Origin of the sequence: Peteryoungia ipomoeae (genome assembly GCF_004912165.1) — a bacterium.
GTDB classification, from domain to species: domain Bacteria; phylum Pseudomonadota; class Alphaproteobacteria; order Rhizobiales; family Rhizobiaceae; genus Allorhizobium; species Allorhizobium ipomoeae.
In genome coordinates this window covers 1-111,935 of sequence record NZ_STGV01000001.1, presented here as the reverse complement: position 1 = coordinate 111,935, position 111,935 = coordinate 1, and the positions used below count along the sequence as shown (strand labels likewise).

Sequence of the window (111,935 nt, the reverse complement as noted above, 5' to 3'; positions counted from 1 at the left end):
GCACAAGCACCAGAGACAGGATGCCGGAAACGATGGCGAGATAGAAAAGCATGTCCACCATGCGCTCGATCGTATTGATCACCGGCTGCAGCAGCTGGCCGGGACTTGCTGTCACCGAGGCGACCCCGACCCCGCCCGTTACATCTGCGTCCCGGGCGACGCTCATCACCGAATTGGCGATGCGCAACGTGCCGTAAAGCGCACCGCTTCCGATCATCACGTCGTGGCTGAAGCGTGCGGCGATATCGGCAAGCGGGTTGATGATGAAGAGCGCTGCTGCAAAGGCGGCAACGGCCAGCCAGATGAGGGTGCCTTTGGTTCGGGTCATCGTCACTCCTGCGCAAATCCGGGGTGGCGTCGTTTCCCGGCTGGGAAAAGCGCGCACGGCACACTACCATGTCGGGCAAACCCTGAGCCGGCTTGTCCAGTTCCCTCTCGACAATGTGAGTGTGCCTTCATCATGGCCAAGACTGATTTTTCGGAATTTCTCGCCTCCCAGGCACCGATCGTGCTGGTCGAGATCGCCGAGGCCCGCGGCTCGACGCCGCGCGATGCGGGCACCATGATGCTGGTTTCGCCTTCAGCGATCTGGGGCACGATCGGCGGCGGACAGCTGGAATTCATGGCCATCGAAAACGCCCGGCAATGCCTTGAGGATGGAGGGGCGGCGGTGATGGAGATCCCGCTCGGGCCGGAAATCGGCCAGTGCTGCGGCGGCCGCACAACATTGACGTTTTCAACCGTGACGCCGGCGCGCGCCGGGGCACTCAAGGAACGCTGGCGGCGTGAAACCCTTCGCGACCCGTCTGTCTACCTCTTCGGTGCCGGCCATGTCGGGTTAGCGCTCGCCTCCGCACTGGCTCCCCTGCCGCTATCGGTCAGCGTGGTCGAAACCCGGGCCGAAGCCTTGTCTGGCCTCCCGCCGACCTGCGCGACACGGCATGTCGCCATGCCCGAAGCCGTGGTCGCGGAGATCCCCCCGGGTGGCGCTGCGGTCATTCTCACCCACGATCATGCATTGGATTTCCTGATCGCCAGAGAGGCATTGTCGCGGCATGATCTCGGCTATGTCGGCATGATCGGCTCAAAGACCAAGCGCGCCACCTTCGCCGCCTATCTTGAGCGCGAGGGCGGAGACCGCCAGAGCATTGAAAAGCTGGTGCTGCCGATCGGCGGCAGCACGGTCAGGGACAAGCGTCCCGAGGTCATTGCCGCCATGGTCACGGCAGAGCTTCTGACAACCCTCCTGTGAAAACGGCACGCCGCCCCATCTCACATCCCTTGCCAACATAGATTTTCAAGTACTTGTTTTCGCTTCTGTTTTCTAAAGAGACCCAGAGCGCATACGCTCGGCGATTTCCAGATCCAACGGGCTCCTCAACCGCTCGGAACCGTCGCTGGATGGAAGACCGATATCGCGACGCATATCTTCAGGCAGATCATCGACATGCCCTGCCCGCGGCTTTGCCGCCTTGCGGACCGCGCCGCCCACTACGCCCAAGACGCCCGAACCATTTAGCCAGTCTTTCCCGATCGCAGACACCATGACCGCCTCCCATTTTCGAAAAATCGACGTTTCCATGCCGTGATCCTGCACGCGATTGCCCCGCGCTTCCAATTCAATTACGCTTCCCATGGATAAAGAGGATTTATGCATGAAGCTGTCACGCCAACTTCCGCTGAACGCCCTGCGCGTGTTTGAGGCCGTCGGTCGTCTCGGCAGCTTCACCCGTGCCGGCGAGGAGCTCGGCATGACCCAGACGGCAGTGAGCTACCAGATCAAGCTGATCGAGGACTATGTGGGCGAGGCCTTGTTCTGGCGCCGTCCCAGGCAGATCGGCCTGACCGAAACGGGCGCAAGGCTTTATCCGCGCGTTGCCGAAGGCTTCGGTCTTTTGACGGACGCTCTCCAGCAAGCCATGCAGACGGCGGTTGAGACGCTGGAAATCCATTCGGTTCCGACATTTGCCTCCAACTGGCTTGCCCGGCATCTCGGCAGCTTCCAGCTTCAACACCCGAACATCGCCGTTCGGCTGCAACGCGTCAGCAAGTTTCGGGAAGTCGGGGCTCTCGACGCCGATATCATGATCCCCTGGCGCGAAAAGCCGATACCGGGCACCGTCAGCCAGCCGCTGATACAGCTGGATTTCACCCCCGTCCTCAGCCCCACCCTGGCTGCCAAATTCGACGGGATCACCAAACCGGCAGACCTCCTGAAGCTGCCGATCATCAGCCCCGATGATCCCTGGTGGCAGGAATGGTTCGCGGCCGCGGGCATCCCCGAACCGGAACTCGTCGGCACGAAGCTGCACAGCTACGAGGCCCAGGATCTGGAAGCCAGCGCGGCCATTGCAGGCTATGGCGTCGCCATCGTCAGCCCCTTCTTCTTTCGTGATGAACTCGCCTCCGGCAGGCTGGTCCAGCCCTTCCCCCTCGCCCTGAAGGCTCGTCACCCCATCCATCTCGCCTATCCACAATCACGCAGACATGCCGCCAAGATCAAAGCGTTCGAGACCTGGATCCGGGCAGCCCTCGAACAGGAAAATACCGCCTGATTTCACCGACTTTCACGCCCGGCAAGAAACACTGCATAAACATCCTGCCGCAAGCTGCCCCCGCTGATCGGGGCTTCCCTTGGACGACAATTTTTCCCACACTGCACGGCCGGGAGGCCAATAGGGGAATCGTCGATGTATGAATATGCCATCGCCTGGGAATGGCTATCGTTTGCCGTCCGCTGGCTGCACGTCATTACTGCCATCGCCTGGATCGGCTCATCCTTCTACTTCATTGCGCTGGATCTTGGTCTGGTGAAGCGTCCCGGGCTTCCCGTCGGCGCCTATGGCGAGGAATGGCAGGTGCATGGCGGCGGCTTCTACCACATCCAGAAATACCTGGTCGCACCGGCCTCGATGCCGGAGCATCTCACCTGGTTCAAATGGGAGAGCTATGCCACCTGGCTCTCGGGCTTCGCCCTGCTCTGCGTTGTCTATTACGGCGGCGCGGATCTCTTTCTGATCGACCGCAGCGTGCTCGACATTGCTCCATGGCAGGCGATCGGCCTGTCGCTCGGCTCGCTTGTGCTCGGCTGGGTCCTCTACGACCTGCTCTGCAAATCGCCGCTTGGCCGCAACACCTGGGGTCTGATGGTCTTCCTATACCTGGTGCTGATCGCCATGGCCTGGGGCTATACGCAGATCTTCACCGGCCGTGCCGCCTTCCTACATCTGGGCGCCTTCACCGCGACCATCATGTCGGCCAACGTCTTCATGATCATCATCCCCAACCAGAAAATCGTCGTCGCCGACCTGATCGCCGGTCGCACCCCGGACCCGAAATACGGCGTCATCGCCAAGCAGCGCTCACTGCACAACAACTACCTGACGCTGCCCGTCATCTTCTTCATGCTGTCGAACCACTATCCGCTGGCCTTCGCGACTGAGTTCAACTGGATCATTGCAGCCCTCGTTTTCCTCATGGGCGTCACCATCCGCCACTGGTTCAACACGACGCATGCCCGCAACGGCGAACCGACCTGGACCTGGCTGGTCACGCTGCTGCTGTTCATCCTCATCATGTGGTTGTCCACCGTGCCAAAGGTCCTGACGGGGGAGAACGAGCAGGCCGCGCTTTCACAGCGTCAACAGAGTTTTGTCGACAACGCCCATTTCGAGGCCGCACGCGATGTCGTACAGAGCCGCTGTTCGATGTGCCACGCCGCCGAACCCGTTTGGGAAGGCATCACGCGGGCACCGAAAGACGTAAAGCTTGAAACGGACGGCGAGATCGCCGCCCACGCCCGTGAAATCTATCTCCAGGCCGGCCGCAGCCATGCCATGCCGCCGGGAAACATCACCGAGATCTCCGCCGAAGAGCGTAAAATGCTCGTTGCCTGGTTCGAGACCTCGGTCGAAAGCAGATGAGAATGACAGAGACCCTGATCCGCGGCCGCCTCCTATCCTTTCTTCGCGCGCCCCACCACGCCGATGATCGCGACAGCTATTTTTACGAAGAGGATGGCGCGCTCCTGCTCAGCGAGGGCAAGATTGCGGCCGTCGGCGCCTATGCCGATGTGAAGGCCAGGGCGAATGCGACGACGACGGAGATCGACCATCGGCCGCATCTCATCCTGCCGGGCCTGATCGATTGCCACGTGCATTTCCCGCAGATGCAGGTCATCGCATCCTATGCCGGCAATTTGCTCGAATGGCTGAATACCTACACCTTCCCCGAGGAATGCCGCTTCGTCGAGACGGCCCATGCCGAACGCATCGCAATCCAGTTCTTCGATGAATTTCTCCGGAACGGCACGACGACGGCAGCGGCCTACTGCTCGGTGCACAAGGCCTCCGCCGACGCATTTTTCGCCGAAAGCTTGAAACGTGGCACGCTGATGATCGGCGGCAAGGTGATGATGGATCGCAACGCGCCCCAGGGCCTCCTGGACACGCCGGAGCTCGGCTATGACGAGACCCGCGCCGTGATCGAGGCATGGCATGGGCGCGGTCGCAACCACGTCGCCATCACCCCGCGCTTTGCGATTACCTCTTCGCCTGAGCAGATGGCGATGACGCAGAAACTGGCGGAAGAGTTTCCCGACCTGCACATTCAGACACATCTCTCCGAGAACCGCGAGGAGATCGAGTTCACCAGCCAACTCTATCCGGAAGCGACCGACTACACCGATATCTACGCCCGCTACGGTCTGCTGCGGAAGAAAGCGCTCTTCGGCCACGCCATCCATCTCTCGGACCGCGAAGCCGACGCCATGGCCGAAAGCGGCGCTGTCGCCGTCCATTGCCCGACATCGAACCTGTTTCTCGGTTCAGGCCTCTTTCCGCTGAAATCGATCCAGCGCCGGGAAAAACCTGTCACCGTGGCCGTCGCCTCGGATATCGGCGGCGGCTCAAGCTATTCGATGCTGAAGACGATGGATGAGGCCTACAAGATCCAGCAATTGCTCGGCGAGCGGCTGAACCCGCTTGAAAGCTATTACCATATGACGCGCGGCAATGCCGTGGCGCTTGATCTTGCAGAGCGCATCGGAACGCTGGAAGAAGGCACCGACGCCGACATCGTCGTGCTCGATGCGGCGGCTACGTCTGCCATGCGGCTTCGCATGGAAACGGTGACCTCGCTGTCCGAGGAGCTGTTCCTGCTGCAGACGCTCGGCGACGACCGCGCCGTGATCGAGACCTATGTCGCGGGCAAAGCCTCCAAACCACGCGCGGAGGCGTAAGACGGTCATGAGCGAAAGCGGCCATTCCGGCATATCTCTTCCGAAAAACATCGGATTGACGCCGGACATGGCCGCACCGCTTGCTGTCTTGCCGGATAACCTCATCTTGCCCAGACAAGCGGCGTCCACCCTGCGAGGAGGTCCAAAGTGCTGATCACCAATCTCGCGCTCGGCACCGTGATGATCTCGCTGACGGTGGTGATCCACACCTTCGGGCTGATCGCCGTGACCCATGCCATGAGTTGGGTGACTGACCGCATTCGGCTGCATGGTCACAGAAGCCGTATGCTGGCCATGAACACGGTCGTCATCGGCGTCTTTGCGGTGCTGACAGCTGAGGTCTGGCTCTGGGCCGCGGCCTACGACCTCATCGGTGTCGTAGACAATTTTGAAACCGCCCTTTATTTCTCCACCATCACCTTTTCTACCGTCGGCTATGGCGACGTCGTGCCCCATTCGGAATGGCGGATGATGGCAGCCCTTGAAGGCGTCAACGGCTTCCTCCTCATCGGCTGGTCGACAGCCTATCTGATTGCCGCCGGCATTCGCGTCGGCCCGTTTCGCTCAGGAGAGCATTTTTGATGACCGACTGTCGTCAACCGCGAAAGGCTAGCAAATGCCACCCATTCTGGAAATTGCCGATCTGAAGACCCTCGCCCGCAAGCGCGTGCCCAAGCTTTTCTTCGACTATGCCGACAGCGGGTCCTATACGGAGGGTACTTACCGCGCCAACGAGAGCGATTTCGCCCGCATCAAGCTGCGCCAGCGCGTTCTGGTCGACATGAGCGGTCGCACGCTCGAAACCACGATGATCGGCGAAAAGGTGAAAATGCCGGTGGCACTTGCCCCGACGGGCCTCACCGGGATGCAGCATGCAGATGGCGAAATGCTGGCAGCGAAGGCGGCGGAAGCCTTCGGCGTGCCCTTCACGCTGTCGACCATGAGCATCTGCTCGATCGAGGATGTCGCCTCCGTCACCACCCGCCCCTTCTGGTTCCAGCTCTATGTCATGCGTGACCGCGATTTCGTGGTGAACCTGATCGAGCGTGCCCGCGCGGCGAAATGTTCGGCCCTGGTGCTGACAGCGGATCTGCAACTGCTGGGTCAGCGCCACAAGGACATCCGCAACAGCCTCGCCGCCCCGCCGCGTTTGACGCCGAAGCATCTCTACCAGATGGCCACCCGGCCGCGCTGGTGCTGGAACATGCTGCAGACCAAGCGCCGCACCTTCCGCAATATTCACGGCCACGCCAAGGATGTGACCGATCTCTCCTCGCTGCACGCCTGGACGGCCGAGCAGTTCGATCCAAAATTGTCCTGGAAGGATGTCGAGTGGATCAAGAAGCAGTGGGGCGGCAAGCTGATCATCAAGGGTATCCTCGATGTGGAGGATGCCAAGATGGCGGCAAAGACGGGTGCCGATGCGATCGTCGTCTCGAACCATGGCGGTCGCCAGCTTGATGGCGCCCATTCCTCGATCGCCATGCTGCCGAAAATCGTCGACGCCGTCGGCCACAAGATCGAAATTCACATGGACGGCGGCATACGGTCTGGCCAGGACGTGCTGAAGGCCGTGGCGCTCGGTGCGAAGGGCACCTATATCGGCCGGCCTTTCCTCTATGGCCTTGGCGCCATGGGCCAGGAGGGCGTGAGGAAAGCGCTCGAAATCATCGCCAGGGAAATGGATGTCACGATGGCGCTCTGCGGCCGCCGCAGCCTGAAGGACGTCGATCGCGATATCATCGCCGAAAGCCCTTTCTGAGGCAAAACTCAGCCAAGGCGCCCGGTCGCAAGCCCGGCCGCCCATGTCGGACGTCCATTCGCAGCCGCAAGCCGTGACTGGCCCATGTGATCGTAGGGCACGAGGCGAAAGCCGACGGACCATCCGGCGGCGGTCCTTTCGCAGATCGCATAGGATGCCAGCGGGTTGCCCGCCTCCACCCGATGATGCACCGGCATATCGTCGTCATAGGCAGGGCAGCCGACACTGCCGGGATTGACAATCAGCCGACCGTCCGAAAGCCGGACCACGCGCGGTAAATGGGTGTGGCCACACAAGATCAGCGGCTGCAAAATACCCTCGGCCCAGGCCTCCACCTCAGACAGGTCGCGCAGGACGACCTGCCCCTCCGGCGTCACCTGCTCCAGCCAATAGGTGCTGTCGTCCATCGGACGCGCGTGGCAGAGATAGGCGACATCGCGAAACACGGCATCGAAAGGCAGGCTGCGCAGCCAGTCGAGATGCGCAGGAGCGAGCTGGCGGAAGGCATCCGCCTCCCATTCATGCATATCCCCCGCCGCGTGCTCGATCAGGTAGCGATCATGGTTGCCGCGAACCGTGACGAGCCCGAGCGGCAGCAGCATGTCCGCGGTGCGCCCGGCCTCGAGCGGCCCCGACAGGCAGTCTCCAAGATTGACGATATCCGACATGCCAAGGTCCTGCGCTGCGATATCGGCCAGCACCGCCTCGAGTGCTGCCGCATTGCCGTGAATGTCGGCGATGGCGGCAAACCGCATCAGCTCCCCCTATAGGTCGAATAGCTGTAAGGCGACAGCAAGAGCGGCACATGATAGTGCGCGCTCACGTCGGAGATACCGAAGCGGATCGGGATCACGTCGAGGAAGGGCGGATCCGAAAGCGCAATCCCTTGTGCCTTCAAATAGTCCCCTGCATGAAAGAGCAGCTCATAGACCCCGACCTGGAATTCATCGCCGACCAACATCGGCCCGCCATCGATCCGTCCGTCCTCATTGGTGAAAACGGTCTTGATCAGATCCGCTTCCTCGCCTGTCATTCGCATCAGCTGGATGCGCAGGCCCTGAGCGGGCTTTCCGAGCGCGGTGTCGAGCACATGGGTGGTGAGGCCGGTCATATCTGGGGCTCCCGAATCACATAAGGGGTCTCGAAAAAGAACTCCTCGAGATTGTTGCCGGGACCATCCCGATCCACAACCAGGAAATCGCTGACTGCATCGATTGCCATCAGGGGATGGTGCCAGACATTGCGCCGGTAGTTGACGCCCTGATGCGCACCGACAAGAAAAACCTGCGGCTCCCCCGGCCTGCCACCTTCATCGGCCGACACGGCAACGAGAAACGGCCGTCCCGACAGCGGCGAAAAGCTCTGGCTGCCGAACGGGTGCCGCTCCATCATGCCGATCTCGTAAGGGAACTGGCGAGGCTGCCCGCGGAAGATGTTCACGATCACCCGCGCCCCCTCGCCCGCCGCCTCCGGCGAAAACAGGGCATGGAAGCGCTCGGTCGTGCCACCATTGATCAGCCGCATGGTGGAAGGCTCAGTCTCGATCACCTCGCCAAAGGGCATGAAAGCTTGACCCGACAGTGGGCGGATGGGGAGTTCGGTGGGCAAGGGGATCATTCTCCCTGGATATGCGGATGAAGGAGCTGGTCGAGTTGCCGGACCAGCTTAGGAAGATCAGCCTGCACAGTATCCCAGACCTGACGCCAATCCAGCCGATCATACTCGTGGACCACAAGATTGCGCAGCCCTCTGATCTTCGCCCATTCGATCTCCGGCTGCTCAGAGGCTATGTCTGGAAATCGTGACTGGATGCGTGCCGCAGCCGTCGCAATCAGGACGAAAGTCATGGCAACCGCGCGCTGATACAGGAGATCCTGTTCGAAGACTTCGAAGCTCACACCGTCGAGAAAACCGATGGCTTCGCTCGCCGCCTCATGCATATCGATGAGATTGTCGCGCAATCGCTCTTCCGGCGTCATATGGCCCGCGCCTCGGCAAGGATGCGGTCCCGCATCCGGGCCTTGAGCCCGCCTGCGGTAACAATGTCCACACGGCAAGGCAGAAGATCTTCCATCTCCGACTGCAAGCCTCCGAGATCGAACAGCGTCATGCCCGGAAGTGCATCCACGAGAATATCGAGATCGCTTTCGGGACCGTCTTCTCCACGGGCCACAGAACCGAAGACACGCGGGTTCGCCGCCCTGTGACGGGCAGTCACCGCGCGAATGGCTTCCCGGTTGCGTTCAAGCACGTCCGACGGTCGCATGGGAACCTCTCCTGAAGCCTCAATATAGGCCATAGACCTCGTAAACAAAAGACGGGCCCCGTGTATGCCACCTCCCAAAACGACAACAGCGCCGGCGTTTCCGCCGGCGCTGTCATCAGAAATCAAACCTGAAATCAGGCAGCGTTCTTGGCGTAGTCGGCCGTCGGGACTTCGGCGATCGTCTGCAGGACGATGGAAGCGATCTGGTACGGGCAGCCCTGCGAATTCGGGCGGCGATCTTCCAGGTAACCCTTGTAGCCGTTGTTGACGAAGGAATGCGGAACACGGATCGAGGCGCCACGGTCGGCGATGCCGTAGGAGAACTTGTTCCACGGAGCCGTCTCGTGCTTGCCGGTCAGACGCAGATGGTTGTCCGGACCGTAGACGTCGATATGCTCCTGCCAGTTCTTGGCAAAGGCCGCCATGAGGGCTTCGAAGTATTCCTTGCCGCCCACTTCACGCATGAAGGTGGTCGAGAAGTTGCAGTGCATGCCCGAGCCGTTCCAGTCGGTATCGCCAAGCGGCTTGCAATGGAACTCGACGTCGATGCCATAGGTTTCGCAGAGACGCAGCAGCAGATAGCGAGCGATCCAGATCTGGTCGGCAGCCTTCTTGGAGCCCTTGCCGAATACCTGAAATTCCCACTGGCCCTTGGCCACTTCGGCATTGATGCCTTCGTGGTTGATGCCGGCTTCGAGGCAGAGGTCGAGATGCTCTTCGACGATTTCACGCGCGATCGAACCGACATTCTTGTAGCCGACGCCGGTGTAGTACGGGCCCTGCGGAGCCGGATAGCCCTGCTCCGGGAAGCCGAGCGGACGGCCGTTTTCGTAGAAGAAGTATTCCTGCTCGAAACCGAACCATGCCCCCTCGTCGTCGAGGATCGTCGCGCGGCTGTTCGACGGATGCGGCGTGACGCCATCCGGCATCATAACTTCGCACATGACGAGCGCACCATTGGTACGGGCCGGGTCGGGATAGATCGCAACCGGCTTCAGTACGCAGTCCGACGAGTGGCCTTCGGCCTGCATCGTGGACGAGCCGTCGAAGCCCCACAGCGGCAGCTGCTCCAGCGTCGGGAAGCTGTCGAATTCCTTGATCTGCGTCTTGCCACGCAGGTTTGCTACCGGCTTGTAGCCATCGAGCCAGATATACTCGAGCTTGTACTTGGTCATGGTGCTCTCTCTTCAGTCTCGCGCCAATCATGGGCGCACAGAGGGGTGATTCTCCGGTCTGCCCGGGTCTCCCCCAATGAAATGCAGGAAGCGTGCCAGTTTGGATTTAGGGCAGCAATGCAGACCATTTTGTCGCACCCCTCCACCCCAAATAGCGAAAGAAAACCGTTCAACAGGCCTATTAATGCGCCGATTTGCGGAACTCGTCCGTCAACAGAACGTTCATAAATGGAAGTTTGCCGCGTGAAGCACAGTGATGATTTTAAATTCATCACTTTTTTGCATCTATTCAGCCTATAAAATAGGCAATTTGCACTTTTCATGTGCATTTGCGTTTTTCATGTGGTAGTCGTGAATTATCGAGAACACTCGGTGGAAACGCGAGGCAGTAGCATGACAACGAACATGGTTCGGGAATCGGCGAAGATCTACGAATTCCCGGTGCGCGACGCAGCAAGGCTCCAGGCTCTGCGTGAACGCCAGATGCCGAAGCCTGTGATCTATGAAAGCGGCGCGGCAAGCTGGTATCACGAGGAAGCGATCCGCGAAGCGGAAAACGCCAGCAAGCAGTAACGGGCACACCCCGGTCAAAAAACCGCCCGCAATGCGGACGGCTGAACTGCGACGAGCGGGCTTACGCCCGCTCTTTTCGTTTCTAGAGCGGCAATACAGGCCCCGGCACGCCGTTCGCAATTGCGGCCATTGATGCCGGCAATGGGCTTTACGCCTTTGTGCCGAACAAGCGCAGGCGCATCACGCCGCCGTCCGGATGCATGGCGATGCGCACATGCGTAACCGGGCCGATCTTCTGCACCTGATCGCCCTCGTACAGGTGCTCGGCATCCATCTGCATCTTCTGCCGGGTCAGGATTGGCTGCCACTGTTCTGAGGCTGCGATCTCGGCCTCGCTGAACGTGTCGCCCGCCTCCGGCAGGTAGGCACCAAGCAACTCGCAGGTATCTGGGTAATTGCCCTTGTAGAAATGCGTATCGATCAGCACCCGGTTGATAACGCCCGGATGTCCCAATCGGATGATCGCCCAGTCATGCCCCGGCCCGCGGCGGCGCTTTGTCTCCCAGCCGTCGCCCATATTGGTGCCGCGCCCCGGAGACAGGATCTTGTCCGGATGGCCATAATGCGCATCCGACCAGGCAAGCGCCTTGGCACCATGAAAAATGTAGGCGAGATCGATCTCGTCCGTCGCGCCGACCTTCGACCAGTCGAAATGCGCAGCGCCATAAACGCGCAGGCGGGCGATGCCGCCATCGGGATAGATATGCAGACGCAGATGCGTCCAGATCTTCGACGTGTCGGCATTGGCAAAGAAATGCTGCGCCGACGGACCGAGCGGCGACTTGACGACGAGCTCTGTCCAGACGGTTTGATCATCCGGATCGCCGTTTTCCAGGCAAGCGGCCTCGATCGAGCATTGCGGCGGGTAGTTGCCGGTGAAGAACCGCGTATCGACATCGAAGCCGAAGATGCGTCCTGGCATGGCCAGCCGGATCACCGCGGAATCATGGCCCGGTACACGCTTGCGACGGCTTTCCCAGCCATCCATGTACTTGCCGTTGTCGTCGTAGAGGGTGGGATCGAAAGCTGCGGGCTCGTCGTTCAGCATCCGCGACAGCGGCGCGAAGAATTCATCGGTCGAAGACACCCCCACCGCTCCAAGGCGGGCCGAGGCAAGATTGACGGCACCGGCGGCGAAATCCGGCAGGATAACGGTCGAAGTTTCAAGCATGTCAGTGGCTCTCCGGAAGCAGGCTTTCGAGGCGAAGTCTGGCGATTTTCTCCACCTGCTGGCAGGCGGTGTCGAACTCCTGATCGCGACCATTGGCGATCCGTGTCTCGAAAGTGGCGAGAATGTCATCCTTCGTCAGCCCCTTCACCGCGACGATGAAGGGAAAGCCGAATTTCTCGACATATTCAGCGTTGAGCTCGGTGAAGCGCTGATGCTCTTCAGCGGTCAGCCGATCAAGCCCTGCGCCGGCCTGTTCGCGCCTGCTGTCTTCGGTCAGTTCGCCTGCAATCGCAAGGCGGCCCGCAAGATCGGGATGCGCGCGCAAAACCCCGAGCCTTTCCTCAGGGCTCGATGTGCGGAACATCGCCGCCATCGCATCATGCACATCGAGGGCGGTCAGCGGTTCGTCGATCATGCCGGCATCGAAGGCACGCTCGGCGATAAAGGGCGAATGCTCGAATACGCCGCCGAACCGCTGCACGAAATCCGCTCTGTCCATGTCCATGTCCATTCCATCGGGCAGCGCCCAGGAGGACGCCGAATGCGGGCGCTTGCAGCAGCGCTGCGAAGCAGTCTGCAACAGGCTTAGCCGAGCCCCCTGGCCTTGTCGAGTTCAGCCGCGACAAGGAGGGAAAGCGCGCGACCGGCTCAATCGGTCAATTGATATCCGTTGCGCTCCGGAAACGGCCAAGCCGCCAGCAAGTCCATATCCGGCCTGTAGATTTCGACTTTCAGCGGGTAGCACTTGGCCGCATCGCTGGAATGGCTGGAACTGCAATCGCCACCCGGGCAGGCCGAGAGCGCACCGAGAAGATCGATTTCAGCAAACATTTCGAGGAAGTCGCCAGGGCGAACCGGGCTCGCCTTCATGAAATACTGCTGCGTATCGCGGGTGAAGCCGGTGCACATGAAGACATTCAAAACGTCATGCACATGCGGCTCGGCCTCGTGCATGGAGATACCCTTGTGGTGCGCGAGCGAGCGGCAAAGGTTCGAATGGCAGCAATGATGGTAGTCGCCGCCGGAAAGAAGCCGGTTGGTATAGGGGTCGCAACGCGTGCCGATCACATCATGCACGCCGCCGCCGAATTCATCGAATCCATACCAGCCGAGCGTGTCATGGCTGATCGTCGCCATGGGCCGGAGCGACGGCAGATTGCTCCACAGCCGATTGCCGGTGGTCACATGGGTGGCATGCAGCGCCCGCGTCTTGCCGGAGAAGAAACGTTCGGAAAGGTCATTGGCATTGAAAAGATTGAGGTCACCGACCTGCGGCCCCTCCACGCTGACGATGCGAAAGAAATGCCCCTTCGGCACCTCGAAAGTATTGCCCTCGCGCGGCGGCACGATCACCTCACCGACCTTCTCCATCCTTGCCCGTGCCCGCTCCAGAATGCTCATGTCGGGTGCTTTCAACGATTCGACCGGATAGCAGACGACGGGTTTGACCGCGCGCCGCGCGGCCGCATCGGCTGGGACGGGAATGTTGGCGTTGAAGGGCGACATGGCATGCTCCGGACTGGCAGTAAGGGGTGGAACAGGAAGGATGTGCCGATAAGGTGCCGCAAGCACGCGCTGCTGACAACGCGGCTTCTCCTTGCCCGATGGCCAAGCCTGGCTTATCCATGACGACATGAAACTGCCACCACCCTCCACACTGCGCGCCTTCGAGGCGGCCGCGCGCCGCGAAAGCTTTCTGCAGGCCGGAAAGGAACTCGGCATGACGGCAGCGGCCGTCAGCCAGCATGTCAAGGCGCTGGAGGACTGGCTGGGGCTTGCCCTCTTCGAACGCCGCGCGCGGGGCGTGCGCCTGACAGCGGACGGCCGCGAACTGGGCGCCGCCTGCTCGGAAGGCCTTGGCCACATCGCCCGTGCGGTGGAGCGTCTCACGGCCCGCCGCAGCGGACTGCGCGTCAGCCTTGCCTGCAAACCCTCGGTCGTGAACCACTGGCTCGGACCGCGCCTGCCCCGCTTTCGGGCTGATCATCCCGAGATCCAGGTCTCGATCGTCTATCCGCTCGGCGCGCTGACGCCGGATGAAGCCGGCACGGATCTGTTGGTCCGGCACGGCAAACGGCCGCCGGGCCGCGTCGACCAGATCCTGCCGGCGGCCACCCGCCCAACCTGCTCGCCGGCCTATCTGCAACGCCGCGGATCAATCACAACACCGTCCGATCTCCTGAACCTTGACTTGCTGCACGACGCGACCGAGGCCGCTTGGCAGACCTGGCTGTCAGCACGCGGCGTCGAAGGCCCGACACCCTCGGGCCCGCTCTATGCGGACTTCAATCTTCTGGTGAGTTCGGTCCTGTCAGGCCTCGGCATCGGCCTCTGCCCGACAGCCCTGATCGGCGATCACCTGGCGGCCGGATCACTGACGGTCCTGTTCGACGAAGCGGCCGACGCGGACAAGTCCTACTGGCTGCTGTCAGGCCCTGAATTGTCGCAACCCGCCGCAATCTTGCGCGACTGGCTGTTGGCGGAAGCCGCAATTTCGGCTTCAAGCGCCTGATACTCAACGCAGGCTTTTGTATATTCGGCCCGAAACTCCGGGTTTTGCAATAGGCTAGACTTTAGCGAAGCCAAACTAGTCATCGGACACCCCCACTTCGACAACGCACGGCAAGCGATACCTGCCGTGCGCAATGTCAAATCTACTTCGTCCGGGTAGGGTCAGTCAGTCGATAGGATGAACCAGCTTTGGGTGTTGGTGGAAGCGGCTCACCCTTAACCACGGTACGCTCAGGGCCCTGACCGCCCCTTGGTCCAGTGATAGTGTACTGGCCCGATCTTGGAGCCAGTTCACCCGGTCGATATGTCTTGTCTGTCATTTGCATTTACCTCTTGGTCTTGTCAAAAAGGCCAAAGGGCGCTAGCTACGGACTTGCAAGGGTACCGTATCGGGCGAACGGCTTGCCAATCGGCAGACCAAAACACCGATGCAAACGCACAATGGCACGTCAAAAGAATTTCTGGCGTGCTTTTTTATGACACTCATTGGAAATGAAGACAAGCGGATTAACGCATTTTTAGTAGTTACCCCCATTTGACCACCCCGTCAAATGAAATTTGTACAAAATCACAGAAAACAGGTAGATAAAATTCCTTAACTGTATGAAATCACACACGATACAGCTGATGAAAAATCAGCTGCTGATTTTAGCCCTTACCACACCGGCTTGCGAACCTTATGCCAATGCTCGGCGATCTCGATGCGCTTGGGCACCCAGACCTTCTCGTGGCTCGTGACGTAATCGATGAACCGCGCCAGCGCTGCAGCCCGCCCCGGCCGCCCCACGAGGCGGCAATGCAGGCCAACCGACATCATCTTTGGGTTGCCGTTCTTGCCCTCCTCGTAAAGCACGTCGAAGGCGTCCTTCAGATAGGTGAAGAACTGGTCGCCGGAGTTGAACCCCTGCGGCGTGGCAAAGCGCATGTCGTTAGTTTCGAGCGTATAGGGAATGATCAGGAAGGGTTTGCCGTCGAGATCCGGCACCCAGAACGGCAGGTCGTCGGAATAATTGTCGGAGGAATAGAGGAAGCCGCCCTGCTCCATGACGAGGCGCAGCGTGTTGTCGGACGGCTTGCCCTGATACATGCCGCGCGGATGCGAGCCTGTCAGCTCCGTGTGCAGCCGCACCGCTTCGCGGATGTGCTCCCGCTCGACGTCTTCCGGAAAATCCTTGTATTCGAGCCAGCGATAGCCGTGGCTGGCGATCTCCCAATCGGCTTCCTTCATCGCGGCAACCGCCTCCGGATTGCGCGCCATGGCGAGCGTCACGCCATAGACGGTCACCGGCACGCGGCGCTCGGTGAACATGCGCCAGAGCCGCCAGAAGCCGGCGCGCGAACCATATTCATAGATCGATTCCATGTTGAGATTGCGCTGGGCTGGCCAGGGTTGGGCGCCGACGATTTCCGACAGCAGGTTCTCGGACGCCGGATCGCCATCGAGAATACAGCTTTCGCCGCCCTCCTCGTAATTCACGACAAACTGCACCGCGATCCGCGCATCGCCGGGCCATTTCGGATCTGGCGTGGTGCGACCATAACCGATGAGATCGCGCGGATAGGGAGCAGTCGACATATGTTCACCTCGTCAAGTTTCTGACGAGGCTATTGGCGCAAGGCCAGACTGTCGAGTGGCAAAACGATGAGAGAATGCCGTGACGCTTCAGGCGAACCTTCGGCTGGCAATCTGCCCCATGGGGTGCAGGGAATGCACGTGGAAGGGTGCTCCCTTTTCCGGCTCGACGAAAAGTGCCAGATGATCAACCGTGACCGGCTCGGCCAATGCCGGCGCGAAGTGGCTCTTCAGGGCCTCTTCGATGCGAGCAAAATCGCGCCCGAGCAGCGGCCCGGTCAGGGTCATGTGAAAGCGGAATTCGTCCATCACATAAGCATGTCCCCAACGATTGAGGTTGGAGAATTGCGCCGCCGATAGCCGGTCCGGGTTGCGCCGTTCAATCTCCGCCTCGCTGAGCGGAGAGCGGAAGCCATCGAACGCCTGAACGATCGAGCCAGCCAGATGGTCGATCGCAGCGCAAGGCCGATCCAGAATGAGCCCGTAGACTTCACCGATCCGCCCCACGGTCAGGCCATTGAGCGCTACGGGCTGCATCTGACCCGCAAACTCCATCAATGCCCGCAAAAGCGACTGCTCGGTTGTTCCTGGACTGAGGCGGAACGGCGCCTTGAACGTGGCGTGGAAACCGAAGCGGCGCGGCAGGGCCGTATGGAAGGCAACCTCGTGCATCCCCATGCCGCGCAAGTTTGGATGTTCAACCGCCAACCCCGAATAGACGCTGCGCCCGAGCCAGCTTGCACCGGCAATCGCCAGCGCTTCGCCCGCAGACGGCGTGAAACAAATCGCATAGCGCATGCATGCCCTCTACCGCTCGGTTCCTGTCCGCCATTTTAGCAATGACCGTTGAAGCCGATCGGTTAGGTGATTTGCATGACAGCTTGACGAACGCGCCGATGCCAAAGCCGTGAGACGACGGGCAAAATTCCCGAATAGCCCTAGGTATTTGGGGAGGCTCCAGCGAAATTCATTCGCCCTTGGCAACTGAAATGTGATGGGTAAGAAGATAGCTGTCCGGCAGTGCGACAGGGACACCGAGAATCATGTCGAGCACCGCATCGGCCAGCAGATGTCCGATCCCGAAGCTGACCTTGAAGCCGCCTGTGAGAGCAAAGACGTCAGGCGCGTCCGGATGGGCGCCGACCACCGGATCGCCGCCAACGGCTCTCGGTCGCAGGCCCGCCCAATGCTCCACCACCTCGGCCTTTTGCAAGCGGGGCGCCAGGCGACGGGCGGCTTCGATGAGCGCCGCGAGCTTCTCGTCCGTGCTGAATGCGTTTTCAAAGCTGTTTTCGCTGGTACTGCCGATCGCGACATGCCCCCCCTCATGCGGCACGGCATAGAGGCCATCCAGGTAAAGCAGAGGCAGGTCATCGGCGATCTCGGCACGCAACAGCGCCGCCTGCCCCTTCACAGGGCGTCCGAGCGGCTCGTTCAAGGCCGGCCCCAGATCGGACAGCAGCGGAAAACTGCCGCAACCGGCTGCAACAACAAGCGACTGGAAGCCGAGGCTACCGCCGTCGGCCAGCCGGATGACCTTGCGCTTTGGGTCGATCCCAAGCACATGCACGCCTTCGCGGATCTCCACCCGCTGATGATCGCGCAGGGCCTGCCCGATCGCGGCGGTCAAGCGACGGGGCGAAACCCGCGCCGCCAATGTGTCGTGCACGAGGCCAGCCTGGCAATAATCTTCGACCGGCCAGCCGGCAACGGCAGGACTGTCCATGACGGACCATGCAAACGCGTGCGCGCCCTGATGCCAGTTCAGCCTGGCCTCACGTTCATGGCGCTCGGCAATCGGCCTCAGATGCGGCTTCGGCAAGGGAATGAGGCGACCTGTGCGACGATATCCCGTTTCAAGGCCCGTTTCCGCTTCCAAAGCGGCAATCTCAAACGGCAGCGACACGAGACCGTCGAACTGCAACTGCTTCTTGGCGTTCCAACGGTCCGGCATATGCGCCATCAGCGCACCGAGAAGCCCGCCACTGGTTCCCGAGCCCAGTCTCCCGGCATCAAGAAGAAGCACATCAAGTCCGCGTTGCGCCGCTTTCCTCGCCGCCCAGAGCCCGAAGATCCCGCCACCAATGATGACAAGATCGGCGCCTGATTGACCGGAGCGCTGCGGCAATTTATCGGACATGCATGACCCAATCAGATCTGAATGCGGACGAAAGAGGCAACGCCTCCCCCCTCACCTGGCAGAACGGCGATATGCCCTATTCGACCGCCTTTGGCGATCATTTTTATTGCCAGACGGACGGCCGGCTGGAATGCGGGCACGTTTTCCTTTCCGGCAACGGCTTGCCGGATCGCTGGGCTGGACAGGCTGAATTCACCATCGGCGAACTGGGCTTCGGCACCGGTCTCAACGCCTGCGAGACCTGGCGGCACTGGAAGATCGCCCGGCCTTCCTCTGGCGTTCTGCACTTCGTCTCCTTCGAACTGTTTCCGATGCAGCGGGCCGACATCGATCGCGCCCTCGCCCACTGGCCAGAGCTTGATGCGGAACGGCAGGCGCTGACCGCACTCTGGCCAGACAGACCAGAGGGAACCGTCCTGCTTGACCTCGACGAGCAGACCCGGCTCAGCGTCGTCTGCGGAGATGCACTGGAAAGCCTGACAGCTTCCCTTTTGATCTTCGATGCCTGGTTTCTGGATGGCTTTGCGCCGTCGCGCAATTCGGCGATGTGGTCTCTCGAGTTGATGCAGGCGGTATTCGACCACACTCGCCCGGGCGGCAGTTTTGCCACCTATGCCGCGGCCGGCTTCGTCCGTCGAAATCTGCAGACGGCCGGTTTCACAGTCGAGCGGAAACCCGGATTTGCCGGCAAGCGCGAAATGCTGCGCGGCGATAAGCCGTAAACGCAGCTCGGGCGCTCAACCGGCAAGGGCAGCAGCGAGTTGTTCGGGCGCAAGATCATACCACTCGCCGATCTTGCGCATCAGCATCTCCGGCGAGATCGGCTTGGACAGATAGTCATCCATACCGGCAGCCTTGCAGGCTTCGCGGTCACTCTCCAGCGCATGCGCGGTCACGCCGATGATTGGAACGCGGCTCGTGCCGCCTGCGCTCGCCTCCTCGGCCCGGATGGCCCGGCTTGCCTCGTGACCGTTCATCACGGGCATGGAGACATCCATCAGGATCAGGTCTGGTCGATGCGTCCGCCAGGCGTCGAGTGCCAGCGCGCCATTTGCAACGATGCGATACGGAATGCCGCTTCCCGCCAGGATCTGGTTGAATACGATCTGGTTGACCTCGTTATCCTCGGCAATCAGGATCCGCACCTCGTCCTTTGGCGCCTCCGCCGAAGATGCGGTGGCAGCATCAGGACCGGAGCTGTTCGCCAGGGTGGCAACCGGCTTGCTCCGCGGCATCAAGGGCGCATGCGTCAGCGCCGCCCCTCTTTCCTTGGCAAGACGCGCTGTGCGAATGACATCGATAATGGCACGACGCAGGACGTTGGCGCGGGCGGGCTTCATCAGATGCGCCTGGATCCTGAGGCTCTCGAACAGCTCCTCGCTGGCCGTCATATCCATCGACGTCAGAAAGATCAGCGGCATGTCGTCGAAGCGACGGTCATCTCTGATTGCCCGCGCCACATCGATACCGTTCATTTCGGGCATGTGGTAGTCAATGACCACCGCATCGATCCTCAGGCCGTTTTCATAGGCCTGGTCGAGGATATGCAATCCGAGCGGGCCATTCTCGACGGCATAGCCGTCAAAACCCCACATGGTAAGCTGCTCGCCGAGGATCTGTCGGTTGACGGGATTGTCGTCGATGACCAGCACGCTCGCGCCCTGCACATTGACCGGCAGATCCTGCTGCCGTCTGCGCTCGGCAACCACCTTCAGCGGCAGATCCACCGTGAAGACGGAGCCCTGCCCGAGTTCCGAATGCACCTGAACCTGTCCGCCGAAGAGTTTGACCAGTCCGGCCGTGATCGCAAGGCCAAGGCCCGTTCCCTCGTGCCGGCGCGTCGAAGAGGTATCGGCCTGCGAGAACTTCTCGAAGATCTGTGCCTGCATGTCCGGCGCGATGCCAACACCGGTGTCGGCAATGCTGACGCTCAGCATTGCCATTCCCTCCGCCAGCGGCTCGCTGGAGAGGTAGATATGGACATGGCCTTTTTCGGTAAACTTGATCGCATTCCCGAGCAGATTGGTGACGATCTGACGGAACCGTCCTGCGTCGCCAAGGAAAGTGTGTCGGACGGCCTGCTCACCCGAAATGACCAGCTCGATATCCTTTTCGGCGGCGGCCGCGGACAGGAGGGTCGCGACATCCTCGATGGCTTCCACCGGATCGAATGGCGCGTTCCTAAGCTTCATCTGGCCGGCATCGATCTTCGAAAAATCGAGAATGTCGTTGATGATCGTCAGCAGGGCATTGCCGGATTTCATCACGATGTCGACGAAGGTTTTCTGCCGGCTGTCGAGATTGGACTTGGAAAGAAGCTCTGCCATGCCAAGCACGCCATTCATCGGGGTGCGGATCTCATGGCTCATATTGGCGAGAAAGTCGGACTTGGCCTTGTCGGCGGCTTCGCTGCGCGCGAGGAGAACTTCGAGTTCCGCTTCACGCACCTTCAATTCGGTCACATCGGTCAGGACGATGACGCAGCTTTGCGCGCCGCCGAACGTTGCTTCCAGCTTCACCCAGGTCTTGCCGCCGGCAAAGAAGGTCGTCGACACGCCTGACGAGGCCCTGAGACTTGCCTGCCACTGTGCAAGTGCTGCCCTGGGATCGTCGCCGAAATCGCCGCGTTTGGCGCAGTAATCAAACATTTCGCTCCAGCGGCTTCCCACTGCCACCAGATCTTCCGGCAAATCGAGAATACGAGAGAATGCCGGATTGACCTCGACAATGCGTCCTTTCTCGATCGCGGCAATGCCCTGCGAGGTCAGCCGCATCGTGTCCTGCATGAGCTGCCCCATGCGCTCAAGCTGCTGCTGTGCCTCGTCGATCGCCTTTTCGCGGCGACGCATCTCCGTGAGGTCGGAATAGGTCAAAAGGATCTTGCGGTCACGCAGCCGCGTGATGGTCGCCAGCACCTGCTGACCGTCGTCGTAGCAGAGTTCCGAGGTCTGCGACCCCTCCAGCGCATCGAACTGCGCGATACGGCGGCGATATCCCTCTTCGAACTCCAGGCCGGGCCAGGCCTTGCCCATGCTATGATTGCGCTCACAATAGGAGCGAAAGCTCATCCCATCGATCGCCATGTCGGAGGGCCAGCCCCAGATCTCCCGGCATTTCTCATTGGCGAACTCGACCGTATAATCCGAATTGAGGATCACGACGCCGAGCGGCATGATATGCAGCATCGCCACAAGATCTTCGTAAAGCGCTTCGGCATGGGCCTGTGCCTGCCTCAAAGCCTCCTGCCCCTGCTTGATGACCGAGACGTCGGTCACCGATCCCACCAGATAGTGCTTGCTCTGGGCGGTCGTGATACGGTTGATGCGGGTGATGACCGAAACTTCCTCGCCATCCCGGATCACGACATCGCTCGGACGCTCGATAACCTCACCGTGTTCAAGACAGCGGACATTTTCGAGCCTGAGCTGGTCTGCCCGGTCAGGCCACATCTCAGCCTCTGTCAGCCCATAGATATCCGCGCGGTGCTGCTGGTGCAGTTCCTCGTAGGCGGCGTTCACGTAGATCATTCGGCGGTCGGTATCGCGAATGAACACCGGCACCTGCATCTGCTCCAGGGCCGCGCGGTAGAGGAGAGTTTCCTCCTCGCGTTCCACCATGTCGCTGACATCGGAATACGTCACCAGAATGCGGCCACCTTCAAGCTTGCGGCTACCGGCGGCCAAGGCGCGTCCCGAAGGGGTCTTCGCGTCGATCAGGGGACCGTCATCGAGGCTCATGATCTGCTCGATGCGATAGTCGATCCGGCTGTCCAATTCCGCCGGCGTGATCAAGGGATTAGCCCGCGCCATCACCCGACGCAGGAAGTCCCGGTAATGCATGCCAAGCAGCTCGATGCCATCCTCAAGCTCCGCCATTTCGACGAGCGCTGTATTGACGTATTCGATCAAGAGATCCGGCCCGACCAGCATGATGCCGACCGGTAGCGACAGCAGCAAGGTCTGGAAGGAATGACGCATGCTTTCGGCTTCGCGGCGGATCGCCGTCAGCTTCTCCTCGCCCTGCCGCACCAGTGAGAGATCGGTTATCGTTCCAATCAGAAATTGCGAACCGTCCCGCGTGCACAAGGCCCCGACACGACGAAGCGTCGGAATACGCGTGCCATCCGGACGCAGAAACACGTCCCGCCGCTCTTCCGAAAGACCGCCCTGCAGAATTCTCTCGTTGTCCTCGTGATAAGCATCGCCGATGAACGGGAAAATTTCCGGCTCCGTCCGGCCCATCTGCACATCCAGAGGCACACCCGTGAGATCGGCGAATGCCTGATTGGCAAACACCAGCCTGTGACTGCTGTCGCGGACAAAGGCTGCGACCGGCAGCTGATCCAGCACGGACCGGAAGACCTCGAGTTCCGCAGACCACGGAACAGCATATCCTTGAGGTTGCTGTACCTCGCCTGCTGCATCCATGAATCCGAAAAGATAAAGTTGATCGTCTTCGCCAAAGAAGCGTTCGATCCGCAAGAGACGCACCGCCTCGTCCGGATGAGCGCGAAAGCCGAGCTGATCGTCTTCGCCGAACACGAGAACACGGCGCTCGGCATCGTCGCGCATGGCATCAAGACCGTGACCGAAAAGCTGATGATCCGTCTGCCCGACAAAGATCTCCGCCTCCATGCCGAAAAGGGATGCAAAGGCCGGATTGACGGCAACATAGCGCAGTTCACTGTCCTTCACATAGGAAGGCAGAGCGAGAGCGGCGATCTTTTCGCAGACCAGTTCGAGCAACGCACTTCCCCGACGGTTCAAAGACATAGTCCCAACAAGATCAATGACGTGGAATGGTAAACAGGTCGTAAGCGTGCGCCTGCGAATGATGCTTCAACCTGAAGCAAGTGAGCGCTCAACGTCGATGTTCCAGTTGAGCCGCTTTCGGGTCGCAAATGGCAATGCCTTGAAGCCCCCGAACCTGCGAGACTTCGTGTCGATAATGGCACAATGGATCGACCATGAGCGACATCAGCGCAAATGCCCCGTCTGACCTCGACACCCTGACCACGACGCCCGAGCGCCGGCGGCGCAGCGGCGGCCGCATGGGCGAACGCAGCCGGCCCAATGGTGGAAGCCGCTACCGCAACCTCGTCAACAGGCTCGCCAAGACGGAACTGGTGGACGAAGACGCGCTTGATGCCATCCACGATGCATCGCTGACCATTCTCGAAGAAATCGGCATGGATATCATGCTGCCGGAGGCACGCGCCCTCATGAAGGCGGCCGGTGCCGATGTCAGGGAGGGATCAGAGCGTGTCCGCTTTGGTCGCGAGCTGATCATGGATCTGCTGCAATCCGTGCCGCGCGGCTTCACTCTCCATGCCCGCAACCCGGAACGCAACGTCCAGATCGGCGGCAACAACCTCGTCTTCGCCCAGATCGCGTCTGCCCCCTTCGTCGCCGATCGCGAAGGCGGTCGTCGCGCCGGCAACCAGGAGGATTTCCGCAGACTGGTGAAGCTCGCCCAATGCTACGACGTCATCCACACCACCGGCGGCTATCCGGTGGAGCCGATAGATATTCACGCCTCTGTCCGTCATCTCGACTGCCTCTCCGATATGGTGAAGCTGACCGACAAGGCCTTCCATTGCTATTCGCTCGGCAAGCAACGCAACATCGACGCCCTTGAGATTGCCCGCATCGGGCGCGGCATTTCCATCGAGCAGATGGAGGCGGAACCGTCCCTGTTCACCATCATCAACTCCTCCTCGCCGCTGCGTCTTGATGGTCCCATGCTCCAGGGCATCATCGAAATGTCGTCGCGCGGTCAGGTCGTTGTGATGACGCCGTTCACGCTGGCCGGCGCCATGGCACCTGTGACGATTGCCGGCGCCGTCGTTCAGCAGAATGCCGAAGCGCTCTGCGGCATCGCCTTTACCCAAATGGTGAAGAAGGGCGCGCCGGTGATCTATGGCGGCTTCACCTCGAATGTCGACATGAAGAGCGGCGCACCGGCCTTCGGAACCCCGGAATACATGAAAGCGGTCATCGTCGGCGGCCAGCTTGCCCGTCGCTACGGCATTCCCTACCGCACCTCCAACACCAATGCCGCCAACACGCTTGACGCCCAGGCGGCCTACGAATCCGCTTTCTCGCTATGGGCCCTCATCCAGGGCGGCGGCAATTTCATCATGCATTCGGCGGGCTGGACCGAGGGTGGCCTGACAGCGTCGTTCGAAAAATTCATTCTCGATGTCGACATGTTACAGATGGTGGCGGAATTTCTAACCCCCCTCGACGTCAGTCCGGATGCGCTGGCGCTCGATGCCGTGCGCGAGGTCGGCCCCGGCGGCCACTTCTTCGGCACGGCCCATACGCTTGCCCGCTACGAAAGCGCCTTCTATTCGCCGATCCTCTCCGACTGGCGCAATTTCGAGACCTGGACGGAGGCTGGGCGACCCACGACCTATGATCACGCAAACCGCGTCTTCAAAGAAAAGCTCGCAAGTTACGAACGTCCTGCGCTCGATCCGGCCATAGAAGAGGAACTCGACGCCTTCGTCGCCAAACGCAAGGCCGAAGGCGGGGTTGCGACGGATTTCTGATCCGTCAGGAGAGCTGCTGCAGATAGGCTTGATAGGTTTGGTGCGGCGCCGGATCAAACCGGTCCGGCATCGCCTTCCAGTCCTCCACCCGGTCGAGACGGAAATCGCGAAAGCCCTGGCGCATTTCGCACCACGTGGTCATCACCCAGATCGCGCCGAAGGCGGCCAAGCCCAGCGGCCAGACGACGCGCTGGCTGCGCTCGCCGGGCAGAGAATGATAGGCGATCCAGACCTTGCGTTTGCCCGACAGCGTCGAACGCATATCGCCCAGGCAATCCGGCACCTCCGGCTGGGCTGACGAACGAAATGCATGGATCGGCGCGGAGATCAGCCGTTCGGCATGCTCCATCGGCAGCATGCCGAGCATCTTTTCCTTCGCCTCCCGCGCGGCCTGGCCAAGTCGGGGATCGCCGAGCATCTCAACGGCGCGCAGCCCGAAGGCAAGTGCTTCCAGTTGCTCGAATGTAAAGGTGAGCGGCGGCGCATCGAAGGCTTCGCGCAGCACGTAGCCGACCCCACGCTCACCCTCGATCGGTGCACCCGAAGCCATCAAGTGCTCCATGTCGCGATAGATCGTGCGCGGCGCCACTTCCATCTTTTCGGCGATCTCGGCAGCGGTCATCGCGCGGCCAGTCGCGCGCATCAGTTGAATGATCCGGAAGAGCCGGTCCGCAGGGCGCATGATGACCTCCCTAAAGCTGTGGCCACAAGGTTGTCAGTTGCAACATGCTAGGTCAAGCTGTCGCTTAACACCGGAGAGCAAAATGCCCAAAAACACTATCCTTGAACTTGCGGTCTGCACCGTATCGAACAAGCCGGCTGCCGAAGAAGCCCGCCGCGCCGCCATGGCTGCCGTCAAAGCCTATCCCGGATTCGTCAGCTGGCGGCCGCTCACGGCGCTTGATCATGACGACATGATCGCCGATCTGGTCGAATGGACCGACAAGGCAAGTGCAGAGGCGGCTGCCGCAAAAGTCCAGGCAGATCCGGCCTTCGCGCCTTACATGGCGGCGATCAAGGGTGTTACCCTCATGCAGCACTTTGAGACCCTGGAGACATTCTGACATCATGGCCGAGCCGCTCAAGCACCTGATCGGCCCTCAGACCGTTCGCGACACAGCCAATGCTGTGTCGCGGGCCTGGGACCGCTTCGACAAGGCCGCCTTCGAGACGGAAGTCTTGACCGCCCTTGACGCGCTGGAACTGATGCAACGCGGACAGTGCATCGCAAACGCCTTGCAGCGTCACTTGCCGCAGGATTTCGACGAGGCGGCCAGCATCCTTCATGCCTGTCTGCCGACACAGAACAGGGAAGGTTTAAAAGGTTGGGCCCTTCTCTCCTTCAATCACTACATTGCTGCTCATGGACGCGGCCATCTCGAGACCGCGCTTGCACTGCTTAAAGCGCTGACCCCGCATTTCACCGCGGAATTCGGCATACGTCCATTTATCGCCGAAGAGCAGGAAAAGGCGCTGGCGATCATCTCAGGCTGGGTCCGCGATGACAACCATCACGTACGGCGCCTTGCCTCGGAAGGCACCCGCCCCCGCCTCCCCTGGGCCATGCGTTTGCCAGCCCTGGTCAAGGACCCGGCCCCCATCCTGCCGATCCTTGAAGCCCTGATCGATGACGAAGAGGACTATGTGCGTCGCTCTGTCGCCAATAGCCTGAACGACATCGCCAAGGACCATCCGGATCTCGTCGCAGACTTTGTTGCACGGCATGCCGTCGACGCCTCGAAAGAGAGGCTCTGGCTGCTCAAGCATGCTTCCCGCACCCTTATCAAAAAGGGGCACGGCAAGACGCTGTCAAATTTCGGCTTTGAACCCCTGACCGATGTGACAGCAACCCTGGTCTTGTCCCAGAACCGCGTCGCCTTTCCGGGCGCACTCGACTTCCAGATCGGACTGTCAAACCTCGGGAAACAGATCCGCACGGTGCTGATCGACTACGCCATCCATCACCAGAAGAAGGACGGGTCGCTGTCACCCAAGGTTTTCAAGGGCAAGAGCCTGACACTCGCACCAGGCGAGAGCCTGACGATCAGCAAACGCCACGCCTTTCGGCCGATCACGACACGGGTCTACCACGCCGGGGCGCATGCGGTTGAGATTTTCGTCAATGGCTGCTCGGCGACACGGCAGGACTTCGAACTGCATTTGGACGGGGCCAGCAATCGATGAACGAGAAAAGGGCCACCCCAAGGCGGCCCTTTTTTGTTGCGTCAGTCTGGCGAAGATCGGGATCAGTCGTCGCGATGCGCCAGCAGCGCGCCGGTCACCGGATGATAGACCGCCTCGACCCGCAAGCCGTCGCGCAGGCCCTTGACCTCCCAGCAGCCGTCATCGAGTTCGATCTCGCGCGTTTCGATACCTTCTGCTGCAGCCTTCTTTTCGATTTCGGCCAGCGACAGACGCACCTCGCCGGCACCGAGGCTGCAACGACGGTCATCGTCATCGGCATGAACGAGGCCAGCGCTGGCGAGAACGGCAAACATGGATGCGGCGATCAAGGTCTTCATGATAATCTCCTTTGGCTTGGGTCAGCAGGTCGGCGGCTCGCTCGACCTTGCAGCGAGACTAGAAGACAGAGCCTGAGCTATAACTGACGCCGAATGTCAGGCAATCGTCAGCTTGGGGCGGCTAGACTTCCCGCATGAACATCCGCGCGCCCACATTCCCTGTCCGCCTCATTGGCTGCGCCCTGATCTGCACCGCGCTGATCCTGACGGGTGCCACGCGCCTGCTGGCCGATGACGATGACAACAAGCTCCGCGACAAGCTGCGCCAAGCCGTCGAGCGCGGCGAGATACTCTCGCTCTCGGAGCTTCGCGGCATCGTCAGCGCGCGCGTGCCCGGCCGGATTATCGACACAGAGCTGGACGAAGACGATGACCGGTTTATCTACGAGTTTCGCGTACTGACCCCGAGGGGATTGGTGGTAGAAATCGAAGTGGACGCGGCCGAAGGCCGGATTCTGGAGATAGACGAAGACTGATGCGCATCCTCCTGGTCGAAGACGATCCCCGCATCGCGCGCGATGTTTCCCTGCATCTGGAACGGGCGGGATACACTGTCGTTCACGAAAGCGACGGCGAGGCCGGCCTGTTTGGCGGGATGGAGGAAGACTATACCGCCGTGATCCTCGATCTCGGACTTCCCGGCCTTGACGGCTTGTCGATCCTTCGGCGCTGGCGGGCCGAGGGCCGCACCATGCCGGTCCTGATACTCACGGCCCGAGGCACATGGCAGGAGAAGGTGGAAGGTATCGATGCCGGTGCCGACGACTATCTGCCGAAGCCCTTCCAGATCCCCGAACTGCTCGCCCGCCTGAGGGCAATCGTCCGCCGCAGCGCCGGGCATGCCTCCGCCGTATTTTCCTTCGGCGACATCACCATCGACATCCGCACCAAATCGGTTACCCAGTCGGGGTTGCCGGTTGATCTGACGCCGATGGAGTATCGCTTCCTCAGCCATCTGGCACTGAATGCCGACCGGCACGTCTCCCAGATGGAGCTGACCGAGCAGCTGTACGCACAGGATTTCGAGCGCGAGAGCAATTCGATCGAGGTTCTTGTCGGGCGGATCAGGCGCAAACTTGGACGTGACGTGGTCATGACCAAACGAGGCTACGGATATCGTATCGGTGGCGCAGCATGATGCGCTCGATCAGGGCGCGCTTCGTCGTCCTCTCGCTCGTCAGTGTCGGTCTGCTGCTCGTTCTCGCAGGCTTCGTCTTCGTTGATCTGTTCGATCGCAGTCTTGAGCGGCGCGTCGTCGAAGATCTCGACCGTCACACCGTTGAGGTGATCGGCAATCTTCGCCTGGCGGCGAACGGCGACCTTATTCTCAGCGAAAAATCGCAGGACCCGCGCTTTCAGGAACCGCTTGGCGGCTTGTATTGGCAGGTGACGGACGACCGCAGCGCGCTGCTCCGATCACCATCGCTCTGGGACACGCAGCTTGCCCTGCCGCCCCCCCGGCCCGATCCGGGCGCCAACAGGCAGTACCGGATTTCGGGACCTGAGGGGGCCGCCCTGCTCGCGCATGAGCGGGTCGTCAGCTTTGGCTCCGGTTCGGACACCCGCATCGTTCGAACCGTGGTGGCCATGGATACGGTGGGGTTGGTGGAAGCCCGCAGAGCCTTCACCGTCGATATCATCCCCTATCTGGCGATCCTTGCGCTCCTGCTCGTCGGGCTGTCGCTGCTTCAGCTCAATATCGGCCTGAGACCGCTTGCCCGCCTAAACCGTGGCCTTCACCGGGTCAGAAGCCGCCAGAGCGAGCGATTGGACGGAAGCTTCCCGACAGAACTCGATGCGACGGTCGAAGCCCTGAACCGCCTGCTGGACGAGCAGCAGAAGGCGATCGACAAGGCCCGTGCACGGGCAGCCGATCTCGCCCATGGTCTGAAGACACCCCTGACGGTTCTGTCGAATGATGCGCAAACGCTGATCGAACGCGGCGAGACGGACCTCGGCGTGGAACTGGCCCACATTGCCCAGGTCATGCAGAGCCACCTGCAGCGGGAACTGTCACTGAGCCGCATCGCCACCAATCGCGCCTCATGCCGGGAAGACAGCTTCGTCGCCCCGACCGTTGCGAGCATTGTGCGCACCCTGCGCCGGACGCCGAGCGGCGAGTACCTCGATTGGACCATGGACATTCGCGACGACGTCAAAGTGCCTCTCGACCGGCAGGACCTCGGCGAACTGCTCGGCAACATCCTGGAAAACGCATCGAAATGGGCCAAGACCAGCGTGAGTGTCACGGCGCGGACGAGCGCCACCGGCAGCGTGCTAACGATATCCGATGACGGCCCCGGCGTGGCCGAAGACATGCGTGATCGCCTGACCACGCGCGGTGCGCGTCTTGATATGAAGATGCCGGGCGATGGGCTCGGACTGTCGATCGTCCAGGAGATCGTGGATGCCTACGGCCTGCAGCTTGCGTTCCGCAATCGCCCGCAAGGGGGACTGGAAGTCGAACTCCGCTTCCAAGCCTGATTGTGCATTGCACTTGACTTCTGCAGCAAACTAGCCCATTTGCAGCTCAGCTTTCACCTTCCGGCCGCCGCGTGAGCGAGCCCAGCGACATCTGAGACGCGACGAAGGACAAGGCGCATGACATGAAGGGCGGATCCTCCGCCGCTGCGCTTGGAAAGCTTTTTTCCAACTACAAGTTCCCAAATCACGCGGGGTTCTTGACGCCAATGCCAACCGGATCGCGAAGACCGCGTTCCGGGGTCGTGCATTTGGCGCCCCGAAAGGTATGACTTTGACAACTTTCGATGATCTTGGCCTCTCCAAGAATATCGTCGCGACGCTGACGACTCTCGGCTTCACGACCCCGACCCCGATCCAGGAAAAGGGTATCCCCGTCGTCCTCGGTGGTCGCGACCTGATCGGTCTCGCCCAGACAGGCACCGGCAAGACGGCCGCTTTCGGCCTGCCGATGATCGAGATGCTTCTCAAGGATGAGAAGCGCCCTGACAACCGCACCACCCGTGCCCTCATTCTCGCCCCGACCCGCGAACTGGTAAACCAGATCGGCGACAACCTGCGCAGCTACCTGCGCCGCCTGCCGCTGAAGATCAACCAGGTCGTCGGTGGCGCCTCCATCGGCAAGCAGCAGCTGCAGCTTGAGAAGGGCACCGACATCCTCGTCGCCACCCCGGGCCGCCTGCTTGACCTGGTTGCCCGCAACGCGATTTCGCTGCGCGCCGTCCGTTACCTCGTCCTCGACGAAGCCGACCAGATGCTGGACCTCGGCTTCATCCACGACCTGCGCAAGATTTCGAAGATGGTTCCGCCGAAGCGCCAGACGCTGCTCTTCTCGGCAACCATGCCGCCGTCGATCGCCGATCTCGCCGCAAGCTTCCTGACCGACCCGCTGAAGATCGCCGTTTCCCCTCCGGGCAAGGCTGCCGACAAGGTCGAGCAGCATGTGCATTTCGTCGCCGGCCAGAACGCCAAGACGGAAATGCTCAAGAAGATCCTCAACGACAATCCGGATGGCCGTTCCATCGTCTTCCTGCGCACCAAGCATGGCGCGGAAAAGCTGATGAAGCACCTCGACGCCACCGGCTACTCGGTCGCATCCATCCACGGTAACAAAAGCCAGGGCCAGCGCGAGCGCGCCCTCAAGGGTTTCCGTGACGGCGAGATCAAGACGCTGATCGCCACCGACGTTGCCGCCCGCGGCATCGATATCCCGGCCGTCTCCCACGTCTTCAACTACGACCTGCCGGAAGTGCCGGACGCATACGTCCACCGCATCGGCCGTACTGCCCGCGCCGGTCGCGACGGTATCGCGATTGCCTTCTGCGGCCCCGATGAAGGCCGCCTGCTGCGCGACGTCGAGAAGCTGATGGGCATTGAAATCCCGGTCGCTTCTGGCGAACCGCCGGCAAACCTTGCCCGTCCGGCACGCCCGCAGCGCCGTGGCGGTGGTGGCGGCGGCAACAACCGCAATCATCAGGGTCAGGGCCAGGGTCGCGGCAAGTCCGAAGGCGGCGCCAAGGCTGACGGTCGTCCGGCAGGCAAGCCGGGCCATCGCAAGGGCCAAAACCGCTCGGGTGCCAATCCCGGCGGCCAGGCCCAGGGTCGCCCCGGTGGCCGCCCTGCCCGTCCGGCCCGCTCGGGCACAGCAGGCGGTCGCCGTCGCGAAGCCTGAGACGGCTTTCCAGCTTGAATGGAAAATGGCGCGCCCCTGGCGCGCCATTTTCGTTTCAGCATCTCGGTGAGATAATCACAGTCCCTGAATGAAGGGATTGCTGCGCCGCTCGTCGCCGATCCGGCTGCCGGGCCCATGGCCGCAGATAAAGCCGACATCATCGCCAAGCGGCAGAACCTTATCGCGGATGGACGCCATCAGCACTTCGTGATTGCCACCGGGAAGATCGGTGCGGCCAACGGACCCGGCAAACAGCACATCGCCCAGATGCGCGAATTTCTGCTCGCGGTTGAAGAAGATCACGTGGCCGGGTGCATGACCGGGGCAATGATAGACTTCAAACTCATGGCCCGAAAACGACAGACGTTCACCGTCCTCGAGCCACTGGTCTGGCTCAACGCTGCGCAGACCGGCAATGCGGTAGGTCGCGGCCTGCGTCTCGATCCGCTGCAACAGCGGTTCGTCATCCCGGTGTGGCCCGATTACCTTAAGCCCCGTCTTTTCACGCATCTCTGCAGCGCCGCCGGCATGGTCCAGATGGCCATGCGTCAGCCAGATCGCTTTCAGCGTGATATTGTTTTCCGCAACGACAGCCAGAATGACGTCCACATCGCCGCCCGGATCGACAACGACACCCTCCCGGGTCTCGTCATCGAAGAGAACAGTGCAGTTCTGCTGAAACGGTGTGACGGGAATGATTCCAGCCTGGACCTTGCCCATGAGTGAGGCTCTCCTTCTTCATTTCGAAGAGGAGCGATACCACGGCAAGCATCGGAGATGAAATAGGACGCGTTACCGGTCGAGGCCGTAGGCGTGGACGGCAGCGGGTTGCGGGGCTGTCATGACCTGTGAAACGAGAAAGGCTGCAACCGCGATCTTGGCGCTGAAAACGAGGACGGCTACGGAACGAAGGCTCGGCGCGGCATGGGTAGCGGCAGACTGACCGGACAGGCTCATGATGGTGGCTCGCAATGGGCTGAGGCAGCACTCAGCGGGGGAGGAAAGGACAGGGCTTGTTCGCAGCGTTAACGAACATGGCGACGATAAGTTTCAAAGGACTTGGGCGGATCTGTGTTCCCCTCCTTTTTGTTGGAAATTTGCCATACTTATGCATAGGTTGCGCGCAGGCCGCCCAGCCCCGGAAATTGCAGCCGCAGGTTCGTCCGGGCAGCCTAAACAGTTAACAGCATGAAGGGTTGAAAGCGTGGTTCGTCAGTCTGCAGCCAAGGCAGCGAAAAAAACAATGCCGGACCTGCCGGTTGTCGATGACAAGACGATCGACTTCGACACGATCGAGAATCTCTTCTTTGCGTATCGAGACTTCGTCTCCGACCCGGATGCGGTTCTGGCCAAGCTCGACTATGGACGCGCGCATCACCGCGTGGTGCATTTCGTCAGCCGCAGACCTGGCATGACGGTGGCGGACCTTCTCGGCATATTGCAGATCACCAAGCAGAGCCTGGCACGCGTGCTCAAGGAATTGATCGACAGCGGCTATATTCGGCAAATGGCGGGGCCTGCGGACCGAAGGCAGCGCCGCCTTTACCCCACACTTGCCGGTCGCGAATTGGCGCTTGCGCTCTGCGAGCCACAGTCTCGCCGAATTGGGCGCGCCATGGAAGGCATGAGCGATGGGGAACGGGATGCCGTACGCCGTTTCCTGAGCGGTATGCAGCAACCCAGCAACGGCGCCAGTCCCGAAGCTGTCAGCGAAGATCCGGAGTGACCATGCAGAAAGTCCTTGCCGACGATGCAGCCCATCTTCTGGTCGTAGACGACGACCGACGCATTCGCGAGCTTCTGCATCGCTTCCTCACCGAAAAAGGCTTCAGGGTCACGGTCGCCGCAGATGCCGCGGAAGCGCGACGCAAGCTGGAAGGCCTGGACTTCGACCTCCTGGTGCTCGATGTCATGATGCCCGGCGAAAACGGCCTGCAGCTCACCCAGAGCCTGTCGGACGACAAGCGCGTGCCGGTCATCCTGCTGACGGCCCGCTCGGAAGCCGATTCACGCATTGCCGGCCTGGAAGCCGGAGCGGATGATTATCTCGCCAAACCCTTCGATCCCCGCGAGCTCGTGCTTCGCATCAACAACATCCTGAAGCGCAACAGCAATCCCGATCAGCCGAAGATCGATCAGGTGGTGTTCGGCCCCTATACCTTCTCGCTGCTGCGCAAGGAGTTGCGAAAAGGTGCCGAGATCATACGCCTGACCGATCGCGAACAGGAGATCATGTATCTCTTCTCCACCCGGGCCGGCGAGACCATCCCACGCCATGAACTTGTGGCCGAAGACACCGATGTCGGCGAACGCACGATCGATGTGCAGATCAACCGGCTGCGCCGCAAGATCGAGGACGACCCGGCCAATCCGCTATGGCTGCAAACCGTGCGCGGGATCGGCTATCGTCTCAGCATGGACTGAGACCGAACACACCGCGACAGGGTTCGCGGAGACAACGGAGACAGATGACGCTCTTCGACCAGATCCGCCGTGACAGAGACCGCGCGCCATCCAGTAGCGTGCCCGGCGCCATGCGCTGGCTGCGCTACCGCCTGCCCACGGGGCTTTACGCCAGATCGCTGCTGATCATCATCCTGCCGATGCTGATCCTGCAGACCGTCGTCGCCTTCGTCTTCATGGAGCGGCATTGGCAGCTCGTGACCGAACGCCTGTCTGCTGCCGTGACCCGAGACATCTCTGCCGTCATCGACCTCATCGAAATCTATCCCGCCGACGAAGATTTCGACCGGATCGTCAGCGTTGCTGCCAACAAGCTCAACCTCACCGTCTCGCGCGAACCGGGAACGGAACTGCCATCGCCACGCCCCCGCCCCTTCTTCTCGATCCTCGACCAGATCCTGTCGGACGAAATCGCCCGCCAGATCCGCCGCCCCTTCTGGATCGATACTGTCGGCGATTCCCGTCTTGTCGAAATCCGGATTGTCACGGGCGACGACACATTGCGCATCTTTGCCCGCCGCAACGAGGCCTATGCCTCCAACACCCATATCTTCCTCGTCTGGATGGTCTCGACGGCGCTGGTGCTGATCGTGATCTCCATTCTGTTTCTCCGCGGCCAGATCAGGCCTATTCTCGCACTCGCCGATGCGGCGGAAAGCTTCGGCAAGGGCCAGAGGCCGCCGGGCGGCTTTGCACCGCGGGGCGCCGATGAAGTCAGGCGTGCAGGCCTTGCCTTCATCCTGATGCGCGAACGCATCGAACGCCAGATCGAGCAGCGCACCGCCATGCTGGCAGGCGTCAGTCATGACCTGCGCACGATCCTCACCCGATTCCGCTTGCAACTGGCACTTGCCGGCGATGGCCCCGAGATAGACAGCCTCAACCAGGATATCGACGACATGCAGAGCATGTTGGAGGGCTATCTCGATTTTGCCAAAGGCGAGATCGAGGAAGATGTCGGCAGCCTCGACCTGTCTGCCTTGTTCATCAAGCTTTCGGAAGATTTCGCCCTGCATGGCAAGACATTGACCTTTGAGATCCAGGGCGAAGGCACGGTCCGCGTCCGTCCCAATGCCTTTGCCCGCCTAGTGACCAACTTGGCCTCAAACGCAAGACGCTATGCCCATTCGCTGCAAATCACCGCCCGTCACACCAGCAAGTGGCTCGTGATCACCTTTGACGACGATGGCCCGGGCATTCCGGCCAGCGCGCGCGACGATGTCTTCAAACCCTTTTTCCGCCTGGACGAAGCGCGCAATCTCGATGCCTCCGGCACCGGACTTGGTCTTGCAATCGCGCGCGACATCGCCCGCACGCATGGCGGCAATGTCACGCTGGAGGACAGTCATCTTGGAGGCTTGCGGGCGGTGATCCGCATTCCGCTGTAGCGGTCGAGCCAGGGCCCGGCTTAAACTCACATCAGCTTCTGGCCGTTCGGCACTGGTCGTTCGACACCGGCCAGAACGATTGCGCCGTTTTCGTCGGCAAACCCGAGCGTCAGCACCTCGGAGCGAACGGGGCCGATCTGCCGCGGCGGGAAATTGACCACAGCCAGCACTTGCCGGCCGACCAGTGTTTCCAGCGGGTAATGGACGGTGATCTGCGCCGATGACTTCTTGATGCCAAGTTCCGGCCCGAAATCGATCTTCACCTTGAAGGCCGGTTTACGCGCCTCAGGAAAGGGCTCGGCGTCGACAATTGTGCCAACGCGAATATCGACCTTCTCGAAGTCTGCAAAACTGATGGTGGAGCCGGTAGTTTCGTCCGTCACTGCGAAAGCTCCTCGGCACGCAGACGCGCAGCCTCGATGGCACGATCAAACAATGGCTGCATTCCGTTTTCGGCCATCAGAACGCCAAGCGCTGCCGCTGTCGTGCCGCCGGGTGAGGTGACATTCCTGCGCAAAGTCTCGGCTGGGTCGGGGGACTGGTGCAGCAGTTCACCAGCCCCCGCCACCGTTTCCCGTGCAAGACGCATGGCGAGGTCCGCCGGCAGGCCGGATTTTCGACCTGCCTCTGCCATGCACTCGACGAGATAGAAAACATAGGCCGGCCCGCTGCCTGACAGCGCAGTCACGGCATTGATGGCCGCTTCGCTATCGACCCATTCAACGGGACCTGACACCTTCAAGAGACGATGGACGATCTCGCGCTGCGCCTCGGTCACCGCATCGTTGGCGAATGCACCGGTCACACCACGCCCGATCATGGCCGGGGTATTCGGCATGGCCCGCACTGTCGGCGACGGTCCAAGATGCCGTGCCATCGCGGCAATCGTCGTTCCCGCAGCAACCGAAACAACGGTGGTCGTGCCCGCCATCAAGGGCTTCAGGCCCGGCAGAACCGCATCCATCATCTGCGGCTTGATGGCGAGAAACAGGATATCTGCAACGAGTCCATCGGGCACCTGCGTCAGATGCTGTGCGCCAGCGGCACCGATCTGCTCGAGGATGCGCTCGGACGGGCTGGGATCTAGGACAGTGATCGACGCGCCGGGAATGCCATTCTTCAACCAGCCGGCCAGCATGGCACTTCCCATATTGCCGGCACCAACGAGAACGATCTTCCCAAACGCCCCTTGCATCATTCTCAGGCTTCTCCGACCGTCTCGAACAGAACAGCATCCATGGCGGATTTTGCATCCATTCCGGACCAGACGACAAACTGGAACGCCTGATAATAGGCTTCGCAAGCCTCGACTGCCGATGACAGCAGAACTTCCACCTGACGATTGGTCGGCTCGGCGCCGCCGGCCAGCAGCAGCGACTGGCGGAAGATCACCACGTCCTCATTCCGCCACAGATCGAAGTGCCCCATCAGCACCTGTCCGTTGACATGGGACAAAAGCCGGATCACCTCGTTGAGGCGGGCCTCGGGAATCTTGAGATCAAAGGCAGAAGCCAGATGCAGCGCCTCGAATTCTTCCATCCAGGAAAAGGACACGTGATAATCGGCCCAGCGGCCCGACACCGTCATGGCCAGCTCGTCTTCGCCGGAGCGCTCGAACGACCAATCATTGGTCGCTGCCACAAACTCGATCGTATCGACCGGGTTCGACTGGCGTTCGATATCTAATTCCATGAGGCTCATGCATCACCTTCTCGACCGGACGAGTCCACCCCTTCGGCTAAAGGCCGAAACACGCAGACACCAGAACCGGAGACTGAACTGAAAATGATTCCTGAGAGCCCAGGGTAAAACACGCACCCTGTCTGAAACTTACGCCGACCCGTTTAGAATCATCATTTAAAATCAGTCTATAATTGCGGATCGGAAGCGAAAGCCCCCTTCATGCGTTTTGCAGGTCTGGGCTGTGGATGACGCTTCGGGAATCGCGTTTGGATTGACGGGTAACCGACTCTGCCGATTGGCTTTTTAAGAGCTGTCCACAAGCTGGATTTTTTTTCGTCAAAGGCATGTCCAAAACACGGCGTCAAGGCGCTTCGGCCATCAAAAAACCCGCAGATACAATCTGCGGGCTGCAACGGTGCAAAATGTGACTCGACATGCGAGCAGCGATCAGTCGGCCGGCTTGCCGAGCTTGGCCTCAAGCGCCTCAATTCGGCGCAAAAGCGCATCATTCTCTTCGCGCGCCTTGAGTGCCATGTCGCGCACCACATCGAACTCCTCACGCTTGACCACGTCGAGGCTGTTCAGCCAGCGCTCCGCCTGGGCGTGGAAGGCCGTCTCCACCTCGCGGCGCACCCCTTGCGCAGCGCCGGCGGCATCCGTCATCAGCTTGGCGAAATCATCAAGAATACGGTTCGATCCGGTGGTCATGGCAGGTGCTCCCTTGGGACAAGAAGAGATGAAACAAGACTGTACCCCTGAGGTAGGACGAACGTCACTCCCATGCAAGGTACGAGATGTGTATTGGCGGTTGATCTTGGGGCGACCCGACTGATTCCATCTTGACCGTGCCAGATCGCAACGCCATCTTCGCCCGTCATCAAAGAAAGTTAGCCCTTGTTGTCAGTTCTAGACCTCTTTGCAGCCGTCTCCTTCCCTGCGATCGACCCGGTCGCCTTCTCGGTTGGACCGCTCAAGGTGCATTGGTACGGGCTTGCCTATGTTGCCGGCATCCTCTTGGCGTGGCTTGTGGCGCGCGATCTTCTGCGCAGACCCGGCCTTTGGCGCGATAACACCCCACCCCTGACGCTGCAGCAGGTCGACGACTTCATCCTTTGGGCGGCAATCGGCATCGTTGCGGGCGGACGCCTCGGCTATATCCTCTTCTACGACTTCGCCAATGTGGTGGCGAACCCCTTGCGCATCTTTGCCGTCTGGGACGGAGGCATGTCCTTCCACGGCGGCCTGATTGGCACGACGATCGCCATGCTCTATTTCGCCAGGCGCAACCAGATCCGGCTCCTCAGCCTCTTCGATCTCGTCGCCTGCGTGGCACCGATCGGCCTTTTCTTCGGGCGCCTCGCCAATTTCGTCAACGGCGAGCTGTGGGGGCGTCCGTCGGACGTTGCCTGGGCGATGGCCTTTCCGACGGGCGGCCCCTTCCCGCGCCATCCAAGCCAGCTCTACGAGGCGGCCCTCGAGGGCCTCGTCCTCTTCATCGTCCTGCAGGTTCTTGCGCGACTGGGGCACCTCAAATACGCGGGGCGTATCACTGGACTTTTCGCCGCAGGCTATGCGTCTGCGCGCATTTTCGTGGAATTCTTCCGCGAGCCTGATCCGCAACTCGGCTATCTCCTCGGCGGCTGGCTCACCATGGGCATGCTGCTTTCCCTGCCCATGCTGATGATTGGGCTTGGCCTGTTCGTCCGTTCATTGCGTGCAAACGCCAATTCGGCGCGAGGAAACTGAGCATGGAAACGCCGACCCCGCTGGCAGAGAAAATCAAGGGCCTGATCTTCACCAATGGCCCGATCAGCGTCTCCGATTACTTCGCGCTCTGCCTCGCAGATCCGGAACACGGCTACTATCGCACGCGCCATCCCTTCGGTCGCGCCGGTGACTTCATCACGGCACCCGAGATCAGCCAGTTGTTTGGCGAAATGCTCGGCGTCTTCCTGATCGATACCTGGCAGCGACATGGCGAGCCCGCAGACATCCGTCTGGTCGAAATCGGACCTGGGCGCGGAACGATGATGTCGGACATCTTGCGCGTGATTGCCCGCGCCGCCCCGGCCCTCTACGAAACAGCCAGCGTTCACCTGGTGGAAACCAGCAGTCTCTTGAAGCTGACGCAGCGCGACACCCTGGCAGGCCATGCAGACAAGCTTGCCTGGCACGACAGCTTCGACGAGGTGCCGCAGGGTTTTACACTTCTGGTGGCGAACGAATTGTTCGACGCAATCCCGATCCGCCAATTCGTCAAGACGCCTGAGGGCTTCTTTGAACGCATGGTCGGCCTTTCGCCGGAAGGCGAGCTTGCCTTCACCCTTGGCCCCACCCGCCTGGATCCCGACCTTCTGCCACAGGGCGAAAGCTCGCCTCCGGACGGAACAATCCTGGAATATGCACCGGCCCGCCAGTCGGTGATGCTGACCATCTGCGAGCGCCTGCGCGCCTGCCACGGCACGGCGCTAATCATCGACTATGGCCATATGGTCTCCAACTACGGCGATACGCTGCAGGCGGTCCGCGCCCATGAATTCGATCCGCCACTGGCACATCCAGGTCTTGCCGACCTCACGAGCCATGTCGACTTCGAACACCTGGCGCGCACTGCCGTTGCGGCCGGCATTCACCTGAATGGCTGCATGCATCAGGGCGACTTCCTCCTTGGCCTCGGCATCGAGCAGCGAGCGTCTTCGCTGGGCCGCGGCAAGGATGAGGCAGCACAACAGGAAATCATCGAAGCCGTGACCCGACTCGTCGCGCCTGGAAACGGCAATATGGGCGAATTGTTCAAGGTTCTTGCAGTGTCCATGCCCAGCCTTCACCTTGCGCCATTTCGATCAGGGCATTGACACGCGCGCCCAAGGGCGACACGATCCGGCCGCATGAAAAACACGAAAGCATCGCGTTTTTGCTTATCTTTACAAAAGCTTAAGCCGAAAAACTCTCTCTATTGCGTGTGCATAGCGCCGGAGGACCAGACATGATTCCCCCTGAGACGGCGGCCGCCCCGGACCTTCCCTCCACGATCCAGTCCCCCCTCCTTTCGGAGGGGCGCGAAAGCGGGATACGGCACGGTTTCTTCACCCGCGAAGGCGGCGTTTCCGAAGGCATCTACCAGGGCCTCAATGTCGGCGTCGGCTCTGCAGACAGTCCAGACCGCGTACAGGAAAACCGGCGACGCGTGGCCGGCTGGTTTGCCCAGCCCACAGACCGCCTCGTCACGGTCCACCAGGTTCACTCCCCAGACGTCGCAATCGTCGACGCGGCCTTTGAGGGGGACCGGCCAAAGGCGGACGCGATTGTTACCCGCACGCCGGGCCTGATCCTTGGCGTGCTGACGGCCGATTGTGGCCCGATCCTTTTCGCAGACTGCGAAAATCGCGTCATCGGCGCGGCCCATGCAGGCTGGAAAGGCGCCCTCGATGGCGTTCTCGAAAACACGATCGATGCCATGGTGGCGCTCGGAGCAAACCGCGACACCATTTGCGCCACCCTTGGGCCGTCGATCTCCCAGAGGAACTACGAGGTCGGTCCCGAGTTCGTCGAGCGCTTCGTCGCGCGAGATCCGGTTTATGCGCAGTACTTTATCCCGTCGGACAAACCTGATCATGCCATGTTCGACCTGCCCGGCCTGACGCTTGCAAGACTGGGCGCAGCCGGCATCAAGGCCACGGCCCTTGGACACTGCACCTATTCCAACGCGCAATCCTTCTATTCTTACCGCCGAACGACCCATGCTGGCGAACCGGACTACGGTCGCCAGATTTCGGCAATCGTCATTGAGGAGAATTGATATGGCTTTGCATTTCAACGAGGCTGAATTTCAGGATCGCAAGGCTCGCCTGACCACGCGGATGCGTGAGGAGAAACTCGATGCCGTCCTCCTGTTTGCCCAGGAAAGCATGTACTGGCTGACCGGCTATGACAGCTTCGGCTTCTGCTTCTTCCAGGTGCTGGTCATGAAAGCCGACGGCTCGATGACGCTGCTGACCCGATCGCCGGATGTCAGACAGGCGCGCCAGACCTCCACCATCGACAATGTGCTCGTGTGGATCGACCGGATGAATGCCGATCCGACCGTCGACCTTCGCAATCTGCTGAGCGATCTCGATCTTTTGGGCATGCGCATCGGCGTCGAATATGACACGCACGGCATGACCGGCCGCATTGCCCGCCTCCTTGACGCCCAGCTCAACAATTTCTGCGAAGTCATCGATGCTTCCTACATCGTCAGTGAACTTCGGCTGATCAAGAGCCCGGCAGAAATCGCCCGCGTCAGAGAAGCCGCGGCACTTTCGGATGCGGCTTTCGATGTGGCCCTGCCGCTGATTTCCGCTGGTCGCAACGAAGCCGAAATCCTGTCTGCCATGCAGGCCAGCGTGCTTGCGCAGGGCGGTGACTATGCCGCAAATGACTTCATCGTCGGCTCTGGCGAGGACGCCTTGCTTTGCCGTTCCAAATCCGGCCGGCGTGTGCTTGGCGAAAGCGACCAGTTGACCCTGGAATGGGCAGGAGCAAGTGCGCATTACCATGCCCCGATGCTCAGAACCGTGCTGATCGGCGAAGCAAGCGCGCGCCATCGCGAACTGTTTGCCGCCGCGCTGGAAGGCATGCGGGCGATCGAGGGCGCACTCCGTCCTGGCCACAGCTTTGGTGAAGTCTTCGATGCCCACGCCAAGGTGCTGGATGATCGCGGCCTGACCCGCCAGCGCTTCAACAAATGCGGTTATTCCGTAGGCGCGCGTTTCGCACCGTCCTGGATGGAGCACCAGATGTTCCTGGCCGGCAATCCTCTGGAGATCCAACCCAACATGACGGTGTTTGCCCACATGATCATCATGGACAGTGAGCGCCAGACGGCCATGACGCTCGGTCAGACCTACCTGACCACCGAAACCGCGCCCGAGGCGCTGTCGAGGCACCCGCTGGATCTGATTGTGGTTGGAAACTAGAAACCCGCCATATCCGGGAATTGACACATAAACTGCGCAGGCCGCATAAATCTGCGCGGGCAATGGGGAAAGGATCACCACCGGTGAGACAATCCGTTATCAGGGCGTTTTCGTCCTTTCGACGAGGATCGGCGGGGTTTGCGATACTGGCGTTCCTCAGCGCCTGCAGCAGCAGCGGCGATCTCATGACGCCGCCTGCGGATGTGGGTGACGGTACCGGCAGTGTTGCCTCGGCACCCGCCTATGGCGCCCCCCAGCCGTCAGGCCAATACCAGCAGGTCGCGGCAACGGGCCTTCCCGAACCGGGTTACCAGCAACCGATGCGTGGGCCCCAGAACACGCTTGAAGCCCAGGCTCAGGCACTGGAACAGGGCGAACGCAATCCATCGGCGTCACGCCCTCTGCCGAACGGTGTCTATCAGGAGTTTCCGGCGGAGCCACAGGCGCAATCTGCGCGCGCCCAAAGCCAGCCCGCCAGCCAACCCGTTCGCCAGCCGGCAGCAGCGTCAACTCAACAGGCCTCCCTGCCGCCTGCCTCTGCATCGGCGACGGGATCTGCCGGCAGCATCCGCTTCCTGCCGATCATCGGCGCACCGGTGCAGGCGGTAACGCCCTTGTCGCGTCAGCTTGGCGCAGAAGCGCGTGCCCGCGGCCTCACCATCAGAAGCGCCAATGACTCCAACAGCGAGCATATCCTGAAGGGCTATTTCTCCGCCTTCTCCGACGGCGGCAATGTCACCATCACCTATGTCTGGGATATATTGGACAATGGCGGCGCCCGCCTGCACCGTATTCAGGGCCAGGAAATCATTTCCTCAGGGGCGAAGGATCCCTGGGCGGCTGTACCGGCCTCTGTCATGCAGCAGATCGCGACCAAGAGCATGTCCGAATATCTTCAGTGGCGCACTTCACAGGCGGGCTGAGGCCGTCAGACATACGGGGCGCAAACTGAATGACCGGTTTGCGTCTCTCCCACATCCATTAACCGAAAATATGGGCGCGACGGTCCAAACCACTTGCATTCAGGGGGAACGTCGCTAAAAAGCGCCCATCTCAGCATGGTAACAGGCGGGCCAAAATGAAGGTTTTCGCGGGCAATTCCAATCGGCAGCTCGCCGAGTCCATCTGCAATTATCTCAAAGTTCCCCTCGGCAGGGCCACCGTCCGGCGCTTCGCCGATCAGGAGATCTTCGTCGAAATTCAGGAAAACGTGCGCGGCGAGGATGTCTTCATCGTGCAGTCGACCTCCTTCCCGACCAACGACCACCTGATGGAGCTGCTGATCATGATCGACGCCTTCCGTCGGTCGTCGGCACGCCGCATCACGGCAGTCCTGCCCTATTTCGGCTATGCACGACAGGATCGCCGCGCTTCGGGCCGCACGCCGATCTCGGCCAAGCTCGTTGCAAACCTGATCACCGAAGCCGGTGCGGATCGCGTCATGACGCTCGACCTGCATGCTGGCCAGATCCAGGGCTTCTTCGACATTCCAACGGACAACCTCTTTGCCATTCCGATCCTCGCCCGTGACATCAAGGAGCACTACGACCTCCAGAACGTCATGGTCGTCTCGCCTGACGTCGGCGGCGTGGTGCGCGCCCGCTCGCTCGCCAAGCGCCTCGACGGCATGCTCGCCATCGTCGACAAGCGTCGTGATCGCCCAGGCGAATCCGAAGTGATGAACATCATCGGCGACGTGAGCGGCAAGGACTGTATTCTCGTCGACGACATCGTCGACAGCGGTGGCACGCTCTGCAACGCGGCAGAAGCCCTTCTCAAGAACGGCGCAACCAGCGTCACGGCCTATATCACCCACGGTGTTCTCTCGGGCGGTGCCGTTACCCGCGTCGCCTCCTCGAAGCTCCGGGAATTGGTGATCACGGACTCGATCCAGCCGACGACGGCGGTTCAGTCCGCCCATAACATTCGGGTTCTGTCGACAGCATCTCTGCTCGGCGAAGCGATCAATCGGACCAGCCTGGAAGAATCTGTCTCCAGCCTGTTCGACTGAAAACAGACATCAATTACAATAGAATATAACAATTCCGCCAAGACTTGCATGTCGTGGCGGAATTTTTAATAGTTGCGCTTCAGCTGCTGCGGATTCACGATCCGATCAATCAAAGCATGAAGCAAAACATGGCATTGACAGTTAATGCGCTGCTTGAAAATCCAGGCTTCCATGATTTTATCCTGGAGCAAACCACTGCTTTTTTGACTATACATCGCACAGATCCAAAACTTGCATCTATTTTCGGAACGCATCAACGCTGGATGCTGGCACATGTTGGCATGGCGCAGTATTTCTTGGATGCCCTGAGCGGTGCATCGGAACCCGTGATCGTCATGGCGCGCTATCTGGAACAGGTGCGCCGCTACGAGATTGCCAGCGTCAACACCGCCGACTCCTTCCTGAAGGAAATGGTCGTCTACGGCATAGCATTGCACGCAACGACAGGCGACCGCAGGCACAAGCCGATCATCCCCTCCCCGCGCGCGCTGGAAACATTGCGACATTGGGTTGGCATTCATCTTCATACACTCGACGACATCGACGGCGGCAATCGTCTCGATCGCTTCGAGCACGACCCCGGCCTATTGTGGCATCTGCACCCGCAGATCACCGAACGCCTGCTGAACACACCGTCCATCCGCGTTCCCCCGCCCCGCTATGGACTATTCACCTGGCTGAACAGCGGCGGCGTTCTCGTCGACTGGCTGATGACAAGCGTTAAAAACTCTGAGGTTGTCGATGGGCACTTCCTCACGCAGGTACGGTCCGTACCGCGTCTGGCGGAGATGTTTCGCATCTCGCGAACGCATCTGACGCGCAAGCTGCGGGAAGCGGAAGACATGGGCAGCATCGGCTGGCTCGGCCAGAGGGGGCGGTCCACCATGTGGATCTCGAAAGCTCTGGTGGACGAGTATAATTTCTATCAGGCGCAGAAGCTGTCCGTTATAGATGAAACCTTTCAAGAAGTGGCGGGCCCACCCATGATATTGTCTGCAGTGCAAACGTAACCGTTTCTTAAAGGCGGGCACTGCAAGATCTCCTCAATTTGAGGAGAGATTTCATGAAACAACCGATTGTCGGCGAAAAACCCGCCGGGACTCTGTCGTCTGTCAAGGCAAAATTTGCAGCATTGGTCGTGGGGGCGACCCTGGTCTCCTGCGCAAGCGTCGGTCTGTTGAGCTATGAAATCGGAAAGCGTGGCCTCGTGGACGCTGCCGAACTGCGGCTGGACTCGATTGCCAATAACCAGGTCAAGGCACTCGGCGCCTACCAGACCCGAATTCAGCAGGCCCTGGATGAGATGGCGCAAAACTCGGCCATCGGTGAATCCGTTGAAAACATGGGCACCCTGATCTGGGGCGAGGATGCGCAGGTCCGCGAGACCTTCATGGACAAGAACAAGACGCTTGAAGAGCGTGCCGCGTTTGACGGTGCCACGACCAAGCTGCTTTACGGCGTGCGCCATGCGACCATCCATGGCACCCTGTCTGCGGCCCGTAACAATGCCAATGTTAGCGATATCCTGATCTCCACCGTCAACGGACATTTGATCTACACGGTAACCAAGGACGAGCATTTCCTCTCCCAGATCAGCGATGAGCAGAATGCCCCGATCGCCAAGCTCTACGAAACCGCCGATGCCGGCGAGTTGAACCAGAGCCATCAGCTCGGCTTCGTCGATTTTGCCGCCGAGGGCAGCGCGATGTCGGCCTTCCTTGCCAAACCGCTGGCAATTTCGAACTGGGGTCAGATCGAAAAGCGCGGCCTGATCTTCGTACGCATCGGCGCTGATAAGCTTGCGAGCGTCATTGCTCCTGAAGGTCTTGGCACAACGATTGACGATGCTTTCCTGCTGAACGGCGATGGCGCCTTGCGGTCCGGCACGCTGTCAGGCGGCGGCCAGATCCCCGCGGAACTGGTTGAGGCAGCCAAGGCAGCCTCAGCCGGCTCCGTCGTCGCAGATTCCGGCGACAAGTCCATCTTCTACTCCTACCTCCCGGTCGACCTCTTCGGCCAGAAACACCTGCTGGTAATCGGCCAGGACAAGGCCACGGTTCTGTCGGCCGCCGACGACCTCGCCAAATGGGCAACGCTTGCCACTGTGGCTGTCCTGATCATCATGGGGGGCGTCGGACTGGCAGTCTCCTCCAGCCTTGCGCGCCCGCTGGGTGAGCTGGCCGGACTGATGACCAGACTGAACGACGGCGACAAGGCCATCGAAGTCACAGCCGTCAATCGCCGCGATGAAATTGGTCGTATGGCCCGCGCCCTCGAATCCTTCCGTTTGAGCGCGCTGGAAAAGGATCGTATCGAAGCCGAGTCCGTCCAACGCGCCGATCAGGTACAGACCGAACGCCGCCAGCGCGATGCCGAAAAGGCGCGCAGCGCCCAGGAACTCGAGGATGCCGTCTCCGCGCTGGCAAAGGGTCTGCAGGCCCTGTCCACGGGCAAGCTCGACCTTCGCATCGAGCAGGCTTTCGTGCCGTCGCTCGATCATCTGCGCATCGATTTCAACGCTTCGGTTGCAGCGCTTGAGGAAACGATCCGTTCGATCATCGCCAGCGCCGACACCATTCGCGGCGGCTCGGCTGATCTGCGCAGCGCCTCGCAGGATCTGTCCGTCCGCACCGAGCGGCAGGCCGCATCGCTGGAAGAAGCGGCTGCGGCCCTTGCCGAGATGACCGGCTCCATCAATGACGCCCTCAAGCGCTGCGAGACGGCAGTCTCGACGGCGGCCGGTGCGCTGAGCGATGCCAAGCAGTCGTCTGATGTCGTCAACGAGGCGATCGTCGCGATGCGGCGGATTGAGGGCTCGTCCGCGAAGATCCGCCAGATCATCGACGTCATCGATCAGATCTCGTTCCAGACCAACCTGCTTGCCCTCAATGCCGGCGTGGAAGCTGCGCGCGCAGGTGAAGCCGGCAAGGGTTTTGCGGTTGTCGCCCAGGAAGTACGCGAACTCGCCCAGCGCTCGTCCGCCGCCGCACGCGACATCAATCAGTTGATCAACACATCGACGGCCGATGTGGAAGACGGTGTCGCCCTTGTCCTTCGCACCGGCGAAAGCCTTCACCAGATCGAGGCGAACATTGCCGCCGTCAACACCCATATCGCCGCCATTGCAGCAGCCTCACGTGAACAGTCTGTCCGCATCGGCGAGATCAGCGGCTCTGTGACCGACCTTGATCAGATGACACAGCAGAATGCCGCAATGGTTGAAGAAACCACGGCCTCTGCCTTCAGCCTGGCGAAGGAAGCGGAAGCCATGACCGCAGAGGTCGACCGCTTCACCGTCAGCAAGACCCACCAGCCGATGCAGGTGAGCCGAGCCGCCTGATCAGGTACCCACCGACACAGTCGAGAGATCAACGAGCGCGCAGCGGAAACATCATCCGCTGCGCGCTTCGCGTTTGAGGCAGATGGCCCTTTGGCCGGGGCGAGGTGCCGCGAGGGCGGGGCCGAGAGATCTATTGCAGCTGCAGACGCTTGATCTTCCGGTGCAAGGTCGCACGACTGATGCCCAGGAGCTGCGCCGCCAGCGTCACATTGCCCTGGGCGCGAGAGAGCGTCCGGCGAAGCGCAGCACGCTCCGCCTCTTCGAGATCGGCAGTCCTCTCACCCTTGGTTTCGAGGAGCACATCAGAGGCCGGCAGCCCCGCAGCAATTACCTGATCGTCGAGTTTCAGCGCCAGCCGCGCCGCCCTCGTCGCCCCAACGATCAGATCATCGGCATCGACGGCAAGGAGTGCAGCATTCGACTGCGCCTGCGGCACCATGACCAGTCGCGCCCCTGGAAAGGCTTGCCGGAAAAGATTGCTCTCGACCCTGGTGGCTGCGTCGCGGACGGCCTGGGACAGAATCGCCAGCGTCAACTCAGTTACATCTTTGCGGCAGGTCGAGACATCGAGTGCAGCCGTCACGCGCCCGAGATGGTCGCGGATCAGCGCGGTGACGCAGGAAAGACCGATATTCGCACTCATGAAATGCTGGTCCTGGTGGATGATCACCGGACGCTCGTCGGCAAGACCCGTTCCAATACCGTTCGTGCCGGCACTCGCCTCGCTCCAGACAGTCTGCTGCCAGAGACCCAGGGCCCGAAACGCCTCATCGTCGCCAATCCAGCTGCGACGGTCGATGACCAAAGCCTCCGCGTCGGCAAGCACGATGCAACACCCCGATCGCCCGACAATCTGATAAAGGCGGTCCATTTCCTCAGCGGAACTTCTCAGAAGCACATCCATGCGCTCCCGGGCCTCGCGATACGCCTGATCATCGAGGCGCGTCGGCTTGCGCGTCACCTCCGGCTGTAGCCGATAAAGATTGAGGCATCGGCTCCACGACGCCGCGACCGGCGAGGTTGCAGCGGCAGTGGTATTGTGCGCCGTCTGATAGACGCGCTCGGAATGGCTCAGATCCTGCCGCATCGGCTCCTCCCAAAGCACGACGCCGAGTATGACCGTTCACAATCGCGTTGCAAGGGGGCCAATCTGTTTCGAAATGCCATACCACCTGCATTCACCGATATTGCCGGTGAACACAAGCATTTGTTCCATCGGTGTCAGGCGGCCTTGGTGGTGGGGTTTGGTCCTTCTGTCGTCAGGAAACCTTCGAGGTCCGCAAGGATGAGGTCCGGCGGATTGACGATATCCTGCAACATTTCCACCGGCTCCGGGCGGCCGTAGAAATATCCCTGGACTTGCCCGCAACCCTCTTCGCGCAGGAAGTGCAGATGCTCGAGACGTTCAACGCCTTCGGCAAGCACGGGAATATCCAGGCTCTGCGCGAGAATGATGGTGGACCGCACAATCGCGGCCGACTGGCGGTTTTCCGTGACGCCATCGATAAAGGCACGATCGATCTTGATCTTGTCGAACGGAAAGAGCTGCAGCGTCGAGAGCGAAGAGTAGCCGGTGCCATAGTCGTCCATGGCAATCTTGACGCCGATCGCCTTGAGCTGGCGAATGATGTTCAGCGCATGCTGCTGATCTTCGATAATGCCGCTTTCGGTGATTTCCAGCTCGAGCCTATGCGGGTCAAGCCCCGTTTCCTGCAGAATGGAACGCACCTGCGCCGGCAAGGCAAAGGTTGCCAATTGCTTCGGCGCGACATTGACGGCGATCCGCAGCGGTCGACGCCAGCTTGCTGCTTCCCTGCACGCTTCCCGAAGAACCCAGGAGCCGAGTTCGACAATCAGCCCGCTGCGTTCTGCGATCGGGATAAACTCGACCGGCGAGACATAACCGCGTTCAGGATGCTTCCAGCGCAACAGCACCTCGAAGCCGACGATCTCGCCGGAATGGGTATCGTTCTGCTTCTGATAGAAAAGCTCGAACTCCTGCCGGATAAGCGCCGAGCGCAGATCCATTGCCAGTGCATTCCGTTCGCGCGCCGCCAGATCCATATTTTCATCGAAGAAGCGAATGTTGTTCGATCCCTCCGCCTTGGCGCGGTACATCGCCGTGTCCGCCTGCCCCAGCAAATCGTCCATGCTTTCGGCATTCTGCGGATACACGGAAATGCCGATGCTTGTGCCGATCGACAGGGATTGCTGCTCCCATTCGATGGGGATCGAGAGATCCTCGACGAACCGCCGAGCCAGGACTTCCGCCTGTTCCTTCGTATAGACGGCTGCGGAAACTGCGACGAATTCATCCCCGCCGATCCGGGCCACGAATTCGTTTGACTTCAACCGTTGCGCCAATCGCTCGGAAACGACCCTGAGTACATGGTCACCAGCGGCGTGACCGTGCACGTCGTTCACCTCCTTGAAGCGGTCAAGGTCAAAGGCGAGAACATAGATCGGCCCTTCGCTCACCCGCGGCCGATCAATCAGATCAGCCAGACGTTCCATGAAGGCCGCCCGGTTTGGCAACCCGGTCAGGGCATCATGCAGCGACATGTGGCGGTAACGCTCGACTGCGGTCAGATGCGACTGCCTGTCGAGCGAATATGTCATCGCACCGATTGTCAGAATGATCATGGCAACGGCAACGACAACGACGCTCAGCATGTTTTGCGGGAGAACGTTTTCCGGCATCGCCGCCGCAGCATCCGGCAGGATGGTAACGCCCGTCATACCAATGAAGTGCGTAAGGGCAATCGCGAGGATCATCGCAAGCGTTGCGCCGTGTCGGCAAAAGCGTGTGAGCGGTCGGGCGATACGGCTCGTTGCGAGCGCGCCGAACAGCGCTGAAGCGATCAGGGAGGTCGTCGTGTAGGCAGTGTTCCAGGCAAGTTCACCCTGAACCTCATAGCCGGACATCCCGACATAGTGCATGGCGGCGATACCAAGACCCAAGACGACACCGCCCGCTTCCACCAGCGGGCCGCGCGACGTCAGCGCCGCGATGGCAAAACCGGCGCCCGTCACGGCAACCGACAGCACCAATGAACTGAGCGTCGCGACCGGCTCATAGCCAACGACGACGTCGCTGCGATACCCCAGCATGGCAATGAAATGGGTTGACCAGATGGTCGCCCCGCCAATGAAGCTGGTCAGCACGATCCAGGTCACGCGCTGCGCCTGCACGGTGTTCCGCACCCGTCCGAAGAGGCGCATTGTCAAATGCGATCCCAGCACGCAAACCAATACGGCCACGATCAGGAGAACGGGATCGTGGTCTACCGCGATGCAGCTGATGACGGAATACATAAATGGAGGCCCTCTGGAGTAAGAAAGCAGCATAGCTGGAGCCCCTTGCGGAATGCTAAGGAGATATGGTTACCAGCGCCCCAACGCGCGGACCGCGCCATCTCGGTCTGGAACGTAAAGCCCCGCTGTTCGGGGAAATCCTTGCCATTCGAGCGCAACTGGTCTATAGGCCCCCCGTCCGCGCAGACACCCTTGGAGGCAACGCGGATGGAGTCCTTTGGGCTTCCGGTCCTGATCGCCGCAAAAGCGCGGCCATTGGGGCTCTCCAGTAACTTGAAAGGAAAAGCCATGAGCCACGATACTTACGAGCTCAAGGCCGTAGCACGCGAACGGGTTGGTAAGGGGTCCTCCCGCGAACTTCGCCGCAACGGTTTGATCCCGGCTGTCATCTATGGTGACAAGCAGGCCCCGATTTCGATCTCGATCAACACGAACGAGATCACCAAGCGCATCCATGCCGGCGGTTTCATGACCACGGTTGCCACCATCGATGTCGATGGCCAGAAGATCCGCGTTCTGCCGAAGGACTACCAGCTCGACGTCGTTCGTGACTTCACGATGCATGTCGACTTCCTGCGCGTCTCGGCAAACAGCCAGGTTTCGGTTCAGGTTCCGGTTCACTTCGTCAACGAAGAGAAGTCCGCAATCAAGACCGGCGCCGTCCTCAACATCGTTCGTCACGAAGTTGAGCTGCACTGCCCGGCTTCCGACATCCCGGAATTCATCACCGTGGATCTCGCTGGTCTGAAGGTTGGCGATGCCGTCCACATTTCGGCTGTCAAGCTGCCGAAGGGCGTCACCCCTGTGATCGGCGACCGCGACTTCACCATCGCCACCATTGTTGCTCCGGCAGCTGGCGTTGCAGAAGAAGAAGCTCCGGAAGCCTGATTCTGGCGCGTTTTTGTGCATTCGGCCCGCCCTTCCCGGCGGGCCGTTTTGTTTTAGGCGACAATCCATTAGCGGCTACTGGATTTTACGCTCTCCTTTCAGTCCACGTTAACGGTTTGCTGACAGTCTCGGGCTTCCGCACGCATTGGGAGATCGAGTGGCGATGCTCATTTATGAGTTGCAAACCGGATTTTTGATAAAATGACGCGCTCTGTTCAGGGCCGTTTTCTCGCCATTGTCGCTTTGGCCATCGCTGCCATCGTGGCACCGCTGTTTGTACTTTTCTTAAGCCTCTCAACCGATCAGGCCACGCAGGATCTCAATCGAAACCTCAGCGTCCTTGTCGACGCCAATGCGCAGGCATTGGCAAAGCCGCTCTGGGACTTCGATCAGGAAAGCGTCGAGCAGATCACCGCAACGATCATGTCCAGCGGCAATGTCGCAAGCGTGACGGTGCGCGATGTCTCCGGCGGCATAGCCATCAACCGGCCGGAAAATCTCCCGCAAGATGGGCGCAATCTGACGGACTTGTCCCGCGCCATCTTCTACGAGGCGATGGAGGGGCCGAAGATGGTGGGCACGGTTACCATTGCCTATCACCGCCCCGATATCTGGTCGTCGCTGCGCGAAGCCGATTTCATGCTGATGGGCATCTTCACGCTTGCCGTTCTGGGAACTGTCACGACGGTCTTGATCGCACACCGATTGCTGGTCATGCGCCCCCTGCTCAAGTTGACGGCTGCCATCGAGGCCACACGCCGCCTCGGTTCGCGCCATCATGTAGACTGGCAGTCCAATGACGAGATCGGGCAATTGGCACGCTCTTTCAATGCCATGCAGCTAAAGCTTGAGAAAGAGGAAGGCGATCTCCGGCAGGCTCACAAACGCTCCACGGACATCTACAACCTGACACCTGCCATGCTGTTCTCCCTCGATGACGAAGACCGCATCACCGGCGTCAGCGACTACTGGCTGCTTGCATCTGGCTATAATCGCCGCGAGGTCATCGGTCGTCGGTTTTCCGAATTGGTGCCGTCAGAGGATCGGCAAAACTATCTCGCCATGCGCGACGCTCGCTTGAAGGAAGGAGTGCGCGAGATGACGACGAGGTTTCGCTGTGCCGATTCCACCGTCCTGGATGTCCTGATTTCCGAAACAACGCGCGATGCCCAAAGGGAAAACGAACGGCTCTCGTTGAGCGTTATGACCGATGTGACCGAACTCAAGCGCTCCGAGGAACGCAATCGCAAGCAGGCCATCACCGATCATCTGACGGGCCTAATCAACAGACAAGGCTTTGAAGCCATCCTGGATTCGCAGATCCGCAAGGCCGATCGCGATCAAACGCAGTTGGCCTGCCTATTCGTCGATCTCGACCGTTTCAAATGGATCAATGACAATCTGGGCCACCAGACCGGCGACAACGTCCTGCGCAGCTTCGTCGACGCGATGCTGCCGCTGCTGCCCGAGGGTGCCTTTGCCGCAAGGCTCGGCGGCGACGAGTTCGCCATTATTCTGCCTTCGGCTGAAGCAGAAGCTCCCGCGCTTGATCTCGCAGATGCCATTGGCGACATCTTCACCGAGCCCATGGTGATTGACGGCTCCACCATCCGTCTCAGCGCCTCCATCGGCATCGCCATCTATCCGGTGCACGCCACAACGCCTGCGGAACTTCTGCAGAAGTCCGACATGGCCATGTATGGCAAGAAGCGCGACGGCAAGAACGGCGCCCTCGTCTACGATCAGTCGATGCAGGAAGACACCCGCAGGCGGGCCGATGTCGAACGCGACATCGAAGAGGCCCTGACCCACGACTGGATCGCGGCCTATCTGCAGCCGATCATCGACATCAGAACCGCCCAGACCGTCGGTTATGAAGCACTGATGCGCATCGAGCACCCCGAGCGTGGAACGCTCTCGCCCTCGGAGATCATCAAGGTTGCCGAAGAAACCGGTGCCATCAATCGCGTGGGAGGCCGGGTGCTCGAAAAGGCGCTTGCCAATCTCGCGCGCCTGGGGGAAGTGACCGGCAACCATGAGGCCTATCTGGCGGTCAACTTTTCGCCGTTGCAGTTCGACCCCTCGCTGCCCGTACGCCTTGCCGCCCTCAGCAATACCCATGGCATTGCACCGCATCGCATCGTCATCGAGATAACCGAAGCGACCCTGCTGCACGACAATCCGCAGATCCGGCTGATCCTCGACGATTTCAACGCCTTCGGCTACCGCCTGGCGCTTGATGATTTCGGTACCGGTTATTCGTCGCTGAGTTACCTCAACCGCTTCCCGGTCGATATCGTCAAGATCGACCAGTCATTCGTGCGCTCGCTGACCGACGAGGATCCCGACCTGCGCCACAAGAGCCGCATGCTGGTCGAAGGCATCACCACCATATCCCACAAAATGCAGTGTGCCGTGGTGGCCGAAGGTGTCGAAACGCAGGACCAATGCTCGGTCTTGCGTGATTTCGGCGTGGACTACGGCCAGGGCTATCTCTTTGCCCGCCCACAACCGGTCCAGGCCTTGATCGATGCTGCCACGCTCCCTCCTGCACGCCGGGCAGCGACCGGCAGCTGATACCGTCCCAAAAGATGAGAGGACCTGCGATGAAATTCCTGTCTGTCCTGCTTCTCCTTGCAGCTACGCCCGCAATCGCCGCCGACAAGATCTATTTCACCACCGAGGACTATCCGCCCTATAACTTCCGCGTCGGAGACGCCGTCGAAGGCGCGGGCTACGCCCAGGTCCTCCTGATGATGAAGGATATCGGGATAGACTACGAAATCGAAATGATGCCCTGGGCACGTGCGATTGCGCTTGCCGAGACGGAACACATGCACTGTGTGTTCACGGCAGCCCATATCCCCGAGCGCGACAAGCTGTTCAAATGGATCGAGCCCATCGATGTCGGGCGCAACTTCATGGTCGCAGCGCGTGACAGCGGCGTGAAGGTGAAATCTGTCGACGAGTCCAAGGACTTCATCGTCGGCACCCAGCGCAACGACTACACCCAGACCATTCTGGAGCAGCAAGGCTTCAGCAAGATCGACCTTGCAACCGACCTCAAACTGACGCTGAAGAAACTGAAAAGCGGCCGGATCGACCTGATGCCGATTTCCGAGCAGCACTATGTCGAACTCGTCGAACGCGGCGAGCCGGTGGAGGCACAATATGTCTTCTCCAAGCAAACCTTCGCCATCGCCTGCAACAAGAACCTGCCGGATGCACTGCATCAGAAAATGCAGGCCGCCCTTGATCGTCTGATTGCCGATGGCACGCAGGCAGAGATCTTTGAGAAATACGCCCTGCGCTACACGGACTTCGGTCAGGAAAAGCCTGGCAACTGATCCGGCGGATATTCCACACGTCTTGACATTGACGCCATTTCGCTGTCGTGGAGGGGCCGACAGGTATCCAGCACGGAAAGTACGTCATGATCATCCTGGCCGGCCTCGGCAATCCCGGAGCGCAATATCAGAAAAACCGGCACAATATCGGCTTCATGGCGGTCGACGCGATCCAGCGCCGGCACGGCTTCTCGCCCTGGGCGAAAAAGTTCAAGGCCGAGATATCCGAAGGGACGCTGGGCGGCGAGAAGGTCATGTTGATCAAGCCGCAGACCTTCATGAACCTGTCGGGCGAAAGCGTCGGCGAAGCCATGCGCTTCTACAAGCTGTCGCCGGAAGACATCGTGGCGATCTATGACGAGCTCGATCTCATGCCCGGCAAGGCCCGCATCAAGACCGGCGGCGGCCATGGTGGCCACAACGGTATCAAGTCGCTCGATGCCCATTGCGGGCTGAATTACCGCCGCCTGCGCCTCGGCATCGGGCATCCCGGTGATAAATCCAAGGTGCACAACCACGTGCTGGGCGACTTCGCCAAATCCGATGCCGAGTGGCTCGAGCCCTTGCTTGAGGCGCTTGCCGAGAATGCGGATATGCTGGTGCGATCGGAAGATTCGCAACTGATGAACAAGCTGGCACTCGCCACCGGCGGCAAGGGCGAAGACGAGAAGCCGGCCAAGGCGCCGAAAGCCGCGAAGCCCGCCCAATCGCATATCCACCAGGCGCGCAACTTCGCCCAGCCGAAAAAGCTGCCCGAAAAGGGCCCGATGGCCGAGATGCTGAAGAAGATGTTCGGCCCTAAGGGCGACTGACATGATCGGGGCGGATGACCGCCCTGCACCACCATTCCCGCGCGCAAACGACCGGAACACTGCCATGAGCCACGATATCACCACCGACCTCGTCACCCTGCGCGACTACTGGCGCTATGCGATCTCGCGTTTCAATGCTGCCGAACTGAGCTACGGCCACGGCACGCACACCGCCGTCGATGACGCCGCCTTCCTTCTGCTGGACAGCCTCGACCTGCCGATCGACACACTCGACCCTTTCCTTGATGCAAAACTTTTGGCCTCCGAACGCCGCCTGCTGGCCGAGCGCATCGAAACGCGTGTGACGACGCGCAAGCCATCGGCCTACATCACCGGTCGATCCTATATCCAGGGCCTGCGTTTCTTCGTCGACGAACGGGTGATCGTGCCGCGCTCGCATATCGGCGAAATCCTGTTCAACGAATATGGCGACGAGCTTGAATCGAGCTTCCTGCCCGACCCCTTCGCCGTCGAAAGCGTCGTCGATATCTGCACCGGCTCTGGCTGTCTTGCGATCCTCGCCTCGCGCTTCTTCCCCCTCGCAACCGTCGACGCCGTCGATCTCTCTGCCGATGCGCTGGAGGTCGCTGAAAAGAACCTGAAGGCCTATGGTCTCGAAGACCAGCTGACACTGCATCAGGGCGACCTCTTCGCTCCGCTTGCAGGCCGCAAGTTCGACGTCATCATCACCAACCCGCCTTATGTCGATCACGAAGCGATGGAGGACTTTCCGGCGGAATACCGTGCCGAACCCGCCATGGCCCATGACGGCGGCGAAGACGGCCTCGACCTTGTCCGCACGCTTCTGACGGAGGCCCCGAAGCATCTGAACCCCGGCGGCGGCATGCTGTGCGAAATCGGCCGTGGACGCGACATCCTCGAAGCCGAATTCCCCGACCTCGACTTCCAGTGGATCGAGACGCAGGAGGAAGCCGACGCCGTGTTCTGGATCAGCGCTGCCGCTTTGGGCGTCAAGGGCTAGCCGGAAAAGGGGCTGGGCAGATGTGTCTGGCTCACCACCACGCGAAGGTCTCGACGCGATACCAGAAGAGATCGACGAGTGCGGCAATGCCGCTGTCGATGCAGTAGGCAGCAATCTTCGAGGCACCCACGACCACCTGCGATCACGGAACAGGTTTGCTCAGCAGCCCTTCGGCCAGCGCCCGGAACGCCTCTTGCGCCTTCGGCAGCACCGTCTCCGGGCTTTCGGATGCCGCCACCCACATGGCGGCATTCAGCGCGGCGCCGCTGATCAGCCGCGCCGCCGCCTCAGCATCGACAGGCTTCAGCACGCCACCCTTCATCAACTGCTCGATCGCCTCGCGCGTCACCTGCAGGCAGCTGTTCTGGCTCGGCCATTGCGAGGGATCGCCGAGCACGGCCGGACCGTCGAGCAGCACGATCCGCTGCACCTCGGGATCGAGCGCCATTTCGATATAAGCGGCCCCTTCCGCCAGCATCGCCGGCCACCCTTCGCCTGCATCTGCCCCCTTGGCCTTGGCCCTGTTCGCCATATCCGTATCGATCTGCTCGACAACGGCGGCGAACAGCCCCCGCTTGTCGCCGAAATTGTGATAGAGGGCGCCCCGCGTTAGCCCGGCCTCGGCCGTCAGCGCATCCATGGAGGATGCGGCATAGCCCTTGTCGGCAAAGGCCTTGCGCGCCGCCGCAATCAGCTTTGCGCGGTTTTCTTCCATGCTTTCCTGCCGGTTGCGCGCCATTTCACCTCTCCCACCTCACATACGTTACGTATGTGAGGTTGACATACGGACCGTATGCGAATAATTCTACATACGCATCGTATATTAAATCTTTGCGCATTCGCCAAGCGCCGTCCAGCCTGCCCGACCCTTCGGGCCGGATCGGCCAGACATTGCCGAAAGGAACCATCATGAACAGACCCGAACCCGTCTTCCCCGCAGACCGCCACGCGCTCTACGAAGAGCACGGCTATTCTGCCGCCATCCGCACCGGCGACCTCCTCTTCGTCTCCGGTCAGGTCGGCAGCCGCCCTGACGGCTCCCCGGAGCCCGACTTCGAAGCCCAGGTGCGCCGGGCCTTCGACAATCTGAAGGCAACGCTCGCCGCCGCCGGCTGCACCCTCGCCGATCTCGTCGACGTCACGACCTTCCATACGGATCCGGAAAATCAGTTCGCAACCATCATGAAGGTGAAGGCCGAGGTCTTTCCCGCCCCGCCCTATCCGAACTGGACCGCAATCGGCGTCAATTGGCTCGCCGGCTTCGATTTCGAGATCAAGGTGATCGCCCGCATCCCCAAGACCGCCTGATAGCTTGCGCGCAAGCGCCGCCGTACGGCAGACGCAACGCCCGGAAAACCGCCGGATACGTTGATCCTGACGGACGGCAGCCCTTGTACCGCCGGCCGAGCGAACCGACATGCAGTTTGCGGCTGTAACCACATGGGAACAACTGCGGAAGCGATCGCATTTCCCGTAGAGGAGGCCCGCCATGCAACGCATTCTTTCGCCCTTGCCTTTGCCAGGTATTGTCAGCCGCAGGCTCGATCAGCGCTTTGTTGAGCTTGCAACACCGCAGGGCATGAACTTTGACTTTGCCAGCCCAGCAATGGAAGAGGCCCTGGTACCGGCGAGCTCAATATCCTGGCAGGTCTTCAAGAACCCGGTCACGGTATTTGTCGGCGGCATCACGGCGGTCGTGCTGGAACTGGCGGAACCCCAGGTTCGGGACGGCGTCTGGCAGCATAGCAGCTTTCGCACCGCCGCCCTGCCCCGCACGCAGCGCACAGGACTGGCTGCCATGGTCACGGTATACGGCGCCCGCAGCAAGGCGGAAGCGATGATTTCAGCTGTCAACAGACGCCACCAGACCGTGACCGGGACAACGCGCGAGGGACAAGCCTATCGGGCGGACGATCCGGTGCTCCTGGACTGGGTTCAGGCAACCGCCTCTTTCGGCTTCCTGCAAGCCTATCACCGATACGCACGCCCTCTCTCCGACAACGCGCGCAATCGCTTTCTCGCAGAGGGTAAAAACGCAGCGGCACTCTACGGCGCGCACAATGCCCCGGCGTCCCTCGAGGAGATGGATCGCCTGTTTGAAACCATGCGGCCGCGATTGCGGCGATCGGACGTGGTCTTCGAGTTTCTCGACATGATCGCCGACGTGCCGATCCTCTCGCCGACCCTTCGTCCGTTTCAGAAGCTGCTGACAAGGGCTGCAACCAGCCTTTTACCTCAGTGGGTACACACCCACCTCGGCCTCGACGATAACCATCAGTTGTCGCGTGCGCAGTTCGCCATCGTGCAAAGTCTGGCTTTTGCGGCAGAGCGCATCCTGCTGCCCTCCTCGCCCCCCGTGCAGGCATGCAGGCGCCTCAGCCTTCCGGACGACTATCTCTATCGCAACGCGCCGGCCCTGTGACGCCTACTCTTCAGGTTCGGCGGTAAACAACAGCGGCATGCCCGCTTCCTTGGCGAGATCCATCGCCTCAGTCACCTTCGTCTCCGCGATCTCGCGGGTACACACCACAACAACCGCCGAGCCGAACTTGTGCGCCGTCATCATCACGCGGTAGCCCGTCTCCTCGCTCATCCTGAAGATAACCTTCAGCACGATCGTCACGAATTCGCGCGGCGTATAGTCGTCATTGTGCAGAAGCACCTTGTAGAGCCTCGGCTTCTCCACCTTTGGCTTGGTCACAGTCTTCGGCGCGATCACCGTATCCTTGGCCATGATTCCTCCGGCAACTGCGGCACTCTGGGCCCGCAACACTTGACCATGCCCCTCCTATACCCCATAGGCGTGGGCAACGAAAATCCATCCCGAGCAGGTATATAGAGCCATGGGCTTCAAATGCGGTATCGTCGGGCTGCCAAATGTCGGCAAGTCCACTCTCTTCAACGCACTGACCAAGACGGCCGCCGCCCAGGCAGCCAACTATCCCTTCTGCACGATTGAGCCGAACACCGGTGAAGTGGCTGTTCCCGATCCGCGCATGAAGAAGCTGGCCGATATTGCCGGCTCCAAGGAAATCATCCCGACCCGCATCTCCTTCGTCGATATCGCCGGCCTCGTGCGCGGCGCATCGAAGGGCGAAGGCCTGGGCAACAAGTTCCTTGCCAATATCCGCGAAGTCGATGCCGTTGTCCACGTGCTGCGCTGCTTCGAAGACGATGACATCACCCATGTCGAGGGCAAGATCAATCCGGTCGGCGATGCCGACACGATCGAGACCGAGCTGATGCTCGCCGACCTCGAAAGCCTGGAGCGCCGCGTCGAGCAGACCCGCAAGCGCGCCACCGGCAAGGACAAGGAAGCAACTGCGCAGCTCCCGGTCATGGAAGCCGTGATCAAGGTGCTGAACGAAGGCAAGCCGGCGCGCGTCCTGCTGAAGTCGATGGCAGCCGACGAGATCGAGGTGCTGAAGAGCCTGAACCTCCTGACCTCGCATCCGGTCCTCTACGTCTGCAACGTCGCCGAGGGCGATGCTGCGACCGGCAACAAGCACACCGAAGCCGTCGCCAAGATGGCCGCCGAACAGGGCGCCGAATGCGTCATCATCTCGGCTGCCATCGAAGCCGAAGTGGCACAGCTGCCGGAAGAGGAAGCGACCGAATTCCTGTCCGCCCTCGGCCTCGACGAAGCCGGCCTCGACCGCCTGATCCGCGCCGGTTACCACCTGCTCGACCTGATCACCTACTTCACCGTCGGCCCCAAGGAATGCCGCGCCTGGACGATCGTCCGCGGCACCAAGGCGCCTGCCGCCGCCGGCGTCATCCACACCGATTTCGAACGCGGCTTCATCCGCGCCTTCACCATCGCCTATGACGACTACATCGCCCACAAGGGCGAAGTCGGCGCCAAGGAAGCCGGCAAGGGCCGCGACGAAGGCAAGGAATACGTCGTCAACGACGGCGACGTCATCCACTTCCGCTTCAACACGTGAGTGAAGCGATCAGAACGACAAAAGGCCGCGATCCCTCGCGGCCTTTCTCCTTTAGTAGACCTCGGAATGCTTCAGGCCCGCGTCACAGGGCAGGTCGACAGGCCCATGATCGAATAAAGCGGGCAGGTCGACAGCAATCCGGTCAAAAGCGGCACCACGCCAATCAGCGCAAAGTAGCGCCAGGATGCATCGGGATAGAGGAAGAAGAGCGACAGCAGCACGAGACCAGCGACGATGCGCAGGATGCGGTCGAGACCGCCAACATTCTTGGCAAACATGATTTTCCCTCCGTTCGATCTGACGATGATCGCAGGTTAGACCGCCCGGCATCTGCCGTCCGTGACTTAGTCACCGGATTTGAGAACTCTTAAGCCTTTGATGGCCGCGCCATGCGCGAAAGGTCGCCGCGCTCGATGATCCGGATCTCGCCGCGCTCGTTGGCAACCACCCCCTTGGAGGCGAGCGCCTCCAGCCGCCGCGACACCACCTCCCGCGCCGTGCCGATCACGACCGCCAGTTCCTGATGCGTCAGCGCCACCCGGCCCTCGCTGTCCGCCCGTTCCAGGAGGGCAGAAGCGAGCCGCTGCTCAACCTTGACGAAAGCCACCTGCTCCAGCACGAACATCAGATCGCCCAGCCGGTCGGCAAAGGCCTTGAAGACGAAGGCGCGAAAGGCGGTCGACTCCGCCATCAGCCGCTCGAAGACGGACGGCGGCACCATCACCGCCACCAGATCGCTTTCCGCCACCGCCTCACCGGAATAGGGCGCACCGCCCAGGACACCGAGCGTCGTCTGAACGCAGGTCTCGCCGGGAGTCACGGAATAAAGCAGCAGTTCCCGCCCGTTGCGCCCTGTCAGATAGACGCCGATCCGGCCGGAGAGCAGGATGACAAAGCTCTGGGCCTCGTCGCCAGGGCGAAACAGCGCTGTCCGGAAAGGCACATGCACAGGCGTCAGCGCCTCGAGCACCCGCCGCGCCTCCGCATCGATACCAGCCAGAAAGCCGGCCTGATCTGCCCAACCCGCCATGGACCACCTCGCGATTCCCGCTTAGAACCATAGCGATTGCGAAGGCTTTGGAGAACAGACCGCATGCATGCAGACAGGCTTCACTACGAGGACTTCACCGAGGGCCGGCGCTTCGAGCTTGGGCCCCGCACGGTCACCGCAGAAGAGATCATCGAATTCGCGCGTGAATTTGATCCGCAGCCGATGCATCTTTCCGAAGAAGCCGGCCGGGCCAGCATTCTCGGCGGGTTGTCTGCCTCCGGCTGGCACACATCGAGCCTCTTCATGCGCCTGATGATCGACGCCTACGTCCTGAAGGCCGCATCGGAAGGAGCACCGGGGATCGAATTCATGCAATGGCGCAAGCCGGTCCTGGCAGGCGATACGCTATCCGGTCATTCGGTGGTTGAAGAAACGCGACTCATGCGTTCCCGTGCGCATCTGGGCATCGTCACCTTCGGCCATGAGCTGCACAACCAGCGCGGCGAAACCGTCCTGAAGGCCCGCAACGCGGTGATGGTCCGCCGCCGCGAGACAGCGGAGGTGCAGGCATGAGACTGCTCGAACTTTATCCGGCCGGAACCCGCCTCGAACTTGGCGCGGTGACATTCACCGAAGACGATATCATCCGCTTCGCGCAAAAATTCGATCCGCAGCCCTTCCACATCGATGCGGAGGCGGCCAGAACTTACGTCTTCGGCGCGCTCTGCGCCTCCGGCTGGCACACCTGCGCCAACTGGATGAAGAGCTTCATCGGCTTTATGTCGCAAGAGACCGAGCGACTGCAAAAAGCAGGCATTGCGCCACCCAAAATCGGCCCCTCGCCCGGTTTTTCCGAGCTGCAATGGCTGAAACCCGTTTATGTCGGCGACACGATCACCTTCTTCATGACCCCGATCGACAGTCGGGCCGTCCAGGGCCGCAACCGCTACATCATGAACTCTGCGCTGAGCGAGGGCTTCAACCAGCATGGCGAACCCGTGCTGCGCTTCAAGAGCAACCTGATCGAGTTCTTTCCCGACGAGGAGACATCCGCATGACCACGGTTCACGATTTCACCGCCACCACCATCGACGGGACGACGCGCGCCCTCAAGGACTATGCCGGAAAGGTGCTGCTGATCGTCAACACCGCAAGCGCCTGCGGTCTCACACCGCAATATGAGGGCCTGGAAGCGCTCCACAAGGCGCATCCAGACCTCGTCGTCCTCGGCTTCCCCTGCAACCAGTTCGGTGCGCAGGAACCGGGCACTGAAAAGGAGATTGCGCTCTTCTGCGAAACCCACTTTGCGGTCAGCTTCCCGATGTTCGCCAAGATAGACGTCAATGGCGAGGGCACCCACCCACTCTACGCCTGGCTGAAGGCGGAGACACCGGGCGAGGAGAAGGGAGCGGAGATCGGCTGGAACTTCGCCAAGTTCCTCGTCGGTCGTAACGGCAAGCCAATTGCGCGTTATGCGCCGAGAACCTCACCCGCCGATATCGAGGCCGACATCAAAAGCGCGCTTGGCGCCTGACAGAGAAGATGGACGAGAGGGGCTCAGTGCCCCTCGAATTCCACCAGCGTGCGCACCTCGACGCCGAGGGCTTCGAGCTTCTTGCGGCCGCCGAGTTCCGGCAGGTCGATGACGAAGCAGGCCGACACGACATCCGCACCGATCTGGCGCAGAAGCTGTACCGCACCAACGGCGGTGCCACCGGTGGCGATCAGGTCGTCGACCAGGATCACCTTCTCACCGGGCTTCACCGCATCCATGTGGATCTCCATCTCGTCCACGCCATATTCCAGGCTGTAGGCGATACGCACGGTCTCATGCGGCAGCTTGCCCTTCTTGCGGATCGGCACGAAGCCTGCCGAAAGCTGATGCGCCACGGCGCCGCCAAGGATGAAGCCGCGCGCTTCCATGCCGGCGATCTTGTCCACCTTCAAGCCGACATAGGGCTGCACCAGCTCGTCCACCGCCCGCCGGAAAGAGCGCGCGTCACCAAGCAACGTGGTGATGTCGCGGAAGATGATGCCCGGCTTGGGGTAGTCGGTGATGGAGCGGATGGAGAGCGAAAGTTCGTCAGCAATCTTGGTCATGGAGTATCCGGTTGTGAGCGGAAAGAATGGGAGCAAACTCTACCAAGATCGGCAAAGCCCCCCAACAAAAAAAGGCGGCCCGAAGACCGCCTTTCCGTGAACGTGATCCCCGGGGATCAGTGTTCCTTGTTGGCGTAGACCGACTTCTTGGTGAGGTAGATCAGCGCGGTGAAGATCGCGAGGAACACCATGACCATGAAGCCCAGACGCTTGCGGTCTTCGAGATGCGGCTCGGCAGCCCACATCAGGAAGGCGGAAACGTCGCGCGAATACTGCTCGAGCGTTTCAGGCGAACCGTCGTCATAGGTGACCTGGCCATCGGAGAGCGGCGGCGCCATCGCAAGCGAAGCCGATGCGATGAAATACGGGTTGAAGTGCGTGCCCTCGGCAACGACAACGCCTTCCGGCGGGTCCTGGTAACCGGTGAGCAGCGCGTGGATATAGTCCGGGCCGCCCTGCTGGTACTGGGTGAAGATGTCGAAGACGAACTGCGGGAAGCCGCGGGTCACGCCGCGTGCCTTGGCAATCAGCGAGAAATCAGGCGGAGCCGCACCGTTGTTTGAAGCCGCGGCCGCTTCCTTGTTCGGGAAGGGCGACGGGAAGTAATCGGAGGGCACGGCCTTGCGGGTGAACATCTCACCGTCGGCATTCGGGCCATCCTCGACTTCGTAGTTCGCGGCAAACGCCTTAACCTGCGCCTCGGAGTAACCGAGATCTTCGAGCGTGCGGAAAGCAACCAGCTCCATCGAGTGACAGGCCGCGCAGACTTCCGTGTAGACCTTCAGGCCGCGCTGCAGCTGGCCCTTGTCATACTTTCCGAAAGGACCGGCAAAGGACCAGTCCAGTTCTTCAGGCTTCAGGACCGGGTAGTGGCCGGACTGTGCAGCATGCTCGACAGCATGCGCCAGATCGTGGCCTTCCTCTGCCGCATTGGCCTGGCCGGAAAATCCGGCCAAGGCTGCGACCAGCGCGATGCTCGTGACAAGCTTCTTCATTGTTATCTTCCTCTCACGTGCTCAGGCTTGGGCAGAGGCGGTCTTGCCGCTCTTTTCTAGAACCGCTTCGGTGATCGAGTTCGGGATGCGCCGCGGCGTCTCGAACATGCCGAGAAGCGGCATGATGATCAGGAAGAAGCCGAAGTAGTAGGCAGTACCGGCCTGCGACAGGATGACGTAGATCCCTTCTGCCGGCATGGCGCCGAGCCAGCCAAGCAGGATCGAGTTGGCGACGAAGATCCAGAAGAACAGCTTGTACCATGGACGGTAAACGGCCGAACGAACCTTCGAGGTATCGAGCCAGGGCAGGAAGAACAGCACGATGATCGCGCCGAACATCACGAGGACGCCGCCAAGCTTGGAGTCGATGAACCAGATGTTGAAGGTGATCGCACGCAGCATGGCGTAGAACGGCAGGAAGTACCATTCCGGAACGATGTGGGCAGGCGTCTTCAGCGAGTCAGCCGGAATGTAGTTGTCCGGATGGCCGAGGTAGTTCGGCATGTAGAAGACGAACCAGGCGAAGACCAGCAGGAAGACCGAGAGACCCAGCGCGTCCTTGAGCGTCGCGTAAGGCGTGAACGGCACGGTGTCAGTCTTCGACTTGACTTCGACGCCGGTCGGGTTGGTCTGGCCGGTCACATGCAGCGCCCAGATGTGCAGGATGACGACACCGGCGATCATGAAGGGCAGCAGGTAATGCAGTGCAAAGAAGCGGTTCAGCGTCGGATTGTCGACCGCAAAGCCGCCGAGCAGGAACTGCTGGATGGTCTCGCCCACAGCCGGGAAGGCGGTGAAGAAGCCGGTGATAACGGTCGCACCCCAGAAGGACATCTGACCCCAGGGCAGAACATAGCCCATGAAGGCCGTTGCCATCATCAGAAGGAAGATGACCACGCCGAGGATCCAGAGGATTTCGCGCGGCGCCTTGTAGGAGCCGTAATAGAGGCCACGGGCAATGTGCAGATAGACGGCGATAAAGAAGAACGACGCGCCGTTGGCGTGCATGTAGCGCAGGAGCCAACCATTGTTGACGTCGCGCATGATCTTTTCGACCGAGTTGAAGGCAACGGTCGTTTCAGCCGCATAGTGCATGGCGAGAACGACACCGGTCAGGATCTGCACGATCAACATGACCGAAAGCATGCCGCCGAAGGTGTAGGCATAATTCAGGTTGCGGGGAACCGGGTAGGATACGAAGCTGTCATACATCAGACGCGGCAGCGGCAGGCGCGCATCGATCCACTTTTCGATGCCGGTAGACGGCTGGTAACTGGAATGGCCACTCATCTTGTCTTAATCCCCTCAGCCGATCGTGATGACAGTGTCGGACGTGAATGCGAAGGTCGGCACCGGCAGGTTCGTCGGCGCGGGGCCCTTGCGGATGCGTCCGGCCGTATCGTAGTGCGAGCCGTGGCAGGGACAGAACCAGCCACCGAATTCACCGGCCTGGCCGAGCGGCACGCAACCCAGATGGGTGCAGGAGCCGATCATGACGATCCAGTTTTCCTTGCCTTCACCGGCAGAGCGCGCGAGGTCCGTCGCTTCGGCGGTTGCATCGACATTTTCGTTGCGGGCGATCGGGTCCTTAAGGTCGGCAAGCGCAACGGCATTGGCTTCTGCGACTTCCTGCTCCGTACGGTTACGGATGAAGACCGGCTTGCCGCGCCACTTGACCGTCAGCGACATGCCCGGCTCGAGCGCCGAAACGTCGACCTCGATCGAGGCGAGCGCGAGCGTCGAAGCGTCCGGACGCATCTGGTCGATGAAGGGCCATGCGACAGCCGCCGCACCAACCACACCGGCCATACCGGTCACCATGTAGAGAAAATCGCGGCGCGTCGGCTCGCCCGCATGTTCTGTCGTTGTCTCGTGTTCGCTCACGGTCACTTTTTCCTCTTCGCAATCCTGCGACAAACCGCATTTGCCCCCGCAGCGGGAATCACACAGAGGCCACGATGCAGCCTCAGATTCCCCGCCAGATTGGCGCGTTCTAAGCCCGATCTTCCCGTCTGTCCAGTCTCAGCCGGGCTGCGGACACTGATGATCTTGAATAATCCGGTACAATTACCATGCGATCAATTGACGCTGCCCCTCACCACACCCCGAAAGGAGGGTTTTCAGGCAACGCCCTCAATATCTTGGGCATCGAGAAACCCACCGGATTGGCGTGCCCAGAGCTCCGAATAAAGCCCGCCGAACTCCACCAGTTCACGGTGCGTCCCCTGCTCGATGATACGCCCCTTGTCCATCACCACGAGGCGGTCGAGAGCCGCGATCGTGGACAGGCGATGCGCAATCGCAAGCACGGTCTTTCCCTGCATCAGACGGTCGAGGTTGGACTGAATTGCCGCCTCCACTTCCGAGTCCAGCGCCGAGGTCGCCTCATCGAGCACGAGGATCGGCGCATCCTTCAGCATCACGCGGGCAATCGCGATCCGTTGACGCTGACCGCCGGAAAGCTTGACGCCGCGCTCGCCGACATGGGCATCGAAGCCCTTCCGCCCGCGTTGATCCTCAAGCCGCTGGATGAAGTCGAGCGCTTCGGCCCGGTCCGCAGCCTTGAGCAGCTGCTCGTCGCTGGCATCGTCGCGACCGAAGAGGATATTGTCCCTGATCGAGCGGTGCAGAAGCGCCGTATCCTGGGTCACCATGCCGATCTGGCTGCGCAGGCTTTCCTGCGTGACTTTGGAAATGTCCTGGCCATCGATCAGGATGCGGCCCGCCTCGACATCGTAGAAGCGCAGGAGAAGATTGACGAGCGTCGACTTTCCGGCCCCCGACCGGCCGACAATGCCGACCTTTTCGCCTGGCTCGACGGTCAGCGTCAGCCGGTCGATCGCACCGGACTTGCGACCATAGTGGAAGGTGACGTCTTCAAAGCGGATTTCGGGCGAATTGACCTTCAGCGTTTCAGCGCCAGGGGCATCGGCAAGACCGATCGGCTTGGCAATCAGTTCGGCTGAATTCTGGATCGTGCCGATATTGCGCATGATCCCGTTGAGCTGCGTCATCATCCGACCCAGCAGCATGTTGAGACGCAAAACAAGGCCGAGCGTGAACGCCACGCCACCGGCCGTGACCGCGCCCGCAAACCAAAGGTCAACAGAGAGCACCGCCACCATCAGGATCATCACGCCGGAAAGGATGGCAAGCGAAGCACGCACCCCCGTCAACAACCGGGCGAAAGGCCGCAGCGTATCCTGAAAGCGTGTGAAACCGGCCCGGATGTAATGGTCGTTCTGCCGCTCGCGGCCGAAGAGCTTCAATGTCTGGATATTGGAATAGCTGTCGACCAGCCGCCCGTTGAGCATCGAAGAGGCCTCTGCCGTCTCCTTGGCATGGTGCCGGATCTTCGGCACGAAATAGCGCGCCAGCACGAGGAAGATCGCAACCCATGTACCGATGATCGCCGCGAGCCGCCAGTCGAGCTGTGCCACGAGCGCCATGGTCGAGACCGTGTAGATCACCATGAACCAGACAACTTGCAACAGCGACGTCAGAAGGTCACCCGTCGCCTGCCCCGCCGACCATACCTTGGTGACGATGCGGCCAGCGAAATCGTTCTGGAAGAAGGAGAGCGATTGGCGAACCACATGCGCATGCGCCTGCCAGCGCACCAGATTGAAGAAATTCAGCACGATCACCTGTTCTTCGACAAGCGCACCGATGGTGACCACCAGAAACCGCCCGACGAGAATGATCAGCGCCATGGCAAGGAGCTCGCCGCCATGCGCCGCGATCAGCCCCTCCCATCCGGCCTCCTTCGGCACGGTGTCCAAGAGATCGACGAGCCGGCCGACGAACCAGAAGAGGCCCGCTTCGAGCATGGCGACCGCACCGCCGAACAGGGCCATCAGAAGAAAGGCGAGCTTGGCCTGGCGGACATAGAACCAGACAAAGGAAAGCGTCGCCGATGGCGGCCGAAGGTTTTCACTCCGGGCGAAAGGGTTGATCCAGTTCTCGAAAATACGGGCGACGGCTTGCAGCATGCAAGCGATATAGGCCGTTTCCCCGCGCCGTCAAAGACTTCGCTGCGCATGCATGCTGCGGTCGAAACGCGTTGCGGGAAAAACTGCGGTCTCGGGTCCGTCAGGGCTCGTGCCGACCGTAGAGCGCTTCATATCGCTTGCCGGAAAACTGGCCACTGACTTCGGCAAACAAAGGACCAGCCTCTTCCGTAAGCTCGGCCCGCTGCAACATCTTGCTGGCGGTATTGTACAAATGCGTCGGCGGCACGGGACGATACGTCCGGGCGCAGCCGAAGTGGTGGTTGAACTTCGGCGCATTCGGCATGGCCCGCGTCACAACACCCTCGACATTCTCGATGATCTTGCCAATCTTGCTGCAGACCCCTTCGATATAGGGCTCAGAGGTCGCCAGCATGAGAATGCCCATTTCATCCTGCGATGTCCAAAAGGCACCCTCGTCCTCATGCAGCAGGCGGTTGGTAAACCGTCCGACGGTGTTGCGCACATAACTTTCGGCCTCGGATGCCTGGGGGTGACGCAGGCTCGCAAGACCCTTCAAGTGACAGAGAATGAGGCTGACGCCCTGATCCGGCATGCCCTTTTCAAAAAGGGCAGACAGTTGATGCTCAAGCGCGCTGAAATCCTGCATATCGAAGGGAAGTTGCGAGGTCAGCACCCCGGCTTCCGGCAGCGGCGAGTTCTCCTCTGTGGGCGCGCCAAGCAGATTGCCCGTCCGCGCCAGTGCAGACGACAATTCGCTAACAGCTTGATCGAGAAGGTTCCTGTCAAACGTGTGCCACTGTCCATCCCGGAGGCTCAGAATTTCGGAGGAGCCGATCTGCGCGCAGAAGGTAGACAGCGCCTGCTCAAGGCTTTCTGTCGAGGCGCGCAGCGTGTTCAAATCCTGGAAGCGGGGAAAGAAGCGTGCGGCAAGACCGGCAAGCTTGTCTTCCGTCAAGGGCTGCTCCAGGGCAACGAAAGCGCGTCTGAGGGCCGTGTTTCGGCCTTCCAGGACCTCCAGGAGCACTTCGTAGTAGATCGGCTTCCACGGAATTCTATGCTGCGTCAAAAATCGCAGGGCACGCGCGCCAAGGCGCTCGAGGTTGCTGTCCACCACAACTGGCTTGTCCATGCGGAACCTCCGGTTCGAGCGAGGACTGAACTTAACATCAGCAGACCAAGGTTTTATTTCAGCAACAATTAAAATTCACTATATGTGCCGGAAGATGCCATGTGCGGGAACGAAAAAGGGCAGAGCTTTGTGCCCTGCCCCCTGTATCACATCGTCTTGCAGGCGATCAGAATTCAGACCATTCCGCTGATACCGCCGCATTGCCGTGGAACGCAGCCGCCACTTTCTGTGTCAGGGCGCGTGCAGGAGAAGGCTGCGCGGGCCGCGAGGCAGAGGCAGTCACCGGTGGCCGCTGATGGCTGCGATCGCCGTCCATATGAAGCTTGAACTGTGCCATCAGCTCCCGCAGCGCCGTTGCCTGATGCGCCAGCGCCTGGGACGAGGCGGTTGACTGCTCCACCATCGCCGCATTCTTCTGCGTACCCTGATCCATGTGGTTGACGGCAGCGCTGATTTCCTGAAGCCCGGTCGACTGCTCGCGGGCCGAGGTGACGATGGCCGCGACGTTGCGGTTGATGTCCTGGACCTGCAGGACGATGGCCTGCAGCGCCTTGCCGGTCTCATCCACCAGCGCAACCCCGTTGCGAACCTGATCGCCGGACGCATTGATCAGCGACTTGATTTCCTTGGCCGCATTCGCCGAGCGCTGGGCGAGTTCGCGGACTTCCTGCGCAACGACGGCAAAGCCCTTGCCGGCTTCGCCGGCGCGCGCTGCTTCTACGCCAGCATTCAGTGCAAGCAGATTGGTCTGGAAGGCGATGTCGTCGATAACGCCGATGATGTTGGAGATCTGGCTGGACGAGGTTTCGATGCGCTGCATCGCGTCGACCGCCCGCAATACGACCTCGCCGGAATGCTCGGCGTCCTGCTTGGTGCGACCAACCAGAGCGCCGGCCTGTTCAGCGCGCTGCGCCGTGTCCTTGACAGCCGTGGTCACCTGATCGAGTGCCGCCGCCGTTTCTTCGACGGAGGAGGCCTGCTGTTCGGTGCGCTTGGAAAGATCGCCGGAAGCAGCCAGCATTTCATTGGCGCCGGCATCGATGGTCCGGGCATTTTCCACAACATCGCGCATGACGGTGCGCAGGCGCTCAACCGACTGATTGAAGTTGACGCGAAGGCTGTCGAGCTGGCTGGCGAAGGTCTGCTGGAGAGTGACGGTCAGATCGCCATCCGAGAGCCGCTGCAGGCCGGTTCCGAGCTGGGTCACGGCAAACTGTACTTCTGCCGCCTCGCGCTGGCGCTGTTCGTCGCGGGCAAGGCGCTCGCTCTCGCTCATCGAGCGATCAGCCTGGGTCTGGGCTTCAAGCCGTTCGCGCTCAACGGCATTGGTGCGGAACACACCAACAGCTGCGGCCATTTCGCCGATTTCGTCGAGACGGCCTTCATGGGGAATGCTGTTAGCGGTATCACCTTCGGCGAGCCGCTTCATCGCACCCGTGATCTCGCTGATCGGGCGCGTCACGCGCAGATAGGAGAGGCAGGCGGCGGCAAAGGCCAGCGAAGCCGCGATGATGATGGCGGCCAGCGTCACGTAACGCGACGTAGCAACTTCCGCTTCGCTGGAAGAGCGCTCAGTGGTGACGCGCGCGACATTGTCGGCAATCATCGATTTCAGGACACCAGCAGCCTCCGTGCCGATCGGCGTCATCTTCGCGATCGTGTCCTTGGCCTGATAGAGCTTGGAGGCCATGGCTTGCGTCACGAATTCCTGACCAAGCGCATTATAGCTCTCCATAAGGGTGGAATAAGCCTGGAACTTCTCGCGCGCCTCCGGAAGGGTCACCGAGGCACCGTAGGCGGTCGCGGTTGCCGCAAGCGTATCCGATGCGACCGCCAGACTTTCCACCAGTTCCTTCTTGTCTTTCGCGTTGCTGGCATTGAGCGTCATGAGATACAGCCGACGAACCTCGCCAAGCCGCGAATCCAGGTCGGCGATCATCAGCGAACTGTCGTTGATACCGTTCATCTGCTGCATCCGGTCACTGACACCATCGATCGAACGAACGGCGACCACGCCCTGGATGATGGAGACTGTGACCAGCAGACCGAAAAGCGCTGGAAGAAGAACCTTGATCTTGAGTTTCATCGCTTTGGAAATCCCGAACTGAAAAGTTGCGCAGACAAAATACGTCAACCTCTTCGGTGACATCCCAAGTTGAAGAAAGCCTTACCTGCGGGTTCATGATTCTGGCCATCGGCGGTTTTTCTTCGGATCTTTCAGAAGCTCAAACGAAAGATGGGGCATTGCTGCCCCATCCCGTTTCAAAACATCGCATGTGCGGCGATCAGAACTCGCTCCAGTCCTTTGCGGGTGCCGCACTGCCCTGGAAGGCGCTTGCAATTTTGCGACCGAGCGACCGCGCCGGCGACTGGATCGGCCGGTTGGCGGCCGTGGCCGCGGCTGGCGTGAAGCGCTGTTCGACGGCGCCATGCTCCAGCTTGAACTGGGCCATCAGCTGACGCAGGACCGTGGCCTGTTGGGCAAGCCCGTGTGAGGCTGCTGTCGATTGCTCAACCATGGCAGCGTTCTTCTGCGTCCCCTGATCCATCTGGTTGACGGCCATGTTGATTTCCTGAAGGCCGGTCGATTGCTCGCGCGCCGACGTGACGATGGCGGCCACATTGCGATTGATCTCCTGAACCTGGGCAACAATCGCATCCAGCGCCTTGCCGGTCTCGTCGACCAGCGAGACACCGTTGCGAACCTGCTCGCCGGACGCCGTGATCAGGGCCTTGATCTCCTTCGCGGCATTGGCCGAGCGTTGCGCAAGTTCACGCACTTCCTGGGCCACGACCGCAAAGCCCTTGCCGGCCTCACCCGCACGCGCGGCTTCGACACCGGCATTGAGTGCCAGAAGGTTGGTCTGGAAGGCGATGTCATCGATGACACCGATGATGTTGGAGATCGAATCCGACGACTGCTCGATCTGCTGCATCGCCTCGACAGCGCGCCGGACCACTTCGCCGGAATGCTCGGCACTCTGCTTGGTATTGCCGACCAGCGCGCCGGCCTGCTCTGCACGCTGTGCGGAGTCCTTCACGGCCGTTGTCACCTGTTCGAGCGCAGCGGCCGTTTCCTCGACCGACGAGGCTTGCTGCTCGGTTCTCTTGGACAGATCGTCCGCTGCAGCCAGCATCTCATTGGCGCCGGCATCGATCGCGCGGGCATTTTCGCCAACGGACCGGAGAGTCTCGCTCAGCCGCTCGACCGACTGGTTGAAGTTCACCCGCAACTCGTCCAGCTGCGCTGCGAAGGACTGGTCGATTGTCGCCGTCAGGTCGCCGTTTGACAGGCGCTGAAGGCCCGAAGCCAGCTGATCCACCGCGAACTGCACTTCGGCTGCTTCGCGTGCCTTCTGCTCCTCGCGGGCCCGGCGTTCGGTTTCACTCAACGAACGGCTCTCTTCGGCCTGGCGCTCAAGGTTGGCGCGTTCGATTGCGTTGTTCCGGAATACGGAAACAGCAGCAGCCATTTCGCCGATCTCGTCGCGGCGACCACCATAAGGGATTTCCTTGGTGGTATCTCCCTGAGCCAACCCATTCATCGCAGCCGTAATCGCCGACACAGGGCGCACGATGCGCGCGAAGCTCAACAGCGCCGCAAAGGCTGCAATCAGCGAGCTGACAATCACCGCAGCGATGGTCGACGTGACGGCGAAACTGGAAATCTCGTCAGCATTTGCCAATGCAGCATTTGAAAGCTCGGCATTGGCGTTGAGCATTTCAGTCATCAAGCCGGCAAGGATCCGGGCATTCGCATTCATTGCACCGGTAAAGAGTGCCTTGGCCGCCGCCTCGTCGCCAGCCGCCTGGAATGCCGCAAGTTCCTGGCCCTGTCGGTCATAGTCGGCCATCGCCTTGCCCATGGCTTCAAATCGCGCACGGGTCGCAGGCAGGGTGATCATCGCCTCATAGGCTGAAAACGCTTTGTCCCGCTCCGCCTTTGCGGTCTCGATTGCTGCCTGCTGTGCACTCAGTTCGTCGCCCGGATCGGAGCTCAGAACAAGTGCGTAGTTGCGTCGCACATCGGCAAATGTCGTCTCCATATGGGTAATGCCAATGGTTCGCGGCAACCGCTCGCGGCCGATCACATCCACCTGTGCCCGGACATCGCCAATATATTTGACCGCCATGACGCCCTGACCAACGCCAAACGCGACCACCACGGCAAAAAGCACGGGTAGAAGCGTCTTGATTCTAATGTCTTTCATGAATTGTTTCCGTGAGAGAGAACGTCCCATCACACAAGTGTCCGCCCTGGCCATCGCGGAACGAACTGGACGCTTCATGTCCAAACTGTTGTGTTGCAAACAGCTATATTTGAAAAGCACTAAAGAATTTCTTTATCATAAAGGCATGGACGATAGACACACCCCCGTCAGTGATGGCGGGGGTGGCGCGTCTCGCCTGAAGCACTCTCGTTATTCGGCCGCAGCCTCTGTCTTGCCGGCCGAGGCTGCCTTTTCCGGATCTGCCTGATCGGCGAGGAAGCCGCCGGATTGACGGTTCCACAAGTCCGCATAGATCCCGCCATTGGCCACGAGTTCGAGATGCGTGCCCTCTTCGACGATATGTCCCTTGTCGAGCACGATCAGCCGGTCCATCTGCGTCAGCGTCGACAGGCGGTGGGCAATCGCGATCACCGTCTTGTCCTCGATCAGCTTGAACAGGCTCTCCTGGATCGCCGCCTCGACTTCGGAATCGAGCGCCGACGTCGCTTCGTCGAGGATCAGGATCGGCGCATCCTTGAGGAAGACGCGCGCAATCGCGATCCGCTGCCGCTGGCCGCCGGAAAGCTTCACACCCCGCTCGCCGACATGCGCATCGAGACCCTTCCGCCCCTGCTGGTCGGAAAGGGTTTGGATGAACTCCCAGGCATTGGCGCGCTTGGCCGCCTCCATCACCTCCTCATCGGTAGCATCGGGGCGCCCATAGGCGATGTTGTCGCGGATGGAGCGGTGCAGAAGCGAGGTATCCTGCGTGACGACGCCGACCAGCGCCCGCAGGCTGTCCTGCGACACCGTTGAAATATCCGTGCCGTCGATCTCGATCCTGCCCTTCTCCAGATCGTAGAAGCGCAGGAGCAGGTTCATCAGCGTCGTCTTGCCGGCACCCGAGCGCCCGACGAGACCGACCTTCTCGCCCGCCTTGATCGTCAGCGAGAAGTCCTCGATCACGCCCTTGTCCTTGCCGTAGTGGAAGCGCACGGCGTCATAGACGATCTCGCCGCGTGGGGCCGCAAGTGCCTTGGCCGCCGGCTTGTCGACAATGTCATGTGCCTTGGTCATCATGCTCATGCCGTCATAGACGGTGCCGATGTTCTCAAACAGCGCCGCCACTTCCCACATGATCCATTGCGACATGCCGTTGATGCGCATCGAAAGCCCGATGGCAACCGCGATCGCCCCGACCGTTACCGTGCCGTTCAGCCAGAACCAGATGCCGAGTGCGGCCACCAGGAACTGCACGACGGCATTGTTGATGTCGACGCAGATGTTGAGCAGCGAGATCTGCCGCATCTGCCGATGCACCGTGCCGAGAAAGGCATCCATGCCTTCGCGCGCATAGGTCTCCTCGCGGCCGGCATGCGAAAACAGCTTCACCGTGCCGATATTGGTGTAGCTGTCGACAATCCGTCCCGTCATCATTGATCGCGCATCGGCCTGCTCGCTCGAGAGCTTGCGCAGTTTCGGGATGAAGTTCTTGAGGATCAAGCCATAGATTACGATCCAGGCCACAAGCGGCACGCCGAGTCGCCAGTCGACGGCAGCGACCAGCGCCAGCATCGAGACAAAAAACGTCGTCGCGTAGACGAAAACGTCGATCAGCTTCATCACGCTTTCGCGGATCGACAGCGCCGTCTGCATGACCTTGGTCGAGACACGCCCGGCAAACTCGTTGGCGAAGAAGGTCATCGAGTGACGCAGCAGGAAGCGATGCATCTGCCAGCGCGCGATCATCGGGAAATTGCCCGCCAGCACCTGGTGCATGGTAACCGTATGGATCATGCCGAGCAGCGGCAGGCCGATCAGCAGAAGTGCCGCCATCCAGACAAGCATTCCGCCTTCCGTCTGCAGGAAGGTGTCCGGATTGGCATTCGACAGCCAGTCGACGATATTGCCGAGGAACTGGTAGAGCATGACTTCGGCGATGGCGATCAGGCCGGAGGCGAGCCCCAGCACCACCAGCCACCAGCGCGCCGCCTTGGTGTAATGCCAGCAAAAGGCCACAAGTCCCTTTGGCGGCAGGACGGGATCCTCGGAAGGATAGGGATTCAAGCGGTTTTCGAACCACGAGAACATGAACTTACTCCGTAATGGAAATGCGCGGCCCGACAGAGATAGGGTGTCGAGGCTGCACGCCAATTCAATGGGAAAAGCCTGATACGGCCACACGATGAAATGTCATGAGAAAGAAGGCGAAGGTCTCGCCGTCACGCCAGCCATGTATCGGCGCGGGGTGGCGTGTGAATGTCAAATCGATCCATCGATAGCCCTCCCGTCTTGCGTGTTGAACAGGTGGCTTTTGTAACGCCAAGAGGCGATTTTTGCCATAAGTCATTTGCACAGGGAACAGGCATTGCGCCCGACATGTTGCACTTGCGCCACACAGGCAACACCGTCGCCGACACGGTTGCCCACCACCTCCCGGATCGCCCCCTTGAGCGCCGCCCCTGCCCGGCGTATGCAACCGCCCATGACCGACCTTCGCATCGCCCTTTATCAACCCGATATTCCCGGCAATACCGGCACGATCCTGCGCCTCGCCGCCTGCCTCGGCCTGAAGGTCGATCTGATTGAGCCCGCCGGCTTCGTCCTTTCCGACAAGAACCTCAAGCGGGCCGGCATGGACTATCTCGCCAGCGTCGCACTGGTCCGTCACGTCAATTTTCAGGCCTTCGATGACTGGCGCCGCTCGGAAAACCGACGGATCGTCCTTGCTTCGACAAACGCCGCCCTGCCCTATACCGAAGCCTGTTACCGGCCAAATGACATCCTGCTCTTCGGACGCGAGAGTGCCGGCGTGCCAGACAGCGTGCATGATGGTGCGGATCAGCGCGTCCTGATCGAGATGGTCGACGGCCAAAGATCGATCAATGTCGCCATGTCCGCGGCCATGATTGTTGGCGAGGCGATCCGGCAGGTCCGGCTTCCCTCTCCTTGATAGCCGTTTGACCATCGCGCGCCTCCCTTCTTCCTTGGTTGAAAACGCAGGATCGAACCTCAAGTTTGATTGAGGTCAAGGCAGTACCCGCCAAAAGTTAATCTTATCAATTTGCGCGCATACGGCGCTTCAAGCATTGCTAATTCACCTGCAAGGCGGTATGCTGCATTGCAGCAAAATGGGAGATGAAGCATGTTTGAGACAGCATTCGCCCTTGGCCTGACGCAGTTTGCGCGGTCCTTGAGTTTTCCCGAGAGATTGAGCCACCGGCCCGTGCGCAATGCCGCCCTTGAGCCCTGGCGTCTTCGCAACACCAGCTTCGATGCACTCTACTACGACGTCAAAGCCTTGACCGCCGAGGAAGCCTTCTACGTCAGCGACTGCCTGGCGTCTGAAGGCATGATCATGATCGTGCCGCCCTCAGGCCATGGCATGCTGACGCTCTGCGAAAGCGTCGAGGAATTCAGGCTGCGCGGCGGTCGGGATGTCCATGCGATGGCAGTCGCCGGCATCGGCGGATCGGCCATTGGGGCTGCGGCCTTTGCCCGCAACGTCGCGGACGCGCTTGGCGCGCCCGTTGCAGCCGTCGTTTCCGGCTATGGCCTTGGCGATATCGTCAACGAGGCCATCGGCGGCGCCTTCCTGTTTGGCTGGATGGGCCATGTCCGCGGCAATCTCGAAGCGATCGACGACGCCGTGGGGCGCCCGAAAGTCGGCGCCTATAATCGCCGCGCGACCGATCCTGCAACGACCACCCGTCGCACCGGGCTCGACAGCGACACCGTGCTCTCCCTGCTGGAAGATACCCAGCTTAATTTCTCCTTCATTGCCGGCCATTCCCGCGGCAATCGGGTGATTGCGGATGCCCTTTATGGCCTAAAGCGCAACGACGCCGCACGTCTGGCGGCCCTTGCGGAAACCTGCCGCATCGTCACCTTCGGCGGCCGCATCAAGATGCCCGAGATCTTTGCCGACGTGATCGACGTCGTGGGAGAGTTCGATTGGTTCGGCGAGTTGAACTCGAGGCCGAAAATTCCAACCGATATCAAGGTCCCCTTCTGCGGCCACTCCACCAATACCGACATGCCGGGCTCGCTGCAGGTGAAGAGGATCCTGAACGGCATACTCGCAGACACGCGACTGAAAGAGCAGAGCGATCAGACACTTGCGCCGGAACCTGAAGCCAGCTTTGCATCGTCTCCAGCCGCTGAGGATATCATAGCGGATCCCGCAGAAACTGCGCCCACCGCCTTGCAGGCAGCCGAGCCGCCTTTGCCCGAAACCGACCTGATGCCAGCGGCAGCGGACACGTCAGAGGAGTTGAAGCTGGATGCGACAGAGGACCGGTCCGTCGTCGCCGATGATGAGCCGGCCATCGCCGAAACGCTCCCCGAGGAGAGCATCTCGGACGTGCCGGCTGCGAGCGCGCTGGTCGCCGCCGGTGATGATGCCGCAGATACCGGCGTCGTCCCTGCGGATACAGACCTGAATCAGGAGCAGGTGCCAGAACCCATGGCTTCCGCCAACCCTGCACCGACAACCAAACGACCCCAAGCGCCGCTTCCTGCGGGCAGAGCCAACGGCAAGCAGGTCAAACGCCGCCGTTGACAAATACGGAGGCGGCGGCACAGTCTGCCGCCGCTTCTTATGCCATATCAGATGGTTATAGGAAGAATTTCAACCCTTGCGACATCGAGGTATTCCCGATGTTCAGGCCGCTTGTTTGGAGCTGCGCCTGCGCCGTCTCGGCCATGCGCCGCACCGCAAGCTCACCCATGTCAGCATCCACCATCCGGCTGACATCGGCGTCGAGCGGCGACTGCCATGCGTCAAGGAAATCGAGATCACCGGAAATCTGCCCCTTTGTGGCGCTCACTTCGGCGCTGGCACCGACCATGTCGATCATCACCCTGTTAAGGGTGGTAATCATACCCTCAAGCTCTTCGCTCGTGGTTCGTTCATTGACCTTGATTTCGCGCGACTGGCTCGGATTGCTAAGCTCGGACTGTGCATCCAGAACAAAGTAATTGTAGTTCACGCCGCTCATGGTGGTACCGGCATAGGGACGGGTCAGCAGGCCGTCTCGTGCCTCGGCGCGCGACACCAATGTCGACTTCGCCGTATCGAAATCAATCATGTTGAGCGAGAGATTGCCGGCATTGTCACTGCCGACGGACGCCAGCATCGAGGCGACCTTGGGCATGCCGCCTGCCTCAACCTCCAGCCAGTTCTCGCCGCCAAAGCGTCCAGCTGCGGCAACATTCACAAGCTCGGCTTTCAATGCCTCGACCTCGCTGCCGATCGCCGCGCGATTGGAGCCCCCGGCCTTGGCCATGATCAGCTTCTGCTGCATCTGGGCGACGATGTCGGTGGCCTGATCCAGCCCCGAAGCCGTCGCATCGACCTGCGCGGCCGCCAGGCTATTGGCGTCCTGCACAGCGGTCAGCGACAGGTTTTCCGCCCGCATTGTGGTCGAGATCGACCAATAGGCAGAAGTATCGACCCCGCGTTCCGACCTGACCTCGGGCTTCGCAGCCGGTTGCACGCGCTCGACAGCGCTCGTCCCGATCCGCTGGGAAAGGGATTGCACCGCTGAGGGATTGTAGGAAACTGAAACCATCCGAGACCTGCCGCCTGTCATGTCGCATCAAGGATCGCCTCATGCGATCCGGAGTCATGCTCAAAGAATGGCAGCAAGCCTTTTCCGTTGAATTGATCATTTCATTATAATTTTAGGGTTTTTGCATTTCAAAAGGCGCTAATCGGACCATTTTTGTGCTTAGTCGGCGGAGGAAAGCCGGCGCATGGTGAACTCGATCCGATCGCCCTCCAGCTGTCGCCAGCTTTCCACTTCCGTCCAGTAGGCAGCCTTCGGAAAGGCATCGAACCATTGCCGTGCAATCTCGCGAGCTTCCTCGCGCGTCAGGCAATAGGTTTCGCGCACGAACGACGAACCCGTCACCCGGGCGCGGTGCTCTGCAATCCGCTTTTTCAAGCCGGTTAACGGCGGAGGTCCGGGTATCCTGGCCATGACATCCCTCGCAATGCAAAAACTGTAACGCGGCACGGATTGCTTGGCGAGTCGTTTCTCTTCTTGCAACCGCAGCCGGTGGCGATCCGGAATTGAACCTGCTAAGGAAAGCGCAACGCAAACAAGGGGAACGAGCATGGAGCGACCGGAACTGCCGAAGGGCCTGCCCGACGACATCGAGACCAAAAAGGCAGCGGCGCGCACCTGGTTCGAAAGCCTGAGGGACAGCATTTGCACCTCCTTTGAGACCCTTGAAGACGAGCTGACCGGCCCCTTGTCGGAACGGCCTGCCGGCCGCTTCGTCGCCAAGGACTGGTTACGCGAAGAGGGCCAAGGCGGTGGCGGCCGCATGTCGATGATGGAAGGCCGCGTCTTTGAGAAAGTCGGCGTCCACACCTCGACCGTACACGGCGAATTCTCGCCCGAATTCCGCCGGCAGATGCCGGGTGCCGACGAAGATCCGCGCTTCTGGGCCTCTGGCATTTCGCTGATTGCCCATCCGGTAAACCCCAATGTGCCAACGGTGCACATGAACACCCGCATGGTCGTCACCACCAGCCAGTGGTTTGGCGGCGGCGCAGACCTGACCCCGGTCCTGAACCGGCGGCGCGTGCAGGACGACCCGGACACCCTGGCCTTCCATGCAGCGATGCGCGAGGCCTGCGAGCGCCATCCGGGTGTTGCCGACTACCCTGCCTACAAGGAGTGGTGCGACCGCTACTTCTTTCTGCCGCATCGCAACGAGGCACGCGGCATCGGCGGCATCTTCTATGACTGGCTGCATCACCAGGCCAATCCCGGCGGCTGGGACGCCAATTTCGCCTTCACGCAGGATGTCGGACGCGCCTTTGCGGCAGTGTATCCTCAGATCGTGCGCAACAATATCAACACGCCCTGGACCGAGGCCGATCGCGACGAACAGCTTGTGCGGCGCGGTCGCTATGTCGAATTCAATCTGCTTTACGACCGCGGAACGATCTTCGGGTTGAAAACCGGCGGCAATGTCGAATCAATCCTGTCGTCCCTGCCGCCGCTGGCGCGCTGGCCCTGACGCAAGGTCAGCCCGACATTCCACCAGGGGTTGATCGCCCACCTGAAAAGATTGACCTGTCTTTTTCTGGGCTTAGCGCGCTCAACCTATTTGTGAAGCGCTTTGCGTTGTGCTTTGCGCTTTTTTCGCTCATTCTTGTTTAGCACGCACTATCGAGGAGGGATATGCGATGGCTTGGACGAACACAGCAAGAAGGATGCGTTTCGGTACCCCAACCGAACCACTGATCGAAAACCAGACACTCGTGGACCGCATGGCGGAGGAGCTGCGCGCTTCGAGTGACATAGGCCTGCCCCACTCCTATTTTGTCGAGCAGGTGCGCCTGGGATTGGCGGACCGCGACCTGACCGATCACATTGCAGCCAATGATGTCGAAGCAGGCAACTCCCGGCTTCGGCACGCCAGCAGCCCTTCAGTCTTTAATTCCTGGGCAAGGCCGGAATAGAGCTTCAAAGCTTGAAATCATAACGCCGGAATAGGCGATATCGAGATCCACCGCACAGTTGACCTCCGGCCCGCCTCCATGCGGGCCAGCTTTTTTCCAGTGCTGCACAGGTGCGGTGGGTGGTCTCCAGCACTGACACAGGAGGAAGATCCGATGAAACGCTTTGACTGCGGCACACTGGTGCCAGGTTGCGACTGGCATACGCGGGCGGAAGACGAGGCCGAAGTGGTTCGCCGTGCTGTTGAGCATCTGCGCGTCACCCACGGTGAAGAGGTGATCCGGCCGAGCATGGTCGACCACATCAAGCAGCGCGTCACCGATGTGCAGAAAACCGAAGCCTGAAGCCTGATCAGCGCGGCGCAGCCTCAGCCAACCGCGCCAGCAGCCTTTCGCGATCCAGGGTAAAGTTGGAGGCAATCCAGCTTTCCTCCAGCCGGGCCAGAATGTCCCCAACCTTTGGCCCGGCTGGAATGCCCGCAGCCAGAATGTCGGCGCCCTTGACCGGCATCACCGGACGTACAAATCCCTCCGCCCGCTTGAGCAGGGTCGAGAGCCGCGCAGTCTGCGCCATCGCCTTGGCATCGCCGTCCTGAGACCGCGTCCGGGCAGAGGCAAGTGCGAGCCTGATCACGGCGATCATCCCCTCCTTGCCGAACCGGTAGAGATCGCGATCGAAGGCGACATCGGTCACCGTATCCTGTGGCTTCGGTGTCTGGGCAAATTGCTGCAGGGCCAGGGCCTCGGCATTTGACAATCTCAGCCGCGACGCAAGACTTGCCATGCGCTCGCCATCCTTCGGCGTGATCGCCGCCAGCCGGAGCAGTGCATCCGGCGACCATCCAAGCGCCTGTTCGGTTGCAATCAGGCCGGGGATGGCGTCGATCCCCCATTTCTCGCTTTCCGGCAGGATCTCAGTGAGCACCCCGGACTGGCGCATCCACAACAGCGCGCGACCGGGATCACGGGCGTACAGGAGCTTCTTCAGCTCACTCCACACCCGCTCGGCAGACAGGCTTTTCAGCTGATCCCGCGCCCGGGCACAGGCTTTCAGCCCCGCGGCATCCGGCCTGCCGCTGCCGTAATAGGCAAAGAAACGGAAGAACCTGAGCACCCGCAGATAATCCTCGGCAATCCGCTGATCGGCCTCGCCGATGAAACGGATGGTCCGGCTCTCGATATCGGCAAGGCCGCCAACGAGATCGACCACCTCGCCGTCCTCCTTGGCATATAGCGCATTGATCGTCAGGTCGCGCCGTTCCGCATCCTCCTGCCAGTCGGCGCCGAAGGCGACCTCGGCGTGCCGGCCATCTGTTTCGACATCGCGACGCAGCGTCGTCACCTCGAAGGGCTCGCCGTCGACAACCAGCGTGACCGTGCCATGCGCCATGCCCGTCGGCACGCATTTGATCTCGGCATCTGCCGCCCGCTGGGCCACCTTCTCCGGCAAAAGCGTGGTGGCGAGATCGATATCGCCGATCGCAAGCCCCATCAGGCTGTTGCGCACCGCACCGCCCACGATCCGCGTTTCCGCGCCGTCGCTGTTGAGGAGCGTCAAGACACGCCTCAGATTGGGCGCCTGAAACCAGCTCTGGTCGGCGATGGTGGTCATGCATAGAGCCTTTCATACAGTGTCCGGATAATGCCGGCGGTAATGCCCCAGATATGGCGCTCGCCATAGGGCATGACGTAAAAATGCCGGACAGCCCCCTGCCACATGCGGCTGTCCTGGCGATGATTGGCCGGATCCATCAGAAAGGCCAGCGGCACCTCGAAGACGCTCTCCACCTCATGCGGATTGGGTCTGATGGTAAAGCCGGGCCTGATCACGGAAAGCACAGGCTGAATGCGAAAACCTGTGCCTGAGAGATAGTGCGGCAAGCGGCCAACCGTCTCGACGAAACACGGATCGAGCCCGATTTCCTCATGCGCTTCGCGAAGCGCCGCTTCTTCCGGCGAAGTGTCGGTCTCGTCAATGCCGCCACCGGGAAAGGCAATCTGTCCGGCATGTTTGCGCAGCTTCGTCGTCCGCTGGGTCAGGATGACACGCGCTTCATCGGGATCATCGATCACTCCCACGAGAACGGCTGCATCCTTCAACTGCAGTTGTTCGAGTGCCAGAATGCTGTCCCGATTGAGCACATGGTCACCATGATCGAGCCAGGCCTGGTCCAGCGGCGCCCCCAGTTGGTCGAGCGCCCTGCGTTTAAAATCAGAAGCAGAGAAGGAAGCGGCACTCATCGTGACAGGCGATCCAGCTCATCCGCCGGAATCACAGGAAAAATCTGATTGCCCGAGCGCAGACAGAACATCGCGCGCCCATCGACGTCGATCATCTCGCCCCGCTCGACGAGTTCATACATGACAGCCCGCGACAACAGCGCCTCCAGGCGCCCCCTGACCAGCACATAGGGCTTGAGCGCACCGGTATCTGCGGCAATCTCGAACCGCAAGGGATGGTCCGCATCCACTTCCACCATATCCCCGACATTGGTGCGGAAAAACAGAACCTGCGCACCGTCCCGCTCGACAGGGCTCATCTCCACCGCGATGAAGTGAGCATCCTCAACCCGGATGCCAACCTTTTCCACAGGCGTGACAAGATAGGTTTTGCCGTCCTCGTCCTTGCGCAGCACTGTGGAAAACAGTCGCACCAGCGCTTCCCGGCCAATCGGCGTTCCCATGTAGAACCAGCTGCCATCGGCGCGGATTTCCATATCCAGATCGCCGCAAAACGGAGGGTTCCAGCGCTCGACCGGCGGGAGGCTCGGCTTGCCTCCACTCTTCTGATCCGCAGCACGCGCAATCATTGCCGCAAGGCCGGCCGCGTCGGTCGAAGCTTTCAGCGTCTCGCTTGCCATAGTCGCGTCCCTGTTTCTTCTATAAGAATGACAGTCACGAGATAGTCATTCGAAACGTGCTTGTCAGCCGTCAAGTCGCCAATAAGTTAGTTTCATGAGCATCAGCACGCGCGAAAATGCGATTCGCCGCACGACGCAACCGATCGGAGCACACCATGGGCGTTATGCCAAATCCCGATGCCGCACTCGATGAGAAGGCAATCATCGCGCAGGCTGAAAAAGCGCTGCACGACATCGCCGCCATCCGCACCGAAGTGGCCAAGGTGATCTTCGGCCAGGAGAAGGTTGTTGAGAATACGCTGCTGGCCATTCTCTCCGGCGGCCATGCGCTGCTTGTCGGCGTACCCGGCCTTGCCAAGACAAAACTGGTGATGACCCTCGGCACCGTGCTCGGCCTGCAGGGCAACCGCATCCAGTTCACGCCCGACCTGATGCCCTCCGACATCCTCGGAACCGAGGTCATGGACCAGGACGAGACGGGCCGCCGCTCTTTCCGCTTCGTCAAGGGTCCGGTCTTCGCCCAGCTCTTGATGGCCGACGAGATCAACCGCGCCAGCCCGCGCACACAGTCGGCTCTGCTGCAATCAATGCAGGAATATCACGTGACGATCGCCGGCCAGGCCTATGACCTGCCCGCCCCCTTCCATGTGCTCGCCACGCAGAACCCGCTGGAACAGGAAGGCACCTATCCGCTACCGGAAGCCCAGCTCGACCGCTTCCTGCTGCAGGTCGACGTGCTCTATCCGGAACTTGCCGCCGAGCGGCAGATCCTGCTCGACACGACCGGCATCAATGAAGCCAAGGCGAATGCCGTCATCGACAGCGCCCGCCTGATCGAGATCCAGAAGCTCATCCGCCAGATGCCGGTCTCCGATGCCGTGGTCGATGCCATCCTGACGCTGGTGCGCGCGGCTCGTCCTGGCCACGGCAATGCCGAGACGGACAAGCATGTCGCCTGGGGTCCAGGCCCGCGTGCCGGCCAGGCCTTGATGCTCTGCGCCCGTGCCCGCGCGCTCTATGAAGGCCGTTTGGCACCGTCGATCGACGATGTCGCAGCTTTGGCAGAACCCGTGCTCGAACACCGCATGGCGCTCACCTTTGCCGCCCGCGCCGAAGGCATGACGGTCCGCGACGTCATTGCGGGCCTCGTCAAGACCCTGCACGGCTGAGGAAGGATTACCGGATTGGCAGCCATCGGCCAGATCGTCGCGCAGACACCCGGAAGCGAGGTCCTCGCGCGCGCACGCCAGCGCGCGGCGCTGGTCCCCGACTGCATGGTCGAAGCAAAGCGCATCGCCAATACCGTGATTGCCGGCTGGCATGGCCGACGCAAGCGCGGCATTGGCGAGAACTTCTGGCAGTTCCGGCCCTATTCGGAAGGCGAGAGCTTCTCGCGCATCGACTGGCGGCGCTCTGCCCGCGACGACCACATGTATGTGCGCGACCGCGAATGGGAAGCGGCCCACACCGTCTGGCTCTGGGCCGACATGTCGCCGTCGATGATGTACAAGTCGACGCTTGCGAATGTCTCCAAGGAAAGCCGCGCGCTGGTCATCATGCTGGCGCTTGCCGAAGTGCTTGCCCGCTCCGGCGAACGCATCGGCTGCCCCGGCATCATGGAACCGATCACGGCCCGCAACGCTGCCGAAAGACTGGCCGCCGCCATCATGCATGCGCCGCCGACATCAGGGCTTCCGGATACGCGCATGATCCGCGGCGCAAGCGACATCGTGCTCATTGGCGACTTTCTCGATGATGCCGACACGGTGATGGACCGCATCACCCCGTTGGCGCGGCGCGGCCTTCGCGGCCACCTGGTCGAGATCGCCGATCCCGCTGAAGAGAGTTTCCCCTATGCGGGTCGCACGGAATTCACCGATCCCGAGACCGGCGCGAAACTCACGTCGGGCCGGGCCGAGACCCTGCGTGACGAGTATCGCCGGGCCTATATCGCGCGACGCGAAAGCATTGCCGATCAGCTTCGCCGCATGGGCTGGAGCTTTACCCATCATCTGACCGACAATCTCGCCTCGGAAGCGCTGGTTGCGGTCCATATGCATCTCTCCGGCATGCCGGCAACGCGCGGACGGAGTGCGGCCCCATGAGCGGCCTTCCCTTGGCATTCGGCGCTCCCCTGGTGCTCGCGGCTCTTGCCGTCCTGCCTCTCATCTGGTGGCTGCTGAAGCTCACGCCACCCCGCCCGAAATATGAGGTCTTTCCGCCGCTTCGCATTCTCGCATCCGTGTTGAAGCGCGAGGAAACACCGGCAAAAAGCCCGTGGTGGTTGACGCTTCTGCGTATGATGATGGCAGCGCTGGTGATCTTTGCGCTGGCCGATCCCGTGCTCAATCCGCGTACCGCGACCCTGTCGGCCAATGGACCTCTGGTGCTCGTGATGGACAACAGCTGGGCGACGGTTGCCGATTGGGACCGCCGCGTCGAAACGGCCACCGCCCTCATCGGTGACGCCGAGGCGCGCGATATCCCTGTCTCCATCGCCTTCACCGCCGACCAGACCCATGACGCAACACCCGGAACGACGGCAGCGGCACTCGACAAGCTCGGCGCTGCCTCGCCCCACCCCTTGCGCCCCGATCGGCCCCGCACGCTGGAAGCGCTGCGCACGGCACTCTCGGGTGAAACACCGGGCACGCTCGTCTACATAGCCGACGGCATTGCGGCGGAGGCGGACGATACCTTCCTCACCGACCTTGCTTCCCTGTCGCCGGCGGAACTTAGGCTGATCGAAGGCAGCGGCGCCGCGAGCATCGCCATTGCCGGCGCCTCCAATGGCGCCGATGCGTTGACCGTCACGCTGTCGCGTCTGGATGCGGGCGAAGCGCAGTCCGTTGTCATTGATGCCCGGGATCGCCAGGGCCGCGTCATTGCCTCTGGTCAGGTCGATTTCGAAGCGGGCACGCATGAAGCAAGCGGCGAGATCGCAGCTCCCTTCGAGCTGCGCAATGATTTTGCCCGCCTCTCCATTTCCGGCATCGGCTCTGCCGGCGCCACCCATCTGCTCGACGACGGTTTCCGTCGCCGCAAGGTGGCGCTCGTTTCAGGCGATAGCGGCGATGGTTTCCAGCCGCTCTTGTCCCCGCTCTATTACATCGAGCGGGCGCTTGGCCCCTATGCCGACGTCGTGAAGCCGGGCCAGAGCGATCTTGCCGTCGCAATTCCTGAAATTCTCCGTCAGAATCCGTCGGCCCTTGTACTTGCCGACGTCGGACGCCTGCCCGCCGATGTCTATGAGCCGCTTCAGGCGTGGATCGCTCGCGGCGGCACGCTGATCCGCTTTGCCGGTCCGCGTCTCGCCGCCGCCCCCTCCGACGATCCACTGGTTCCGGTGATCCTGCGCCAGGGCGAACGCTCGCTCGGCGGCGCTCTCTCCTGGGCGGAGCCACAGCCGCTGGCGGACTTCCCGTCATTCGGTCCCTTTGCCGGCATGGCACGCCCGGACGGCATTCTCGTCAAGCGCCAGGTCCTGGCAGAGCCGACACCGGATCTGGCACAGCGCACCTGGGCAAGCCTTGCGGACGGCACCCCGCTTGTCACCGTTGAAGAAAATGCCGCCGGCCGCGTGGTGCTCTTCCATGTCAGCGCCGAGGCCACCTGGTCGGATCTGCCGATTTCCGGAACCTTCGTCGAGATGCTCCGTCGGATCGTGCAACTGACCCGCGTGGGTGCTGCCGATGCGCAGAATGGTCAGGCGACCGCCCCTTCACTGCCGCCTTTCCGTCTCTTGACCGAACGCGGCGCCTTGACCACGGAAGCTGGTGCAGCAAAACCGCTTCCGATCGGTCCCGATCAGCCGCAATCCGCAACCTTCGACAATCCGCCCGGTCTTTATGGCACAGAGGATGGCTTTACCGCCCTCAACCTCCTGCCGCCGGAAACGCAACTGCGCCCCCTGCCCTCCGCGAATGGACTGACCTTGACCAGAGAGCCCATGGCCGGAACAGCCGCAACGCCGCTCAAACCCGGCCTTCTCAGCCTCGCTTTCCTGCTGCTCCTCTTGGATAGCCTCATCGTTCTCTTCATTGGTGGCGCTTTCGCCCGCCTGCCGAAACGCGCCGCGACCGCCGGCGTTCTGGCGCTGGCAATGGCGTTCTCCGCCCTTCCCGTCGACCGGACCCTTGCAGCCGATGACAAACCCGGCGACGAGGTGATCCTGGAGCGTCTGGAAAACACCCACCTTGCCTATGTTGTCACGGGTGAGCCGGAGGTCGACCGGCTTTCCGAACAAGGCCTGACCGGCCTTACTGAATTCCTCACCTATCGCACTACGCTGGAACCCTCTCCGCCCGTCGGTGTCGACATCGCCAAGGACGAGCTCTCCTTCTATCCGATCATCTTCTGGCCGATCTCCGCCTCTGCCCCCATGCCGACGCAGGCGGCCATCAGCCGGATCGACGCCTATATGCGCGCCGGCGGCACCGTGCTCTTTGACACCCGCGACCAGTTTTCCAACCTTGGCAATGATGGCGCTCCATCGCCGAACAGCGAGCGCCTCCAGGCGATCCTGGCCAATATCGATATCCCCCCGCTGGAACCCGTGCCCTCGGACCACGTGCTGACACGGGCCTTCTATCTTCTCCAGGGCTTTCCCGGCCGCTACGAGGGAAGTCCGCTTTGGGTCGAGGCCCGCCAGGAAGCTCAGGCCAGCAACAGCGGCGTCGCCTCTTCCGGCGATGGCGTGACGCCGATCATGATCACCGGCAACGATCTGCTCGGCGCCTGGGCCATCGACGAGACAGGCCGCAGCGTCATGCCCGTCGTGCCGGCAGACGAAATGCAGCGGGAAATGTCCTTCCGCTCCGGCGTCAACATCATGATGTATATGCTCACCGGCAACTACAAGGCGGATCAGGTCCATGTTCCCGCCCTCCTCGAACGGCTGGGGCAGTGACATGACGATTGAATTCTCTCCCTTCATTCCTTGGGCCATCATCGCCTTGCTGGCCGTGATCGCCCTTGCGATTGCGACCCTCGGCTTCTTGCGCGGGATGCGAGGCACAGCCATCCGCCTTGCCGCTTCGTTCGCCGTCTTGGCAGCACTCGCCAATCCTCTGTTTTTACAGGAAGAACGCGATCCGTTGACAACGGTCGTGCCTGTCATCGTCGACCGCAGCCAGAGCCAGGAAATTGCCGGTCGTGCCGAGCAGACGGATGCCGCGCTCGAAGGCTTGCGCGAGCGCCTCGCCCGTTTCCCCAACCTCGAACCGCGCATCGTCGAGGTCACCGATCCCGGCGATACCGACACGCCGTCCACGAAACTGTTCGAAGCACTGACGGCAGCCACCACCGACGTTCCACCGACCCGCATCGGCGGCGCAATTTTCATCACCGATGGCCAGGTGCACGACGTGCCGGGAGCCGGTCAGAAGCTTGGCTTTGAAGCCCCGCTCCATGCGCTCGTGACCGGCAAGGAAGGCGAGTTCGACCGTCGCATCGAGATCATCCGCGCCCCGCGTTTCGGCATTGTCGACGAAGAGCAGGAACTGACCTTCCGCGTCTTCGATGACGGCTCAGCGTCAAATCAGCCTGCCGATGTCTCGGTAAAGATGAACGGCGAAGATCTCGGCAGCGTGCCCGCGACCCCGGGCGCTGAAACCGCCTTTGCCTTCCGCGTCCCGCGCGGCGGCAACAATGTGCTTGAATTTTCGGTTGCCGGCACGCCGGGCGAAGTGACCGACGTCAACAATCGTGCCATTCACCTGATCGAGGGCATCCGCCAGAACCTGCGCGTGCTGCTCGTATCGGGCGAACCGCATGCCGGTGAACGCGCCTGGCGCAACCTGTTGAAATCAGACGCCTCGGTCGATCTCGTACACTTCACCATCCTGCGCCCACCGGAAAAGCAGGACGGCACGCCAATCAACGAGTTGTCGCTCATCGCCTTCCCGACGCGCGAACTCTTCGTCGAAAAGATCAATGATTTCGACCTGATCATCTTCGACCGCTACCAGCATCGCGGCGTGCTGCCGATCCTCTATTACGACTACATCGCCGAATATGTGAAGAATGGCGGCGCGCTTCTGATCGCAGCTGGCCCCGAACATGCAAGCGAGGATTCGATTGCGCTTACGCCGCTTGCCTCCGTATTGCCGGCCACGCCGACAGGAGACGTGCATCAGGCAGGCTTCTTCCCGCGCCTCTCCGATCAGGGCAAGCGCCATCCGGTCACCCGAGGCCTTGATGGTTCCGCTGCCGAACCGCCGCAATGGGGCCGCTGGTTCCGCAGCATCGAGGTCACAGGCGAGGCCGGTGACACAGTGATGACCGCCGATGGCGACCGTCCGCTTTTGGTGCTCAACCGTGCCGAGGAAGGCCGTGTGGCCATGCTGCTCTCCGATCAGGGCTGGCTCTGGGCCCGCGGTTTTGAAGGCGGCGGACCGCATGTCTCGCTTTACCGGCGCATTGCCCATTGGTTGATGAAGGAGCCGGAGCTCGAGGAAGAGGCGCTCAAGGCCCGCGCCGTTGGCCGCGCACTTGAAGTCACCCGCCAGACGGTCGGGGACGCCCCCGGCGAGGCAACCATCACCACGCCGTCGGGCGAAACCCAGACCTTGCCTCTCACCGAGATCCAGCCCGGCCTCTATCGTGGCGAACGCCGCATGACGGAAACCGGTCTCTTCACGGTCACCAATGGCGACTTCTCAACCCTGGTGCATGTCGGCGCCGTCGATGCGCCGGAATTCCGTGCCATGGTCTCGACAACGGACAGCCTGACGCCAGTCTCCGAAACCTCCAGAGGGCTGACCGCCCGGCTTGACGATGGCGACGAGACCATTCGCATTCCCGACATCCTGCCAGTTCGCGGCGAAGTCCGCGTCGCCGACGACCGGCGCATGCTGATCAGGCTGACGGACGAAACGGTGCTGAAGGGCGTCAACACACTGCCGCTGTTTGCAGGCTTTGCTGGCCTCGGCATCCTCCTGCTCGCCGTCTCCGCCATGTGGTGGCGCGAAGGACGGTAAACACCCGAAACCGACCTGCCGGTTGCGCCGGCAGGTCGGCCTGACTATGATGATGAACTGGCTCTCAAGAGGGTCACGCGCCATGGGGGCATGTCAATGAGTGGTTCCAAGACGTCCGCGACCTCTGTCCTCTTGTCGGGAGGGAACCCGCAGATCGCAAAGGCGGATGGCGACCAGCCTGTCCAGGCCTATATCGCGGCCATGCCTGACTGGAAGCAGGCCGTCGGTCGCAAGCTCGACACCATCATAGAGCGCGAGGTGCCGGGCGTGACAAAGAAGGTCCGTTGGAATTCGCCGTTTTACGGCGCAGGCAACGATACCTTCTTCGTCTCCTTCCATTGCATGACACGGTATATAAAGGTGACGTTCTTCAATGGAACCGACCTGATGCCGATGCCGAAGGAAACCTCGAAGAGCGCCGGGATCCGCTATTTCCACATACCGGAACCGGGTGCCTTCGATGAGGAGCAGTTCGCCGACTGGATCAGGCAGGCGGGCGAGTTGCCGGGTATCAAGATCTGAATGACAGTCGCCTCGGCTGCAACATCAGCCTTATAGTGACCGCCGGTTTGTCCGATCAGAAGATCAGCTTGAAAAGCAGGACCACAACGATCAATCCGATTAGAAAAATGGCTCCAATCGTGCCGCCGATGAATTTCAGCATGTCTGTCTCCTGTCATTGCTATGCAGGACAGGAAACAATCCGGAACCAAATTGGTTCCGAACCGCGATCTCACGCGGTGGCATAGGCCTTTGCTGGCACTGCGGTCTCGACATCCGCAGCCCGACAATCCCGCCATGCAATCACGCCCTTCAGCCTGTCATGAACATCCGCACCAAGCGGCACCACAAGCACCCGGCCGGGATCGACAGGACCTGGAAACTCCAGCGCCTTCCAAGCCACCTTCTCGAAGCCGAGCGGCATGTAGTAAGGCGGATCTCCGATCAGGATGACACCTTCCGAGCCCTGGCGCCGCGCAGCCTCGATCGCGATGCGCACAAGTTCACGCCCGATACCCCGGTTCTTGTGACTGGGCCGGACGGCCAGAGGGCCGAGCAGATGGCCCCTGACATCGCCTGCCAGAACCGGCGTCATGCGCACGGAGGCAATCGTCTCGCCATTGTCGGCGGCGATGAAAGACAGCGAGCGGTCATGCGGCCCCTGCTCGCGAATACGCGCCGCCGCACGGGTATGCCGACCCGGGCCAAACGCTTCTTCGTTGATGAGTTCGATAACCGCGTCGTGCGACGCATCCTCAGTGAGGTAGACAAGCCCGGAGTGAAACATGGATAACCAAAACCAGCAGACAGACAGCAATAGGGTGCGCTTGACGCCTTTCGGCGTTCGGGAGCATCAGCGTCGTCGCAGGGTCCGTGGCTCGGTCATCGGGGCTTTCTTCATAATAGGGTGCGTTTGGTTAGCAGCATTTTTTCCGACCGTCCAATGGAAAACGCACTGTTCATAGCTTCACCCCTCGCAATCCGCCGGACCAGCCGTATTTTCACACCCAAGGAAACAATCAGGAAAAGGATGACACCATGGGAAAGCTGGTGGAAGGCGTCTGGCAAGACGTCTGGTACGATACGAAATCCAATGCCGGACATTTCAAGCGGGCAAATTCCAGTTTCCGCAACTGGTTGACGGCTGATGGTTCGGCCGGGCCGAGCGGAAAAGGCGGCTTCAAGGCGGAGCCCGGCCGCTATCACCTCTATGTCTCCTATGCCTGTCCCTGGGCCCATCGCACGCTGATCTTTCGCAAGCTGAAGAAGCTGGAAGACCTGATCACCGTTTCGGTCGTCGATCCCCTGATGCTGGAAAACGGCTGGGAATTCCATGAGCGCGATGGCGCGACCGGCGACCACCTGTTCGGCTCCGACTATCTCTGGCAGGTCTATGTCAAGGCAGACCCGAAGTTCAGCGGTCGCGTGACCGTGCCGGTTCTCTGGGACAAGCAGGAGAACACCATCGTCTCGAACGAATCCGCCGAAATAATCCGCATGTTCAACTCCGCCTTCGATGGCTTGACCGGTTCGACGCGCGATTTCTATCCGCAGGATCTGCGCGCCGAGATCGATGCGGTCAACGAGCGCATCTACGACACGGTCAACAATGGCGTCTACAAGGCCGGTTTCGCCACCACCCAGGAGGCTTATGAAAGCGCTGTTCATCCGCTGTTCGAGACCCTCGACTGGCTTGAGGATCGCCTGACAAAACAGCGCTACCTCTTCGGCAGCCGCCAGACCGAAGCCGACTGGCGCCTCTTCACCACGCTTGTCCGCTTCGATCCCGTCTATGTCGGCCACTTCAAGTGCAACATCCGCGAAATCGCTGACTATACGGCGCTTTCAGCCTATCTGCGCGATCTCTACCAGGAGGAAGGCGTGGCCGAGACGGTGAACATGCGCCACATCAAGCACCACTATTATCGCAGCCACAAGACCATCAACCCGACAGGCGTCGTGCCGGTCGGCCCGGCGCTCGACCTCTCGAAACCGCATGGCCGGGAAAGCCTGAACGGCTGATCAGGACCAGTAGCCTGAAGGCGTGGCGAGGCCCGCGATCTCGGCAAGCCGGGCGCGGGTCGCTGCCGTCGTCTCCTCCGGCAGCGCATCGAGCGGGAAGAAGCCCGCCTCCGCAATCTCCCGATCGGCAATTCGCGGCGCGATCTGCGTCACGGAAACGCGGTAGAGCAGCACATGGTCGCGGCCGCTGATCTGATGGTTGAAATAGGCGTGGAAGAGAAGAGGCACCGAGGTCATCGCGAGATTGCCTTCCTCCCGCAACTCCTTCGCCAACGAATCGAGTGTCGTTTCGCCACGTTCAACCCCGCCGCCCGGCAAATGCCAGCCCGGCACATAGGTGTGGCGCACGAGAAAAACCCGTCCCTCGGCATCAAAGCAGGCGGCACGCACGCCGAGCGTCATGCCACGCGTGAGGGCGAAGTAAATATGCAACAAACGCACGAGGAACTTCTTCGCAACCCCAAGCCTTAAGCGCTTGTCATCCTCGTCTGGTTTCATATCACTTGCCCCTCTATTGCCGCAGGTCTAAGAGAGCCGAATGTTTAAGCTCGCGCATATATCCGATGTTCACCTCGGCCCCCTGCCCAACCTGACGATCCGGGAACTGGCATCGAAACGGATCACCGGCTATCTGAACTGGCACCGCAATCGTCGCAAGCATCTTTTTCCGCATGCCCTGGACATGGTGCTGGAAAGTCTGCGCGCGCAATCGCCTGACCATCTCGCCATCACCGGCGATCTCGTCAATCTCGCCTCGCGCATCGAGATTTCACTCGTTGCCGAATGGCTGAAGGAAGCGGGCGCCCCCCTCGATACCTCTGTCGTGCCCGGCAATCACGACGCCTATGTGCCGGGCGCCCATGAGCGCGTGGTCCGATCTTGGTATGATTACCTGCGCGGTGACGATGACCCCTTGATCTTTCAAGACGATCACAAGCTCTTTCCCTATATCCGTCGCCGCGGCCCCGTTGCGCTGATCGGCTGCTCCACCTCGATTGCAACCCCACCCTTCTCTGCCCAGGGCTATTTCAGCGGTCGCCAGGCACGCGAGACGGCACAGTTGCTGCGCGCCGCCGGTGAGGAGGGTCTGTTCCGCGTCATCATGATCCATCACCCCCCGATCCGCGGAGCCGCCCCCCAGCACAAGCGCATGATGGGCATCCGGCGTTTCGCCGCCGCAATCCGCACCGGCGGTGCAGAACTTGTGTTGCACGGCCACACGCATCTCAACACGCTCTACTGGTTGAATGACCGTGAAAAACGGGTGCCGGTCGTCGGCATCGCCTCCGCAAGCCAGGGCCCCGGCGGCAAAAAGCCGGCTGCAGGCTACAACCTCTTTTCGATAGACGGCGAAGCCGGGAACTGGCAGCTGGACTGGCAGCGCTACAGAATCGAAAGCGAGGAAGAGCCGTTGATGCTGGACCACAGCGAAAGGCTGATGGGCTAACCCTCGGCCTCGCGAACCGCAGCCATGATGGCTGCCGCAAGGCTGTCCGGCGCCTCCTCGATGAGCATGTGCCCGGCGCCAGGCACAAGCACCGTCTTGGCACCCGGCCAGATCGCTCTCGCCTGTGTAACCGGCAACACCGGATCTGCGTCTCCCCAGAGGAGGCGCGTTGCAAGGCCAAGATCCGCGAGCGCATCGAGCCGCAGCGTACCCTGCCCCGCTCGACCGTCTCGCTCGACGAGAAACGCCTTGAGGATGGCCAGAAGGCGTTCCTTGGCCCGCGGCGTCTGCCGCGCAATCCCTAGGTGTTCGACAGCCCAGCGATCCGCCGCCTGTCCCTCTGCCATCAGTGCCGAAAACGCCGTCGCCAGCCCGCCTTGGTCGATTGCCAAAGCGTAGCTTCTTAATGTCGCATGATTGATCTCGAATCCGAAACCACCCGGCGCGGCAAGCGTCAGCGAGTGCACGCGATCACGTGCCTTCAGCGCCATCAGGCAGGCAATCGCCCCGCCCATCGAATGCCCGCAGAGATGAAATGAAGCGAGCCCCCGCACTGAAAGATCCGCCACGATCGCCCGGGCCATTGCGCCGGCATGACCGGCCCCCTCGGCATCGAGGGACTGCCCATGGCCCGGCAGGTCATAGACGAAAAGCGGCAGATCCGGATCAAGCCGCCGGATGACCGGCGCCCAAAGAGCCCCGATGCCGCCGAAGCCATGCAGCAGCACCAGCGGGATCTTCGCCGAGGACCCATGTCGAACCTCGGCGAAGAGCGTCATGGCATCAGGCCTTCTTCTGCTCGTCGAGCACCCGGTTGGCCGCAGAGACAATCGCCTCCAGAGACGCCGTCACGATATTCGTGTTGATGCCCGCACCGAACAGCTTGCCGCCGGCATGGCCCATCTCGACATAGGCGATGGCCGCTGCGTTCGAACCATGCTGCAACGAATGCTCGGAATAGTCCTGTACCGAGAGATCGATGCCGAGATAGGTCGACAGCGCGTTGACGAAGCCGTCGATCGGGCCCGTGCCTTTGCCCTCGATCCGCTTGGTCTCGCCATTGTCGGTAATCTCTGCGGCAACGACCCGCACACCCTTCTGGTCGGAACCGGCGGGAAAGGTGTGGTGATCGACGAATTTGATGCGCGCACCCGGCTGGTCGACGTAGCGTTCGATGAAACGCTCGTAGATCGCCTTCGACGGCAATTCCTTACCGCCTTCGTCGGTGATCCGCTGGATATCCTCGCGGAACTCGATCTGCAGGTTGCGCGGCAGGTTGATGCCGTAGTCTTCAGCCAGGATATAGGCGATGCCGCCCTTGCCGGACTGCGAGTTGATGCGGATGATCGCCTCATAGGTGCGGCCCACATCCTGCGGATCGATCGGCAGATATGGCACCTCCCATACGGGGGAGTTCGCCTTCTTAATCGCCTTCATGCCCTTGTTGATCGCATCCTGGTGCGAGCCGGAAAAGGCCGTGTAGACCAGTTCGCCGACATAAGGGTGACGCTCGGGAATGACCATCTCGTTGGAATATTCGTAAACCGCCTTGATGCGCTCGATATCGGAGCAGTCCAGTTCCGGATCGACCCCTTGCGTGTACATGTTCAGCGCCAGCGTCACGATATCGACATTGCCGGTGCGCTCGCCATTACCGAACAGCGTGCCCTCGACACGGTCGGCACCGGCCATCAGACCCAGTTCGGTTGCGGCAATGCCGGTTCCGCGGTCGTTGTGCGGATGCAGCGAGATCAGCACGTTCTCGCGGTTGTCGATATTGCGGCACATCCATTCGATCTGGTCGGCATAGATGTTCGGCGACGACATTTCGACGGTCGAAGGCAGGTTCAGGATCAGCTTGTTATCGGCTGTCGGCTTCACCTCGGCGATGACGGCGTTGCAGATTTCCAGCGCCACCTCGAGTTCGGTGCCGGTAAAGCTTTCCGGGGAATATTCGAAGCGATAGCCGCCACCGGCCTTGGCCGCCATGTCCATGATCATCTTGGCGGCATCCACGGCGATCTGCTTGATGCCGGCGACATCCTTGCCGAACACCACGCGGCGCTGCAGCTCGGAGGTTGAGTTGTAGAAATGGATGATCGGGTTCTTGGCGCCATCAAGCGCCTCGAAGGTCCGCGTGATCAGTTCGGGCCGGCACTGCACCAGCACCTGCAGCGACACGTCGTCCGGCACGCCGCCCTCTTCCACGCACCAGCGGGCAAAGTCGAAATCGGTCTGCGAGGCGGAGGGGAAGCCGATCTCGATTTCCTTGAAACCCATGTCCAGCAAGAGCTGGAACATGCGGGCCTTGCGGTCATGGCCCATCGGATTGACCAGCGACTGATTGCCATCGCGCAAGTCCACCGAGCACCAGATCGGCGCCTTGTCGATGACCTTGGACGGCCAGGTGCGATCGGGAATGGCGATCTGCGGATAGGCGCGATACTTCTGCGAAGCGTCCGGCATGCCCTGCTTGACGGTATGGGTCTTCAAAATCATCGTCTTCGTCTCTTCTCGTCCTCGGCGGCGTGAACGGCTGATAGCAAATCAGCTTGCGTTTGACACGTCCGAACCGACCCTTTTCAAGGGATGGCTAACATCAATGGGGAGATTTCGAGGAGCTATTGCCAAACGGCTGACCCGGCCGCCGGGCGCTCCTCAATGGACCCGGCAACCGCGGATAAGGCCGAGAAGAAGAAGCGAGTTTGGCACCGACGCGACGAAACCGGCCGCGGAGCGGGCCGTCATGTCAGTCGCAGAAAAGGTGGTGCCGAAGGTCTTCATAATCAGAGGAATAGCGCGAAGGCTTGCATCGCGCAAGGGTGTTATTCGGCGGCGGATGGCCTAGCTGCACCTAGTTTTTCGCGCAGCCAGTCTTCAAGCAAGGAATCAACGGACACGCCAAGTTCTTTCGCTTGGCGCTCAAGCCTAAGCTTTGTTCCCAGCATGACAGTCACGGTCAGCTGAACCGGTTCAAGATTGGGACGTCTCGCCGTGGTCCAATCGATGTAGTCGCTGACATCCTCACCGTCATCGAACTTTCGATCAAAATCTTCACCGCTGATTTTCTTCATAGTGACGCCTTTCCCGAATTCTCGCTCGGCGAACGGAGATAATTCGAATACGCCTCTCTCTGAGAACGTAAACACCTGTCCAGAGAATCCCAGAAATCCGACCTATTCGGATACGCCGCGCTTCAGCCGGGTGTCCAGCATCAGCATCGACAGCAAAAAGATCATACCACAGCTCCTGCGCTGCCACGAAATCGATTCCGAGCTTTGCCTTGTTCGCCTCGCTTTTCACCGGATCGAATTCGAACTCCATGCGCAAAACCTAGCGCAACCATAGCGATTTCACCAGCCGCGCAACACGTCATCGGCGTCCAAACTGCGCAATCAAGGCGGCCGCCAGAAAACCGAGCGCAATCACGCCCCACACCATCCCGCCCTCGGTGACATTGCTACCATCAGGCGTCACGCAACTGGATTGCGATGCGGCGATACAGTCACGCCAGATCCAATAGCGTTCGTAAAAGACGAAGCCAAACAGACCGGCGAAAAGCGCAAGGACGATGGCCTTGATGCGGAACCGTCTCACGCGCGGCGCCTCGCAAGCTTCAGCAATCCCAGCATCGCCACGCCCGCAATCAGGCCCCAGAAGGCGCCCGAAATCCCGAGGATCGAAATACCCGATGCCGTCACCAGGAATGTCACGGCCGCTGCCTCCCGCGTCTCGACATCCTTGAAGGCGGCGACGGCCGAACCGGAGAATGCGCCGATCAGCGCCAACCCAGCCACCGACTGGATGAGGATGGGCGGCGCGAGCGACACGAAGCCGGTCACGGCGCCGGCTGCAAGGCCGAGCGCCACATAGCCGATGCCGGCAATGATCGCCGCCCAATAGCGCCTTGCCGGATCGGGATGCGCATCGGCGCCGGCGCACATTGCAGCCGTGATCGCGGCCAGGTTCACCGCATGCCCGCCGAATGGGGCCGACAGCGCAGAGAAAAGACCGGTGACCGCAAACATCGGCCCCGGATTTGGTTCATACGTGTTCACCTTCAGGATCGCGATCCCCGGAATGTTCTGCGAGGCCATGGTGACGATGAACAGCGGCAGGGCGATCGAGACCAGCGCCGGCACGCTCAGAACAGGCATCACGAATTCAACTGGCGGCGCGAGCGAGGCGGCCCAGCTTGCCATCGCCCCCTCCGGCAGATCGACGCCAAAGACAATGACCACCACAAAGGCGAGCAGCGCTGCCGGCACGGCATAGAGCCGCTTGAAGGCCGCGACCACCGCCCAGACGACAAGGATCGGCAGCCCGAGCGCCGCATCGAAGGCAACCGCCTTGAACGGCGCAAAACAGAGATTGAGAATGACGCCGGCCAGCATGGCATTCGCAACCGGTGCCGGAATGGCCGCCACCGCCCGGCCGAAGGGCCGGATGAGGCCGGCAAGCACGATCAGCCCCGCGCAGACGAGAAACGCCCCGACGGCTGCCGGAAAACCACCGACGGCAACACCCGCCGTCGCCATGAGTGCCGCGCCCGGCGTCGACCAGGCAACGGAAACCGGCAGCTTGGTCCAGACACTCAGCACGATGCCGCAGATGCCCATGGAGACCGAAAGCGCCATCAATCCTGACGCTGCCTCGTAATCCGTCGCGCCAACCCCTTTCAGCCCCTGCAGGACAACGGCAAAGGAACTGGCAAAACCGACAAAGGCAACGAGTACGCCCATGAAGGCGGCCTGCGGGGAGAAATCTTTGAGCATGATGGATACCGGGCAGGAACGGGTGAGACGATCGCGAGCGCCGACCTTTCCCGCCTGAGGCTTGAAATGCAAGCCGCAACGCGCCAGCTATGGTACGGTCGCGCGATGCCCAAAGGCGAACACCGCGCAGGCCGACAGCGCTTGATGCGCATGCGTGTCACGCAAGTTTCACCAAGATCGGTCATCCCCATCGGAATGACCATGAAAAGCCAAGCTTATGCTTGCCTTTTACCCCCCTTTTGCCTATGGACCCCCCCGACGCATTCGGGGCGTCCCGTTCACTTCCGCCAGACATGGCTGGGTTCACGAAGGATGAAGCCTTGATCCAGACTCCCTATTACCTGATCGACAAGTCGAAGCTGCTCCAGAACATGGAGAAGATCGCGACGCTGCGCGAGCTTTCCGGCGCGAAAGCCCTGCTCGCCCTCAAATGTTTCGCCACCTGGTCGGTCTTCGATTTCATGCGCGACTACATGGACGGCACCACCTCGTCCTCGCTCAACGAAGTGCGCCTCGGCCACGAGCGGTTCGGCAAGGAAACCCACGCCTATTCGGTTGCTTATGCCGATTACGAGATCGACGAGGTCGTCTCCCATGCCGACAAGATCATCTTCAATTCGATCGGTCAGCTGAACCGCTTCGAAAAGCAGTCTTCCGGCATCATCCGCGGCCTGCGCCTCAATCCGGGCGTCTCGTCCTCGAGCTTCGACCTGGCCGATCCCGCGCGTCCCTTCTCGCGGCTGGGCGAATGGGATCTGAAAAAGGTCGAGCCGGTCATGGACCTGATCTCCGGCTTCATGATCCACAATAACTGCGAAAACGGCGATTTCGACCTCTTCGACCGCATGCTGGGCGAGATCGAACAGAAGTTCGGTCCCCTCCTGAAGAAGGCCGCCTGGGTCTCTCTCGGCGGCGGAATTCATTTCACCGGTGACGATTATCCGCTGGAAAAATTCGCCGAGCGCCTCAAGCGCTTCTCCGGCGAATACGGCGTCCAGGTCTATCTGGAGCCCGGCGAAGCCTCGATTACCAAGTCGACCACGCTCGAAGTGACCGTGCTCGACAAGCTTTACAACGGCAAGGATCTTGTCGTGGTGGATTCATCCATCGAAGCGCATCTCCTCGATCTCCTGATCTACCGGGAAAGCGCGAAGGTCCACCCCAACCAGGGACCGCACCGGTACCAGGTCTGCGGCAAGTCCTGCCTCGCGGGTGATATCTTCGGCGAGTTCAACTTTGAAAACGAGTTGAACATCGGCGACCGCATCTCGCTGCAGGACACCGCCGGCTACACGATGGTCAAGAAAAACTGGTTTAACGGCGTGAAAATGCCGGCAATCGCCATCCGCGAACTGGATGGCAGCCTCAGGACGGTCCGTGAATTCGATTACACGGACTACGAACAAAGCCTGTCTTGAAATCCTTCAAGCCCAGGTTCTGACGATTGGACGCAAGGAGTGGTCCCTATCATGAAGAAGAACGTGCTCATCATCGGCGCCGGCGGCGTCGCCCAGGTTGTCGCGCACAAGTGCGCGCAGAACAACGACGTGCTCGGCGACATCCATATCGCCTCGCGCACCAAGGCGAAGTGTGATGCCATCATCGCCTCGGTCCACGAGAAGAAGGCGATGAAGCAGGAAGGCGTGCTCGAAGGCCATGCGCTCGACGCGCTCGACATCGAAGCCACCAAGGCGCTGATCACCAGGCTCGGCACGCAGATCGTCATCAATGTCGGCACAGCTTTCCTCAACATGTCGGTGCTGCGCGCCTGCATGGATACCGGTGTGGCCTATATCGACACCGCGATCCATGAAGAGCCGAACAAGATCTGCGAGACCCCGCCGTGGTACGGAAACTACGAGTGGAAGCGTGCCGCAGAGTGCGAGGAAAAGGGCATCACCGCCATCCTCGGCGCCGGCTTCGATCCGGGCGTGGTCAACGCCTATGCGCGTCTCGCCAAGGACGAATATCTCGACAAGGTGACCGACGTCGACATCGTCGACATCAATGCTGGCAGCCACGGCAAGTACTTCGCCACGAACTTCGACCCGGAAATCAACTTCCGCGAATTCACCGGCGTCGTCTATTCCTGGCAGGGCGGCGAATGGCAGGTCAACAAGATGTTCGAGATCGGCAAGGATTACGAACTGCCGGTCGTCGGCACCCGCCGCGCCTATCTCTGCGGCCATGACGAAGTGCATTCGCTGGCCAAGAACATGGACGGCGCCGACGTGCGCTTCTGGATGGGCTTCGGCGATCACTACATCAACGTCTTCACCGTGCTGAAGTCGATCGGCCTTCTCTCCGAACAGCCAGTGAAGCTGGCAAACGGCGACGAAGTCGTGCCGCTCAAGGTCGTCAAGGCCTGCCTGCCGGATCCAGCCTCGCTTGCCCCCAACTACGAAGGCAAGACCTGCATCGGCGACTATGTGAAGGGCTTCAAGGACGGCAAGGAAAAGACCGTCTTCCTGTATAACGTCGCGGACCACAAGGAAGCTTACAACGAAGTCGGCAGCCAGGGCATCAGCTATACCGCCGGCGTCCCGCCGGTCGCCGCCGCCATGCTGGTCGCCACAGGCGAATGGGACGTGAAGAAGATGGCAAACGTCGAGGAACTGCCGCCTAAGCCCTTCATCAACCTCCTGAACAAAATCGGCCTGCCGACCCGCATTCAGGACGAAGACGGCGATCGGGCTGTGGAGTTCTAAGAGCGCGGTTAGCGTTTAAGGTTTGAGGGAATGCGGACCCCGCCGGAGAAATTCGGCGGGGTTTTTCGTTGGCCCAACAACCCCACCGTCGTCATCCTCGGGCGAAGTCCCGAGGATCTCCTGCCGCCAGCGGCAGACGGCGAGGTTGAGAGTGTGGATGCCACGGCAGATGCTCGGCACAAGGCCGAGCATGACGGGTTACCCCTTGGCGACCCACTCCGTCACATCTCTGTCGTGCCAAACCGATAACGATCAGCGACATGAAACCTTGCCTTCTGATCATCGACCTGCAGAACGACTTCCTCGCGTCGCTGGCCGCCAGTATCGTCACCCCTCTTGTCGCCAACACGAACCACCTCGTCCGGGCCTTCCGCGCGGAGACACTGCCCATTGTCTGGATACGGCAGGAATTCCGCGCCGACCTGAGCGATGCCTTTCTGGAAATGCGCGACATAGACATTGCCTGCGTGATCGAGGGAACAGAGGGCGCGCAGATCCATCAAGACCTCGAAGTTTCTGAAAACGACGTGACCATCATCAAGAAACGCTATAGCGCCTTCTTCCGCACCACGCTCAATCAGTACCTGGAGGAGCAGAAGGTCGATCATCTCGTCCTTTGCGGCATCAACACACACGCCTGCATCCGAACCGCCGCCATCGACGCCTGTCAACGCGACTACCGCGTTCTACTGCCGAGGGAGTGTATCGGTTCCTATGATGACGAGCACGCACGGCTGACGCTGCGCTATCTCGATGGCAAGATTGGGCGGGTTGTGGGGGTGGAGGATGTGGTGGAAATGGTACGGCAAGAGTGACGCCTTACGCACGTTCAGGACGAGGATGGCGATCGCGCTGTGTCGTTCTGAGAGCGCGGGCTAGCGCTTAAGGATTGAGGGAATTGAGGACCCCGCCGGAGAAATTTGGCGGGGTTTTTCGTTGCAACAAGGTCCACCGCCGTCATCCTCGGGCGAAGTCCCGAGGATCTCCTGCCGCCAGCGGCAGACGGCGAGGTTGAGAGTGTGGATGCCACGGCAGATGCTCGGCACAAGGCCGAGCATGACGGATTCCCCCAGATGCCGCCCTTACAAATTCACCTGATACCACTTCCGACCGTTGTGAATGTCGAGCGTCTGGGGCCAAGATTTTCGAAGCGATGCGGGACGCCCTTCGGACCAAAGACGACATCGCCCGCTTCGGCATCGATTACCTGATCTCCGACATAGAACCGGGCTCGTCCCTCAATGACGATAAATGTCTCGTCATAGGGGTGCACATGCAGGGCCGGCCCCTCACCCACCGTGTCATTGCCATAGGCGAGAATGGTGTTTTCGCCGCCGAGATCATTGCCCGGAACACAACCGCGCCATGCTCCGGATCCGGTAGCATCGAAAAGCTTCGCCTTAGTTGGCTGACGGTCATCTGGCTGAACCGTGTTCAAATCAAATGTCTCATAGGGCATTTAAGCGTTCTCCGATCCCAGATGCATGGCTCAATTGAGCACCGTTCACCTTGATGGTTCAAGCCATCGCAACACTCTTTGCGGGCAGTCGGCTTCAATTTCATCTGTCTGTTCCATATCCACCCCGCCCCCGCCATGCTACGAGGCCGCCACACACCATCCCACACTCGCCGAGACACCCCGCCCATGCCCCCAGCCCTCTACACCGACCTCACCACAACCCTCCGCCCCCTCCTCACAGAACTCCACCAGTCCCCCGACCTCTTCCAGACCTGGGACACCCATCTGGAGCTTGTGGCGGCGGGTGGGCTTGTGGTGGTGAAGTCGAAGCGGGCGAAGGGGCTGGTCGACAACCTGTTCTGGGGCCGCGCACCCGGCTCGAGCGAGAACAGGCAGCTGCCCGAGGCGACAGCCTTTGCCGCCATCGATCGTTTCCTTGGTCTCGGTGCGCATCTCGCGCTCTCCGATGCGCTGCCCGAAGGTGCCGTCCTGGATGAGACTTATCCGCATTGCGCGGTAAAATTCACCTATCGCAAGAAGGGTGCACCGAAGGCTTTGTCCCTGTCGATGATCTTCATCGGCTTCAACGACGAGGCGGAAGCGCTGGCTCATGCTGACCCCGCTGGAACGACATTGCCGCTTGTCACCGCCCGCCCGCTGATGGGTGCACGGCTGCATGAATGGCGCTGATACGCTTTGACGCGTGTCGCCCGTCACATCTGAGGTGATGGAGGCGGAACCTTTTGCGCTGATCTGCCGTTTTTGCGCCGAGATCCCAACACGAGGAAACCGGCATGTCTTCCACCATCGGCAAATGCGCACTCGCCTTCACCATGCTTTTCAGCAGCATCTCGTTTTCAACGTTCGCCTCCGCCCAGGACGTCGAATTGCGCATCGGGCCTGATGGCGTCCGTCCGATCGTCCGTGATCGTGATCGGCGCGATCGCGGCTGCAGCCCGCGTGAGGCAGCGCGCGCTGCCCGCGAAGAAGGCCTGCGCCGCGCCGAAGTCGTGCGCGTTACCGACCGCAGCATCACCGTGCGCGGCTTTACCCGCCGCGGGCCCGAACAGCTGCGCTTTGCCAATCGCCGCGGCTGCCCGCTGATCTGATCGCAGGCGCCCCACTTGTCCAAAACGAAAAAGCCGCCGGATCGCTCCAGCGGCTTTTTTGATGGGTCAATCGATGAACCGATCAGCCGATATCGGCATGGCTCTCGATGATCCTGCCGACCAGGCCGTAGGACACGGCATCTTCGGCCGACAGCCAGTAATCGCGGTCGATGTCCTTGGCGATCTTCTCTTCCGACTGGCCTGTGGCCTTGGCGTAGATCTTGATCAGGCGCTGGTTCATCTTGATGATTTCGCGGGCCTGGATCTCGATATCGGAGGCCATGCCGCGGGTGCCGCCAGACGGCTGGTGCATCAGGAAGCGGGTGTTGGGCAGCGCCAGACGGCGTTCCTTCGGCACCGAGACGAAAATCAGCGAGCCTGCGGAAGCAGCCCAGCCCGTCGCAATGATCCACACCTTCGGCTTTATGAACTTGATCATGTCGTGGATCGCATCACCGGCTTCGACGTGGCCGCCCGGCGAGCAGACGAACACGCGGATGTCTTCATCCGAGGCGGCTGCGAGCGCGACAAGCTGCGTGCAGACCTTCTGCGCCAGCTCCATGGTGATACCGCCATAGATGAAGATCGAACGCGACTTGAAGAGGTTCGCTTCCGTTTCCTTGCCGATCGGCAGTTCCTTGCTCTTGTCGTCTTCGTCTTCGTTCATCACAGGGGACAGTCCTTCTTCGTTTGGCTTATCCGCACATAGTGCGTCTCATGGCTTAAGACAATGCGAGAAAAAGACAAGCACGCAAGCAGTGAACAGGAGGTTAGTCCAAGAAGGGTCACGCGCCGCGCCGTGAATGCAATTAGCCCCTGGCGACTTACGGGATTTTAACTCCCGACTGTCACGATCCGGCCAAACTGAAGCAGAAACGTGGAAATGGCGACGGAAATCCGACTGGCCGAAATCATTGAGGCGCTGAGCCATGCCCTGGACATGACCGAAGGTCAGCCGGCGGGGCATAGTATCCGTTGCTGCCACATCGGCATGGCCATCGGTCGCCAGCTGGGCCTCAGCGAGCGGGCACTGCACGATCTTTATTTCACCCTGCTGTTGAAGGATCTTGGCTGCTCGTCCAACGCCGCGCGCATTTGCGAGCTGTACCTTGCCGATGATCTGAAGTTCAAACGCGATTTCAAGCTGGTCGATGGCTCCTTTCCGCAGGTGCTGCGCTTCGTGCTTGCGCATACCGGCATGCGGGTCGGCCTTGCCGAACGGTTCCGCGGCCTCGTCAACATCTTGAAGAACGGCAGCGAGATCGCCACCACGCTCATCCAGACCCGTTGCGAGCGCGGTGCGGATATCGCCCGTCAGATGCGTTTTTCCGAGCCGGTCGCCCAAGGCATCCTCGATCTCGACGAACATTTCGACGGCGGCGGCAAGCCGCTTGGCAAAGCCGGCAACGACATCCACATCTTCGCCCGCATCGCGCTGATGGCGCAGGTCATCGACATCTACTTCCTGGATTCCGGCCCGGAAGCGGCGGTCGCAGAAGTGCTGAAACGCTCCGGCGGCTGGTTCGACCCCGCCGTGGTCGATGCCTTCCTGCGCAGCGCCAGCGAAGCCCGCTTCTGGACGGATCTCGTGCGCCCGGATATCGAGCGCCTCGTGCTCGATGCCGAACCCGGCCGCGAAGCCGTCTATGCGGATGACGATTACCTCGACGATATCGCCGCAGGCTTTGCCCGCGTCATCGACGCCAAGAGCCCGTTCACCGCAGGCCATAGCGAGCGCGTCGCGCTATTTTCCGACATGATTGCCGAGCAGCTCGACATGCAGCCGGCACAGCGTCGTCAATTGAAGCGGGCAGCCCTCTTGCACGACATCGGCAAGCTCGGCGTCTCCAACGCCGTGCTCGACAAGCCGGGTCGCCTCAAGGGCGATGAATGGGAACAGATGAAGCGGCATGCGGAATATTCGCAAGCCATCCTTTCGCGCATCCATGCCTTTGCCGATGTCGCCAAGATCGGCGGCAGCCACCACGAAAAGCTTGATGGCACCGGCTATCCGCGCGGACTGCGCGGCGACGAAATTGCGTTTGACGTGCGCATTGTCGCAACCGCAGACGTGTTCGACGCGCTGACGGCAGACCGCCCCTACCGCGCTGCCCTCCCCGTCGCCAAGGCCTTCGAGATCCTTTGGGAAACCGCTGGCCGCCATCATGACGCCAGCTGCATCAACGCGCTGGAGCGTGCCCTCACCAGTTCCGAGCTGATCGCCGCCTGAAACCGCCGGCAGATCCGCGCCGCCCACCTGCTTCGTCCAAAACGGCTGGCAGCCCTCCGCGTGTATTCACCCCCTCAAGATTCGGGGGCACGTTGGCGCCGCCGCTTTCAGTGATCGACGAACGATTGAAGACGATTGGGCGCCTGCTCAATGAAGCGATCGACGCCGATGCTGACCTTGTCACCCAGCAATCCCTGCCTGTGATGACAATGGCTGACGAATTCGAGCTTGCCCGCCGCCGTCAGTCTCACCACGCCACGCCATTCGGTTTCGGACTGGCAATCGGCGACGCCATTCCTCCAACTCACATGGAATGCGAGCACTTCGCCTTTCAGGCGACCGCGAATGTCGTAAGGAATGCCGCGGCAGCCAGTGCCGGGTGCGTTGTTGACGATGTAGCCGCGCACGGCACCGTTTGCAGCGACGTCGAGGGTCATCACGGATCCGTAGGAATTCACCCAGGTCGTGGTGCTGCCAATCAGCCGGTCATGCAAACGACCCTGCTCGTTTGCCGGCATGGCAACGGCAGGCGATGCAAGCCCCAAGGCAATCAGCACGGCGAGAAATTTCATCAAGCCCGTCCCCAACATGTGCGCAAATCCTACATCAACGAAAAGTTGCTGCCATCCCTAAATAATTAGGGGCTATCGAGGAAAGTGCATACAGTGATGTCAGCGGGATAGCCGCGTCGACAGGATGATCGATGACACCGTGCGTTCGACACCCGCAAGCTCGCCGATCCGGTCGATCAACCGGTCGAGTTCGGAGATCGACGGCGCCGCGACGATGGCAATCAGATCATAGGGACCATTGACCGAATAGAGCGCCGTCACCTCCCGGATCGCGCCGAGCTCGGCGGTCACCGCAGTCAAGGCTTTCGGCGCAATCACCACCATCACATGCGCCCGGATCAACCCGCTTTGATAGGCATCGGACAGCCGCACCTGATAGCCGGCAATCACGCCGAGATCCTCCAGACGCTCGAGCCGTGCCTGCACCGTACTGCGCGACAGATCGAGCCTGCGCGCCAGCTCCGCCACCGGCATCCGCGCATTTTCCGAGAGCAGGGCGAGCAGCGCCCGATCCTTTTCTGATAACTGCATTCTGCTCGGTCTCCTCGTCAATATGCGCAATACCATACGCGATATTGGTAGAACCGCCACTTGGAATCGACAGCCCAGCCGCTCAGACTGGAACGGACGAATAACAAGGCCGGCTTTCTTCGGTCGGCAAAATCCAAAAAGGGGCAATTCATGAAACACGTTACCATCATCGGTGCCGGCAAGATCGGCGGCGCAATTGCCCGCATGCTGGCCGAAACTGGCGACTACGCCGTGACCATTGCCGACCGCAGCGCCGAACAGCTTGGCAAACTCGACGCCCATCTTGCCGTAAAACCCCTCGAACTCGATATCACCGACGCCGCGGCATTGGACGCAGCCCTCACCGGCCAGTTCGCCGTCCTTTCCGCCGCCCCCTTCCACCTGACCGGCGCAATCGCCGAAAGTGCTGCCCGCACCGCGACCCATTATCTCGATCTGACCGAAGACGTGGCCACCACCTGCAAGGTGGAAGAGCTTGCCCGCGGTGCCCGTTCCGCTTTCATCCCGCAATGTGGCCTTGCCCCCGGCTTCATTTCCATCGTCGCCAACGATCTGACGAAACATTTCGACACGCTCGATTCCGTGCGCATGCGCGTCGGCGCCCTGCCGCAATATCCGTCCAATGCGCTGAACTATAACCTCACCTGGTCGACCGACGGCCTGATCAACGAATATATCGAGCCCTGCGAAGCCATCGTCGAAGGCAAGCTCACCGTCGTTCCGGCCATGGAAGAGCGCGAAGAATTCTCGCTGGACGGCGTCACCTACGAAGCCTTCAACACCTCTGGCGGCCTCGGCACGCTGGCCAAAACCCTGGAAGGCCGGGTGCGCACGATGAACTATCGCACCATCCGCTATCCGGGCCATCAGGCCATCATCAAGGCGCTGCTCAACGACTTCAACCTGAAGAACCGTCGCGACGTGCTGAAGGACCTGTTCGAAAACGCGCTGCCCGCCACCATGCAGGATGTGGTCGTCGTCTTCGTCACCGTCTGTGGCTGGAAGGACGGCCGCTACCTGCAGGAAACCTATGCCAACAAGGTCTATGCCGGCGTTGTCGCGGGCAAGAAGATGAGCGCCATCCAGATCACCACCGCAGCCGGAATCTGCACCGTGCTCGATCTTCTCGCCGATGGCACCCTGCCCCAGGCCGGATTCGTGCGGCAGGAAGAGATCGGGCTTGATGCTTTCCTTGCCAATCGCTTCGGCCGGGTTTACGACCCTGACGTCATGCGCATGGCCAAGGCCGGCTGAGAGCATATCCCGCCGAAGCAGCATCGCCTCGGCGTCGGATAATGCGGCAGAAACAAAAACATGGAGCATTTCCGCTGAATATGCGTTCACTGGAAATGGCCTGAGAGTTCTCCGGGGGGAGGAAGGACCGCAAGGTCCGGCACGGGGCGAGTGACGGAAAAAACCGCACTCGCCCCGGTGGTTTTCATCAGCCCAGCCGCCCGAGCAGTTTCAGCATCAAACGCGTCACGCCGCCATAGGGCGGATAGAGCAGTTTCACACCCGACCACGTCGATTGCCGCAGAACCGGCTTTTCCTTGCTGAGCGCGAGAAACCCGGCCTCGCCGTGATAGGCGCCATGGCCCGAAGCCCCGACGCCGCCGAACGGCAGGTCGTCCTGCGACAGATGCAGGATGGTGTCATTGACCGTCACCCCGCCGGCAATCGTGCCCTCCAGCACCCGCGTCTCCGCCGCTCTGTCCGTGCCGAACCAGTAGAGCGCAAGCGGCCGGTCGCGCTGGTTGATATAGGCAATTGCCTCCTCCAGCGTGTCATAAGCAATGACCGGCAGGATGGGGCCAAAAATCTCCTCACGCATGACGGCAGCGTCGTCCGGCGCCCCGGTCAGGAGCACGGGCGCAAACATCCGGCGCACAGCGTCATTGGCGCCGGCAAGCTCAACCACCGTCGCGCCCTTGTCCCGCGCCTCTTCCACAAGCCGCTCCAGCCGCTCGAAATGCCGGGCGCTGATGATCGAGGTGTAATCCGGATTGTCAGGCAGACCGGGATACTGCCGCGCCACCTCGGCCATGACAGCTGCGATGAAGGCATCGACCCGCTCCCGCGGCACCAGCGCATAGTCAGGCGCAACGCAGGTCTGGCCGGCATTGAGCAACTTGCCCCAGACGAGCCGCGGCACGGCCCGGGCAATATCGGCTGACGGATCGAGGATGGCAGGCGATTTGCCGCCGAGTTCGAGCGTCACCGGCGTCAGGTTTCGCGCCGCCGCTTCCGCCACCTTGCGGCCGACGGCAGTCGATCCGGTGAAAATGAGGTGATCGAAGGGGGCGGCCGTAAACGCCTGCGCCACCTCCGGCCCGCCGGTCACCACCGCCACCTCGTCTTCGGCAAAGAATTCGGCCACGGCCTGCTGCAAGGCCTCGGAAAAGGCGGGCGTCAACTCGGACGGCTTGAGCATCGCGCGGTTGCCCGCCGCAAGTGCCCCAGTGAGAGGCGAAAGCACCAGATTGAGCGGATAATTCCATGGCGCAACGATGCCGACCACGCCAAGCGGCTGGCGCAGGATTTCGGCAGACGCCGGCTTGCCCGTCCAGCCAAGCGACACCCGCCGCCGCGCCATCCAGCGTTTCAAATGGCGCCGGGCATGGCGGATCGCCGCCCGCGTCGGCACCACGTCGGTCAGTGTGGTCAGGAGGAGAGGCCGCTGGCCGAAATCCGCCGAGATCGCGGCGCAGAACCGCTCCTGCCAGGCGACCACCATCCGGTCGAGCCGGTCCAGGCGGTCGAGCCGCACCTCCCGCGATGGCAGGGGATCGGAGAGCCAGCCGGCCTTTTGCCGCTCCAGGATGAATGCGATGCGCGCGGCAGGGTCTGCCGCGCCGGTCACCCTGTCTTCGGTCATTGGGGAAAGCTGGCCATACATCGGCTTTGTCCTTGGTTTCACTGGTGTTGAAGATGGGTCGTTTTGGTCTGTTGTCCAAGAGTGAAGGTATGGTTTTTGGGTTTCAAGACGAGACGGGTCGGCGGCATATCCTCTCCCCGTTGTGGGGGAGGTAAAATTGAACTTTCAAAAAACCCAGGCTTCTGCGCCGGTCGGGATCGCTCCCTCCGGGTGGCT

General features: G+C 61.0%; 114 protein-coding genes (1 of these 114 running past the window's edge). 57 read left to right on the top strand and 57 right to left on the bottom strand.

What is annotated here, in order from left to right; translation table 11 throughout:
• Nucleotides 1–328: the beginning of a hypothetical protein gene (locus FAA97_RS00560; RefSeq protein WP_136596590.1), read on the bottom strand. It extends 539 nt beyond the left edge of the window; 328 of the gene's 867 nt are visible here — the first part of the coding sequence; it begins with the start codon at nt 326–328; its stop codon lies beyond the left edge, outside the window.
• A gap of 132 nt (nt 329–460) precedes the next feature.
• On the opposite strand from FAA97_RS00560, the gene xdhC reads away from it, so the two are divergent.
• The gene (gene xdhC / locus FAA97_RS00555; RefSeq protein WP_136596589.1) at nt 461–1,252 is read left to right on the top strand and encodes a xanthine dehydrogenase accessory protein XdhC; all 792 of its coding nucleotides are present in this window, start codon (nt 461–463) and stop codon (nt 1,250–1,252) included.
• Between the two features lie 72 nt (nt 1,253–1,324).
• Here the strand turns inward: xdhC and FAA97_RS00550 are convergent, their stop codons facing one another.
• Nucleotides 1,325–1,582: a hypothetical protein gene (locus tag FAA97_RS00550; protein ID WP_136596588.1), complete on the bottom strand. Its 258-nt coding sequence runs from the start codon at nt 1,580–1,582 to the stop codon at nt 1,325–1,327.
• A 73-nt stretch (nt 1,583–1,655) separates the two neighbouring features.
• Here FAA97_RS00550 and FAA97_RS00545 point away from each other — a divergent pair, with 73 nt between their 5' ends.
• The 5 genes from FAA97_RS00545 to FAA97_RS00525 all read left to right on the top strand — a co-directional run bounded on the left by FAA97_RS00545 (nt 1,656) and on the right by FAA97_RS00525 (nt 7,001).
• Nucleotides 1,656–2,555 carry a LysR substrate-binding domain-containing protein gene (locus FAA97_RS00545; protein ID WP_136596587.1) on the top strand — a complete coding sequence of 300 codons (900 nt, stop codon included), beginning with the start codon at nt 1,656–1,658 and terminating at the stop codon, nt 2,553–2,555.
• A gap of 135 nt (nt 2,556–2,690) precedes the next feature.
• Nucleotides 2,691–3,923 carry a urate hydroxylase PuuD gene (gene puuD, locus FAA97_RS00540; RefSeq protein WP_136596586.1) on the top strand — a complete coding sequence of 411 codons (1,233 nt, stop codon included), beginning with the start codon at nt 2,691–2,693 and terminating at the stop codon, nt 3,921–3,923.
• Nucleotides 3,924–3,925: 2 nt separating this feature from the next.
• Nucleotides 3,926–5,239: a guanine deaminase gene (gene guaD / locus FAA97_RS00535; RefSeq protein WP_136596585.1), complete on the top strand. Its 1,314-nt coding sequence runs from the start codon at nt 3,926–3,928 to the stop codon at nt 5,237–5,239.
• Between the two features lie 147 nt (nt 5,240–5,386).
• Nucleotides 5,387–5,821: a potassium channel family protein gene (locus FAA97_RS00530; RefSeq protein WP_136596584.1), complete on the top strand. Its 435-nt coding sequence runs from the start codon at nt 5,387–5,389 to the stop codon at nt 5,819–5,821.
• Nucleotides 5,822–5,855: 34 nt separating this feature from the next.
• Nucleotides 5,856–7,001 carry an alpha-hydroxy acid oxidase gene (locus FAA97_RS00525; protein ID WP_136596583.1) on the top strand — a complete coding sequence of 382 codons (1,146 nt, stop codon included), beginning with the start codon at nt 5,856–5,858 and terminating at the stop codon, nt 6,999–7,001.
• An 8-nt stretch (nt 7,002–7,009) separates the two neighbouring features.
• Here FAA97_RS00525 and FAA97_RS00520 read toward each other — a convergent pair whose 3' ends face one another.
• The 6 genes from FAA97_RS00520 to FAA97_RS00495 form a co-directional block, all read right to left on the bottom strand.
• Nucleotides 7,010–7,756 carry a metallophosphoesterase family protein gene (locus FAA97_RS00520; RefSeq protein ID WP_136596582.1) on the bottom strand — a complete coding sequence of 249 codons (747 nt, stop codon included), beginning with the start codon at nt 7,754–7,756 and terminating at the stop codon, nt 7,010–7,012.
• Complete coding sequence (uraH, locus tag FAA97_RS00515; RefSeq protein ID WP_136596581.1) at nt 7,756–8,112, bottom strand: hydroxyisourate hydrolase; 357 nt, start codon at nt 8,110–8,112, stop codon at nt 7,756–7,758. Before uraH ends, FAA97_RS00520 begins: the two co-directional genes overlap by 1 nt.
• A complete protein-coding gene (locus tag FAA97_RS00510; protein WP_136596580.1) occupies nt 8,109–8,609 on the bottom strand; it encodes an ureidoglycolate lyase in 501 nt (166 codons plus the stop codon). The genes uraH and FAA97_RS00510 overlap by 4 nt, the downstream gene beginning before the upstream one ends.
• A gap of 5 nt (nt 8,610–8,614) precedes the next feature.
• Complete coding sequence (locus tag FAA97_RS00505) at nt 8,615–8,962, bottom strand: HepT-like ribonuclease domain-containing protein (protein ID WP_168800883.1); 348 nt, start codon at nt 8,960–8,962, stop codon at nt 8,615–8,617.
• A gap of 14 nt (nt 8,963–8,976) precedes the next feature.
• The gene (locus FAA97_RS00500; RefSeq protein WP_136596578.1) at nt 8,977–9,267 is read right to left on the bottom strand and encodes a nucleotidyltransferase family protein; all 291 of its coding nucleotides are present in this window, start codon (nt 9,265–9,267) and stop codon (nt 8,977–8,979) included.
• A gap of 134 nt (nt 9,268–9,401) precedes the next feature.
• Nucleotides 9,402–10,442, bottom strand: a complete 1,041-nt coding sequence (locus FAA97_RS00495) for a glutamine synthetase beta-grasp domain-containing protein (protein WP_136596577.1) — start codon at nt 10,440–10,442, stop codon at nt 9,402–9,404.
• Between the two features lie 393 nt (nt 10,443–10,835).
• Between FAA97_RS00495 and FAA97_RS00490 the strand changes: the two genes are divergently transcribed.
• Complete coding sequence (locus tag FAA97_RS00490; protein ID WP_136596576.1) at nt 10,836–11,015, top strand: DUF2735 domain-containing protein; 180 nt, start codon at nt 10,836–10,838, stop codon at nt 11,013–11,015.
• A gap of 148 nt (nt 11,016–11,163) precedes the next feature.
• On the opposite strand, the gene alc is transcribed toward FAA97_RS00490, so the two are convergent.
• The 3 genes from alc to FAA97_RS00475 all read right to left on the bottom strand — a co-directional run bounded on the left by alc (nt 11,164) and on the right by FAA97_RS00475 (nt 13,692).
• A complete protein-coding gene (alc, locus tag FAA97_RS00485; RefSeq protein WP_136596575.1) occupies nt 11,164–12,186 on the bottom strand; it encodes an allantoicase in 1,023 nt (340 codons plus the stop codon).
• A gap of 1 nt (nt 12,187) precedes the next feature.
• A complete protein-coding gene (uraD, locus tag FAA97_RS00480; RefSeq protein WP_136597662.1) occupies nt 12,188–12,685 on the bottom strand; it encodes a 2-oxo-4-hydroxy-4-carboxy-5-ureidoimidazoline decarboxylase in 498 nt (165 codons plus the stop codon).
• A gap of 149 nt (nt 12,686–12,834) precedes the next feature.
• Nucleotides 12,835–13,692, bottom strand: a complete 858-nt coding sequence (locus FAA97_RS00475) for an urea carboxylase-associated family protein (protein WP_136596574.1) — start codon at nt 13,690–13,692, stop codon at nt 12,835–12,837.
• A gap of 127 nt (nt 13,693–13,819) precedes the next feature.
• Between FAA97_RS00475 and FAA97_RS00470 the strand changes: the two genes are divergently transcribed.
• On the top strand, nt 13,820–14,698 hold the full coding sequence (locus FAA97_RS00470) for a LysR family transcriptional regulator (RefSeq protein WP_136596573.1): 879 nt from the start codon (nt 13,820–13,822) through the stop codon (nt 14,696–14,698).
• A gap of 654 nt (nt 14,699–15,352) precedes the next feature.
• On the opposite strand, the gene puuE is transcribed toward FAA97_RS00470, so the two are convergent.
• The 3 genes from puuE to FAA97_RS00455 form a co-directional block, all read right to left on the bottom strand.
• A complete protein-coding gene (puuE, locus tag FAA97_RS00465; RefSeq protein WP_136596572.1) occupies nt 15,353–16,273 on the bottom strand; it encodes an allantoinase PuuE in 921 nt (306 codons plus the stop codon).
• A gap of 87 nt (nt 16,274–16,360) precedes the next feature.
• Nucleotides 16,361–17,068, bottom strand: a complete 708-nt coding sequence (locus FAA97_RS00460) for a DUF1045 domain-containing protein (RefSeq protein ID WP_136596571.1) — start codon at nt 17,066–17,068, stop codon at nt 16,361–16,363.
• Between the two features lie 169 nt (nt 17,069–17,237).
• Complete coding sequence (locus tag FAA97_RS00455) at nt 17,238–18,410, bottom strand: NAD(P)/FAD-dependent oxidoreductase (RefSeq protein WP_136596570.1); 1,173 nt, start codon at nt 18,408–18,410, stop codon at nt 17,238–17,240.
• 2 nt (nt 18,411–18,412) lie between these two features.
• Here FAA97_RS00455 and mnmC2 point away from each other — a divergent pair, with 2 nt between their 5' ends.
• On the top strand, nt 18,413–19,132 hold the full coding sequence (mnmC2, locus tag FAA97_RS00450; protein WP_168800882.1) for a tRNA (5-methylaminomethyl-2-thiouridine)(34)-methyltransferase MnmC2: 720 nt from the start codon (nt 18,413–18,415) through the stop codon (nt 19,130–19,132).
• A gap of 15 nt (nt 19,133–19,147) precedes the next feature.
• Here mnmC2 and FAA97_RS00445 read toward each other — a convergent pair whose 3' ends face one another.
• Nucleotides 19,148–23,155: a PAS domain-containing protein gene (locus FAA97_RS00445; RefSeq protein ID WP_168800881.1), complete on the bottom strand. Its 4,008-nt coding sequence runs from the start codon at nt 23,153–23,155 to the stop codon at nt 19,148–19,150.
• Between the two features lie 221 nt (nt 23,156–23,376).
• On the opposite strand from FAA97_RS00445, the gene FAA97_RS00440 reads away from it, so the two are divergent.
• Entirely contained in the window at nt 23,377–24,963 is a 1,587-nt protein-coding gene (locus tag FAA97_RS00440; RefSeq protein ID WP_136596568.1) for a trimethylamine methyltransferase family protein, read from the top strand.
• Between the two features lie 4 nt (nt 24,964–24,967).
• Here the strand turns inward: FAA97_RS00440 and FAA97_RS00435 are convergent, their stop codons facing one another.
• The gene (locus tag FAA97_RS00435) at nt 24,968–25,645 is read right to left on the bottom strand and encodes a helix-turn-helix transcriptional regulator (RefSeq protein WP_136596567.1); all 678 of its coding nucleotides are present in this window, start codon (nt 25,643–25,645) and stop codon (nt 24,968–24,970) included.
• A gap of 82 nt (nt 25,646–25,727) precedes the next feature.
• On the opposite strand from FAA97_RS00435, the gene FAA97_RS00430 reads away from it, so the two are divergent.
• Nucleotides 25,728–26,027 (top strand): hypothetical protein, encoded by a 300-nt coding sequence (locus FAA97_RS00430; RefSeq protein WP_136596566.1) that lies wholly within the window; start codon nt 25,728–25,730, stop codon nt 26,025–26,027.
• 4 nt (nt 26,028–26,031) lie between these two features.
• A complete protein-coding gene (locus FAA97_RS00425) occupies nt 26,032–27,147 on the top strand; it encodes a DNA alkylation repair protein (RefSeq protein WP_136596565.1) in 1,116 nt (371 codons plus the stop codon).
• A gap of 62 nt (nt 27,148–27,209) precedes the next feature.
• Here the strand turns inward: FAA97_RS00425 and FAA97_RS00420 are convergent, their stop codons facing one another.
• Nucleotides 27,210–27,485, bottom strand: coding sequence for a PepSY domain-containing protein (locus FAA97_RS00420; RefSeq protein ID WP_136596564.1), 276 nt, complete (start codon nt 27,483–27,485; stop codon nt 27,210–27,212).
• Nucleotides 27,486–27,619: 134 nt separating this feature from the next.
• Between FAA97_RS00420 and FAA97_RS00415 the strand changes: the two genes are divergently transcribed.
• From FAA97_RS00415 to FAA97_RS00400, 4 genes are all read left to right on the top strand, one after another.
• Nucleotides 27,620–27,961: a PepSY domain-containing protein gene (locus FAA97_RS00415; RefSeq protein WP_136596563.1), complete on the top strand. Its 342-nt coding sequence runs from the start codon at nt 27,620–27,622 to the stop codon at nt 27,959–27,961.
• Nucleotides 27,961–28,623 (top strand): response regulator transcription factor, encoded by a 663-nt coding sequence (locus FAA97_RS00410; protein ID WP_136596562.1) that lies wholly within the window; start codon nt 27,961–27,963, stop codon nt 28,621–28,623. The genes FAA97_RS00415 and FAA97_RS00410 overlap by 1 nt, the downstream gene beginning before the upstream one ends.
• The gene (locus FAA97_RS00405) at nt 28,620–29,969 is read left to right on the top strand and encodes a sensor histidine kinase (RefSeq protein ID WP_136596561.1); all 1,350 of its coding nucleotides are present in this window, start codon (nt 28,620–28,622) and stop codon (nt 29,967–29,969) included. Before FAA97_RS00410 ends, FAA97_RS00405 begins: the two co-directional genes overlap by 4 nt.
• A gap of 271 nt (nt 29,970–30,240) precedes the next feature.
• Entirely contained in the window at nt 30,241–31,638 is a 1,398-nt protein-coding gene (locus FAA97_RS00400; protein ID WP_484237554.1) for a DEAD/DEAH box helicase, read from the top strand.
• Nucleotides 31,639–31,713: 75 nt separating this feature from the next.
• On the opposite strand, the gene FAA97_RS00395 is transcribed toward FAA97_RS00400, so the two are convergent.
• Both FAA97_RS00395 and FAA97_RS20980 read right to left on the bottom strand, forming a co-directional pair.
• On the bottom strand, nt 31,714–32,358 hold the full coding sequence (locus tag FAA97_RS00395) for an MBL fold metallo-hydrolase (RefSeq protein WP_136596559.1): 645 nt from the start codon (nt 32,356–32,358) through the stop codon (nt 31,714–31,716).
• A gap of 72 nt (nt 32,359–32,430) precedes the next feature.
• On the bottom strand, nt 32,431–32,595 hold the full coding sequence (locus FAA97_RS20980; protein ID WP_168800880.1) for a hypothetical protein: 165 nt from the start codon (nt 32,593–32,595) through the stop codon (nt 32,431–32,433).
• A 286-nt stretch (nt 32,596–32,881) separates the two neighbouring features.
• Here FAA97_RS20980 and FAA97_RS00390 point away from each other — a divergent pair, with 286 nt between their 5' ends.
• Genes FAA97_RS00390 through FAA97_RS00380 form a run of 3 tightly spaced genes read left to right on the top strand, consistent with a single transcriptional unit; the run spans nt 32,882 to nt 35,489 of the window.
• Nucleotides 32,882–33,364 (top strand): MarR family winged helix-turn-helix transcriptional regulator, encoded by a 483-nt coding sequence (locus tag FAA97_RS00390; protein ID WP_136596558.1) that lies wholly within the window; start codon nt 32,882–32,884, stop codon nt 33,362–33,364.
• A gap of 2 nt (nt 33,365–33,366) precedes the next feature.
• Complete coding sequence (locus FAA97_RS00385) at nt 33,367–34,062, top strand: response regulator (RefSeq protein ID WP_136596557.1); 696 nt, start codon at nt 33,367–33,369, stop codon at nt 34,060–34,062.
• Nucleotides 34,063–34,106: 44 nt separating this feature from the next.
• A complete protein-coding gene (locus FAA97_RS00380; protein WP_136596556.1) occupies nt 34,107–35,489 on the top strand; it encodes an ATP-binding protein in 1,383 nt (460 codons plus the stop codon).
• A 26-nt stretch (nt 35,490–35,515) separates the two neighbouring features.
• Here the strand turns inward: FAA97_RS00380 and FAA97_RS00375 are convergent, their stop codons facing one another.
• From FAA97_RS00375 to FAA97_RS00360, 4 genes are all read right to left on the bottom strand, one after another.
• Nucleotides 35,516–35,872: a tRNA-binding protein gene (locus FAA97_RS00375; protein WP_206109928.1), complete on the bottom strand. Its 357-nt coding sequence runs from the start codon at nt 35,870–35,872 to the stop codon at nt 35,516–35,518.
• Entirely contained in the window at nt 35,869–36,687 is an 819-nt protein-coding gene (proC, locus tag FAA97_RS00370) for a pyrroline-5-carboxylate reductase (RefSeq protein WP_136596555.1), read from the bottom strand. The genes FAA97_RS00375 and proC overlap by 4 nt, the downstream gene beginning before the upstream one ends.
• 2 nt (nt 36,688–36,689) lie before the next feature.
• Nucleotides 36,690–37,190 carry a type III secretion system chaperone family protein gene (locus FAA97_RS00365; RefSeq protein WP_136596554.1) on the bottom strand — a complete coding sequence of 167 codons (501 nt, stop codon included), beginning with the start codon at nt 37,188–37,190 and terminating at the stop codon, nt 36,690–36,692.
• 429 nt (nt 37,191–37,619) lie between these two features.
• Nucleotides 37,620–37,880, bottom strand: a complete 261-nt coding sequence (locus FAA97_RS00360) for an accessory factor UbiK family protein (protein WP_136596553.1) — start codon at nt 37,878–37,880, stop codon at nt 37,620–37,622.
• A 186-nt stretch (nt 37,881–38,066) separates the two neighbouring features.
• Between FAA97_RS00360 and lgt the strand changes: the two genes are divergently transcribed.
• The 8 genes from lgt to FAA97_RS00320 all read left to right on the top strand — a co-directional run bounded on the left by lgt (nt 38,067) and on the right by FAA97_RS00320 (nt 47,481).
• Entirely contained in the window at nt 38,067–38,918 is an 852-nt protein-coding gene (lgt, locus tag FAA97_RS00355; protein WP_136596552.1) for a prolipoprotein diacylglyceryl transferase, read from the top strand.
• A 2-nt stretch (nt 38,919–38,920) separates the two neighbouring features.
• Nucleotides 38,921–40,027, top strand: a complete 1,107-nt coding sequence (locus FAA97_RS00350; protein WP_136596551.1) for a class I SAM-dependent methyltransferase — start codon at nt 38,921–38,923, stop codon at nt 40,025–40,027.
• Between the two features lie 131 nt (nt 40,028–40,158).
• The gene (pgeF, locus tag FAA97_RS00345) at nt 40,159–40,971 is read left to right on the top strand and encodes a peptidoglycan editing factor PgeF (protein WP_136596550.1); all 813 of its coding nucleotides are present in this window, start codon (nt 40,159–40,161) and stop codon (nt 40,969–40,971) included.
• A 1-nt stretch (nt 40,972) separates the two neighbouring features.
• Nucleotides 40,973–42,130, top strand: a complete 1,158-nt coding sequence (locus tag FAA97_RS00340; protein WP_136596549.1) for a M24 family metallopeptidase — start codon at nt 40,973–40,975, stop codon at nt 42,128–42,130.
• 185 nt (nt 42,131–42,315) lie between these two features.
• A complete protein-coding gene (locus tag FAA97_RS00335) occupies nt 42,316–43,053 on the top strand; it encodes a hypothetical protein (protein WP_246041304.1) in 738 nt (245 codons plus the stop codon).
• A gap of 155 nt (nt 43,054–43,208) precedes the next feature.
• The gene (locus tag FAA97_RS00330) at nt 43,209–44,141 is read left to right on the top strand and encodes a ribose-phosphate pyrophosphokinase (RefSeq protein WP_136596548.1); all 933 of its coding nucleotides are present in this window, start codon (nt 43,209–43,211) and stop codon (nt 44,139–44,141) included.
• Nucleotides 44,142–44,194: 53 nt separating this feature from the next.
• Entirely contained in the window at nt 44,195–45,151 is a 957-nt protein-coding gene (locus tag FAA97_RS00325) for a hypothetical protein (protein WP_246041303.1), read from the top strand.
• Between the two features lie 53 nt (nt 45,152–45,204).
• Nucleotides 45,205–47,481, top strand: a complete 2,277-nt coding sequence (locus FAA97_RS00320; RefSeq protein WP_136596547.1) for a methyl-accepting chemotaxis protein — start codon at nt 45,205–45,207, stop codon at nt 47,479–47,481.
• A 130-nt stretch (nt 47,482–47,611) separates the two neighbouring features.
• Here FAA97_RS00320 and FAA97_RS00315 read toward each other — a convergent pair whose 3' ends face one another.
• A complete protein-coding gene (locus FAA97_RS00315) occupies nt 47,612–48,568 on the bottom strand; it encodes a helix-turn-helix domain-containing protein (protein ID WP_136596546.1) in 957 nt (318 codons plus the stop codon).
• A 134-nt stretch (nt 48,569–48,702) separates the two neighbouring features.
• A complete protein-coding gene (locus tag FAA97_RS00310) occupies nt 48,703–50,796 on the bottom strand; it encodes a putative bifunctional diguanylate cyclase/phosphodiesterase (protein ID WP_136596545.1) in 2,094 nt (697 codons plus the stop codon).
• A gap of 288 nt (nt 50,797–51,084) precedes the next feature.
• Between FAA97_RS00310 and FAA97_RS00305 the strand changes: the two genes are divergently transcribed.
• The 5 genes from FAA97_RS00305 to prmB all read left to right on the top strand — a co-directional run bounded on the left by FAA97_RS00305 (nt 51,085) and on the right by prmB (nt 56,825).
• Nucleotides 51,085–51,684, top strand: coding sequence for a 50S ribosomal protein L25/general stress protein Ctc (locus FAA97_RS00305; protein WP_136596544.1), 600 nt, complete (start codon nt 51,085–51,087; stop codon nt 51,682–51,684).
• A 201-nt stretch (nt 51,685–51,885) separates the two neighbouring features.
• A complete protein-coding gene (locus FAA97_RS00300; RefSeq protein ID WP_136596543.1) occupies nt 51,886–54,261 on the top strand; it encodes a putative bifunctional diguanylate cyclase/phosphodiesterase in 2,376 nt (791 codons plus the stop codon).
• Nucleotides 54,262–54,290: 29 nt separating this feature from the next.
• Entirely contained in the window at nt 54,291–55,031 is a 741-nt protein-coding gene (locus tag FAA97_RS00295; RefSeq protein ID WP_136596542.1) for a substrate-binding periplasmic protein, read from the top strand.
• A gap of 86 nt (nt 55,032–55,117) precedes the next feature.
• Nucleotides 55,118–55,843, top strand: coding sequence for an aminoacyl-tRNA hydrolase (pth, locus tag FAA97_RS00290; protein WP_136596541.1), 726 nt, complete (start codon nt 55,118–55,120; stop codon nt 55,841–55,843).
• Between the two features lie 64 nt (nt 55,844–55,907).
• Nucleotides 55,908–56,825 (top strand): 50S ribosomal protein L3 N(5)-glutamine methyltransferase, encoded by a 918-nt coding sequence (gene prmB / locus FAA97_RS00285; RefSeq protein ID WP_136596540.1) that lies wholly within the window; start codon nt 55,908–55,910, stop codon nt 56,823–56,825.
• A 142-nt stretch (nt 56,826–56,967) separates the two neighbouring features.
• Here prmB and FAA97_RS00280 read toward each other — a convergent pair whose 3' ends face one another.
• Nucleotides 56,968–57,564, bottom strand: coding sequence for a TetR/AcrR family transcriptional regulator (locus FAA97_RS00280; protein ID WP_136596539.1), 597 nt, complete (start codon nt 57,562–57,564; stop codon nt 56,968–56,970).
• 170 nt (nt 57,565–57,734) lie between these two features.
• Here FAA97_RS00280 and FAA97_RS00275 point away from each other — a divergent pair, with 170 nt between their 5' ends.
• Both FAA97_RS00275 and FAA97_RS00270 read left to right on the top strand, forming a co-directional pair.
• Complete coding sequence (locus FAA97_RS00275) at nt 57,735–58,133, top strand: RidA family protein (protein ID WP_136596538.1); 399 nt, start codon at nt 57,735–57,737, stop codon at nt 58,131–58,133.
• Between the two features lie 181 nt (nt 58,134–58,314).
• Nucleotides 58,315–59,247 (top strand): oxygenase MpaB family protein, encoded by a 933-nt coding sequence (locus tag FAA97_RS00270; RefSeq protein WP_136596537.1) that lies wholly within the window; start codon nt 58,315–58,317, stop codon nt 59,245–59,247.
• A 3-nt stretch (nt 59,248–59,250) separates the two neighbouring features.
• Here FAA97_RS00270 and clpS read toward each other — a convergent pair whose 3' ends face one another.
• Nucleotides 59,251–59,559, bottom strand: coding sequence for an ATP-dependent Clp protease adapter ClpS (gene clpS, locus FAA97_RS00265; RefSeq protein ID WP_136596536.1), 309 nt, complete (start codon nt 59,557–59,559; stop codon nt 59,251–59,253).
• 109 nt (nt 59,560–59,668) lie between these two features.
• Here clpS and ychF point away from each other — a divergent pair, with 109 nt between their 5' ends.
• The gene (gene ychF, locus FAA97_RS00260) at nt 59,669–60,772 is read left to right on the top strand and encodes a redox-regulated ATPase YchF (protein WP_136596535.1); all 1,104 of its coding nucleotides are present in this window, start codon (nt 59,669–59,671) and stop codon (nt 60,770–60,772) included.
• Between the two features lie 71 nt (nt 60,773–60,843).
• Here ychF and FAA97_RS00255 read toward each other — a convergent pair whose 3' ends face one another.
• Both FAA97_RS00255 and FAA97_RS00250 read right to left on the bottom strand, forming a co-directional pair.
• A complete protein-coding gene (locus FAA97_RS00255) occupies nt 60,844–61,050 on the bottom strand; it encodes a YgaP family membrane protein (protein ID WP_136596534.1) in 207 nt (68 codons plus the stop codon).
• A gap of 89 nt (nt 61,051–61,139) precedes the next feature.
• Nucleotides 61,140–61,802, bottom strand: a complete 663-nt coding sequence (locus tag FAA97_RS00250) for a Crp/Fnr family transcriptional regulator (RefSeq protein ID WP_136596533.1) — start codon at nt 61,800–61,802, stop codon at nt 61,140–61,142.
• Nucleotides 61,803–61,865: 63 nt separating this feature from the next.
• Here FAA97_RS00250 and FAA97_RS00245 point away from each other — a divergent pair, with 63 nt between their 5' ends.
• Genes FAA97_RS00245 through FAA97_RS00235 form a run of 3 tightly spaced genes read left to right on the top strand, consistent with a single transcriptional unit; the run spans nt 61,866 to nt 63,297 of the window.
• A complete protein-coding gene (locus FAA97_RS00245; protein WP_136596532.1) occupies nt 61,866–62,336 on the top strand; it encodes a MaoC family dehydratase in 471 nt (156 codons plus the stop codon).
• Nucleotides 62,333–62,821, top strand: a complete 489-nt coding sequence (locus FAA97_RS00240) for a MaoC/PaaZ C-terminal domain-containing protein (protein ID WP_136596531.1) — start codon at nt 62,333–62,335, stop codon at nt 62,819–62,821. Before FAA97_RS00245 ends, FAA97_RS00240 begins: the two co-directional genes overlap by 4 nt.
• Nucleotides 62,818–63,297, top strand: a complete 480-nt coding sequence (locus FAA97_RS00235) for a glutathione peroxidase (protein ID WP_136596530.1) — start codon at nt 62,818–62,820, stop codon at nt 63,295–63,297. Before FAA97_RS00240 ends, FAA97_RS00235 begins: the two co-directional genes overlap by 4 nt.
• A 23-nt stretch (nt 63,298–63,320) precedes the next feature.
• Here FAA97_RS00235 and FAA97_RS00230 read toward each other — a convergent pair whose 3' ends face one another.
• From FAA97_RS00230 to FAA97_RS00190, 9 genes are all read right to left on the bottom strand, one after another.
• Nucleotides 63,321–63,863 carry an adenine phosphoribosyltransferase gene (locus FAA97_RS00230; RefSeq protein ID WP_136596529.1) on the bottom strand — a complete coding sequence of 181 codons (543 nt, stop codon included), beginning with the start codon at nt 63,861–63,863 and terminating at the stop codon, nt 63,321–63,323.
• A gap of 116 nt (nt 63,864–63,979) precedes the next feature.
• Nucleotides 63,980–64,858: a cytochrome c1 gene (locus FAA97_RS00225; RefSeq protein WP_136596528.1), complete on the bottom strand. Its 879-nt coding sequence runs from the start codon at nt 64,856–64,858 to the stop codon at nt 63,980–63,982.
• Between the two features lie 21 nt (nt 64,859–64,879).
• Nucleotides 64,880–66,148, bottom strand: coding sequence for a cytochrome b (locus FAA97_RS00220; RefSeq protein WP_136596527.1), 1,269 nt, complete (start codon nt 66,146–66,148; stop codon nt 64,880–64,882).
• A 15-nt stretch (nt 66,149–66,163) separates the two neighbouring features.
• The gene (gene petA, locus FAA97_RS00215) at nt 66,164–66,742 is read right to left on the bottom strand and encodes a ubiquinol-cytochrome c reductase iron-sulfur subunit (RefSeq protein WP_136597657.1); all 579 of its coding nucleotides are present in this window, start codon (nt 66,740–66,742) and stop codon (nt 66,164–66,166) included.
• Nucleotides 66,743–66,978: 236 nt separating this feature from the next.
• On the bottom strand, nt 66,979–68,850 hold the full coding sequence (locus FAA97_RS00210; protein ID WP_136596526.1) for an ABC transporter ATP-binding protein: 1,872 nt from the start codon (nt 68,848–68,850) through the stop codon (nt 66,979–66,981).
• A 100-nt stretch (nt 68,851–68,950) separates the two neighbouring features.
• On the bottom strand, nt 68,951–69,961 hold the full coding sequence (locus FAA97_RS00205) for a hypothetical protein (protein WP_136596525.1): 1,011 nt from the start codon (nt 69,959–69,961) through the stop codon (nt 68,951–68,953).
• A 166-nt stretch (nt 69,962–70,127) separates the two neighbouring features.
• A complete protein-coding gene (locus tag FAA97_RS00200) occupies nt 70,128–72,047 on the bottom strand; it encodes a HAMP domain-containing methyl-accepting chemotaxis protein (RefSeq protein WP_136596524.1) in 1,920 nt (639 codons plus the stop codon).
• Between the two features lie 199 nt (nt 72,048–72,246).
• A complete protein-coding gene (locus FAA97_RS00195) occupies nt 72,247–74,172 on the bottom strand; it encodes a HAMP domain-containing methyl-accepting chemotaxis protein (RefSeq protein ID WP_136596523.1) in 1,926 nt (641 codons plus the stop codon).
• A 210-nt stretch (nt 74,173–74,382) separates the two neighbouring features.
• Nucleotides 74,383–76,263 carry an ABC transporter ATP-binding protein gene (locus FAA97_RS00190; RefSeq protein ID WP_136596522.1) on the bottom strand — a complete coding sequence of 627 codons (1,881 nt, stop codon included), beginning with the start codon at nt 76,261–76,263 and terminating at the stop codon, nt 74,383–74,385.
• Nucleotides 76,264–76,657: 394 nt separating this feature from the next.
• Between FAA97_RS00190 and FAA97_RS00185 the strand changes: the two genes are divergently transcribed.
• The gene (locus tag FAA97_RS00185) at nt 76,658–77,125 is read left to right on the top strand and encodes a tRNA (cytidine(34)-2'-O)-methyltransferase (protein WP_136596521.1); all 468 of its coding nucleotides are present in this window, start codon (nt 76,658–76,660) and stop codon (nt 77,123–77,125) included.
• Nucleotides 77,126–77,317: 192 nt separating this feature from the next.
• Nucleotides 77,318–78,733: a cell envelope biogenesis protein OmpA gene (locus FAA97_RS00180; RefSeq protein WP_136596520.1), complete on the top strand. Its 1,416-nt coding sequence runs from the start codon at nt 77,318–77,320 to the stop codon at nt 78,731–78,733.
• A gap of 55 nt (nt 78,734–78,788) precedes the next feature.
• On the opposite strand, the gene FAA97_RS00175 is transcribed toward FAA97_RS00180, so the two are convergent.
• Nucleotides 78,789–79,745: a flagellin N-terminal helical domain-containing protein gene (locus FAA97_RS00175; protein WP_168800879.1), complete on the bottom strand. Its 957-nt coding sequence runs from the start codon at nt 79,743–79,745 to the stop codon at nt 78,789–78,791.
• A 159-nt stretch (nt 79,746–79,904) separates the two neighbouring features.
• Nucleotides 79,905–80,156, bottom strand: coding sequence for a hypothetical protein (locus FAA97_RS00170; RefSeq protein ID WP_136596518.1), 252 nt, complete (start codon nt 80,154–80,156; stop codon nt 79,905–79,907).
• Between the two features lie 136 nt (nt 80,157–80,292).
• On the opposite strand from FAA97_RS00170, the gene hemF reads away from it, so the two are divergent.
• The 3 genes from hemF (at nt 80,293) to FAA97_RS00155 (ending at nt 81,994) form a co-directional block, all read left to right on the top strand.
• Entirely contained in the window at nt 80,293–81,207 is a 915-nt protein-coding gene (hemF, locus tag FAA97_RS00165) for an oxygen-dependent coproporphyrinogen oxidase (RefSeq protein ID WP_136596517.1), read from the top strand.
• 196 nt (nt 81,208–81,403) lie between these two features.
• Nucleotides 81,404–81,652, top strand: a complete 249-nt coding sequence (locus FAA97_RS00160) for a hypothetical protein (protein ID WP_136596516.1) — start codon at nt 81,404–81,406, stop codon at nt 81,650–81,652.
• Nucleotides 81,653–81,805: 153 nt separating this feature from the next.
• On the top strand, nt 81,806–81,994 hold the full coding sequence (locus FAA97_RS00155) for a DUF1059 domain-containing protein (RefSeq protein WP_136596515.1): 189 nt from the start codon (nt 81,806–81,808) through the stop codon (nt 81,992–81,994).
• A gap of 7 nt (nt 81,995–82,001) precedes the next feature.
• Here FAA97_RS00155 and FAA97_RS00150 read toward each other — a convergent pair whose 3' ends face one another.
• The 3 genes from FAA97_RS00150 to FAA97_RS00140 are packed head-to-tail and all read right to left on the bottom strand — an operon-like array spanning nt 82,002 to nt 84,510.
• Entirely contained in the window at nt 82,002–83,261 is a 1,260-nt protein-coding gene (locus tag FAA97_RS00150) for a CCA tRNA nucleotidyltransferase (RefSeq protein WP_136596514.1), read from the bottom strand.
• Nucleotides 83,258–83,890, bottom strand: coding sequence for a CoA pyrophosphatase (locus tag FAA97_RS00145; RefSeq protein ID WP_136596513.1), 633 nt, complete (start codon nt 83,888–83,890; stop codon nt 83,258–83,260). Before FAA97_RS00145 ends, FAA97_RS00150 begins: the two co-directional genes overlap by 4 nt.
• Nucleotides 83,887–84,510 carry a DUF1285 domain-containing protein gene (locus FAA97_RS00140; RefSeq protein ID WP_136596512.1) on the bottom strand — a complete coding sequence of 208 codons (624 nt, stop codon included), beginning with the start codon at nt 84,508–84,510 and terminating at the stop codon, nt 83,887–83,889. The genes FAA97_RS00145 and FAA97_RS00140 overlap by 4 nt, the downstream gene beginning before the upstream one ends.
• Nucleotides 84,511–84,665: 155 nt before the next feature.
• Here FAA97_RS00140 and FAA97_RS00135 point away from each other — a divergent pair, with 155 nt between their 5' ends.
• The 5 genes from FAA97_RS00135 (at nt 84,666) to FAA97_RS00115 (ending at nt 92,012) form a co-directional block, all read left to right on the top strand.
• Nucleotides 84,666–85,679 carry an AAA family ATPase gene (locus FAA97_RS00135; protein ID WP_136596511.1) on the top strand — a complete coding sequence of 338 codons (1,014 nt, stop codon included), beginning with the start codon at nt 84,666–84,668 and terminating at the stop codon, nt 85,677–85,679.
• Nucleotides 85,680–85,694: 15 nt separating this feature from the next.
• Entirely contained in the window at nt 85,695–86,615 is a 921-nt protein-coding gene (locus FAA97_RS00130) for a DUF58 domain-containing protein (protein WP_136596510.1), read from the top strand.
• Nucleotides 86,612–89,419: a DUF4159 domain-containing protein gene (locus tag FAA97_RS00125; RefSeq protein ID WP_136596509.1), complete on the top strand. Its 2,808-nt coding sequence runs from the start codon at nt 86,612–86,614 to the stop codon at nt 89,417–89,419. The genes FAA97_RS00130 and FAA97_RS00125 overlap by 4 nt, the downstream gene beginning before the upstream one ends.
• Nucleotide 89,420: 1 nt before the next feature.
• Entirely contained in the window at nt 89,421–91,490 is a 2,070-nt protein-coding gene (locus tag FAA97_RS00120) for a hypothetical protein (protein WP_136596508.1), read from the top strand.
• A 90-nt stretch (nt 91,491–91,580) separates the two neighbouring features.
• The gene (locus tag FAA97_RS00115; protein WP_425467386.1) at nt 91,581–92,012 is read left to right on the top strand and encodes a DUF1801 domain-containing protein; all 432 of its coding nucleotides are present in this window, start codon (nt 91,581–91,583) and stop codon (nt 92,010–92,012) included.
• Nucleotides 92,013–92,067: 55 nt separating this feature from the next.
• Here the strand turns inward: FAA97_RS00115 and FAA97_RS21460 are convergent, their stop codons facing one another.
• Nucleotides 92,068–92,154, bottom strand: a complete 87-nt coding sequence (locus FAA97_RS21460; protein ID WP_484237557.1) for a small membrane protein YohP — start codon at nt 92,152–92,154, stop codon at nt 92,068–92,070.
• 69 nt (nt 92,155–92,223) lie between these two features.
• Nucleotides 92,224–92,778 carry a GNAT family N-acetyltransferase gene (locus FAA97_RS00110; protein WP_136596506.1) on the bottom strand — a complete coding sequence of 185 codons (555 nt, stop codon included), beginning with the start codon at nt 92,776–92,778 and terminating at the stop codon, nt 92,224–92,226.
• A 251-nt stretch (nt 92,779–93,029) separates the two neighbouring features.
• Here FAA97_RS00110 and FAA97_RS00105 point away from each other — a divergent pair, with 251 nt between their 5' ends.
• Complete coding sequence (locus FAA97_RS00105; RefSeq protein ID WP_136596505.1) at nt 93,030–94,013, top strand: glutathione S-transferase family protein; 984 nt, start codon at nt 93,030–93,032, stop codon at nt 94,011–94,013.
• Here the strand turns inward: FAA97_RS00105 and FAA97_RS00100 are convergent, their stop codons facing one another.
• Nucleotides 94,014–94,511 carry an NUDIX domain-containing protein gene (locus FAA97_RS00100; RefSeq protein WP_136596504.1) on the bottom strand — a complete coding sequence of 166 codons (498 nt, stop codon included), beginning with the start codon at nt 94,509–94,511 and terminating at the stop codon, nt 94,014–94,016. It abuts the gene before it with no gap.
• Between the two features lie 40 nt (nt 94,512–94,551).
• On the opposite strand from FAA97_RS00100, the gene FAA97_RS00095 reads away from it, so the two are divergent.
• On the top strand, nt 94,552–95,460 hold the full coding sequence (locus FAA97_RS00095; RefSeq protein WP_136596503.1) for a metallophosphoesterase family protein: 909 nt from the start codon (nt 94,552–94,554) through the stop codon (nt 95,458–95,460).
• Here the strand turns inward: FAA97_RS00095 and FAA97_RS00090 are convergent.
• The 6 genes from FAA97_RS00090 to FAA97_RS00065 all read right to left on the bottom strand — a co-directional run bounded on the left by FAA97_RS00090 (nt 95,457) and on the right by FAA97_RS00065 (nt 100,235).
• Nucleotides 95,457–96,239: an alpha/beta fold hydrolase gene (locus FAA97_RS00090; protein ID WP_136596502.1), complete on the bottom strand. Its 783-nt coding sequence runs from the start codon at nt 96,237–96,239 to the stop codon at nt 95,457–95,459. The genes FAA97_RS00095 and FAA97_RS00090 overlap by 4 nt on opposite strands.
• 4 nt (nt 96,240–96,243) lie before the next feature.
• Nucleotides 96,244–97,959, bottom strand: coding sequence for a 2-isopropylmalate synthase (gene leuA, locus FAA97_RS00085; protein ID WP_136596501.1), 1,716 nt, complete (start codon nt 97,957–97,959; stop codon nt 96,244–96,246).
• Nucleotides 97,960–98,285: 326 nt separating this feature from the next.
• Nucleotides 98,286–98,534, bottom strand: a complete 249-nt coding sequence (gene brnA / locus FAA97_RS00080; RefSeq protein ID WP_136596500.1) for a type II toxin-antitoxin system BrnA family antitoxin — start codon at nt 98,532–98,534, stop codon at nt 98,286–98,288.
• Nucleotides 98,515–98,784 carry a BrnT family toxin gene (locus FAA97_RS00075; protein ID WP_136596499.1) on the bottom strand — a complete coding sequence of 90 codons (270 nt, stop codon included), beginning with the start codon at nt 98,782–98,784 and terminating at the stop codon, nt 98,515–98,517. The genes brnA and FAA97_RS00075 overlap by 20 nt, the downstream gene beginning before the upstream one ends.
• A 48-nt stretch (nt 98,785–98,832) precedes the next feature.
• Complete coding sequence (locus FAA97_RS00070) at nt 98,833–99,057, bottom strand: hypothetical protein (protein WP_136596498.1); 225 nt, start codon at nt 99,055–99,057, stop codon at nt 98,833–98,835.
• Nucleotides 99,054–100,235 carry a benzoate/H(+) symporter BenE family transporter gene (locus FAA97_RS00065; RefSeq protein WP_136596497.1) on the bottom strand — a complete coding sequence of 394 codons (1,182 nt, stop codon included), beginning with the start codon at nt 100,233–100,235 and terminating at the stop codon, nt 99,054–99,056. Before FAA97_RS00065 ends, FAA97_RS00070 begins: the two co-directional genes overlap by 4 nt.
• A 320-nt stretch (nt 100,236–100,555) precedes the next feature.
• On the opposite strand from FAA97_RS00065, the gene FAA97_RS00060 reads away from it, so the two are divergent.
• The 3 genes from FAA97_RS00060 (at nt 100,556) to FAA97_RS00050 (ending at nt 103,758) form a co-directional block, all read left to right on the top strand.
• Nucleotides 100,556–101,653 (top strand): carboxynorspermidine decarboxylase, encoded by a 1,098-nt coding sequence (locus FAA97_RS00060; RefSeq protein WP_136596496.1) that lies wholly within the window; start codon nt 100,556–100,558, stop codon nt 101,651–101,653.
• A gap of 51 nt (nt 101,654–101,704) precedes the next feature.
• Nucleotides 101,705–102,943, top strand: a complete 1,239-nt coding sequence (locus FAA97_RS00055) for a saccharopine dehydrogenase family protein (protein ID WP_136596495.1) — start codon at nt 101,705–101,707, stop codon at nt 102,941–102,943.
• 260 nt (nt 102,944–103,203) lie between these two features.
• On the top strand, nt 103,204–103,758 hold the full coding sequence (locus tag FAA97_RS00050; protein WP_136596494.1) for a cysteine hydrolase family protein: 555 nt from the start codon (nt 103,204–103,206) through the stop codon (nt 103,756–103,758).
• 275 nt (nt 103,759–104,033) lie between these two features.
• On the opposite strand, the gene FAA97_RS00045 is transcribed toward FAA97_RS00050, so the two are convergent.
• Nucleotides 104,034–104,402 carry a cupin domain-containing protein gene (locus FAA97_RS00045; protein ID WP_246041302.1) on the bottom strand — a complete coding sequence of 123 codons (369 nt, stop codon included), beginning with the start codon at nt 104,400–104,402 and terminating at the stop codon, nt 104,034–104,036.
• A 186-nt stretch (nt 104,403–104,588) separates the two neighbouring features.
• On the opposite strand from FAA97_RS00045, the gene FAA97_RS00040 reads away from it, so the two are divergent.
• Nucleotides 104,589–105,092, top strand: coding sequence for a hypothetical protein (locus tag FAA97_RS00040; RefSeq protein ID WP_136596493.1), 504 nt, complete (start codon nt 104,589–104,591; stop codon nt 105,090–105,092).
• A gap of 143 nt (nt 105,093–105,235) precedes the next feature.
• Nucleotides 105,236–105,511 carry a hypothetical protein gene (locus FAA97_RS00035; RefSeq protein WP_136597656.1) on the top strand — a complete coding sequence of 92 codons (276 nt, stop codon included), beginning with the start codon at nt 105,236–105,238 and terminating at the stop codon, nt 105,509–105,511.
• Between the two features lie 82 nt (nt 105,512–105,593).
• Here the strand turns inward: FAA97_RS00035 and FAA97_RS00030 are convergent, their stop codons facing one another.
• A complete protein-coding gene (locus FAA97_RS00030; RefSeq protein ID WP_136596492.1) occupies nt 105,594–106,178 on the bottom strand; it encodes an ATP-dependent Clp protease proteolytic subunit in 585 nt (194 codons plus the stop codon).
• A 216-nt stretch (nt 106,179–106,394) separates the two neighbouring features.
• On the opposite strand from FAA97_RS00030, the gene FAA97_RS00025 reads away from it, so the two are divergent.
• The gene (locus FAA97_RS00025; protein WP_136596491.1) at nt 106,395–107,741 is read left to right on the top strand and encodes an HD-GYP domain-containing protein; all 1,347 of its coding nucleotides are present in this window, start codon (nt 106,395–106,397) and stop codon (nt 107,739–107,741) included.
• 107 nt (nt 107,742–107,848) lie between these two features.
• On the opposite strand, the gene FAA97_RS00020 is transcribed toward FAA97_RS00025, so the two are convergent.
• Both FAA97_RS00020 and FAA97_RS00015 read right to left on the bottom strand, forming a co-directional pair.
• Nucleotides 107,849–108,313 (bottom strand): avidin/streptavidin family protein, encoded by a 465-nt coding sequence (locus FAA97_RS00020; protein WP_168800878.1) that lies wholly within the window; start codon nt 108,311–108,313, stop codon nt 107,849–107,851.
• Between the two features lie 99 nt (nt 108,314–108,412).
• The gene (locus tag FAA97_RS00015; protein WP_246041301.1) at nt 108,413–108,844 is read right to left on the bottom strand and encodes an Lrp/AsnC family transcriptional regulator; all 432 of its coding nucleotides are present in this window, start codon (nt 108,842–108,844) and stop codon (nt 108,413–108,415) included.
• Nucleotides 108,845–108,904: 60 nt separating this feature from the next.
• On the opposite strand from FAA97_RS00015, the gene FAA97_RS00010 reads away from it, so the two are divergent.
• Nucleotides 108,905–110,098, top strand: coding sequence for a saccharopine dehydrogenase family protein (locus FAA97_RS00010; RefSeq protein WP_425467385.1), 1,194 nt, complete (start codon nt 108,905–108,907; stop codon nt 110,096–110,098).
• 187 nt (nt 110,099–110,285) lie between these two features.
• Here the strand turns inward: FAA97_RS00010 and FAA97_RS00005 are convergent, their stop codons facing one another.
• Nucleotides 110,286–111,761, bottom strand: a complete 1,476-nt coding sequence (locus FAA97_RS00005; RefSeq protein WP_281281279.1) for a coniferyl aldehyde dehydrogenase — start codon at nt 111,759–111,761, stop codon at nt 110,286–110,288.
• Nucleotides 111,762–111,935 lie beyond the last annotated feature (174 nt).

Excerpts from the sequence above, each read along its gene's own strand:
- FAA97_RS00200 (WP_136596524.1), bottom strand. The coding sequence starts at position 72,047 with ATGAAACTCAAGATCAAGGTTCTTCTTCCAGCGCTTTTCGGTCTGCTG.
- hemF (WP_136596517.1), top strand. The coding sequence starts at position 80,293 with ATGGAGCGACCGGAACTGCCGAAGGGCCTGCCCGACGACATCGAGACC.
- FAA97_RS00340 (WP_136596549.1), top strand. The coding sequence starts at position 40,973 with ATGGCTTTGCATTTCAACGAGGCTGAATTTCAGGATCGCAAGGCTCGC.
- FAA97_RS00105 (WP_136596505.1), top strand. The coding sequence starts at position 93,030 with ATGGGAAAGCTGGTGGAAGGCGTCTGGCAAGACGTCTGGTACGATACG.
- uraH (WP_136596581.1), bottom strand. The coding sequence starts at position 8,112 with ATGACCGGCCTCACCACCCATGTGCTCGACACCGCGCTCGGAAAGCCC.
- FAA97_RS00120 (WP_136596508.1), top strand. The coding sequence starts at position 89,421 with ATGACGATTGAATTCTCTCCCTTCATTCCTTGGGCCATCATCGCCTTG.
- FAA97_RS00425 (WP_136596565.1), top strand. The coding sequence starts at position 26,032 with ATGGCCGAGCCGCTCAAGCACCTGATCGGCCCTCAGACCGTTCGCGAC.
- alc (WP_136596575.1), bottom strand. The coding sequence starts at position 12,186 with ATGCTTGAAACTTCGACCGTTATCCTGCCGGATTTCGCCGCCGGTGCC.
- FAA97_RS00255 (WP_136596534.1), bottom strand. The coding sequence starts at position 61,050 with ATGTTTGCCAAGAATGTTGGCGGTCTCGACCGCATCCTGCGCATCGTC.
- FAA97_RS00030 (WP_136596492.1), bottom strand. The coding sequence starts at position 106,178 with ATGAACGAAGACGAAGACGACAAGAGCAAGGAACTGCCGATCGGCAAG.
- FAA97_RS00050 (WP_136596494.1), top strand. The coding sequence starts at position 103,204 with ATGAAACCTTGCCTTCTGATCATCGACCTGCAGAACGACTTCCTCGCG.
- ychF (WP_136596535.1), top strand. The coding sequence starts at position 59,669 with ATGGGCTTCAAATGCGGTATCGTCGGGCTGCCAAATGTCGGCAAGTCC.
- FAA97_RS00055 (WP_136596495.1), top strand. The coding sequence starts at position 101,705 with ATGAAGAAGAACGTGCTCATCATCGGCGCCGGCGGCGTCGCCCAGGTT.
- FAA97_RS00115 (WP_425467386.1), top strand. The coding sequence starts at position 91,581 with ATGTCAATGAGTGGTTCCAAGACGTCCGCGACCTCTGTCCTCTTGTCG.
- FAA97_RS00090 (WP_136596502.1), bottom strand. The coding sequence starts at position 96,239 with ATGACGCTCTTCGCCGAGGTTCGACATGGGTCCTCGGCGAAGATCCCG.
- FAA97_RS00405 (WP_136596561.1), top strand. The coding sequence starts at position 28,620 with ATGATGCGCTCGATCAGGGCGCGCTTCGTCGTCCTCTCGCTCGTCAGT.
- clpS (WP_136596536.1), bottom strand. The coding sequence starts at position 59,559 with ATGGCCAAGGATACGGTGATCGCGCCGAAGACTGTGACCAAGCCAAAG.
- FAA97_RS00185 (WP_136596521.1), top strand. The coding sequence starts at position 76,658 with ATGACCGACCTTCGCATCGCCCTTTATCAACCCGATATTCCCGGCAAT.
- FAA97_RS00320 (WP_136596547.1), top strand. The coding sequence starts at position 45,205 with ATGAAACAACCGATTGTCGGCGAAAAACCCGCCGGGACTCTGTCGTCT.
- FAA97_RS00495 (WP_136596577.1), bottom strand. The coding sequence starts at position 10,442 with ATGACCAAGTACAAGCTCGAGTATATCTGGCTCGATGGCTACAAGCCG.
- FAA97_RS20980 (WP_168800880.1), bottom strand. The coding sequence starts at position 32,595 with ATGAGCCTGTCCGGTCAGTCTGCCGCTACCCATGCCGCGCCGAGCCTT.
- FAA97_RS00210 (WP_136596526.1), bottom strand. The coding sequence starts at position 68,850 with ATGCTGCAAGCCGTCGCCCGTATTTTCGAGAACTGGATCAACCCTTTC.
- FAA97_RS00235 (WP_136596530.1), top strand. The coding sequence starts at position 62,818 with ATGACCACGGTTCACGATTTCACCGCCACCACCATCGACGGGACGACG.
- FAA97_RS00160 (WP_136596516.1), top strand. The coding sequence starts at position 81,404 with ATGCGTTTCGGTACCCCAACCGAACCACTGATCGAAAACCAGACACTC.
- FAA97_RS00410 (WP_136596562.1), top strand. The coding sequence starts at position 27,961 with ATGCGCATCCTCCTGGTCGAAGACGATCCCCGCATCGCGCGCGATGTT.
- FAA97_RS00100 (WP_136596504.1), bottom strand. The coding sequence starts at position 94,511 with ATGAAACCAGACGAGGATGACAAGCGCTTAAGGCTTGGGGTTGCGAAG.
- FAA97_RS00075 (WP_136596499.1), bottom strand. The coding sequence starts at position 98,784 with ATGGAGTTCGAATTCGATCCGGTGAAAAGCGAGGCGAACAAGGCAAAG.
- FAA97_RS00150 (WP_136596514.1), bottom strand. The coding sequence starts at position 83,261 with ATGACCACCATCGCCGACCAGAGCTGGTTTCAGGCGCCCAATCTGAGG.
- proC (WP_136596555.1), bottom strand. The coding sequence starts at position 36,687 with ATGATGCAAGGGGCGTTTGGGAAGATCGTTCTCGTTGGTGCCGGCAAT.
- FAA97_RS00300 (WP_136596543.1), top strand. The coding sequence starts at position 51,886 with ATGACGCGCTCTGTTCAGGGCCGTTTTCTCGCCATTGTCGCTTTGGCC.
- FAA97_RS00545 (WP_136596587.1), top strand. The coding sequence starts at position 1,656 with ATGAAGCTGTCACGCCAACTTCCGCTGAACGCCCTGCGCGTGTTTGAG.
- FAA97_RS00230 (WP_136596529.1), bottom strand. The coding sequence starts at position 63,863 with ATGACCAAGATTGCTGACGAACTTTCGCTCTCCATCCGCTCCATCACC.
- prmB (WP_136596540.1), top strand. The coding sequence starts at position 55,908 with ATGAGCCACGATATCACCACCGACCTCGTCACCCTGCGCGACTACTGG.
- guaD (WP_136596585.1), top strand. The coding sequence starts at position 3,926 with ATGACAGAGACCCTGATCCGCGGCCGCCTCCTATCCTTTCTTCGCGCG.
- FAA97_RS00220 (WP_136596527.1), bottom strand. The coding sequence starts at position 66,148 with ATGAGTGGCCATTCCAGTTACCAGCCGTCTACCGGCATCGAAAAGTGG.
- FAA97_RS00475 (WP_136596574.1), bottom strand. The coding sequence starts at position 13,692 with ATGTCGCCCTTCAACGCCAACATTCCCGTCCCAGCCGATGCGGCCGCG.
- FAA97_RS00205 (WP_136596525.1), bottom strand. The coding sequence starts at position 69,961 with ATGGACAAGCCAGTTGTGGTGGACAGCAACCTCGAGCGCCTTGGCGCG.
- FAA97_RS00420 (WP_136596564.1), bottom strand. The coding sequence starts at position 27,485 with ATGAAGACCTTGATCGCCGCATCCATGTTTGCCGTTCTCGCCAGCGCT.
- FAA97_RS00310 (WP_136596545.1), bottom strand. The coding sequence starts at position 50,796 with ATGTATTCCGTCATCAGCTGCATCGCGGTAGACCACGATCCCGTTCTC.
- puuD (WP_136596586.1), top strand. The coding sequence starts at position 2,691 with ATGTATGAATATGCCATCGCCTGGGAATGGCTATCGTTTGCCGTCCGC.
- FAA97_RS00195 (WP_136596523.1), bottom strand. The coding sequence starts at position 74,172 with ATGAAAGACATTAGAATCAAGACGCTTCTACCCGTGCTTTTTGCCGTG.
- brnA (WP_136596500.1), bottom strand. The coding sequence starts at position 98,534 with ATGAAGAAAATCAGCGGTGAAGATTTTGATCGAAAGTTCGATGACGGT.
- puuE (WP_136596572.1), bottom strand. The coding sequence starts at position 16,273 with ATGTCGACTGCTCCCTATCCGCGCGATCTCATCGGTTATGGTCGCACC.
- FAA97_RS00520 (WP_136596582.1), bottom strand. The coding sequence starts at position 7,756 with ATGCGGTTTGCCGCCATCGCCGACATTCACGGCAATGCGGCAGCACTC.
- FAA97_RS00035 (WP_136597656.1), top strand. The coding sequence starts at position 105,236 with ATGCTTTTCAGCAGCATCTCGTTTTCAACGTTCGCCTCCGCCCAGGAC.
- FAA97_RS00280 (WP_136596539.1), bottom strand. The coding sequence starts at position 57,564 with ATGGCGCGCAACCGGCAGGAAAGCATGGAAGAAAACCGCGCAAAGCTG.
- FAA97_RS00015 (WP_246041301.1), bottom strand. The coding sequence starts at position 108,844 with ATGCAGTTATCAGAAAAGGATCGGGCGCTGCTCGCCCTGCTCTCGGAA.
- FAA97_RS00295 (WP_136596542.1), top strand. The coding sequence starts at position 54,291 with ATGAAATTCCTGTCTGTCCTGCTTCTCCTTGCAGCTACGCCCGCAATC.
- FAA97_RS00365 (WP_136596554.1), bottom strand. The coding sequence starts at position 37,190 with ATGAGCCTCATGGAATTAGATATCGAACGCCAGTCGAACCCGGTCGAT.
- FAA97_RS00470 (WP_136596573.1), top strand. The coding sequence starts at position 13,820 with ATGAAACTGCCACCACCCTCCACACTGCGCGCCTTCGAGGCGGCCGCG.
- FAA97_RS00275 (WP_136596538.1), top strand. The coding sequence starts at position 57,735 with ATGAACAGACCCGAACCCGTCTTCCCCGCAGACCGCCACGCGCTCTAC.
- leuA (WP_136596501.1), bottom strand. The coding sequence starts at position 97,959 with ATGATTTTGAAGACCCATACCGTCAAGCAGGGCATGCCGGACGCTTCG.
- FAA97_RS00190 (WP_136596522.1), bottom strand. The coding sequence starts at position 76,263 with ATGTTCTCGTGGTTCGAAAACCGCTTGAATCCCTATCCTTCCGAGGAT.
- FAA97_RS00415 (WP_136596563.1), top strand. The coding sequence starts at position 27,620 with ATGAACATCCGCGCGCCCACATTCCCTGTCCGCCTCATTGGCTGCGCC.
- FAA97_RS00455 (WP_136596570.1), bottom strand. The coding sequence starts at position 18,410 with ATGTCCGATAAATTGCCGCAGCGCTCCGGTCAATCAGGCGCCGATCTT.
- FAA97_RS00380 (WP_136596556.1), top strand. The coding sequence starts at position 34,107 with ATGACGCTCTTCGACCAGATCCGCCGTGACAGAGACCGCGCGCCATCC.
- FAA97_RS00040 (WP_136596493.1), top strand. The coding sequence starts at position 104,589 with ATGCCCCCAGCCCTCTACACCGACCTCACCACAACCCTCCGCCCCCTC.
- FAA97_RS00385 (WP_136596557.1), top strand. The coding sequence starts at position 33,367 with ATGCAGAAAGTCCTTGCCGACGATGCAGCCCATCTTCTGGTCGTAGAC.
- FAA97_RS00110 (WP_136596506.1), bottom strand. The coding sequence starts at position 92,778 with ATGTTTCACTCCGGGCTTGTCTACCTCACTGAGGATGCGTCGCACGAC.
- pth (WP_136596541.1), top strand. The coding sequence starts at position 55,118 with ATGATCATCCTGGCCGGCCTCGGCAATCCCGGAGCGCAATATCAGAAA.
- xdhC (WP_136596589.1), top strand. The coding sequence starts at position 461 with ATGGCCAAGACTGATTTTTCGGAATTTCTCGCCTCCCAGGCACCGATC.
- FAA97_RS00140 (WP_136596512.1), bottom strand. The coding sequence starts at position 84,510 with ATGGCAAGCGAGACGCTGAAAGCTTCGACCGACGCGGCCGGCCTTGCG.
- FAA97_RS00440 (WP_136596568.1), top strand. The coding sequence starts at position 23,377 with ATGAGCGACATCAGCGCAAATGCCCCGTCTGACCTCGACACCCTGACC.
- FAA97_RS00065 (WP_136596497.1), bottom strand. The coding sequence starts at position 100,235 with ATGCTCAAAGATTTCTCCCCGCAGGCCGCCTTCATGGGCGTACTCGTT.
- FAA97_RS00390 (WP_136596558.1), top strand. The coding sequence starts at position 32,882 with ATGCCGGACCTGCCGGTTGTCGATGACAAGACGATCGACTTCGACACG.
- FAA97_RS00350 (WP_136596551.1), top strand. The coding sequence starts at position 38,921 with ATGGAAACGCCGACCCCGCTGGCAGAGAAAATCAAGGGCCTGATCTTC.
- FAA97_RS00155 (WP_136596515.1), top strand. The coding sequence starts at position 81,806 with ATGAAACGCTTTGACTGCGGCACACTGGTGCCAGGTTGCGACTGGCAT.
- FAA97_RS00305 (WP_136596544.1), top strand. The coding sequence starts at position 51,085 with ATGAGCCACGATACTTACGAGCTCAAGGCCGTAGCACGCGAACGGGTT.
- FAA97_RS00550 (WP_136596588.1), bottom strand. The coding sequence starts at position 1,582 with ATGGAAACGTCGATTTTTCGAAAATGGGAGGCGGTCATGGTGTCTGCG.
- mnmC2 (WP_168800882.1), top strand. The coding sequence starts at position 18,413 with ATGACCCAATCAGATCTGAATGCGGACGAAAGAGGCAACGCCTCCCCC.
- FAA97_RS00135 (WP_136596511.1), top strand. The coding sequence starts at position 84,666 with ATGGGCGTTATGCCAAATCCCGATGCCGCACTCGATGAGAAGGCAATC.
- FAA97_RS00245 (WP_136596532.1), top strand. The coding sequence starts at position 61,866 with ATGCATGCAGACAGGCTTCACTACGAGGACTTCACCGAGGGCCGGCGC.
- uraD (WP_136597662.1), bottom strand. The coding sequence starts at position 12,685 with ATGGACAGAGCGGATTTCGTGCAGCGGTTCGGCGGCGTATTCGAGCAT.
- FAA97_RS00240 (WP_136596531.1), top strand. The coding sequence starts at position 62,333 with ATGAGACTGCTCGAACTTTATCCGGCCGGAACCCGCCTCGAACTTGGC.
- FAA97_RS00125 (WP_136596509.1), top strand. The coding sequence starts at position 86,612 with ATGAGCGGCCTTCCCTTGGCATTCGGCGCTCCCCTGGTGCTCGCGGCT.
- FAA97_RS00360 (WP_136596553.1), bottom strand. The coding sequence starts at position 37,880 with ATGACCACCGGATCGAACCGTATTCTTGATGATTTCGCCAAGCTGATG.
- pgeF (WP_136596550.1), top strand. The coding sequence starts at position 40,159 with ATGATTCCCCCTGAGACGGCGGCCGCCCCGGACCTTCCCTCCACGATC.
- FAA97_RS00175 (WP_168800879.1), bottom strand. The coding sequence starts at position 79,745 with ATGGTTTCAGTTTCCTACAATCCCTCAGCGGTGCAATCCCTTTCCCAG.
- FAA97_RS21460 (WP_484237557.1), bottom strand. The coding sequence starts at position 92,154 with ATGCTGAAATTCATCGGCGGCACGATTGGAGCCATTTTTCTAATCGGA.
- FAA97_RS00315 (WP_136596546.1), bottom strand. The coding sequence starts at position 48,568 with ATGCGGCAGGATCTGAGCCATTCCGAGCGCGTCTATCAGACGGCGCAC.
- FAA97_RS00225 (WP_136596528.1), bottom strand. The coding sequence starts at position 64,858 with ATGAAGAAGCTTGTCACGAGCATCGCGCTGGTCGCAGCCTTGGCCGGA.
- FAA97_RS00145 (WP_136596513.1), bottom strand. The coding sequence starts at position 83,890 with ATGAGTGCCGCTTCCTTCTCTGCTTCTGATTTTAAACGCAGGGCGCTC.
- FAA97_RS00460 (WP_136596571.1), bottom strand. The coding sequence starts at position 17,068 with ATGCGCTATGCGATTTGTTTCACGCCGTCTGCGGGCGAAGCGCTGGCG.
- FAA97_RS00270 (WP_136596537.1), top strand. The coding sequence starts at position 58,315 with ATGCAACGCATTCTTTCGCCCTTGCCTTTGCCAGGTATTGTCAGCCGC.
- FAA97_RS00095 (WP_136596503.1), top strand. The coding sequence starts at position 94,552 with ATGTTTAAGCTCGCGCATATATCCGATGTTCACCTCGGCCCCCTGCCC.
- FAA97_RS00490 (WP_136596576.1), top strand. The coding sequence starts at position 10,836 with ATGACAACGAACATGGTTCGGGAATCGGCGAAGATCTACGAATTCCCG.
- FAA97_RS00525 (WP_136596583.1), top strand. The coding sequence starts at position 5,856 with ATGCCACCCATTCTGGAAATTGCCGATCTGAAGACCCTCGCCCGCAAG.
- FAA97_RS00180 (WP_136596520.1), top strand. The coding sequence starts at position 77,318 with ATGTTTGAGACAGCATTCGCCCTTGGCCTGACGCAGTTTGCGCGGTCC.
- FAA97_RS00330 (WP_136596548.1), top strand. The coding sequence starts at position 43,209 with ATGAAGGTTTTCGCGGGCAATTCCAATCGGCAGCTCGCCGAGTCCATC.
- FAA97_RS00435 (WP_136596567.1), bottom strand. The coding sequence starts at position 25,645 with ATGCGCCCTGCGGACCGGCTCTTCCGGATCATTCAACTGATGCGCGCG.
- FAA97_RS00395 (WP_136596559.1), bottom strand. The coding sequence starts at position 32,358 with ATGGGCAAGGTCCAGGCTGGAATCATTCCCGTCACACCGTTTCAGCAG.
- FAA97_RS00020 (WP_168800878.1), bottom strand. The coding sequence starts at position 108,313 with ATGAAATTTCTCGCCGTGCTGATTGCCTTGGGGCTTGCATCGCCTGCC.
- FAA97_RS00025 (WP_136596491.1), top strand. The coding sequence starts at position 106,395 with ATGGCGACGGAAATCCGACTGGCCGAAATCATTGAGGCGCTGAGCCAT.
- FAA97_RS00335 (WP_246041304.1), top strand. The coding sequence starts at position 42,316 with ATGACGCCGCCTGCGGATGTGGGTGACGGTACCGGCAGTGTTGCCTCG.
- FAA97_RS00500 (WP_136596578.1), bottom strand. The coding sequence starts at position 9,267 with ATGCGACCGTCGGACGTGCTTGAACGCAACCGGGAAGCCATTCGCGCG.
- FAA97_RS00045 (WP_246041302.1), bottom strand. The coding sequence starts at position 104,402 with ATGCCCTATGAGACATTTGATTTGAACACGGTTCAGCCAGATGACCGT.
- FAA97_RS00170 (WP_136596518.1), bottom strand. The coding sequence starts at position 80,156 with ATGGCCAGGATACCCGGACCTCCGCCGTTAACCGGCTTGAAAAAGCGG.
- FAA97_RS00430 (WP_136596566.1), top strand. The coding sequence starts at position 25,728 with ATGCCCAAAAACACTATCCTTGAACTTGCGGTCTGCACCGTATCGAAC.
- FAA97_RS00250 (WP_136596533.1), bottom strand. The coding sequence starts at position 61,802 with ATGGCGGGTTGGGCAGATCAGGCCGGCTTTCTGGCTGGTATCGATGCG.